Genomic DNA, 109,928 nt, shown 5'->3' on the forward strand with positions numbered 1-109,928 from the left:
CTGAGCGTCATCGTGGTGACGGTCAAGGCCGCTTACATGCACTGCGCCAAGGCCTTTATGCGCTCCGAGCTGTGGGAGCCGGAGACCTGGTATGACCGCGCGAGCCTGCCGACGCTCGGCCAGATCATCCGCGACCAGCTGGCGCTTACAGAGAGCGCCGGCGAGATCGACCGCGAACTGGACGACGATTACCGGCAGACCATGTGGTAGGCTCCCGGGCACGATTCGTCCGAACCGCCCCCGTCACCCTTGCTGAACCTCCTCGCCATATCCGGCAGCCTGCGCGCCGCCTCGACGAATTCGGCCCTTGTCGCGGCGCTTGCCGCCAACGTGCCTGCGGATTGCCGCGTCACCGTCTATGACGGGCTCGGCCGCTTGCCGATCTTCAACCCGGATGAAGAGGGCGAGCGCACGCCGTGTGAGGCAAGATACCTGATCGAGGCCGTCACCCGCGCCGATGGCGTCATCGTCTCCTGTCCCGAATACGCCCATGGCGTGCCGGGTGGCATGAAGAACGCGCTCGACTGGCTGGTGTCGCGCGACGCCGCCGTCGGCAAGCCGGCGTTGCTGGTGCACGCCTCGCCGCGCTCGCTCTTTGCCCGCGCCGCCCTTGCCGAGATCATGCGCACGATGTCCTTCGCGCTTTACGAAGAGACCGCGCTCGAGATCGCGCTGCTCGGCAAGAAGCCGCCGGAGGTGGAAGAAATCCTGGCTGAGCCGACCAGTCGGCAGGCGATGCGCGACGCGGTTCGGGCTTTCGCCGGCTTTATCCGCGGCCGCTGACGCCGTTGCCGGTCAATAGGTCTTCGCCCCATTCACCATCAGCCAGACCACATAGAGCGAGGTGGTGCCGCAGATGTAGAGGCGGTTGCGCTTGGCGCCGCCGAAGACGCAATTGGCGACGACTTCCGGCACTTTGACCTTGCCGATCAGCGTGCCGTCCGGATCGTAGCAATGGATGCCGTCGGCGGCGCTCGTCCAGATGCGCCCGCTTTCGTCGAGCCGGAAGCCGTCGAACAGGCCGGCCGTGCAGTCGGCGAAGACCTTGCCGCCCGAGACCTTCTTGCCGGCCTTGCCGACATTGAAGACGCGGATATGCGCGGGGTTCTTGGCGCCATGGGTGCGGCCCGTGTCGGCGACATAGAGCAGGCTTTCATCGAGCGAGAAGGCGAGCCCGTTGGGCCTGACCATGTCGGTGATGACGGCATCGATCTCGCCCGTGCCGGGGTCGATGCGGTAGACATTGCAGGCGCCGATCTCGCTCTCGGCGTGGTCGCCTTCATAATCGCTGTCGATGCCGTAGGCGGGATCGGTGAACCAGATCGAGCCGTCGGAACGGACGACGACGTCGTTGGGCGAGTTGAGCCGCTTGCCGCGCCATTTGTCGGCGACGGTGGTGACCGAACCGTCAGGCTCGGTGCGGCTGACGCGGCGGCCCGAATGCTCGCAGGTGATCAGCCGGCCCTGCCGGTCGACGGTGTTGCCGTTGGAATTGCCGGACGGCTGGCGGAAGACGCTGACGCTGCCATCGGTCTCGTCGTAGCGCAGCATGCGGTTGTTGGGGATGTCGGACCAGACAAGGTAGCGGCCGGCGGCGAACCAGGCCGGGCCTTCCGCCCACCGGCACCCGGTGAACAGCTTCTCAACCCGCTCATTGGCGTTGAACAGCCGCGAAAAACGCGGATCGAGAAGTTCATAGTCAGCGGCCGTCATGCTTTCCCTCCCGGCAATCAAAGACGCGCGATCAAGCCAGCACAGAGCGGAGAAGGCAAGATCGCGGATGCCTCTCACGGCATGTTGACGCGTGAAGGGGCTAAGACGCCATTAACCGGCTATGCGCTGCTTGCAATGGTGCATTGCAACATCTTTCTTTGCAATGCACCATTCCTATGTCATTCTCGCAATCGATCAGGGAGGAATAACTCAGAAGGAACCTCGTCATGATCTTCGACAACCTCGTCACCCGCGCTCGCACCAACCTCGCCAAGCGCCGCCACTACAATCGTCTCGTCGCAGAAATCGAGAACCTGTCGAGCCGCGATCTCGCCGATCTGCGTGCCGACCGCTCCGAGATGCTCTACCAGATCCACAAGCAGATTTACGGTTGAGTCCGAGGCCGGTCGAGCCGGCCTTTGCGCCGCGTCGCTTCGCTCCTTGCCTTGCACTGGAATGACGACGCAAGGGGCGCCTAACCCGAAACCGCCAGGGCCTTCTCGATCTGCGGCAACAGCAAATCCTTCGCCGATTCCGGCGTCAGCGGCCCGACATGCTTATAGGCAATCTTGCCGTCCTTGCCGATGACGAAGGTCTCCGGCACGCCGTAGACGCCCCAGTCGATCGCCGCGCGCCCGGCCGGATCGACGCCGATCGCCTGGTAGGGATTGCCGAGATCGCCAAGGAAGCGACGGGCGTTTGCCGGCTCGTCCTTGTAGTTCAGCGCGGCAAGCGTGAACCGCTTGTCCTGCGACAGCGCCAAAAGCACCGGATGCTCTTCCCGGCACGGCGCGCACCATGATGCGAAGACGTTGACCAGCGTCACCTTGCCGGCGAAGGATTTCGAGTCCAGCCCTGGCAGGTTCGAGCCTTCGAGCGGCGGCAGGTTCGTCTGCGGCGCCGGCAGGCCGATCAGGGCCGAGGGAATTTCAGACTCGTCGCGGCCGGACAAAAGCTGCGACAGGAACAACCCCGCCAAGCCCAGGAAAACCAGCAGCGGCAGCAGCACGAACAGGCGGCGACGGGGCGACGCCGGGGCTCCGGTTTCCGCGCTCACGGCTTCGCCGTCCCGACTTTGTCGGAGCGCCGCCGCACGCCGGCCGCGTCGAGCGCCGCGAGCTCACGCTTGCGCGCCCGCTGGTCGAGCAGGATCCAGCCGATCAGCCCGACGAGCACGATCGCGCTGATGGCATAGGCGGCGGCGACATAGAGAGCATGCGCGCTCATATCAGCCGCTCCATCTGCGCACCTTCCGCGCCTGCCATGCCAATCCGTTCGACCATGCCTTCCCTTAACTCTGCGGCACATGCCGCGCAATCAGGCGCGGCGCCGCAGTTGAGAAACGCCCCAGCGCCTCAATCCGTCCCGTGCCTCAACGCCAGCGCCGCGGCCAGCGGTCCGACCACGGCAAGAAACAGCGTCAGCGCGGCAAGAATGAGGAAGGGCTGCAGGAACGGCGCGGGATCGGCCACCGCGCCATAGCTCGCCGAGACGCCGAAGATCAGCACCGGAATGGTGAGCGGCAGCACCAGCACGGAGATCAAGAGCCCGCCGCGCGGCAGCGCCACAGCCACAGCCGCTCCGGCGGCGCCGATGAAGGTTATGGCCGGCGTGCCGACAAGAAGCGTAAATGCCGTCGCGCCGATACCGAGCGGCTCCATGTTCATGAACAGGCCGAGCAAAGGTGCCGCGATCACCAGCGGCAGCACGCTGCCCGCCCAATGCGCCAGACACTTGGTCAGCACCGTCAACGCCAGCATGTGACGGTCGCTGTTGAGCACCAGAAGATCGAGCGAGCCGTCCTCCCGATCGGCCTGGAAGAGGCGGTCGAGCCCAAGCAGGCAGGCGAGCAGGGCGGCGATCCACAGGATCGCCGGACCGATGCGCGACAACAGGTTGAGGTCGGGCCCGACGCCGAACGGGATCGTGGCAATCACCGCCAGGAAGAAGATGACGCCAATCAGCGCGCCGCCGCCGGCGCGGACGGAGAGGCGGACATCGCGGAGGAAGAGGGCTAGCATGACTTGATATGCCTTCGCCCAGGGGTGCCTCGCGCCGACATCAGTCACCCATCCTCAACGTCTTTGCTCCCTCGAGCCCGAGCGGCAAATGCGTGGCCGCCACGATGATGCCTCCCTCTCGGCAATGCCCTCTCATCAATCCCGCGAATCGTTCCTCCGAGGCCTTGTCCAATCCCGCGGTCGGTTCGTCGAGCAGCCAGACCGGCCGGGGGCTGACCAGGAGCTTCGCGATCGAGGCGCGCCGCCTTTGCCCGGTCGAAAGGTAGCCGAACGGCAGGTGCCCGAGCCCATCCAAGCCGACCGTCTCCAGCGCCTGCCCCACGCTCAAACCAGTCTCGCCCTGGAAGGCGCGCCAGAAGCCCAGGTTTTCTTCGACGCTGAGGGCGGTCTTCATCGCATTGAGATGGCCGAGATAGTGCGAGGCCGAAGCGACCGATGGAAACTCGTCGCCGCCGCCCTCGACCTTCACCTTGCCTTCGGCCGGCGGCAGCAAGCCGGCGATGACCCGCAAAAGGGTCGATTTGCCGGCGCCGTTCGGCCCGGTGACGACGAGTGCCTCGCCCCTGTCGAGGGCGAATTCGATGCCGGAAAAAACCGTCTCGCCGCCGCGCTCGCCGCCCAGATTTTCGGCGATCAGCCGCATCCTTGCCCGTCCCGAAAGCACCGTTTCGCGGCCGCCGCCGCATCGCACAAATTTGCTTTTCGACTGTCTAGAACTATTCCAGAAAATTCTCTATATGCGGTTCATCCGTGCCAGCGGTCGGCGCGGGAACAGAATTAGCGCCGAACCAGCGCACGCGCCGCCTTCAACGGCTCGGGTTGCTCGGGAGCGGACAGCGGAAATGGCCGTACCCGCACCTTTGCGCGTGATTGCATGCCAACGGCGTCCGTTCCCTTTCAGGCTGAACAGACAAGGACGGATCGCCGTGACGAAATCCCTCGATAGTTTCAACTGCCGCCGCACCCTGACCGTGGGTGGCGCGGACTATGTCTATTTCGACCTCGCAGAGGCGGAGAAAAACGGCCTTGGCGGCATTGCCCAGCTGCCTTATTCGATGAAGGTGCTGCTGGAGAACCTGCTGCGCAACGAAGACGGCCGCTCGGTCACCAAGGAAAGCATCCAGGCGGTCGCAGCATGGCTCACCGACAAGGGCACTGCCGGTGTCGAGATCGCCTACCGCCCGGCCCGCGTGCTGATGCAGGATTTCACCGGCGTTCCGGCCGTTGTCGATCTCGCGGCCATGCGCGACGGCATCAGGGCGCTCGGCGGCGATCCGGAAAAGATCAACCCGTTGGTGCCTGTGGATCTCGTCATCGACCACTCCGTCATCGTCGACGAATTCGGCACGCCGATGGCCTTCGCCCGCAATGTCGAGCTCGAATATGAGCGCAACGAGGAGCGCTACAAGTTCCTGAAGTGGGGCCAGCAGGCCTTCCGCAACTTCCGCGTCGTGCCGCCGGGCACCGGCATCTGCCACCAGGTCAATCTCGAATATCTGGGACAGGTGGTGTGGACCAACGCGGAAGAGGGCGAGACCACAGCCTATCCCGACACCTGTGTCGGTACCGATTCGCACACCACCATGATCAACGGCCTGGGCGTGCTCGGCTGGGGCGTCGGCGGCATCGAGGCCGAGGCCGCGATGCTTGGCCAGCCGGTCTCCATGCTTCTGCCGGAGGTGATCGGCTTCCGCCTCACCGGCAGGCTCAAGGAAGGCGTCACCGCCACCGACCTCGTGCTCACCGTCACCCAGATGCTGCGCAAGAAGGGCGTCGTCGGCAAGTTCGTCGAGTTCTTCGGCCCAGGCCTGTCCAACATGACGCTGGCCGACCGCGCCACCATCGGCAACATGGCGCCGGAATATGGCGCCACCTGCGGCTTTTTCCCGGTCGATAGCGAGACCATCCGCTATCTGACAATGTCCGGCCGCGAGGAAAGCCGCATCGCGCTGGTCGAGGCCTATTCCAAGGCGCAGGGCATGTGGCGCGACGCCGGCTCGGCCGATCCGGTCTTTACCGATCTGCTCGAGCTCGATCTCGGCGACGTCGTGCCGTCGATGGCCGGCCCGAAGCGCCCGGAAGGCCGCGTCGCGCTGCAGGATATTCCCGCCGGCTTCGCCAAGGCGATGGAGACCGAGTACAAAAAGGCCGTCGAGATCTCGAAGCGTTACGCCGTCGAAGGCACCGCTCACGATCTCGGCCATGGCGACGTCGTGATCGCCGCCATCACTTCGTGCACCAACACCTCCAACCCAAGCGTCTTGATCGGCGCCGGCCTGTTGGCTCGCAATGCCAACCGGCGCGGCCTGAAGCAGAAGCCGTGGGTGAAGACCTCGCTGGCGCCCGGAAGCCAGGTGGTCGCCGAATATCTCGAGAAATCCGGCCTGCAGAAGGAACTCGACCAGATCGGCTTCAACCTGGTCGGCTTCGGCTGCACCACCTGCATCGGCAATTCCGGCCCACTGCCGGCGCCGATCTCCAAGACCATCAACGACAAAGGCCTGATTGCTGCCGCGGTGTTGTCCGGCAACCGCAACTTCGAAGGCCGGGTTTCTCCGGACGTCCAGGCGAACTATCTCGCCTCGCCGCCGCTGGTGGTGGCGCATGCGCTGGCCGGCACCGTCACCAAGGACCTCACCACCGAGCCGCTCGGCGAGGGCAGCGACGGCAAGCCGGTCTATCTCAAGGACATCTGGCCGACCTCGGCCGAGATCCAGGAGTTCATCGAGAAGAACGTCACGCGCGAGCTTTTCGCCCGCAAATATGCCGACGTCTTCAAGGGCGACGAATATTGGCAGAAGGTGAAGGCGCCGGAAGGCCAGACCTATGCCTGGGACGATCATTCGACCTATGTGCAGAACCCGCCTTATTTCGCCGGCATGGGCCGCGCCTTCGGCAAGGTCGGCGACATCAAGGGCGCGCGCGTGCTTGGTCTCTTCGGCGACAAGATCACCACCGACCACATCTCGCCGGCCGGCTCGATCAAGGCGGCTTCGCCGGCAGGCAAGTACCTCACCGAGCACGGCGTCGGCGTCGCCGACTTCAACCAGTACGGCACGCGGCGCGGCAACCATGAGGTGATGATGCGCGGCACCTTCGCCAACATCCGCATCCGCAACCACATGCTGGGCGAGAACGGCCGCGAAGGCGGGTACACGATCCACTATCCTTCGAAGGAGGAGATGTCGATCTACGACGCGGCCATGGAATACAAGAAGGAAGGCGTGCCGCTAGTCATCTTCGCCGGCGTCGAATATGGCAACGGCTCCTCGCGCGACTGGGCAGCCAAGGGAACCAACCTCCTTGGTGTCCGCGCCGTCATCGCCCAGTCCTTCGAGCGCATCCACCGCTCGAACCTGGTCGGCATGGGGGTCATCCCCTTCGTCTTCGAGGACGGCACCTCATGGGCTTCCCTCAACCTCAAGGGCGACGAGCTGGTCGAGATCGACGGCCTGGATGCCATCAAGCCGCGCCAGAAGATGACGGCCAAGGTCACCTATGGCGACGGTACGCTGAAGAACGTGCCGATCATCTGTCGCATCGATACGCTGGACGAACTCGACTACTTCAAGAACGGCGGCATCCTGCAATACGTGCTGCGCGATTTGGCTGCGTAGCGACAGTGAATAGGCGGTAGGCATAGGCAGGGGGAGATTTTCCCACTGCTTGGTGCCTACTGACGTCCTAGTTAAACTGCGGCAGGCCAAGCATTCTCCGCCCGGCTCAAAGTCCAAGTCCGATTGGCGCGCAATAGAAATCCTCCCGCAGCAGCAAACTTACCCCTTCGCGGCGATGCGGTCCCGAAAATCGAACCGGGTCGAAGAATGCAGTGGCCCCTCCTGTCGCCGCCTTACCTACGGTCGCGGCGACAAAATTTCACCGCAACGTGACTTCCCGTTGACTGTCCGTTCTGCCACATATTTTAGCAACCAGAACAAGGCCGGCGTGACCGGCGGGAATTGGAACGGTCATGGCATTGCGAGGACCATTGCGGCTTACGGCAGTTGCGCTGGTCCTCACGGCGTTGAGCCGCGTGGCCTCAGCAGCCGAGCTTGAGAAAGTCGCGACCGGCAAGCCGCAGACTGAAAAGCCTTTGGGCGTCGTCGAGTTGTTCACCAGCCAGGGCTGCAGCTCCTGTCCGCCGGCCGATGAATTCTTCGCCGAGCTGGCGGCGAAGGAAAATGTCGTCGCGCTCGCATATCACGTCAATTACTGGGACTATCTGGGCTGGCAGGACACGCTGAGCAACAAAGAGAACACCGAGCGGCAGTATGACTATATGCGCGCCTTTGGCAGCCGTTCGGTCTATACCCCGCAAGCCGTCATCAACGGCCGCAGCCATGTCAACGGCGCCAATCGCAAGGAGATAGACGGCGCGCTGGCCCGCATGGACAGGAGCGGCGAGGGCATGCGGGTCGGCATCAAGGTGAGCCGCACCAGCGATCGGGTCATGATTGACGCCGGCGATGCCGGCAATGGGCCGACCGACGCCCATGTGGTGATCGTCTATTTCGATCCGCCGCAGATGGTGAAGATCGGCCAGGGCGAAAACAGCGGCCGCAACATGACCTATTGGAACGCCGTTTCCGACATCCAGATCGCCGGCATGTGGAACGGCAAGGCGCAGCGTTACGAGCTGCCGATGACGGAGATTGCGAAGAAGGGCGGCTGTGCCGTGCTGCTGCAGTCCGTCGGCAAAGACGGCGTCCCGGGACCCATTCTCGGCGCCGCGCTCATCCGCAAGCCTGACCGGCTCTGACGGCTCCGCTGACAAAACCTGATCGCCGACGAAAGCCGGCCGGGGCCCACGAAGCAGAGCATCCAAGGCAAAGCGACCCGAGCCGCACCCGATTCTCCTGACGACGCGGCTACGCCTGCGTCAGTTCAGGGCTGAGGACACGGATGCGATGCACGAATGCTTTGCCGACCCGGAGGCGATGCGGTTTTGGAACGCACCAGTCCAAACCAAGCGGACCGAGACCGAGCGCACCGTGCTCAGATATGTCGCCTGCACCCCGTCCTACCATCGGCACTGGGCGGTCGCCGACATTGAGACTGACCGCTGCCTCGGCCTCGTCAGCTATCACGATGGCCACATCCGCAACAAGCGTGCGGCCATCGCTATTTCATCAACCCCGCATATCAGAGCCGGGGCATGGCCACCGAGGCTGTCTCGGCGATGCTCGACTTCTGTTTCGACCATCTCGGCCTGCACCGTCTGCAGGCGTTCATCGATCCCAACAACACCCCGTCGCGCAAATTGGTCGAGAAACTCGGATTCGGGCGCGAAGGCCTACTGCGTGATCATCTGCGTGTCGGCGGCATCTGGCGCGATGAGATCCTGTATGCGCTCCTTAGGACTGGTCGCTCATCCAGCACAGCGGTTCCAGCTCTCATTCCCTGATCGTGCATTGTGATGACGCCCGCCTAGCCGCGAAACAGGGGCCGGCGGGCCAGAGCGGACAGGCATGAAAAAACCGGCGTCAGCTTGCTTCTGACGCCGGTTATTCAGGTTTTGGGATCGTCGCACCTGATTTTTCCAAGGAAAAACCGAGGTTGGTTCGATCCGACGCTGACCCGTGGGCGGGGGCTTGGGGTTTACGAGCCGGTGCCGGACCGAACCGTCTCAGGCAACGCGGGTAAACTCGTCGGACATTGGGGCATGAGCGCGGATAATTTGTGGCGACAATGTGGCAGAGCATCACCAATTCCAACACGCGTTTTGCAAACGTGACTGGACCTTTCGGAAACGGCGGACCGCAAGCCTGCTTCGCCGGCCCTTGCAATTCGGCCGCGAAAGCGCGAACCTTGGCCGGCGCAAGATTCAATCGAAGGATCGCGGCATGACCGATCACAGCAGCGGGACGGAGGATGGGGAAGCATCCGGAATACTGATCCCGCTGCATGAGGCGCGCAGCGCACGCCTCGACCAGCCGGTGCGCTTCGACCGGCGCGAGCTCGACCAGATCCTAAGGCTTTACGGACGCATGGTGGCGGCCAATGAATGGCGCGACTATGCGATCGACCATCTTTCCGATCGCGCTGTCTTTTCGGTCTTCCGCCGCGCCAGCGAAGTGCCGCTGTTCCAGATCGTCAAGGACCCGAAACTGGCGCGCCGACAGGGCGCCTTCGCCGTCATCGCCGCCGGCGGGCGCATCCTCAAGCGCGGCCAGGAACTCGGCCGCGTGCTCGGCGTATTCGATCCCAAGCTGAAGCTGGTCGAAGCTTAACTGTCCAATTTGCCGCGAAAACTCCGCTCCGGCAGTGACTCCGGATCCGGCGGCACTTCCGCGCCGCCGTTGAGCGGCAGCTGCATGAACACGGTGTCCAGCCAGCGCCCATGCTTGTAGCCCGAGCCTTCCAGGCGCCCGGAGTGACGAAAGCCGAGCTTCTCGTGCAGGCGCACCGAGGCGCTGTCGGCATGGCCGTCGCCGATCACCGCGACGATCTGGCGAAAGCCGGCCAGGCGCGCCGCCTCGATGAGCGCCAGCATCAGCAGGCGGCCGATGCCCTGGCCCTTGGCCTCGGGCGCCACATAGACCGAGTCCTCGACGGTGAAGCGATAGGCGGGCCGGGGCCGGAACGGTCCGGCATAGGCGTAGCCGAGCACGACGCCGTCCCTTTCAGCCACAAGATAGGGAAAGCCGCCTCGTGCCAAACTGTCGAATCGATCGCCCATTTCGGCGCGGCTGGGCGGCTCCAGTTCGTAGCTTGCGGTGCCGTGCGTGACCGCGTCCGCATAGATTTCGGTTATTCGGTCGAGGTCGGCCGCAGTAGCGGCTCTGATCGCGAGATTGCTCATAAATTGTGCAGTTCGTCCTGTTGCTTCAATAACAGCAGAGGAGCGCACAAAAGGAAAGGGCGGCCGTTGGGCCGCCCTTTCCGAAGTCTATGGTCCAGCCGGACGGCTACCGTTTAGCGGCGGTCGCCCATGAACTGCAGCAGGAACATGAACAGGTTGATGAAGTCGAGATAGAGTTGCAGCGCGCCCATGATCGCCTTGCGGCCGGCGACATCCGCGACGTCACCCTCGAAATACATCTCCTTGATGCGCTGCGTGTCGTAGGCGGTCAGACCCGCGAACACCAGCACGCCGATCGCCGAAATGGCGAAGGCCAGCGCCGACGACGCCAGGAAGATGTTGATGACCATCGCGATCAGCAGCCCGATCACGCCCATGATCAGGAACGAGCCGAACGCGCTCAGGTCGCGCCTGGTCGTGTAGCCGTAGAGCGACAGCCCGCCGAAGGCCGCGGCCGTGGCGAAGAAGGTCTGGGTGATGCTGGTGCCGGTGTAGACGAGGAAGATCGTCGACAGCGACAGGCCGACAAGGCCGGCATAAACCCAGAATGTGGTCTGCGCCGCAGCCACGCTCATCGCTTGGATCCTGAAGGACAGGAACATCACGGCAGCGAGAGGCGCCAGGATAACAACCCAGCGGAACGCGCTAGCATAGATGAGCTGGCCGAAGGCGGTGAGCTGGCCGTCGCCGGTGACGGCCAGCTGGAATGCGCCCCAGGCGGCAATGCCTGTGATGAGCAGGCCAAGCCCCATCAGGTTATAGACTTTGATCATATAGGCCCGCAGGCCCTGATCGATATCGACGCGCGCGCCGGAGGCGGCGGACGTCTGGTAGTTGCGAATGGGATCAGCCATTGGAAATCCTCTATTGCTTCTGCCCCGTCCGGTGACAGGTCCTTGGAGCGACCTCCTTGGACCAGGCGCCGCTGGCGGGACTCCAGCATGCCTAGCGCGAAATATGAGCGTTCTCGACCTCAAGAACAAGACGGTAACGAGCGGTAACGCTTCGTGAGAAGGCAAAAGCCCGATTTTCAGCCTTTTCCCGCCGGCATTCTTACCAAGATTTAACGCAGACAGGCCATCGAAGGGCGCTGCCGGATCAAAGCTCGCGCAGCACCGGCGCCGCCTTGTGGCCAAGCACCCGCCAGGTGCCGGCAAGGCCGATGCCGACGGTGACGGCGAGCGAGACGAGGATCGTCGCCACCGCAACTTCCGGCATGAAGTGCGACGGCAGCGTCATGATGCGGGCCACCACGAACCATGCCGCGACGCCGCCCGCGGCAAGCGCGAACAGCGCGGTCGCAAGACCGATCAGCACATATTCCAGCGAGAAGGCCGCAATCAGCGTCCTCCTTGTCGCGCCGAGCGTCTTCAGCACCACCGCGTCGTGGATGCGCGCCCGGTTGCCGGCGGCCAAAGCCCCGGAGAGCACCAGCACGGAGGCGATCAGCGCCACGCCGGCTGCGGCGCGGATCGCAGTGCCCAGCTGCGCGACCAGCCGGTTGACGATGTCGAGCGCGTCCTTGACCCTCACCGTCGTCACTGCCGGAAAGGCGCGGGTGACAGCGTTGAGCAGCCGCGCGTCGTCGGCCGTGGTGGCCTTTCTGTCGGTCAGCGTCGCCAGCCAGCCATGCGGCGCGCCGGCGAACGTATTGGGCGAGAAGATCATGACGAAATTGATACCCATGGTTTCCCACTCGACCTGGCGGAAACTGGCTATTCTTGCCGTCACGTTGCGGCCGAGCACGTTGATCGTGACCGTGTCGCCGAGCTTCAGCCCGATCGCTTTGCCTTCCTCGGCCGAGAACGACACCAGCGGCTCGCCGGAATAGTCCTGCGGCCACCATTTGCCTTCGGTCAGCGTAGCGTTTTCCGGCTGCTTTGCGTCATAGGTCAGCCCGCGGTCGCCGCGCAGCACCCAGGCGCCGTCGGCGGGGACCTTCACCTTGTCGACGTCGATGCCGTTGAGCGCCATGATCCGGCCGCGCAGCATCGGCACCTTGACCAGCATCCCTTGCGGCGCTTCCTTTTCGACCAGGCCGGCAAAGGCATCGACATCGCTGCTCTGGATGTCGACGAAGAAGAAGTTCGGCGCCCGCTCCGGCAGGCTGCCGGAGATCTGGCGTCTGAGATTCCCGTCGATTAGCGCCAGCGTCACCAGCAGCGTCAGGCCGAGCCCGAGCGACAGCACCACCGATGGCGTCAGCGCGCCGGGCCGATGGATATTGCCGAGCGCCAGCCTGAGAGAGACCGAGCGCAGCCGCGGGCTTCGCCGGGCCAGCCATTGGACCAGCGCCGCCACCAGCCGCAGCACCAGGAAGGCAAAGACGGTGGCGCCGACGAAGATCGAGGCGATGCGCCGATCGTCGGCGAAAAGGATGGCGAGCGCCGCCAGCGCGAGCACGATCGTCAGCGCGGCGCCGACATAGGGCAGGCGCGGCAGGCCGCGGCTTTCGAACCCCATCTCGCGAAACAGCGCCGTTGCCGGCACGTCGCGGGCGCGGCCGAGCGGCAGCAGCGCGAAGGCCAGCGTCACCAAAAGGCCGAACAGTGCCGCCATCGCAAGCGCGCCGGGATAGAAGCCGCCTTGCGCCGGCACCGGAATGACCGACTGCAGGAGCGCGCTCGCCACGAACGGCATTGCCGCACCCAGGATCAGGCCGAGCACGATGCCGAGCCCGGCAATCAAAAGGATCTGCACGAGATAGATGGCGAAGACGAAGCCGCCGGAGGCGCCGAGGCTCTTGAAGGTGGCGATGACGCCGCGCTTGCCGTCGAGATAGGCGCGGACCGCATTCGCCACGCCGACGCCGCCGACCACAAGCGCCGTCAGCCCGACCAGCGTCAGGAACTGCGAGAAGCGCTGGATGTTGGCGGAAAGCGCCGGTGCTGCGTTGCTGCGCGTGCGAATCGACCAGCCGGCCTGCGGAAAGTCTTTCGCCGCTTCGGCTTGAATGCCTTTGATCCGCGCCTCGCTCGCGCCATCGGGCAGTCGGATCTTATAGGCGTTCTCGACCAGGCTGCCGGGCTGAACCAGCCCTGACGCGACCAGCCCGTCGTGCGAAATCATCAGCCGCGGCGCGAAGCCGAAACCGTCGGAAATCGCGTCGGGTTCGCTGACCAATCGGGCCCTCAGCTCGAACGTTGCGCCGCCAAGCTTCAAGCGGTCGCCGATATGCAGATTGAGGCGATCGAACAAGAGATCGGGCGCGGCGGCGCCGAAGATGCCGGATCTCTCGCCGAACAATTCATTCCTGGGCAGCTGCGGATCGGTCTCCAGCGTGCCGTAAAGCGGATAGGCGTCGTCGACCGCCTTGGCTTCGACCAGCGCCTGGTCGGAGCCGTCCTCGAGCCGCGCCATCGAGCGCATGCCGGAATTCAGCGAGACCGTGCCGAGGCTCTTGATGAAGCCGAGCTCGGCGTCCGAAGCGCTGCGCTGGTTGATCTGGAAGCGCAGGTCGCCGCCGAGCAGCGTCTGGCCCTGGTTGGCGACGCCGGCGGTAATCGCCTGCGCCACCGAATTGACGCCGCCGATCGCCGCGACGCCAAGCGCGATGCAGGCGAGGAAGATCATGAAGCCGGACAGGCCGCCGCGCATCTCGCGCAGCGAGAAGCGGAGGGCCAGCCTCAAAGTCCGCATCAGGCCGGCACCCTAGCCTGTCTTGGCGCGTCCTCGATGCGTCCCGAGCGCATCGACACCTGACGCGAGCAGCGGCCCGCAAGCGCCGGATCATGCGTGACCAGCACCAGCGTCATGCCGCGCTCGGCCGCCTTGGCGAAGAGGAGGTCGGCGATCTGCTTTCCCGTCGCCTGGTCGAGGTTGCCGGTCGGCTCGTCGGCAATGAGGATGCGCGGCGAGGGCGCCAGCGCCCTGGCGATCGCCACGCGCTGCTGCTCGCCGCCCGAAAGCTCTCCCGGATAGTGCGTCACGCGGTCGCTCAAGCCGACCGCCGCGAGTTCCTGCGCGGCCACGCCGAACGGGTCGTTGTGCCCGGCGAGCTCCAGCGGCACCGCGACATTCTCGAGCGCCGTCATGTTGGGGATGAGGTGGAAGGACTGGAAGACAATGCCGATGTTTCGTCCCCGAAACGAAGCAATCTGGTCCTCGCTTTTGCCGTTGAGCAATTCGCCGGCGATCCGCACTGTGCCCGAATCGACCCTTTCCAGCCCGGCCAGAACCATCAGCAAGGTGGACTTGCCGGATCCCGACGGGCCGACGATGCCGGTGGCTTCGCCGGCGGCCACATCGAGGCTGACGCCCTTCAGCACATGGACGGAGGAGGCGCCCTCGCCGAGCGTCAGCGAGACATCCCTCAATGCGATGACGGCTTCTGTCACAATGAATGCGCCCTATATGGTGGAAGAAGGAGGCAAAAAATGTCTCCTTTGCATGAATCGTGTCGGTCATATGGGGCTCGCCGCATGGCTTTCAAACACTCAGCTGCCGCAGCCCTCACTCTTCTCCTGGCGGTTTGCGGCGCTATTTCGCCGGCGCGCGCAGATACGTTCAAGATCGTCGGCTTCGGCGACAGCCTGATGGCGGGGTTCAGCCTTGGTCCCGACGAGGGCTTCACCGATAAATTGCAGGCGGCCTTGAAGGCAAAAGGCCTCGACGTCGCCGTCGGCAATGCCGGCGTTTCCGGCGACACCACAAGCGGCGGCCTCGCGCGGCTCGACTGGTCGGTGCCCGACGGCACCGGGCTCGTCATCCTCGAGCTCGGCGCCAACGACATGCTGCGCGGCGTGTCGCCCGAGATCGCCGAGAAAAATCTCGACGCTATGTTGGCCAAGTTGAAGCAGCGGAACATTCCGGTGCTCCTGGCAGGCATGCTTGCAGCGCCCAATCTGGGCGCCGAGTACCAGAAGGCCTTCGACGCCATCTACCCGAAGCTTGCCGCGAAATACGCCGTTCCGCTCTATCCGTTTTTTCTTGACGGGGTCGCCGGCCACCCGGCCATGCAGCTGGAGGACGGTCTTCATCCCAACCCGAAGGGAATAGACGTCATGGTCAAAGGCATTCTACCGGTCGTGGAAAAAGCCATCGCCGCCAAGGGCGGCGCGTGATGGGACCAAAACGCCACGGTTTCCCCAGGGGAAAGCTTGTGGACAACAAACCGCTTGCCCCGCATGGCTATCGATGATTCGCTAGGGGCGAGAGTTTCGATTCGAGGACAGGAGGCTTCCCATGCCGCGTCTTTTCACCGCCCTCGAAATTCCGCGTGATGCCGCGCTTTCACTCTCGCTGCTCCGGGGCGGCCTGCCCGGAGCCCGCTGGATCGACGTCGAAAACTATCATCTGACGCTGCGCTTCATCGGCGATGTGGAGGGCCATATCGCCGACGACATCGCCAATGCGCTCGATCGCGTCAACCGTCCCTCCTTCCCCCTGGCGCTCTCCGGCGTGGGCGCTTTCGGCGGCAAGAAGCCGCACGCCGTATGGGCCGGCGTGTCCGCCTCGCCGGACCTGGTGGCGCTGCAGGGCGAGATCGACCGCATCTGCCAGCGGCTCGGCCTGCCGGCCGATCCGCGCAAATTCTCGCCGCATGTGACGCTCGCGCGCCTGCGCAATTCGAGCCCGGCGGACGTCGCGCAATATCTGTCGGCGCGCGGCAACTTTTCCACGCTGCCCTTCCGGGTCGGCCGCTTCGTCTTGATGTCGTCGCGCGATTCGGTCGGCGGCGGCCCCTACATCGTCGAGGAAGCCTGGCCGCTGGTTGGCGCCGATCCGCTCGCTTCCACCCGCTTCGCCAGCGCCTCCGACGCCTCGCGGATCATGCGGTAGACCGAAACGAAGGCCTGCTGGTCTTCGTAGTAAGGGTCCGGCACATCGCGCGCATTTCCGCTGGCAAACTCCAGGAAGAGATGGATGCGGTCGCGCGTGGCCTGCGGCGCTAACGCCTTCAGATCGCGCACATTTGTCCGGTCCATGCCGAGAATCAGGTCGAAGCGCGAGAAATCGTCCAGCGCTATCCTGCGCGCCTTTTGCGCGGAAATGTTGATGCCGTGCCTTGTGGCAACCGCGATCGAACGCGGATCGGGCGCGGAGCCGACCTCCCAGCCGCTGGTCGCGGCCGAATCGAGCAGGATGTCCCGACCTTCCCCGCGCTCGGCCCACACGGCGCGGAAGACGCCTTCGGCCAAGGGCGAGCGGCAGATGTTGCCGAGGCAGACGAACAGAATGGATTTTATGGGCTTTGCGCTCATCGATCCGGCGCTATGGTTGGAATACCTCCGAATAGCACGGGAACCCGACATGACCAGGGAAAAACTTAACAAGGAAGCGATCACCGCAGCGCTGGCGGAACTCGAAGGCTGGTCGCTGGCGGCCGACGGCGCCTCCATCAAGCGCAGCTTCGGCTTCAAGAACTTCTCCGAGGCCTTCGCCTTCATGACCCGCGTGGCGCTGGCCGCCGAGAAGATGGACCACCACCCCGATTGGTCGAACGTCTACAAGACCGTCGTCGTCACGCTGAACACGCATGACGCCGGCGGCGTCACGGCGCTCGACATCGAACTGGCGAAGCGGATGAACCGCTATTTCGGCTGACGACTGCCGATAAGTCCGATTCCGATTTGCCGGGCTGGCAACGGTGGAGACCTTGCAGGGGGGTGCCGCTTTCACCACATCTCCCGCGGTGGCCGCAACGCAAGCTGGCGCGTGGCCGAGGAGAGATTGATGGCGCAGGAATCCCGTTTCGATTTCTTTGGCTTCGGCGACAGGCTCGCCGGCGAAGGCGAGGTGCGCGAGAAGTTCTGGCGCACGGCCAAGAAGGCTGCCCGGCAGATCCCGTTCATGGAAGAGGTGGTCGCCGCCTACTATTGTGCCATGGACAAGGACACGCCGCTGCGCACCAAGGGTACCCTGCTTGCCGCGCTCGGCTATTTCGTGCTGCCGGTGGATTTCATCCCCGACTTCGTGCTCGGTCTCGGGTTCACCGATGACCTTGCCGTGCTCACCGCGGCAATCACCGCCGTCAGCGCCCATATCACCCCGGCGCACCGGCAGGCCGCCAGGGACGCCCTCGCCGACAAAGGTTGATCCTGGCTGACTTTTCGCCACAACGAAACCGCGAAACCGCCCGCGCGAAAAGACAAACTCTTGCCGCTTTCGTGCCCTCCAAGTTCGCGCCGGGACATCGCGACCGCCGCGTGGAAGCGGCGGCGCGAATGGCGGCGGTTTCCTGGGGTGAGTTCCTTTTGTTGGGAAAAATTCACCGTTTGGTAACCCTGATTAAATCAAAATGAAGCGACGGCAGGACGCCATGCGGCCCGCCTCCGCACCATTTCGGAATACGGGAAGAACGATGCGCGGATTGATTGCTACAGTTTCCAGCCTGGTCCTGGCGGCCGCCTTCGCGGCGCCGGCGCTGGCGCAGCAGGCGACCAAGATCGGCCAGCACAACGCCTGGGGCACCTACAGCTATCAGTCGGCAGGCGGCAAGGTCTGCTATGTGCTGACGGTGCCGACCGACAAGCAGCCGCCAAAGCTCGACCATGGCGACATGTTCTTCTTCGTCAGCCAACGGCCCGGGCAGCAGGTGTCCTATGAGCCGCAGTTCATCGCCGGCTACAACTTCCAGGAAGGCTCCAAGGCCACCGTCACCATCGACAAGAAGTCCTTCTCGATGTTCACCCGCGGCAAGTCGGCCTGGGTCGAGAACGCCGCTGAAGAGCCGGTGCTGATCGCCGCCATGAAGACGGGCACCGACATGAAGGTGCAGGCGAAGTCCGGTCGCGGCAACCCGACTTCCTACGTCTTTTCTCTGAAGGGCATCTCGGCCGCGTTGGCGTCGATCGCCAAGTGCAAATAGGCTGAGGCTCCCTTGGCGGAGGATAGCAATATCGAAGTCCGTGTTCCGCAAATGCGGCCAGGGACAAGCGACTAAGGCGACAGCGCCAAGCTCGCCATTCAGCCTTGCTGCTCGACGGCCCTGCGCCGCCTGATCGCCTCGGCGATGAACACGCGTGACAGCGCGTGATAGAGCGGCTCGTTGGAAATCAGCCGCGCCGTGCCGTAGCCCAGCATCGCCGCGCACATCAGCGCGATGACGTTGTCGTGGTTGCCGGTCATTTCGAGGATGATGACGAAGGCCGTCATCGGCGCCTGCACGACGCCGGCGAAATAGCCGGCCATGCCGAGCAGCGCGGCGAGGCCTGTGCCGGCGCCGAACGCCAGGCCAAGCGTGCTGCCGAGGCCGGCGCCCACCGCCAGCGACGGCGCGAAGATGCCGCCCGGAATGCCCGACACCATCGACAGCACGCCGGCCGCGAATTTTTCCAGGAAGAAGAACGCCGGTAGCGGCGCGCCTTCGACGGCGCCGCGGGCCTGAGCGTAGCCGGTTCCGAAGGTAAGGCCGCCCGAGACGAGACCGATCGCGGCAACCGCCAGGCCGCAGATGCCTGCCACGAGCAGCGCGCGCCACAATGGCTGCAGGCCATTCCAGCGTCGGACACGTCGCGTGATCTTCAGCGCCAACAGCGAAAACAGCGCGCCGAAGCCGCCGCCGATGACGCCGCAGGCAATCACCAGCGGCCAGTCGGTGGCTAAGGCCACCGTGTCCCTGGCGACGCCGAAATAGGTGTAGTTGCCGAGCAGGCCGAGCGAGGCGAGACCGGCGAGGATCACTGCCGTCAGCACCAGCCCGTTGGTGCGCGACTCATAGGCGCGACCCATCTCCTCGATGGCGAAGACGATGCCGGCGAGCGGCGTGTTGAAGGCGGCGGCGACGCCGGCAGCCGAGCCGGCCAGGATCAGGCCGCGCGCCTGCGCCATGCCGCCCCAGCGCGCCGCCTGAAGCATGAATGAGGCGCCGACCTGCACCGTCGGGCCCTCGCGGCCGATCGAACCGCCGCAGGCGAGACCGATGACGGTAAGCGCAACCTTGCCCGCTGCCAGGCGCAGCGAAAGAAGGTGGCCGCGATCCTCGTCATCGCGCAGGTGACGGGCGGCGATCGCCTGCGGAATGCCGCTGCCTTGCGATCCCGGAAAGAAGGAATGGGCAAGCCAGGCGCAAATCACGAAGCCGGCGGGCGTCATGACCAGCGGCAGATAAAAGCGCCAGCTGCCGCTATCGCCGCCGGTGACGACGTGGAACAGCGCCTGCGCCCGGTCGGCCAGCATGGCGAACAGCACGCTGATCAACCCGATCGAGATGGCGCCGGCCCAGAACACAAGGCGCGGCTGCCAGACGCGGCGCGACGCCCACATAGCTTGCGAGCGCCGCAGCATCGGGTATCTACGCCATATGCCGGCCATGCCTGTCCTCTGGGTGATGACCCGCCCCTAGCACACTGAGAGGGAGGATCAAGCCTGCGAGGCAGGTCAGGTCGAGGCGAGCGACGAAAATCGGAGATCGAGGAGCCAGGGCAGGACCGCGGTTTGGATATCCCGCCGGCCTGCGCCGGCGGGCAGCAGGGTTGGCGAGTCCGACCACTCTCACATCGCCATCTTTTCACATTCGGCCTGGGCCTTCTTGGTCGACGTATCGATCATGTAGGCTTTGCCTTTGGCGTCGGTGATTATCATCATGCAATGCTTGATCGGCTTCGCCATCTTCATCATTTCGGCGCTCATCTTGGCGTCAGGCATCATGGTGCCCATATGGCCGTCGGGCATGATCGCCGTCACTTGCCCGCCCTTCATCATGGTCATCGTGCCCATCGTATCCTCGGCAAACGCCTGCGAGGCAAAAAGGCTTGCGAGACCGGTGACGGCAACAAGCTTGATCGAATGCATTCCGCATACTCCCATTTCTGCAAGGGCATAGTCGCCCCTTTCAGGTTCGCGGGTGCGCTTCGAGCTGTTACGCCAACACGAATATGTGATCTCAGCCGAGGCGGGAATAGCGACACCGGCCGCCTCTGCCGCCGACATGACTCCGGCCGCAAGCTGTGCTATGCGCGCGTTTCATTTCAGGCACGATGCTGAAATCGGCCGCAAACCGCTTATATTGGCGCAACCATGACCCTTTCATTCGATCTGACCGCCGAAGGCGCCCGCGACGCCTTGCGCGCCCACGCCACGCCGGCCGAAAAGCCGTCGCTGATCGGCCTGACGCGCGCCGAGCTTGGCGCCGCTCTGGTTGAGGCCGGCATCGTGCCGGAGCGCCAGGCGAAGATGCGCGCCCAGCAGCTCTGGCACTGGATGTATGTGCGCGGGGTCTCCGACTTCGCCCATATGTTCAACATCTCCAAGGATCTGCGCGCCGAGCTCGACAAGCATTTCACCGTCGCGCGGCCCGAGATCGTCGAGGAGCAGATCTCTTCCGACGGCACGCGCAAATGGCTGTTTCGCTTTCCGCCGCGCGGCGCCGGCCGTCCGGTCGAGATCGAGACCGTTTATATTCCGGAGGAAGGCCGCGGCACGCTCTGCATCTCCTCGCAGGTCGGCTGCACGCTGACCTGCTCCTTCTGCCACACCGGCACGCAGAAGCTGGTGCGCAACCTGACGACGGAAGAGATCCTGGCGCAGCTGCTTACCGCGCGCGACCGGCTCGGGGACTTCCCCGACCGCGGCACGCCGGACGGCGCCATCGTGCCGGCCGAGGGCCGCAAGGTATCCAACATCGTCATGATGGGCATGGGCGAGCCGCTCTACAATTTCGAGGCGGTGAAGAAGGCGCTGCTGATCGCTTCCGACGGCGACGGACTTTCCCTGTCGAAAAGACGCATAACGCTGTCGACCTCGGGCGTCGTGCCGGAGATTGCCCGCACCGGCAAGGAGATCGGCGTTATGCTGGCGATCTCGCTGCATGCCACCAATGACGACCTGCGCGACCTGCTGGTGCCGATCAACAAGAAGTATCCGCTGAAGGAGCTGATCGCTGCCTGCCGCGCCTATCCGGGTCTCTCCAACGCCCGCCGCATCACCTTCGAATATGTGATGCTGAAGGACGTCAACGATTCCCTCGAGGACGCCAAGGCGCTGGTCAAGCTGCTCAAGGGCATTCCGGCCAAGATAAACCTGATCCCGTTCAACCCGTGGCCCGGCACCAACTATCAGTGCTCGGACTGGGAGACGATCGAGAGGTTCGCCGACTACATCAACAATGCCGGCTACGCCTCGCCGATCCGCACCCCCCGCGGCCGCGACATCCTCGCCGCCTGCGGCCAGCTCAAGTCGGAATCGGAACGCATGCGCAAGGTCGACCGGCTGGCGCTTGAAGCGATGATGATCGCGGGGCACGGCGAGGCGTGAGGCGTATCATCGCCTATCTCGTCCGCTTCGCCGCCATCCTGATCGGCTATGTGATCGCCTCGCTGGCGGCGAGCGCCTTTCTCAACGTGCTGTTCCTCGGCTATTTCGGCTATGCGCCGGAGCCCGGACATCAGACGATCGCGCCCGCGCTCTATTTTTCGGTGCCTTTCCTGGCATTGTTCGTCGCCTATTTCGGCTTCATGCCGGCAGCGATCGTCATCCTGATCGCGGAAGTGCTCGGCCGCCGCGACTGGCTGTTCTATGCGCTGGGCGGCGCCGTCATCGCCGTCGTCTTCCTCGGCTTCGCGCACAACGTCGGCGACGGCGATTTCGATGTCGCCGACAACAATGTCAGGCTCGCGCTGATCGGCAGCGGCATGGTCGGCGGCATCTTCTATTGGCTCTCCGCCGGCCGATCTGCCGGCAGTTGGCGCCGCGAGCCGTTGCCGGAGCCCTGAGCTCGGCGCGGGCTCTACTTCGCCTGTGCCGTCAGGATCTTGAGCGCGAAGGCCGAGAACACGCCGCCGAACAGATAGTCGACCACACGCGTGACGCGCGGGCTCGCCTTCATCGCCGCCGAGAACTTTTCCGCCGCCAGCACCATGGGCGCCGTCACCGGGATCGACAGCACGATGAACATCATGCCGAGGAAGAACAGTTTCGCCGAGGCGTTCAGATCGTGCGCGGAGACGAATTGCGGCAGGAAGGTCATGAAGAACAGGATGATCTTCGGGTTGAGCAGGTTGACGCCGAGCCCGGCCGCCCAACTGCGGAACAAGGAGACTTGCGGTCCGGTTCTCTTTTCCGGCGAGAAGGCCGAGCCCTTGGCGATCGCCTGCCAGGCCAGGAACACCAGATAGCCGGCGCCGAAGATCTTCAAGGCGAAGAAGGCCATCGGCGAGGCGACGATCAGCGCCGAGATGCCGACCACCACCAGTGTGGTATGGATCAGCGTGCCGCAGAGCGCGCCGGCCATCGAGGCGAAGCCGGTGGCGCGGCCCTGGCTCAGCGTGCGCGAGACGAACAGCGTCATGTCCGGCCCCGGCGTGATCGCCAGGATGACGGTGGCGATGGCGAACTGGATGAGCGTCGAAGTGTCGGGAATGAAGGACATGGGTCGCCTTGGGGGTCGCCTCGGACTGGATCGCACTGCCTATAGCGCGGCGTTTTTTCCCTCGCCAGCCCCTGCCGGAGCAAACATCTGGCCCAGCCTGTGCCATGGCGAGGCGCAGCTTCGTCTCTTGCGCCGCCCGGAAAGGCCGTGATACCTCGCCCGCGAAGCTCTTTCCCGCGGAACCGCCAAAAATGTCCAAGACCAAGAACGTCAAGAAAGTCGTGCTCGCCTATTCCGGCGGCCTCGACACCTCCATCATCCTGAAGTGGCTGCAGACCGAGCTCGGCGCCGAAGTCGTCACCTTCACCGCCGATCTCGGCCAGGGCGGCGAGCTGGAGCCGGCGCGCCGCAAGGCCGAGATGATGGGCATCAAGGACATCCGCATCGTCGACGTGCGCGAGGAATTCGTTTCGGACTTCGTCTTCCCGATGTTCCGCGCCAACGCCGTCTATGAGGGTACATATCTGCTCGGCACTTCGATCGCCCGGCCGCTGATCTCCAAGCACCTGGTCGAGATCGCCAAAGAAACAGGTGCCGACGCCATCGCCCATGGCGCCACCGGCAAGGGCAACGACCAGGTCCGCTTCGAATTGTCGGCTTACGCGCTGAACCCCGACATCAAGGTCATCGCGCCGTGGCGCGACTGGTCGTTCAAGTCGCGCACCGATCTCATCAACTTCGCCGAGCAGCATCAGATCCCGGTGCCGAAGGACAAGCGCGGCGATGCGCCGTTCTCGGTCGACGCCAACCTTTTGCATTCCTCCTCGGAAGGCAAGGTGCTCGAGGATCCGTGGAGCGAGCCGCCGGAATTCGTCCACCAGCGCACCGTCTCGCCGATGGACGCGCCGGACGTCGTCACCGAGATCGAGATCGAGTTCCTGAAGGGCGATCCGGTCGCGCTCAACGGCAAGAAGCTGTCGCCGGCTGCCATGCTGGCGGCGCTCAACGACCTCGGCCGCGACAACGGCATCGGCCGCCTGGACCTTGTCGAAAACCGCTTCGTCGGCATGAAGTCGCGCGGCGTCTACGAGACCCCCGGCGGCACCATCCTGATCGCCGCCCACCGGGCGATCGAATCGATCACGCTCGACCGCGGTGCCGCGCACCTCAAGGACGAGTTCATGCCGCGCTATGCCGAGCTGATCTACAACGGCTTCTGGTTCTCGCCCGAGCGCGTGATGCTGCAGGCAATGATCGACAAGAGCCAGGAAGACGTCGAAGGCGCGGTGCGGCTGAAGCTCTACAAGGGCAATGTCATGGTCACCGGCCGCAGGTCGAAGAAGACGCTCTATTCCGATGCGCTGGTCACCTTCGAGGACGACCGCGGCGCCTACGACCAGAAGGACGCCGCCGGCTTCATCCGTCTCAATGCGCTGCGGTTGCGGACGCTGGCGGCAAGGAACCGCGAAGGCTGATATCCGAACGTCGAAAGTTGAGATAAGCGGGAAAACCCGGCGGAGACGCCGGGTTTTATTTCGCGTATCTAATCTAAGAAAAGTTCAGACCACTTCAGAGAAATTATCGTTTGACCTTTCCGCCGCTCCAATTAAGTTCCCAGCGGGATGCGGGGGTTTCAACAGTGAAAAGTAGTATTTCTCTTCTGGTCGCGACGGCGTCGACCTTGATGACGTGCGGGTCCTCGCAAGCAGCCACGAAGCAGGCGTCTGCGGCTAATTTGGACGGGTGCATCTCGGCTGTCCATTTATGGAGCATCACGTTCAAGCACGAAATCGCCTCCTTCATGGGCGTCTCGCAGGAGCGCATGCCTGCCTTGTTCTGCCAGCGCATAGCCGAGGGGATACGCAGCGGCCGCATCAGCTACTCCGACATAAACAGGCTGCAGCTCGACCAACCGACCGAAATCTGGTTGGTCATCAAGGGCAAGTCCAAGGCGGCTGCTGCGGCCACAACGGCGCCGCGGAACTCTAAATTCCGTACCTGCTCAAATGTTATCACCGGCTCCTTCGAGGTTGCCGCTTCCGAGAAATGCCCCTTAGGCGGCAGCTACTCGCAAGCTGCCGGAGTCCCGACGGTGATCGAGGACAGGCCAAAGGCGGCTCCTTCAGCGCCGCGGAACCCCAAATTCCGTACCTGCAACGGCACTACCGGTACCTTCCAGATTCCCGTTTCCCGGAAATGTCCATTGAGCGGCTACGCGAACGATTGAGAGTTAGGTGATGAGATCGAACCTGGTCGTTCCGGGTGGTTGGGTTTTGATCCTTGCTCCGTAACAAAAAGCCCGGCGCAGGCCGGGCTTCTCGTTGGAATGGAGATATTGCATCAGTTGGCGTCGATCGCCTCGGCGATGCGGGCGATGGCCTGCTGGTAGACGCTTGCCGAATTCCAGCCGGCGATGGCGCCCATATTCGCCTCATATCCCGCGCCGGCCTGCCAGCCATGGGCTTTGAGGAAGTTGGCGGTGGAAGCCAGCGCGGTGTTCCTGTCGCGCAGATTTCCGTTGCCGACGCCATACTTCAGAACATTTCCGGGCAGGAACTGCGTATGGCCGATCTCGCCATGCATGGCGCCGACCGAGGAGGCGGTCAGCGCGCCGCGATCGACCAGCTTCAGGGCGGCGATGGCATGGGGGGTGAAATAGTCCGGGCGGCGGCAATCATAGGCCAGCGTCAGAATGGCGGAGACCGTGTTCTGGTTGCCCATCGACGCGCCGAAGCCAGTCTCCATGCCCCAGATCGCAAGCAGGACGCCCGGCGGCACGCCGTAAGTCTGTTCGATCCTGTCGAACATCGCCGCGTTCTGCTTCTTCAACGCACGGCCCTTGGAAATAATCGCGGCCCCGCCACGACGCTGCATGAACGCTTCCACCGAGCCGCTGAAAGCCTTGTGGATCGCGCGGTCGGCAGCGATCGTCCTTGTCGCGTAAGTCGCGCCGGCCAACGCGGACAGACCCCTCTGGCCCACGCCCTCGGCTTGTGCTTCCGCGGCAAACTGCTGTTTCCATGCGTCGAAGCCGGCGCCGTTCTTGCCGCAGCTGGCCGCGGCCTGCGCGCCTGTCGCCAGCCCGAAAGCCGCCACAACGGCGGCCATGAAAATCCTTCCCTTGGCAAAAAATGCCATATCGTTCTCCTGGTTGCCTGAATCACGTCCCGGCTGCAAATCTGCCAGTGAAGCGCCCGGTTGTCACCGCCCGCGCGGGCTGCGCGGCGCTTGAAGCTGGCGAATGCCGGGGAATTTGCCCACGATCAAGCATAAATTATGGCGCAAGGATTTATTGTGTGTGTCTTTTGGGAAGACGTCGATGTTGTGATCATTGGCGCAGGCTCGCCTATGCGGCTGCCCAATCCGACCGTTCCGAAGCGCGCGCCACACTGTTGCAGGCGGTGGCGGAGAAGATCTTCTTCGCCGGCGAGCATGTCGCCGGACCGCTCATCCAGACTTGTGGCGGTGCGACATTGTCAGGCGAAAGCGTGGCCAGGCGGGGCGTCGCCCTGCTCGCGACGAAATAGAAACGGAACGACGGCCGGCGACGGGCGTTTGGGCGTTGCCCAACTTCGTTGACCTTTTTCCCGCGGTTCGACGACCGATGAAGCTGTTCGACTGCCCTCATTGCGGCCACCGTCTCTATTTCGAGAACGCGCAATGCCTGAACTGTTCAAGCCTGGTGCTTTACGATCCGGAGCGGGCGTGTTTCGTGCTTTCCGGCGGCGACGCCGTTCCATGCGGAAATGCCGACGAGTGTGCCTGCAACTGGCGGGCCGAGCCGGGCAGGATTTTCTGCCGCGCTTGCGCGCTCAACCAATTGATCCCCGACCTTTCGGTGGAGGGCAACCGCCGGCGCTGGATCCGCGTCGAGGCGGCCAAGAAACGCGCCGTCTATTCGCTGCTCGCCTTCGGCTTGCCGGTGGCGCCCAAGGCCGGACCGCAGGACGAGGCCGGGCTCGCTTTCGACTTCCTCGCCGATCCGATCGGCGGCGGACCAGGCGGCGAGCGCATCCTGACCGGCCACGACAACGGCAGGATCACCCTCAACGTCGCCGAGGCCGATTCCGCCGAGCGCGAGCGGCGGCGCGTCGAAATGGGCGAGAACTACCGCACCTTGCTCGGCCACTTCCGCCACGAGCTCGGCCATTATTACTGGGACCGGCTGATCCGCGACGATCCCGAGCGGCTTTCAGGCTTTCGCGCTCTGTTCGGTAACGAGCGGGTCGACTACGAGCAAGCGCTGAAGGCCCACTACGCCAAGGGCGCGCCGCCGGACTGGGAGCAGCGCCACATCTCGGCCTATGCGGCGTCCCACCCCTGGGAAGACTGGGCCGAGACCTGGGCGCACCACCTGCACATCACAGACACGCTTGAGATGGTGCATGCGCTGAATTTTCCGCTCGGCCGGCTGGAGACGGTGGAAGCCAACGACCTGCCGCCTGGCGATACAGGGGGACATCCGCTGCGGGAGCCCGCCGAACCCAATCCGGCGCCGGAACCGTTCGAAAGGATCCTCGCCCGCTGGCTGGTGCTGTCGGAGGCCTCCAATTCGATCAACCGCTGCATGGGTCTGCCCGACCTTTATCCCTTCGTCATTTCGGAGGTGACGGCGCAAAAACTGGCCTTCGTTCACCAGCTTTTGACCGACCTGCCCAAAACAAATGGAACAATTCGTGAGCAGGCGACGGCACTTTAGCCGGAACGCATAAGGTTCTGGTTCGTTTTCGAGCCCGAGGGAGCGTTGAGAACGGAGAGAAATCATGAAAAGTGTATTGTTTCCGGCACTTGCCGGTGCGCTGCTTGCCATGTCGGGCGCGGCGCTTGCCGACACGCCCGTCTCGGCAGTGACGGATCTGAATGTCCGCGCCGGCCCCGGCCCGCAATATCCCGTTATCGGCGTGCTGGCTGCCGGCCAGTCGGCGACGCTCAGAGGCTGCATCGAAGGCAGCAAATGGTGCACCATCGCCGAAGCCGGCGGCAAAGGTTGGGTCTATTCCGACTATGTGACTGCCGAATTCGGCGGCAGCCGTGTTGTGGTGACACGCCGGCCGGCCGATGCCGGCATTGCCGTCGTGGCTCCGCCGACCGATGATATCTACACCACTGACACCTACACCGGCGCCATCGTTTCCGGCGACGACGCCATCGAGCCGATCGCCAGGCCGCCGGCCGAGGTCGGCACCTATGTCACCACGCACCGGGTCGAACCGGTCTATCTCGAGGGCGAAGTGGTGACCGGCGCGGTGCTGCCCGACACGGTCGAGCTGCGCGAGATCCCGGATTACAACTACCGCTATGTCTATGTGAATAACCAGCCGGCGCTGGTTGATCCGGGCACGCGGCGCATCGTCTATGTGATGCGCTGATCCAGGGTATTCGAAAGGCGGCCGCCGGGAAACGGGCGGCCGCCTTTCGAAGAATGTCAAGGTTGGGTCAGGCTACCTGCAGCTGCTCGACAGCCGCCGATTTCGACCTGCAGCCTCGATTTCAGGGTTCACTCCGCTCGTCGCTCCGTCTTGGCACGAGGAAGCGGGGTGGCTCCGTCAAACGCTTCACGCCCTTGGATGCGCCTGGTCGTAAATGTCGAGCAGCCTTGCCGTGTCGACGCCGGTATAGATCTGGGTGGTCGACAGGCTGGCATGGCCGAGCAGTTCCTGGATGGTGCGCAGGTCGCCGCCACGGCCGAGCAGATGCGTGGCGAAGGAATGGCGCAAGGCATGCGGCGTCGCGGTTTCCGGCAGGTTGAGGGCCGAGCGCAGCTTCGCCATCTCGCGCTGGACGATGGCCGGATTGAGCGGGCCGCCGCGAGCGCCGCGGAACAGCAGCTCTTCCGGATCGATGTGGAAGGGACACAGCCGCTGGTATTCGGCGACCGCCCTGAGCGCCACCGGCAGCACCGGCACCAGCCTTGTCTTGCCGCCCTTGCCGGTGATGCGCAGGACCGTGTCGGCCTCGGTGGCGAGATCGGCCCCGGTCAGGCCCAGCGCTTCCGAGATGCGCAGCCCGGAGCCGTAGAGCAGCGTCAGCACGGCGGCGTTGCGGGCGGCGATCCAGGGTTCTTCCGCCAGTTGGCCCTCGACAGTCACGACCTGCTTGGCATCGCTCGCCGTCAGCGGTTTCGGCAGCGATTTCGGCTGACGCGGCGCGCGCAGAGCGGCCGCACCCGCCGCGTTGACGAGGCCGCGCTTTTCGAGAAAGCGCAGCAGCGAACGGACGCCGGCCAGGCCGCGGCCGAGCGTGCGGGCGCCGGCGCCGCCGTTGCGGCGCGCGGCGAGGAAGCCGCGCAGGTCGGCCGGCCGCAGGTCGGCGATATCGGAGATGCCTGGCGGGCCGCCGCAATGCCCGGTCAGGAAATGCAGGAACTGGCGCGTGTCGCGCTCATAGGCTTCGACCGTTTCGGGCGACAGCCGGCGCTCGCGCGCCAGCATCTTGAGCCAGCTCTCGCGCGCCGCCTGGAGGTCGGGTTTTGCCGGGATGAGGAATTCCTGCATGCCGGCATTTTCGGGCAGTCAGGTTAGGAAGCGGTGAAGAGCCGATCATTGAAATGGCGGCTTCAGAGGGTTAGAGCAGGGCAAAGGAAGTGATGCCGATGTCGAAGCTCGAGAACCCTGTACAGATGGCCGTGATCGGCGCCGCGCACGGCATCAAGGGCGAGTTGCGGGTGAAAACCTTCACCGGCGATCCGCTGGCGCTGGCCGACTACGGGCCGCTGCATGCCAAGGATGGCCGAGCCTTCCAGATCCTCGACATCCGGCCGGCCGGCACGGTCGTGGTGGTGCGCTTCAAGGGCGTCAGCGACCGCAACACGGCCGAGGCGCTTGCCGGCACGGAGCTGTTCGTCGACCGTTCGGTGCTGCCGGACGACGGCGAGGAGGACGAGTTCTACCATGCCGACCTCATCGGCCTTGAGGTGAGGGACGATACCGGCGTCATCGGCAGGGTCGTCGCCGTGCATAATTTCGGCGGCGGCGACATACTCGACGTCACGCTCGCGGGCCGCAAGGGTGTGCTGATCCCGTTCACGCAAGCCGCGGTGCCGCATGTGTCGATCGCCGACGGCTTCGTTCAGGTCGATCCCCTGGCGGCGGGGCTGGTCGAGGACGAGGATAGCGAAGCCGCCGGGCGGCCCGGTTTCGACCCGAAGGGCCGGCCGCGCGGACCGAAGGACGCCGGGGGCAACCGGTGAGCTTTGCCGCCTCGGTGCTGACGCTCTATCCGGAGATGTTTCCGGGTGCGCTTGGGCTTTCGCTCGCCGGCCGGGCGCTGGAAGCCGGCACCTGGTCGCTGGAAGCGATCCAGATCCGCGATTTCGCCACCGACCGGCATCGCACCGTCGACGATACGCCGGCCGGCGGCGGCGCCGGCATGGTGATGCGCGCCGACGTGCTGGCCAGGGCGATCGACCACGTTTCGCCGCAGGGCGATGAACGTCCAAGGTTGCTGATGAGCCCGCGTGGAAAACCGCTGACGCAGGCCCGGGTGCGCGAGCTCGCCGCCGGGCCGGGTGCCGTCATCCTGTGCGGCCGGTTCGAGGGCGTCGACCAGCGGCTGATCGAGGCGCGCGGTCTGGAGGAAGTCTCGATCGGCGATTTCATCCTGTCGGGCGGCGAGCCGGCGGCACTGGTGCTGCTCGATGCGGTGGTGCGGCTGCTGCCGGGGGTGATGGGCAACGCCGTCTCGGGCGAGGAAGAAAGCTTTGAGAACGGCCTGCTCGAGCATCCGCATTACACGCGGCCGCAGGAGTTCGAGGGCAGGCAAATCCCCGAAGTGCTGACCTCCGGCAATCACAAGAAGATCGCCGCGTGGCGTCGCGCCGAGGCTGAGAAGCTGACGCGGGAGCGCCGGCCCGATCTGCTGGCCGGTGCTCAGCCCTTGGTAAAGTAATAAAAGGCCAGAAACAGGCCGACGGCGACGACGAAGCCGCGCACGACACCTTGCGGCACGCGCCTGGCGATCCACACCCCGGCATAGCCGCCCAGCGCCCCGCCGGGGATCATGACGATCGCCTGCGGCCAGGCGACGACGCCGCCCGAAACGAAAACCAGGATGGCGATCGCCGCGATGACCACCGCCAGCATGTTCTTCAACGCATTGAGCTTGTGGTAGTCGCCGGTCTGCGTCAGGCCGAGGGTGGCAAGCATCATCACGCCCATTCCGGCGCCGAAGAAACCGCCATAGACCGAGGTCAGGAATTGCGCCAGCGATCCGGCGAGCGAGCCGAGCGAGGCCTGGTGCTCCGGTCCGGCCGCCGGCTTCAGCCACGGACCGGCCGCGAACAGGGCGGTCGCGGCGATCAGCAGCCAGGGCACAAGCGCGCGGAAGGACGTGTTGGAGAGCGCCAGCAGAATGAGCGAACCGGCCAGCGCGCCAAAGCCGGATATCACGCAGAGCACAAGCGCCTGGCGCCAGAAATGCCTGATGTCGTCGAGATAGGCGAGCGTCGAGGTGATGTAGCCCGGAAACTGTGTCACCGAGGACGTTGCGTTGGCAACGATCGGCGGCAGGCCGACCAGCGTCAAGGCACCGAAGGTGACGAAAGTGCCGCCGCCGGCGACGGCGTTCACCGCGCCCGAGACAAAGCCCGCGAAGAAGAGCAGGACGGCATCGAAGAATGTCATCGAGGGAGGCCTGGGAAATAGCTTTCTCCGACTTAGAAAGCTTGCATGGCGCGCGCAACCCGGCAAGGCGGCAATATGATGGGGCCATAGTTTTCAAAAATTAGGCGTCAAAGGCGTGACAAAGCGCCGAAATAGCTGTATGTCGCCGCCCGAACCGGAAGAACGATCTTCCGGACCCGTCAACAAATGGCGGTGTAGCCGTCCCTGTCCGATGCCCCCGATTTGAATGTCTGGGCAAAGGACATAGCCGAGCGGTCATTGGAACTGCAAGGCAAGTCGAGGACGCTCTGGCTGTCGGAAGAACAAGAAGTGGATATTTGAGATGGATCTCATCCGTCAGCTCGAGGCCGAGCAGGCCGCCAAGATCGAAGCCAAGCGCAAGCTGCCCGAATTCCAGCCTGGCGACACCGTGCGCGTCCAGGTGCGCGTCACCGAAGGCAGCCGCACCCGCGTCCAGGCCTATGAGGGCGTCGTCATCGCCCGTTCCGGCTCCGGCTTCCAGGAGAATTTCACCGTCCGCAAGATTTCCTACGGCGAAGGCGTGGAGCGCGTGTTCCCGGTCTACTCGCCGATGGTCGAAGGCGTCGAGATCGTGCGCCGTGGCAAGGTGCGCCGCGCCAAGCTCTATTACCTGCGCGACCGTCGCGGCAAGTCGGCCCGCATTTCGGAAAACACCGGCGTGCGCGCCCGCAAGCTGAACGATGAAGAGCGTGATGCGCTGAACGCCGAACGCGCCCGCATCGAGGCCGAGAAGGTCGCCGCCGCCGAGGCTCTGGCTGCGGAGAAAGCCGCGCAGGACGCCGCCGAGAAGAAGGCTGCCGAGTCCGCGTCGGCCGAATAAGGCGCTTCCGCAGATCGTTTTGGAAAGGCGGCTTCGGTCGCCTTTTTCGTTTGGCGGTAGGCAACGTCGTCATCGCAGGGCGCGGCACGGGCGCAACTCCGTCGCGGAGACCCTGGATCCCTCGCTCGTAGGGGCCGCCGCGATGCCGCCGACGAGTGCAGGGTGCTGGTCGAGCCGACAGCCAACGGCCAGGCGCTGCGGTCGAACATGAAGGATGTGCAGGCGGCGCTTGCCTGCAGCATGCGCCGGAACGCGCCGAGCTGAAAGCCCTGCATGGCACGCTGACCCGGCTGGTCGTCAGGTTGCGCGAAGCGGTTGCGGATTGCGCGGAATCAGTCCGTCGCAGGCTGGATTCGGGAAGCGTGCCGATCAGAGCATGGGAATCCGCTTTGGCGCTCATCGGTGCAGCGGATCGGCTTGCAAGGCGCTTGCGGAAAGCTAAAGTCGGCGCCGGTTTTTCTCTTGGGGCGAGCGTAGCGCCGCCAGTCACGTTCGGGAGTTCGTCATGATCAAGTCGAAACTGCTGCTGGCCGGCCTATTGGCCTGCCTTCTCGCGCCCGCTGCGGCGCTCGCCGACACGCTGCCCGATCTCGGCGGCAGAAAGGTCGTGGTGGTGACCGAAAACGCTTACCCGCCGCTGCAGTTCATCGACAAGAAGACCGGCAAGCAGATCGGCTGGGAATATGACGCGATGGATGAGATCGCCAAGCGGCTGAATTTCAAGGTTGAGTACCAGAACACCTCCTGGGACGCGATGATCCAGGCCGTTTCCGACAACCAGTACAATATCGGCATGACCGGCATCACCATCAAGGACGAGCGCAAGGCGAAGGTCGACTTCTCGGACCCTTACATGCGATCGGAACAGTTCATGCTGGTGCGCGGCGACGAGAGCCGCTTCACCGACGCCAAGAGCTTTGCCGCCTTCAAGGACGGGCTGATCGGCGCGCAAGCCGGCACGACGCCCTTCTACACCGCCGTCTACAGCGTGCTCGACGGCAATGAGCAGAACCCGCGCATAAAATTGTTCGAGACCTTCGGCGCCAGCGTGCAGGCGCTGAAGTCCGGCGATGTCGACGTGGTGCTGACCGACGGCACCGCCGGCAAGGGCTATGTCGACGCCTCCGAGGGCAAGCTGAAGCTGATCGGCGGGCCGCTCGGCAGTGAGGATTTCGGCTTCATCTTCCCCAAGGGCTCCGACCTGGTGAAGCCGGTCAACGCCGCGATCGCCGCGCTCAAGGCCGATGGCACGCTCGATGCGCTGAACAAGAAGTGGTTCCTCGACTACAAGATGGGGCAGTAGGCTCCTTTGCTGCGAATGATCGGCGACGGCGGCGGGCGGAAAACCGCGAAAGTCTCATTCCTTCCCACCCCCTCTGTCCTACCGGACATCTCCCCCGCAAGGGGGAGATTGGCTGTCGCCTTCGCTTTCGCAAATCGCCGACGTTGCAAGAAGAGCGCCGGCGACAAAGCTGCTGATCTTCCGTCCTGCGGGGGAGATGCCCGGCAGCGCAGAGGGGGCTGTGCCGGAACGCGACCTTCGCAACGATGCTGGCGGCACGTCCTGATGACCGCCACGACGTCCACCGCCAAATCCGAATTCCCCTGGTGGCTGGCCGCAGCGGCCGTTCTGGCGCTCGCCGCGGCGCTGGCCATCGCCGCCAGCGACCTTTACGCCGAGGTCTTCGCCACCGTCGCCAAGGGCATCGGCATCACCGTCTTCGTCACCGTGGTCGGCTTCGCGCTGGCCTCGGCGCTTGGACTCGGCATCGCGCTGATGGCCTTGTCGGGGTCGCAATGGCTGCGCCAGATCGCGCGCTTCTATGTCGAGATCATCCGCGGCGTGCCGATCCTGGTGCTGCTGTTCTGGATCGCTTTTGCCGGGGCGCCGGCATTCGTCGCGGCGTGGAACGCGCTGACGGCGCCGCTGCAGAGCGCCGGCTGGATCGGCGAGCTCCTGGTGCGCGACATCTCGCTTCTGTGGCGCGCCATCATGGCTCTGACCATCGGCTATTCGGCCTTCATCTCGGAAGTGTTCCGGGCCGGCATCCTGTCGGTCGAGAAGGGTCAGATCGAGGCGGCAAAGGCGCTCGGGCTGACGCGCGTGCAGCGCTTCCGGCTGATTGTCTTTCCGCAGGCGATCCGCACCATCCTGCCGCCGCTCGGCAACGATTTCGTCGCCATGGTCAAGGACTCCTCGCTGGTCTCGGTGCTGGGCGTTGCCGACATCACGCAGATCGGCAAGGTCTATGCCGCCGGCTCGTTCCGCTTCTTCGAGACCTATTCGATCGTCGCCTATATCTATCTGATCTTGACGGTCGGCCTGTCGCTGGCGCTGCGGGCGCTCGAGAAACGGCTGCGACGGCAGCATGAGCAATAGCCCCCGGGCCAAGAGCGCGCTACGCTTCCTGGGTTAGTAACGTCCAGGAGCTGACCCATGAATTTCGACAAGGCCAATGCGGCGCTGGATTCCGTCTATTCGGCCGAGACGCCGGAGGCGCTTGCCAAGGCCTATGCCGAATGGGCGGCGACCTATGACGGCGAGACCGCCTCGCTCGGCTATCTGCTGCCCTTCCTTATCACCGCCTGGGTGGCGCGGCATGTGCCGGCGGGCGAAGGCCCGCTGCTCGACGCCGGCTGCGGCACCGGCCTGTCCGGGCCGTCATTGAAAGCGCTGGGCTATGGCGACATCTGCGGTCTCGACCTTTCAGACGACATGCTGAAGATCGCAGGCAGCCGCAATGCCTATGGCGAGCTGAAGAAGGCGATGCTCGGCGGTCCGCTGCCCTGGCCCGACAGTCATTTCCGCGCCTTCTTCTCGACCGGCGTCTTCACCATCGGCCACGCGCCGGCCGAGGGCCTGCACGAACTCGTGCGCATCACGAAGAGCGGCGGCCACGCCATCTTCACAGTGCGCGACCAGGTTTTTGAGAGCGGTGGCTTCCAGGCGGTGTTCGACGATCTCAGGCAGGCAAGGAAATGGCGGCTGGCCGAGGAAAGTCCGTGGTTTCGCTGCTATGCGATCGGCGACCCGGACGCGCTGGTGAAGACTTTCGTATTCGAGGTGCTGTGAGCGCGGCTTCCCCTTCTCCCACAAGGGGAGAAGGCAAAGCTACCGCAATTGCCGAAAAGCCAAAACGTTGATATGAGCAGCGCCATGGAAGAGCTTTTCAGCGATCCGGCCTATAAGGGTTTCGTGCTGCAGGACAGGAAGCGCCTGCCGTCGCGATTTGCCGCGCGCGTCTGCGGCGCGCTCACCAGCCGACTTAGCTGAGGCGACCGATCCGGTCGCTTCGCCGGTCGGAAGCCCCGGCGCCAGCTTTTGCCATTCTCATATCGACGGATTTACGCACATGAGCGCACCGCGCACCCTCTACGACAAGATATTCGACGACCATGTCGTCGACCGCCAGGACGACGGCACCTGCCTGCTCTATATCGACCGCCACCTCGTCCACGAGGTCACCAGCCCGCAGGCCTTCGAAGGCCTGCGCATGAGCGGCCGAGACGTTCGCCATCCTGAGAAGACGCTCGCCGTGGTCGACCACAACGTGCCGACCTCGCCCGAGCGCAAGTTCGGCATCAAGAACGAGGAAAGCCGCATCCAGGTCGAGGCGCTGGCCAAGAATGCCAAGGATTTCGGCATCGAATATTATTCGGAGAACGACGTCCGCCAGGGCATCGTCCACATCATCGGGCCGGAGCAAGGCTTCACGCTGCCCGGCATGACCATTGTCTGCGGCGACAGCCACACCTCCACGCACGGTGCGTTCGGCGCGCTGGCGCACGGCATCGGCACTTCGGAAGTCGAGCATGTGCTGGCGACGCAAACTTTGATCCAGCGCAAGGCCAAGAACATGCTGGTGCGCGTTGACGGCCAGCTTCCGGAAGGCGTCACCGCCAAGGACATCATCCTCGCCATCATCGGCGAGATCGGCACTGCCGGCGGCACCGGCTACGTCATCGAATATGCGGGCGAGGCGATCCGCTCGCTGTCGATGGAAGGTCGCATGACGATCTGCAACATGTCGATCGAAGGCGGTGCGCGCGCCGGCTTGATCGCGCCGGACGAGACCACCTTCGCCTATGTGAAGGACAAGCCGCGCGCGCCGAAGGGCGCCGCCTGGGACGCCGCGCTTGCCTACTGGAAGACGCTGCATTCCGACGAAGGTGCGCATTTCGACAAGGTGGTCGTGCTCGATGCGCAAAAACTGCCGCCGATCGTCTCCTGGGGCTCCTCGCCCGAGGATGTCGTCTCGGTGCAGGGTTTCGTGCCGAATCCGGCCGACATCGCCGACGAGAACAAGCGTTCCTCGAAGCTGCGCGCGCTCGACTATATGGGGCTGACGCCCGGAACCAAGATCACCGACATCACGCTCGACCGCGTCTTCATCGGGTCCTGCACCAATGGCCGCATCGAGGACCTGCGCGCCGCCGCCAAGGTTGTCGAGGGCAAGAAGGTCAATCCGCGCGTGAACGCCATGATCGTGCCGGGCTCCGGCCTGGTGAAGGAGCAGGCCGAAGCCGAAGGGCTCGACAAGATCTTCGTCGCCGCGGGCTTCGACTGGCGCGAGCCCGGCTGTTCGATGTGCCTGGCGATGAACGACGACCGGCTGAAGCCGCATGAGCGCTGCGCCTCGACTTCGAACCGCAATTTCGAGGGCCGGCAGGGTTTTAAGGGCCGCACCCATCTTGTCTCGCCGGCCATGGCGGCGGCGGCGGCAATCGCCGGCCATTTCGTCGATATCCGCGACTGGAAGTAACGGCCTGCCGCGGACGCGATCAAAGGCCCGGAGCGCACCGCGATCCGGGCCTTTTGTCGGTCAGCGGTCGCCGAGCCGGATAATCTCGTGGAACTCCTCACGTCGGCCAGGCTCGTCGGCAGCGACGATCAGCGCCAGTTGCTGCTCGTCGAAAATCTTGAACCACTCGTCCCACTCGACCAGCTCGTAGCCGCCGGCGTTGGGAGGCCGCTCCGGGCGGTCGTCGTCCTCATAGGCGTTCTGGCCAAAAACCAGGCGCAGCATGGGTTGCGTGCCGGCCTCGGGCGAAATGTCGACAATGGCCGGAAATCCGGCGCGCGCCGCCGCCCAGGAACGGATCGCATCGTGCTCGGTCAGGGTGATTGTACCGGCCATAGGCGTTCTCCTGTTTTGTGTTGAGAACGCCGGCCTCCCGGAGCTGTTCCGTGCCGTCGCTTAACCGCTTGTTTGTGCTTCCGGACTAGCATCTCCCCCTGGGTAACTTGGGGAAGTCACGGTCCGTTGGACACCGGTCTGCTCATAGCGCTGCTCAATCCGACGATAGCGCTGGCGCTCGGCGCTGCGTTCCTCGTGCTGTGGTTCTACCAGCGCCATCGTCCGTATCTGGCGGTGCTGGCGGCGAGCTACTGCCTGTCGGCGTCGGGTTTCCTGCTGCAATATTTCACGCTGCCGCTCGGCATCGTGGCGACCAAGCTGATCTCCAACATATGTTTCACGATAGCCGCCTGCTGCCTTTCCGGCGCGATCATCGCCCGCTACGGCCGGCGCGTGCCCTATTTCGGCATCGGCCTCATGGCCGGCGGCGGGCTCGCCGCCTTCGCATGGTTCATGTTCGTCGAGCCGGATCTTACCTGGCGCGTGCTCAGCATGAATTTCGGCTTCGGCGGCCTGAGCCTGCTCGTCGCCGCCGAGCTCAGGACAGTGCGCAACAATGGCCCTGAGAAAATCCTGGTCGCGCTGGCCCTGCTTTCCGCGCTGAACTTCACCGCCCGTACCCTGATCGTCGTCATCGCGCATGGACCGTTCCCAAGCTATGACGGCTTCTACGGCTCGTCCTACTGGACGACGGCGCTGCTCTCGCACGCGCTTTTGTCGCTTCTGATCGCGCTCTGCCTGTTCACGGCGGCCGCCCTCGACGTGCTGAAGGCACTGAAGGCCGAGACGCACACCGACCCGTTGTCCGGCCTTCTCAACCGGCGCGGCTTCGAAGACCGGGCAGCACTTCTGCTCGATCAATGCGCCAAGGCCGGGTTTCCCGTCGCGTTGGTGCTTGCCGACCTCGATCACTTCAAGGCGCTCAATGACCAGCACGGACATGAGGCAGGCGACCGAGTGATTGCCGACTTCGCTGCCAAGCTGCGCTTTGCCACGGGCGCGCGCGGGGCTGCGGGCCGCATCGGCGGCGAAGAGTTCGCCGTGCTCCTGCCGCTCAGCGATCTCGCCGCGGCGCGCCTTTTCGCCGAAGCGATCCGCACTTTCTATTCGGCCGGGGCCGTCGACGGCCTGCCGCCCGGCACCAGGGTGACAGCGAGCTTCGGCGTTGCGGCCCGCAGCGGCGCGGAAGGGCTGGCGCCGCTGATGCGGCGCGCCGACGAGGCGCTCTACAAGGCCAAGAGGAATGGCCGCGACAGCGTCCGCCTTTCCTACGAGCGCCCCGAAACCGCCTTCGTGCCCGAAGCGGTGAGCGTCGGCTGATAATCGCAGGCTCCAGAGCACCTGACAACAGCCAACATCACTGCCCGAAGGCGACGGACGTTAACGTGTTTTTCGCCCGTCGATGGTTTTCTGCCCGAGGGGCTTCGAAGGGAACATGGGCAGCGCTGATTTCATCCTGGTGATCAATCTGCTCGTCGCCGGGCTGTTGGCCGCGGCCTTCGCGGCGATCGCCGTCCACGACGTCGGGCGTGTGTCGGCGCGCTGGCTGGCTTTCGGCTATTTGCTCGGCATGGCCTATTTTGCCATCGAGTTCAGTATCCCCGCTTTTGCCGATGCCCGGCTGCCGGTTGTCATGGCCTTCGCTGTCTTCCTCGGCGCAACCATCGCTTTCAACGGCGGGCTTGCCCACAAATATGGCGTGACGCCGCCCTGGGCGCCGATGCTGGTCTTCCTGGCCGTGGCCTCGGCCGCCGTCTATCTGGTGCAGGACCTGCCGCGATACTCGCTCACCCGCATGTTGGCCTATCAGCTTCCTTATGCGGCCATGCAGTGCACCGCGCTTGGCATCGTGCTGTCCTCCAGGCAGCGGCTCGAGCGGCTCGATCACCTCCTGATGCTCGTGCTCGCGGCAAGCGCCCTGCAGTTCGCATCAAAGCCTTTCATCGCCGGCGCGCTGGGCGGCTGGGGCGCCAATCCGCAATCCTATGTGCAGACGGGTTATGCACTGGTGTCGCAGTCGCTTGGCACCGTGTTCGGTCTGGCGCTGGCGCTGCTCGCGCTCGCCATCCTGGTGCGCGACGTGCTGGCCGAGGCGATGTCGAAATCGGAGACGGACACGCTGTCGCGGCTCCTCAACCGCGGCGGTTTCGAACGCCATGCCGAGTTGGCGTTGCGCGATGCGGTGCGCCGGGGCGTACCGGTGGCGCTGGTCATTGCCGACCTCGATCACTTCAAGAGGATCAACGACAGCTACGGGCATGCCTGCGGCGATCGTGTCATCGAGACCTTCGCAGGCCTGCTGCGCGAGGCGGCGGCCGAGCATCACGTCGCCGGCCGCATCGGCGGCGAGGAATTCGCCATCATCCTGCCCGGTACCAACCTTGCTGCCGCGCGATTGTTCGCGGAAGGCGCGCGCAGCGCGTTTGGCGGGCTGCCGATCGAAGGCCTGCCCGCCGATCATCGCTGCAGCGCGAGCTTCGGCGTCGCCGAGCTTGCCACGGATGAGGATTTTCCAGATCTGCTGCGGCGCGCCGACGAAGCGCTTTACGCGGCCAAGAATGCCGGCCGCGACTGCGTGCGCGTCTCGCTCGGGACCGCGCGCCGGCAGTTCCCGGCGGCGGTCAGCGGCAGGGGCTGAGGTTGGGCATCTCGCCGTCGGAGAGCCCGTACATATAGGAACGGCCCTTGATGAAGACCGGCGGCTGGTAGCAGCCCGGGGCACCGGCAGCGTCGGAATCGTAGAGGACGTCGGGCTGGCCGGCGCCGGTGAACTTCGAGAGCTGCTTGGCGTGCCTGCCCTCACCGACGATGATGCGCTTGTAGCCGGCGGCGCTGTCGATGACGAGATTGCCGAAGGAATCGGCATAGACGCGGTCGTGATGGCGCAGGCCGGCTTCGGCCGGCACAGCAATGGCGGTGGCAAGTGCAGCCAGCGTCGCGACCGCCAGGCCTGCCCGCACTGAATTCGAACGCAAGTCGCTCTCCCTTGGACGGTGCGACCCTCGGGATCGCCCTGCAAACGTCGTGCGAATCGGAAATTAACCCTTTCTTAACCTTTGTTAAGGGGCAGACAGGCTTCAGGAGGGGAACTTAATGAACATGGTTAATTTCGGCGCCTTGGCTCCACTCCGTCCATCGCCCCGCCCCGGCCCAGGCGAGCTTGATCTTGGCGCATTGCGTGGCTAGCGTGCCGCGCACGAAAGGGGCAGCACATGATGTTTGGCCGTGCGATTTGGCTGTCGCTCGTTGTTCCGCTGCTTCTTGCGGCTACGGCCTGCGTGCCGCAGGACGGCGTGCCGAAGGCGGCGAATACTTTATCGCCAACAGTCTCGCCCGTTCCAACCAGCCAACCCGTCGCTCCCGGGGCCGGAGCTGCCGCAGCGCCCAAGACATCGGCAACAGCTTCGCCACCCGCAACCAAAATCACCACCGACTTGACCATGCCGCGAGCCGGCGTCGGAACGGCCACCTACAGGTGCGGCGACGGCGGCATGATCACCATCCAAAATCTCGGCTCTTCTCTGCGCGTGCTCAGGCCGGATGGCTCGGCCGTAGTGTTTCCAGCGTCGCCCGCCAACCAGACCAGCCGCTACCAGGAAGCGGCGACGCATGACGCAATCGTGATCGACGGTCGCGAGGCGCTGGTGATGAAAAAGGGGTCCACGCCGCAGAGCTGCAAAAGATAACGGATCTTATTGCACTGCAGCGACGTTGCGCCGGCTGCAGATCGGCCGCTAATCGATTGAAGCTGAATTTCCCCGTTTTGTCAGACTAAATGACGTTTCCAAAACGATTTTCCGGCTTTGACGCGGTGCAAAAAGCGCATTAGAAACCCGCTATCCGAGGCCCTATGTCGTGGCGGCAAAAGCCGCATCCTTCGCGGCTCAGGAACGCCGATCTGGGGGAGCCATGAGCAAATCACCAGCCACCCGCGCAATTGCCAGACGTGAACGGCCGCTTTCGCCGCACCTGACGATTTACAGGCCCCCGATCACGATGACGATGTCGATCATCCATCGCATCACCGGCGGCGCGCTCTATTTCGGTACGCTCCTGGTGGCGGCCTGGTTGATCGCTGCGTCGAGTTCGCAGGCTGCGTTCGACTGGGTCAACTGGGCCTTCGGCTCCTGGCTCGGCCGGCTGATCCTGTTCGGCTACACCTGGGCGCTGATGCACCACATGCTGGGCGGGTTGCGCCATCTCGTCTGGGACACCGGCGCCGGGCTCGAAAAACACACCGCCTCGAGGATCGCATGGGCAACGCTCGCCGGCTCGATCGTGCTGACGCTATTGATCTGGATCGCGGGCTACATGGCGCGGGGGGCACTCTGATGACCGCAAAGAATTCGGACATGCGCACGCCGCTCGGGAAGGTTCGCGGCCTTGGTTCGGCGCGTGAGGGTACCGGCCATTTCTGGCGCCAGCGGTTGACGGCGGTGGCCAATATCCCGCTCATCCTGTTCTTCGTCGGCTTCCTGATCGCCCTCAACGGCCACGGCTATGCTGAAGTGCGGGCGTCGCTCGCGAACCCCTTCGTGGCGCTGGTGCTGTCGTTGGTGCTGATTTCCGCGCTCTACCACATGCGGATCGGCATGCAGGTCATCATCGAGGACTATGTGCATGGCGAGGGCATGAAGCTGGCGCTGATCGCCCTCAACACATTCTTCTCAATAGCAGTCGGCGTCGCCTCGCTCTTCGCTCTGCTCAAACTCGCATTCGGAGGCTGACGTCTTGGCCAGCGCAAACACAGCCAGCACGGCTTCGGCCTACACCTTTGTCGATCACAAATTCGATGTGGTGATCGTCGGCGCCGGCGGCGCCGGGTTGCGCGCCACGCTCGGCATGGCCGAGCAGGGGCTGCGCACCGCCTGCATCACCAAGGTGTTTCCGACACGCTCGCACACGGTCGCGGCGCAAGGCGGCATCGCCGCCTCGCTCTCCAACATGGGCCCAGATTCCTGGCAGTGGCACATGTACGACACGGTCAAGGGCTCAGACTGGCTGGGCGACGTCGACGCCATGGAATACATGGTGCGCGAGGCGCCGGCCGCCGTCTATGAGCTCGAGCATTACGGCGTGCCATTCTCGCGCACCGAAGAGGGCAAGATCTATCAGCGGCCGTTCGGCGGCCACATGATGAATTATGGCGACGGCCCGCCGGTTCAGCGCACCTGCGCCGCCGCCGACCGCACCGGGCATGCCATCCTGCATACGCTCTACGGCCAGTCGCTGAAGAACAACGCGCAGTTCTTCATCGAGTATTTCGCGCTCGACCTGATCATGGAGCCGGACGGCACATGCACCGGCGTGGTGGCGTGGAATCTCGACGACGGCACCATCCACCGCTTCTCGGCAAAGATGGTGGTGCTGGCGACCGGCGGCTATGGCCGCGCCTATTTCTCCGCCACCTCGGCGCATACCTGCACCGGCGACGGCGGCGGCATGGCCGCGCGGGCCGGGCTGCCGCTGCAGGACATGGAGTTCGTGCAGTTCCACCCGACCGGCATCTACGGCGCCGGCTGCCTGATCACCGAAGGCGCGCGCGGCGAGGGCGGCTATCTCGTCAATTCCGAGGGTGAGCGCTTCATGGAGCGCTACGCGCCGTCGGCCAAGGACCTCGCCTCGCGCGACGTGGTCTCGCGCTGCATGACGCTGGAGATCCGCGAGGGCCGCGGCGTCGGCAAGAACAAGGACCACATCTTCCTGCATCTCGACCATCTCGATCCGGCGGTGCTGCACGAGCGGCTGCCGGGCATCTCGGAATCGGCCAAGATCTTCGCCGGCGTCGACCTGACCAAGGAGCCGATCCCGGTGCTGCCGACGGTCCACTACAATATGGGCGGCGTGCCGACCAATTATTGGGGCGAGGCGCTAAATCCGAGCTTCGACAACCCCGACCGCGTGTCGCCCGGCCTGATGGCGGTGGGCGAAGCCGGCTGCGCCTCCGTGCATGGCGCCAACCGGCTCGGCTCCAACTCGCTGATCGATCTGGTCGTGTTCGGCCGCGCGGCCGCAATCCGCGCCGGCCAGGTGATCGATCGCAAGTCGGCGATTGCGTCGCCCAATCAGGAATCGGTCGACAAGATCATGGATCGCTTCGACAAGCTGCGCCACGCCAGCGGCTCGACCCCGACCGCGGCGCTGCGCGAAAAGATGCAGCGGGCGATGCAGGAAGACGCGGCGGTGTTCCGCACGCAGGAATCGCTGGAAAATGGCTGCAAGCGCGTTTCTCAAATCTGGAGCGAGCTCAAGGACGTCAAGGTCTTCGACCGCTCGATGATCTGGAACTCGGACCTGGTCGAGACGCTGGAGCTCGAAAACCTGATGATCAATGCCATCGCCACGGTCTACGGCGCCGAGGCGCGCAAGGAGAGCCGCGGCGCGCATGCGCGAGAGGATTTCTCGGCGCGCGACGACGCCAACTGGCGCAAGCACACGCTGGCCCACGTCGGCGAGGACGGCAAGGTGACGCTTTCCTACCGCCCGGTGCACACCGACCCGCTGCTGGCGGAAAAGGACGGCGGCATTAGCCTGGCCAAGATCGCGCCAAAGGCCAGGGTCTACTGACATGGCATTGGCGGCCGCGGGATATTCCGGCACGCCCCTTGCGGCCAAGCTCGGCCTGAAGGACGGCATGGTCGCCGCCTTCATCGCGCTGCCGCCCGAGCTCGACGAGTTGGCTGGAGCCGTCGGGTTTGCCGAGGTCGATCGGCTGCCCTACTGGTCGGCGATCTCGGGCAACCGGAAATACGATGCCGTGCACGCTTTCACCCGGCAGCGCGCCGAGATCGAGGACGGCCTGGCCGGCATCGAGACGGCGATCAAGCGCGACGGCATGGTCTGGGTCTCCTGGCCGAAGAAGGCTTCGAACGTGCCGACCGACGTCGCCGAGGACGTCATCCGCGCCGAGGCGCTCAAGCGCGACCTTGTCGACGTCAAGGTCGCGGCCGTCAACGATATCTGGTCCGGGCTGAAGCTCGTCATCCGAAAGGACCGCAGGTAATGGTCGAACTCACGCTACCCAAGAATTCGAAAGTCCAGCAGGGCAAGACCTGGCCGAAGCCGGAGGGCGCCACCAATCTGCGCGAATACCGCATCTACCGCTGGTCGCCGGACGACGACGAGAATCCGCGCATGGACACTTATTTCGTCGACATGGACGATTGCGGCCCGATGGTGCTCGACGCGCTGCTGTGGATCAAGAACAAGATCGACCCGACGCTGACGCTGCGCCGTTCCTGCCGCGAAGGCATTTGCGGGTCCTGCGCCATGAACATCGACGGCTCGAACACGCTCGCCTGCACCAAGGGCGCCGACGACATTTCCGGCGCGGTGAAGATCTATCCGCTGCCGCATATGCCGGTGATCAAGGACCTCGTGCCCGACCTCACCAACTTCTATGCCCAGCATGCCTCGATCGAGCCATGGCTGAAGACGGTCTCGCCGACGCCCGCCAAGGAATGGCTGCAAAGCCATGAAGACCGCGAGAAGCTCGATGGGCTCTATGAGTGCATCCTGTGCGCCTGCTGCTCGACCTCGTGCCCAAGCTACTGGTGGAACGGCGAGCGCTATCTCGGCCCGGCAACGCTGCTGCAGGCCTATCGCTGGCTGATCGATTCCCGCGATGAGGCGACCGGCGAGCGGCTCGACAATCTCGAGGATCCGTTCCGGCTCTATCGCTGTCACACCATCATGAACTGCGCGCAAACTTGCCCGAAGGGGCTCAATCCGGCGAAGGCGATCGCGGAGATCAAGAAGATGATGGTGGAGCGGCGCGTCTAGAGTTTAGCGGCTCAAGTTCGTACGCAGCGATTCTTCGCGCCCCCCTCTGGCCTGCCGGCCATCTCCCTCACGGGTGGGGAGATTGGCTGTCATCGCGGCTTTCGCCAATCGCCAACGTTGAAGGATGAGCGCCGTCGGCGAAGCTGCTGATCTCCCCCAAGTGGGGGAGGTGTCCGGCAGGACAGAGGGGGGCGCTGTCCCGCCGACGTTCCGAAGGTTCTGCCTTGTCGCGGCGATCCGATTTCTGTCAAAATCGGTACCCGGAGAACCGACCTTATCGAAAAGCCAAACCCAATGACCGATCTCCCCGTCCTCTCTTCCGTCGAAGCCCGCGTGCTCGGCTCGCTGATCGAGAAGAAGGAGCTGACGCCGGACGTCTATCCGCTGACGCTGAACGGTGCGCATGCCGCGGCCAACCAGAAGACGGCGCGCGAGCCGGTGATGGCGCTGGAGCTGACCGACGTTAGGCGCGCGCTCAGCTCGCTCGAACAGAAGGGTCTGGTGCGCCAGGCTTTTGCTTCACGGGTCGAGCGCTACGAACATCTGATGGCGCAGCGCTTTTCGCTGACCACGCCGCAGATCGCGATCGTCGGTCTGCTGCTCCTGCGCGGCGCGCAGACGGCGCATGAGCTGCTCGCCCGTTCCGAGCGCATGGCGCGCTTCGGGTCGATCGAAGAGCTTCGCGACAATCTCGACCTGATGATCGGCCGCCGTCCGCCGCTCATTCTGCTGCTCGAACGTGCGCCCGGGCAGCGCGAGGAGCGCTATGTGCATCTGTTCAGCGGTCCGGTGGAAGTATCAGCGGCGGCAGCGCCATGGCAACCGCCGGCGTCCTCCGACGCTTCCGATCTCGAAGCGCGGGTGCGGGCGCTCGAGGAAGAGGTCGGCGCGTTGCGTGCCAAAATCGAGGCGCTGGGCGGCTAGCGTGAGATGATGGCGGGACAGCGCCCCCCTCTGTCCTGCCGGACATCTCCCCCACAAGGGGGAAGATTGGCAGTTCCAGCGCTTCGCTCGTTCATGCGGCGTCGGTGACTGGCCAAAGCCGGCGCGATAGCCGATCTCCCCCCTCGTGGGGGAGCTGCCCGGCAGGGCAAAGGGGGGCGCGAAGGATCGCTGCCCCGCGCAGCCTACGTCAGCCCAGCCTGGCGTCCAGCGAGACTTTGATGGCGCCGAGCGCCTTTGAGACCGGGCACTCGGCCTTGGCCTTCTCGGCCAGTTCCTGGAACTTTGCCGCATCGATGCCCGGGACCTTGCCGACCAGGGTGATGGCGCTGCCGGTTATGCCGGTGCCGGGCACCAGTGTCACAACAGCCTTGGAGTCGAGCGCGGTGGCCGGGGTGCCGTTCTCGGCGAGGAAATGCGACAGCTGCATGGCGTAGCATCCGGCATGGGCGGCGGCGATCAGCTCTTCCGGATTGGTGCCGGATTTGCCGCTCTCATCCTCGAAGCGCGCCTTGAAGGAATAGGGTATGCCCTTCAGAGTCCCGCTCTGCGTTTCCAGCGTGCCCCTGCCCTCTTTCAGATTGCCTTTCCAGACGGCGTTTGCGGTGCGGTCCATGAAGTCCTCCTGGCTTGTCGGGGTTCGCGCCGGCGGGCGCCGGCGTTCCGCTGAACTATAGCGCGAGCGCGCCGGAAGACCATGGCGCGATTGTGCCCGCGAAGTCGACGCGCACGAAAAAATTCTCGAAAAAAACGCGTGCAAAAATGTCGACTTCCCGGCGGCCGGACCGTCCTGGGGGCGGCCACGAAGTTCGGGGCCGAAGGAGGTTGAAGATGGACAATCTGTTTTTCGCACTTTGGAGGCGCCCCGGCCGAAGGGTGCAGCGACCGGAAGAGTTCTGGCTGGATCCCCCGGCCTTCGGCCTCGGCCGGCTGGCGGCGGCCGTGGCCATAATCGGGATTGCGGCATGCCTGCTCGATCATGCGGCGGCCAGAAGCAAGGCTGACAGCATCGCGGTCGCCTCCTATGGTTCATCGCAGGAAGGGAACTGACAATGAAATATGTCCTGCTGGTCTACGGCGAGGAAAAGGACCTCTTCGCGCTCCCGCCGGAACGATCCGCCAAGCTCGACGCCGATTCGCTCGCCTATGACAGGGAACTCGATCGACAAGGCAAGCTGATCATCGCGCAGGCGCTGCAGCCGGTGAAGATGTCGAAGTCGCTCAGGCGTCGCAAGGGCAAGCGGCTGGTTACCGACGGGCCGTTCGCGGAGACGAAAGAACAGCTGCTCGGCTTCGTCATGGTCGAGGCCGCGGATCTCGACGAGGCGATGGCGATCGCAGACGGCATTCCGCTGGCCGAGCTCGGCACCGTCGAAGTCAGGGCTGTGTACGACATACCGGGGTCATGACCCGGAGCTATTAGCGGTTTGTTCATCGCCGCAATTGTCGCGAGTTGAAGCGATGCTGTACTTCTTCTATCGTTGCCGCGGTTTCGGGGGAATTCGGCATGCCTTTTCTGCTCGCTATGCTTGGCCTGCTCGGCGTGGCGGCCATCTGGTGGTACCGGCTGAAGGCGATGAACGAGGCGGCCAGCGAGGTCGCCGACGTTATCGGCCGCGTGCAGGGCAATATCCGCCGCAAGAAGCTGCGCAAACAGGCGGCACTTTCGCCGCTGACGGCGATCGACGATCCGGTCGTGGCCGCCGCGACGCTGATCACCGCGATCGTTTCGGAACATGGCCCGATCCTGCCGCAGCGCGAAGCCGTCATCCGTGAGGTGATCGCGCAGATTGCCGACAACCCTAAGAAAACCGACGAGGCCGTCGTCTACGCCAAATGGGCGGCCGCGCAGGTCGACGACACCACGATCGTCATCGACAAGCTGGCGCCGTTCCTGCGCGAGCGCCTCGAGCCGCACGAACGGGACGATCTGCTCAGCATGCTGAACCGGGTGGCACAGGGCGGCGAGCAACGCCTGCGGATCGCCGACCAGCGGATGGTGAGGCTGCGGCAGAAGCTGGGTTTTGAGGTCAATTAAGCTGAAGCAGTGGCGGCCGGATCGCCTACCTTCGTGATTGGCCGAAACGCCTCTCGCATCCTCATTCTATGGCGGAGCAAGGAGCGAAGCGGCGCGGCGCAGACCATAGAATCCATCCCGTTACCTATAAGCGTTGCAGCGGTGCAGAATTCTGCTCGGCGGCATTCTTCGACCAAGGTCACGGCATGGATCCTCGGGTCTTCGCGTCCGCTTCGCTCCCGCTCCCGCCGTGGATGACGACGTCGCGTAGGCACCGGCCAATTGCTAGGCGCTAGATCGCTTCGCCCTTCAATAGCCGCGGCATGTCGCCTGACAGGCCAGACGCCTGACGGATGAAGAAGTCCTTGAGCTTCGGCATGCGCTCGACGATACCGAGGCCGAGGTCGCGCACGGCGCGCAGCGGGCCGATGTCGTTGGAAAACAGGCGGTTCAGCACGTCGGTGGTGACGCCCATCTGCAGCGTGTCGAAGCGGCGCCATTGCTGGTAGCGCTCGAGCACGTCGAGCGCGCCGATGTCCTGGCCGAGCCGGTCAGCCTCGACCACCACTTCGGCAAGTGCTGCGACATCCTTGAAGCCGAGATTGAGGCCCTGACCGGCGATCGGATGAATGCCGTGCGCCGCATCGCCGGCGAGCGCGATGCGCGGTGCGACGAAGGCGCGCGCAAGGATCAGACCGAGCGGCCAGGCGCGCGGCTTGTCGGCGACTCGTATCTCGCCGAGCTTCAGCCCAAAGCGCTGCTCCAGCTCATGCTCGAAGACGAACTCGTCGCCCTCGACCAGCTTCTGCGCGTCTTCCGTGCGCTCAACCCAGACGATCGAGGAGCGATTGGTGCCGTCCTCCTCAGGCTTCAGCGGCAAGGTGGCGAAGGGGCCGGCGGGCAAAAAATGTTCCTCGGCGCGGCCATTGTGCGGGCGCTCATGCGCGACCGTGCAGACGATGCCGGACTGGCCGTATTCCCATTTTACCGTCCTGATGCCGGCCATGTCGCGCAGCTTCGAATTGACGCCGTCAGCGGCGACGAGCAGGCAGGCCTTAAGCGCGGCACCGTCGGCCAGATGCACGGTGATGCCGGCGCCGTTCGTGTCGAAGGCGCTGACGGCCATGCCTTCGATGACGTCGATGCCGAGTTTTTCGGCGCGCCGGCGCAGCGCGCCGTTGAGAACCCGGTTGGCCACCATATGGGCGAAGGGTTCGCCGGGCGCCACCTCGCCGTCGAAGGTCAAAAACACCGGCCGCACCGGATCGGCGGCGCGCGAATCGGTGATGATCATCTCGGTGATCGCCTGCGCCTCGGGCGCGATCTCGTCCCAGACGCCGAGCTGCTCCAGCATGCGGCAGGCGGCGGCGGCGATCGCCGAGGCGCGGCCGTCCTTCTGCCAGACGCCGGCAGGTGCCGCATCGACAATGGCGACGGCAAGGCTCGGTCGCGCCTGCTTCAGCGACACGGCCGCGGCAAGGCCGACGTAACCGGCGCCCGCCACCAGCACGTCCACCGAGGTTTTGTCCGCTGCATCCGCCTTGCGGTCGACCATGGCACTTTCCTTTCGCGGCCTCCGGCCACCGCGGCGGCCGTTGCAGCTTGACTGCCCGGCTCTCCTGTCCGAAACCCGCCATGACACATCTTCAAGGGAGGTGGAACATGACGGCGGCCATGGACGAGCTTCTCGACATTCTCGACCTCGAGCAGCTCGAACACAACCTGTATCGTGGTCGCAGCCCCAAGCTCGACTGGCAGCGCGTGTTCGGCGGCCAGACGATCGCTCAGGCGCTGGTCGCCGCCCAGCGTACTGTCGAGCCGGGGCGCCATGTGCATTCGCTGCACGGCTATTTCATGCGGCCCGGCGACACCAAGGTTCCGATCGTCTATGAGGTCGACCGCATCCGCGACGGCGGCTCTTTCACCACGCGCCGGGTGGTGGCGATCCAGCATGGGCAGGCGATCTTCTCGCTGGAAGCCTCGTTCCAGCAGGACGAGGTCGGGCTGGAGCATCAGCTGCCGATGCCACGCAACGTGCCGGCGCCCGACACGCTTCTGTCGCAGCGCGAGCTGCTCGGCAAGTTCGGCGAGGCGGTGCCGGAAGGCATCAAACGCTACTGGGAGCGCGACCGGCCGATCGAGATGAAGCCGGTAATGCTCAAGCACTATACCAGCCGCGAAAAGCTGGAGCCGGAGCAGAATATCTGGATCCGCACCACGGGCCCGGTGCCGGAAGACCGCGCCACGCAGGCGGCGGTGCTTGCCTATCTCTCCGACATGACGCTGCTCGACACCTCAACCTTCGCGCATGGCCGCGCCATCTTCGATCGCGACATCCAGGCGGCCAGCCTCGACCATGCCATGTGGTTCCACCGCAGTCATTCGCTGGACGACTGGATCCTCTACACGCAGGACAGCCCCTCCACGCAAGGCTCGCGCGGTTTCACCCGCGGATCGCTGTTCGCGCGCGACGGAACGCTGATCGCCTCGGTCGCGCAGGAAGGCCTCATCCGGCTGAAACGCTGAGCCGGCTTCGAGGCAAGCCTAGAAAGCAGGCATTTTCCAAATTTTGCCCGTTTTTTAATCATGAGCCATTGCGGCACTGCGCCCGTTTGTTGAGCAAGGGCTGCGGATCCCGTTTGTTTACAACAGGTTAATGCCCTGCTTCGGCAATTGGCACGGAGCTTGAATCCTGTCCTGCACTCTCCGGCTCTCCTCAGGATCGGTGAAGGTGTGCAAACGCGGGGGAACCGCAACAGCAAAGGGTGAAACCTTATGAAAATCGTGATGGCAATCATCAAGCCGTTCAAGCTCGACGAGGTGCGCGAAGCGCTCACCGCCGTCGGCATCCAGGGCCTGACCGTCACCGAAGTCAAAGGCTACGGGCGTCAGAAGGGACATACGGAAATCTATCGCGGCGCCGAATACGCGGTCAGCTTCCTGCCCAAAATCAAGATCGAGGTCGCCGTCGGCGCCGACATGGTCGACAAGGCCGTCGAAGCCATCAGCTCCGCCGCCAAGACCGGCCAGATCGGCGACGGCAAGATCTTCGTCTTCGGCATCGACCAGGCGGTGCGCATCCGCACCGGCGAAACAGACACCGACGCGCTCTGAGCGGCGACCAGCTATTCCAACGGAGAGTTCAATGAATATTCCTTCCCCCTTGAAGACGACGGGACGCGCGGCCGCTGCGCTCGCTCTCGTAGCGTTCAGCACCGCCGCCGCCTTCGCGCAGGAGGCCGCTCCGGCAGCCACGGCCGCAGCGCCGGCCGCCCCGGCACCCGCGCTCGACACCGGCAACACCGCCTGGATGCTGACCTCGACGGCGTTGGTGCTGATGATGACCATCCCGGGCCTGGCGCTGTTTTACGGCGGCATGGTGCGCAAGAAGAACGTGCTCGCCACCATCATGCAGAGCTTCGCCATCACCTGCCTGGTGACGGTGCTGTGGTTCATGTTCGGCTACTCGCTGGCCTTCTCCGACGGCGGCGGCATGAACAAGTTTATCGGCGGTGCCTCGAAATTCTTCCACCACGGCATCACCACTTCCTCGCTGTGGGCGCCCGGTGTGGCGAACATCCCTGAATTCGTCTTCTCGATGTTCCAGATGACCTTCGCCATCATCACCCCGGCGCTGATCGCCGGCGCCTTCGCCGAACGCTTGAAGTTCTCGGCGCTGCTCATCTTCATGGCGCTGTGGCTGCTGGTCGTCTACGCGCCGGTCGCGCACTGGGTATGGGGCGGCGGCTTCCTCGCCACCGCCGGGGTGCTCGATTTCGCCGGCGGCACGGTCGTCCATATCAATGCCGGTGTCGCGGGCCTGGTCTGCGCGCTCGTTCTCGGCAAGCGCGAGGGCTACGGCACCACCAACATGGCGCCGCACAACCTGGTCTATTCGGTGATCGGCGCCTCGCTGCTGTGGGTCGGCTGGTTCGGCTTCAACGCCGGTTCGGAACTGGCCGCCGACGGCCTCGCCGGCGCTGCGATGTTGAACACGCAGGTCGCCACCGCAGCGGCGGCGCTGGCCTGGATGTTCGCCGAATGGATCGTCGCCAAGAAGCCTTCGGTGCTCGGCATCATCTCGGGCGCCGTCGCGGGCCTTGTCGCGGTGACGCCTGCTTCCGGCTTCGTCAACCCGACCGGCGCCTTCTTCGTCGGCATCATCGCCGGCGTCGTCTGCTACCTGTCGGCGGTCAAGCTCAAGCACGCCATGGGCTATGACGATTCACTCGACGCCTTCGGCGTCCACGGCGTCGGCGGCATCGTCGGCGCACTGCTGACCGGTGTGCTCGCCGATCCGGCGATCAACAGCCTGTCCTCGGGCGCCTCGCTCGCCAAGCAGGCATACGGCGTCGCTGTCACCATCGTATGGACGGCGGTCGCCACCTTGGTGATCCTCTACATCGTCAAGGCGCTGGTCGGCCTGCGTCCGAGCACCCAGGAAGAGGTCGAGGGTCTCGACGTCACCCAGCACGGCGAAGTCGTGCCGTAAGGCCGACCCTGCCAGGGCCGGCGGATCCTTCTCCCGCCGGTCCTGACATCAAGGAAAGCCGCGGCGCGGCTTTCCCGATTTACTCCCAAGATCCCGTCGTGATGCTCTCGAAAGGGGCTCACGCCTTGAGGCCCGGAAGATCTTCCGGGCCTCCTTTTTTCTCGGATATGAGCATTGAGCGTTTCGATCACATTCACTTGATCGCGAATGTGTGAAACGTCCGCCCTTCCGGTTCCGTACTGGGATTGCGACCGCCATCGTGGTGTCGCCAAACATCAGGGAAGGAACCGACCAATGAACTGCAAGAATATCTTCCAGGGAGCAATGGCTCTGTCGATGGTCAGCGGTGTTGCACTTGCTGGCGCGCTCGACTCGCCTGACAATATGGCCCCGTTCTTCACCGATTCCAGCATGAAGACCATGAAGTCCGAGGCCGATTTCAAGGCCGCCTGGGCGACGACGGCAAAAGACAAGCAGGACGCGATGATGAAGGAGTGCCAGGACGCGGCGATGAGCAAGCCGCATGCCGAATTCTGCGCCAACCTGATGCAGTACGCCGGCCATAAGTGATTTGCGGCAGGTCGGGTCCTTACGGGCCTGACCGTTTCGTCTTTGCCAATGAGAGATGGCGGGCTTCATGGGCCCGCCATCTCCTTTCCGGGGAGCATCTCGGTAAAAGGCCATGGTTAATGCGCCCTTAACCTTCCCGCCGATAGTCTGGGAGACGAATCTCCCGGCATGCGTCACGCATCCGGCCAGGCATCGACACACGGGGAAGAGGCATGCGTTCAGGCGCTTCAGCACCGCTCGCGCTGACCGATACGGGGCACGGCATCCAGGCGTTCGCGCGGCGGCAGGTTGGGCGCCTGGTCGGCGCCGGGATGTTCGTGTTCACCGCTTTCGGCGTCGCCAGCCTCGCTACCTGGAACGTCGCCGATCCAAGCTTCTCGCACGCCACCAACAATCTCGTCACCAACGCCATGGGCTATGCGGGCGCGGTGTTTTCCGACCTTGCCATGCAGTTCTTCGGCCTTGCCGCCGTCGCCGGGCTGGTGCCGGCGGTGATCTGGGGTTTTCTGCTCTTCTCCGCCCGCGGCGTCGACAGGCTGGGCAAGCGCGGGCTTGCCTGGTTCGGCTTCGCGCTGCTTGGCGCGGCGATCGTCGGCTGCGTGACGCCGCCCAACACCTGGCCGCTGCCGACCGGTCTCGGCGGCGTGTTCGGCGATATGGTGCTGAAGATCCCGGGCATCGCCGTCGGCGGCTATCCGAAGGGCCTTTTCGCCACCGTCATCGCCATTGTGCTCGCCACGCCGGCGCTCTGGCTGTTCGCCTATGGCTCGGCGCTGATCGCGCGCAAGAACGGCTTTGCCGTCATGGAGCGCGCCGCCGAGCCGGAACCGCGCGAGCAGGACGATCTGCTCTTCGATGAGGATGAAGACGAGGGCGACGAAGGCATTCTTGCGCTCGGCGCCATCACCCATTGGTGGCTGTCGTTCCGTGCATGGATGCATCGGCGTGCCGCGCGCCGCAGGCAGGAGCGTGACGAGTTCGAGCCTCAGATCGAGCCGCGGGCCAGCGCCTGGCGCCGCGCCGCCGAACGGGTCGAATCGGCCGAGTACGCCGAATCCAGGATGAGCCCCGGCGGCCGCGCCCGTGTCGAGCCGGAATTCTTCGCCGCAATGGTCAACGACCGCAGCGCTTCGGTCGATCCCATGGACGACAATGTCTTCGACGATGAAGAGGCCGATCTCGACGACTTCGACGACGAGGAGCCGGTCCAGCGCCGCGCCAATGTGCGCAACTTCCGCTCGGACGCGGCGACGCGCGTGGAGGCGCCTGCGCCGCGCCCGGTGCAAGGCGCACGCGTTCAGCGCGAGGCGCAGACCTCGCTCATCGGCTCCGGCACGTTCGAGATGCCGTCGCTGCATTTCCTGTCCGAACCGAAGAACGTGGCGAAAGACCCAAGCCTGTCGAAGGACGCGCTGGAGCAGAACGCAAGGCTGCTCGAAGGCGTGCTCGAGGATTTCGGCGTCAAGGGCGAGATCATCCATGTCCGCCCGGGTCCGGTCGTCACGCTCTATGAGCTGGAGCCTGCGCCCGGCATCAAATCCTCGCGCGTCATCGGCCTTTCCGACGACATCGCCCGCTCGATGAGCGCGATCGCTTGCCGCGTCGCCGTCGTGCCCGGCCGCAACGCCATCGGCATCGAGCTGCCGAATGCCAAGCGCGAGACGGTCTATCTGCGCGAGATCATGGCGAGCCGCGACTTCGAAACCACCAAGGCGAAGCTCGCCTTGGCGCTCGGCAAGACCATCAACGGCGAGGCGGTCATCGTCGACATCGCCAAGATGCCGCATGTGCTGGTCGCCGGCACCACCGGCTCGGGCAAGTCGGTCGCCATCAACACCATGATCCTGTCGCTGCTATACCGGCTCACCCCGCAGGAATGCCGGCTGATCATGATCGATCCGAAGATGCTCGAGCTCTCGGTCTATGACGGCATCCCGCATCTGCTCACGCCCGTCGTCACCGATCCGAAGAAGGCCGTGGTGGCGCTGAAATGGACGGTGCGCGAGATGGAAGACCGCTACCGCAAGATGTCCAAGGTCGGCGTGCGCAACATCGACGGCTTCAACGCGCGCGTCAGCCAGGCCGAGAAGAAGGGTGAGAAAATCTCGCGCACCGTGCAGACCGGCTTCGACCGCCAGACCGGCGAGGCGATCTACGAGACCGAGGATCTCGACCTCGAGCCGATGCCCTATATCGTCGTCATCATCGACGAAATGGCCGACCTGATGATGGTGGCCGGCAAGGACATCGAAGGCGCGGTGCAGCGCCTGGCGCAGATGGCGCGCGCCGCCGGCATCCACGTCATCATGGCGACGCAGCGCCCGTCGGTCGACGTCATCACCGGCACCATCAAGGCCAATTTCCCCACCCGCATCTCATTCCAGGTAACGTCGAAGATCGACAGCCGCACCATCCTGGGCGAGCAGGGCGCCGAGCAGCTGCTCGGCATGGGCGACATGCTCTACATGGCGGGCGGCGGCCGCATCCAGCGTGTCCACGGTCCCTTCGTCTCGGACGACGAGGTCGAACGGATCGTCGGCCATCTCAAACTGCAGGGCGTGCCGGAGTATCTCGACGCCATCACCGAGGATGACGAGGAAGACGACGAGGACGGCGCCTCGGGCCGGGGCGGTTCCGGCGGCGGCGGTGGGGGCGGCAATTTCGAGGATTCCGACGATCCCTACGATCAGGCGGTGGCCGTGGTGCTGCGCGACGGCAAGGCCTCGACCAGCTACATCCAGCGCCGGCTGGGCATCGGCTACAACCGCGCGGCGTCGATCATCGAGAAGATGGAGAAGGAAGGCATCGTCGGCCCGGCCAACCACGCCGGCAAACGCGAGATTCTCGTCCCCACCGAGGACGATAAGTTCTAGCCCGGCGAGGCCTACGGGAGGCGGCCGGCAACTTTGATCCCTCTGGCGCGTTGATGCGACCAAGCGCCGTGCGACCCGCCAAACTTAGGCCCAACTGGCGGTCCAGAGACAGCGACCAAGGCAAATCACAGGAAGTGACCGGCATGAAGACCCAGACAGATTTCGCTCCGACCCGCCGACAGCTGCTCGGCCTTGGCCTGGTGCTCGCTGGCGCCGCCGCCATCAATGTCGTGCCGGGCTTCCAACTTCTGGCCCTGGCTCAGGCCGCCGTTCCGCCGGCGGCGCAAAAGATCGCCGATCATTTTTCCTCGGTCAAATCGATGAGCGGCGAATTCGTTCAGTTCGGCCCGAAGGGCGAGCAGACCGGCGGCAAGTTCTTCCTCGAACGTCCCGGCAAAATCCGTTTCAACTATGACGGATCGTCGAATTTCCGGGTGATCTCCGACGGCAAGTCGGTCGTCATCCTCAACAAGAAGCTGAACACCTCCGACCTCTATCCGCTGTCGAAGACGCCCTTGAAGCTTTTGCTCGACGACCGGATCGATCTCTCGGGCGGGCGCGTGAAGGCCGTCAAGGAAGAAGACGACCTCACCACCATCCAACTCTCCGACAAGTCGGTGTTCGGCAACGCCAAGATCACCATGATGTTCGATCCGAAGACCTATGAACTGCGCCAGTGGACGATCACCGACGCACAGGGCAAGGACACGACGGTGATGATCTTCAACGTCAAGGAAGGCGTCTCCATTCCGGACGGCACCTTCGCGATCGACTATACGGCGAACCGCGAGCTCAATACCAAGACGCGGTAGGTCCGCCCATATTCAGGGCAGGGCCGGCTTGCAGCGCGGGCCGGCTTGTCTTTATGGCGCGTGGCTGGCAGTAGATCGGCGATCTTTTGCCGGACCTGCCTGAATGCCCTTCACCATAGCCACCTGGAACATCAACTCGGTGCGTCTGCGCATGCCGATCGTCGAGCGGCTGCTCAAGGAGCACGCGCCGGACGTGCTCTGCCTGCAGGAAACCAAGGTCCCGGACGAGCTGTTTCCGGAAAAGGCTTTCCGCAAGGCCGGATACCAGCACATCCTGTTCCACGGCCAGAAAGGCTATCACGGCGTGGCGACGGTGGCGCGCCGGCCGATCGCGCTGGTCGAGAAGCGGCGTTTCTGCGAGATCGACGACAGCCGGCATCTCTCGGTCAGGGTCCAGGCCGGCGGCAGGTCAATCCTGCTGCACAATTTCTACGTTCCGGCCGGCGGCGATGAGCCGGACCCGGAGATCAACCGGAAATTCCGCCACAAGCTCGATTTCGTCTTTGAGATGAACAGCGTGCCGGCGAGCCAGGACGATGCCTCGATCCTGGTGGGCGACCTCAACATCGCGCCGCAGGAGCATGACGTGTGGTCGCACAAGCAATTGCTCAACGTCGTCAGCCACACGCCGGTCGAGACCGAAAACTTCGAGGCGATGCGGCGGGCCGGCGGCTGGGTTGACCTGATGCGGCTCAACGTGCCGGCCGAGCAAAAGCTCTACACCTGGTGGAGCTACCGCGCGAAGGACTGGCAAGCATCGGACCGCGGCCGGCGGCTCGACCATATCTGGTCGTCCGCCAATCTGGTGCCGAGCTTTGCCGGTTACGAGATTGTCAAGGCGGCGCGCGGCTGGGAGAAGCCGTCGGACCATGTGCCGGTCATCGCGAAGTTTGAATTGGATTGAGCGCTATCAATCGGCAGAGGCGCTGCGGCGCTTCTATTCCGTGAACCGTGGCGCCAGCTCCTCGATGCGGGCGATCATCTCTTGGAATTCCTCCAGGATGCGCTCGTGCAGCTGCACCGCCAGCTCCGGATATTCCTCCAGGATGCGGCGGAACATCTTTCGGCTCAAGCGGATCACTTCTGAATCGATCGCGGCCGAGGCGCTGGTCAGCCGGTTGGTGTCGGCGATAAGGGCCAGTTCGCTGAGCATGGCGCCGGGGCCTGCCGTGCCGATCGGGACGCGTTCGCCGGTGCCTTGCTCGCGATAGAGGACTATGCGCCCGCTGACTACGATATAGGCCGAGTCGGCCACGTCATCCTCGCGGTAGAGCTTGTGGTCGGCCTGCAGAAAAGTGGTCTCGGCGCCGAAGGCGAGCAGGCGCAACTGTTCCTGCGTGAAGCCCTGAAAAAGCTTCACGGCGGACAGGATGCGGATGTCGTCATCCAGCGCCATCCTAGCTGTGTCCCCGAGCGGTCAGTCCAGTCCCTCCTTTGGAGCGCCGCCTCCTTCCGGGAGCGCGCACTCCAACTTTCAATCACGCATCGTGCGATGCGTGCAGCGAGCCGATCCATCACCCTCCAGCATCAGGATCGTACCCGAGGCAGTCCCGCCCGACCGCCTATCTGTTTGGTTCGACGCAATTCCGATCGGAAAACCGCTTTCACACTTTTCCTGGAATCGCTCTAGATCATGAAATGTTTAAGGAACCAGCTTGTAGCCGCCGCTTTCTGTCACAAGAATTTCGGCATTGGAAGGATCGCGCTCAATCTTCTGGCGCAGCCGGTAGACATGGGTTTCCAGCGTGTGGGTGGTGACGCCGGAATTGTAACCCCACACTTCTTCCAAGAGCACGTCGCGCGTTACCACCTTCTGGTCGGCGCGATAGAGGTATTTGATGATCGAGGCTTCCTTTTCAGTCAGCCGCACCTTGGCGCCGCGCGGATCGATCAAAAGCTTCTGGCTGGGCTTGAAGGTGTAGGGGCCGACCGAGAAGGTGGCGTCCTCGCTCTGCTCGTGCTGGCGCAACTGCGCACGGATGCGCGCCAAGAGCACCGCGAAGCGGAAAGGCTTGGTGACGTAATCGTTGGCGCCGGCCTCGAGCCCCAGAATGGTGTCGGAATCGGTGTCGTGGCCGGTCAGCATGATGATCGGGGCCTTATAGCCGCCCTTGCGCAGGATCTTCACCGCCTCGCGACCGTCCATGTCTGGCAGGCCGACGTCCATGATGAGCAGATCGACAAGGCCGCCGCGCGCCGTGGCGACGCCTTTTGCGGCAGTGGCTTCCTGCTGGACGTCGAATTCCTCGTAAAGCGCCAGTTGCTCGACGAGGGTGGCTCGCAGGTCGTCGTCGTCGTCAACGATCAGAATGGTGCGTGATGTCATGATCAATCCGTTGTTTTAAAAAGAATATTCAGTTGACCTCCCCCCATTTATGCGGAAGCTCACCGGCGCAACAGTCGTTCACAGTGATTTGTTCCGTGAGACAATCATACAAGAAAAAACGCGCGCGCAATGCGGCAGGCGAATTTTTGCCGAAAGGGCTGCATGTCCTGGTTGTGCGTGCAAAGCCCGGCAACCCTGCGCAGGGATTGCTGCAAGCTGGCAAAACGGTGTTTCGCTGCGCCCTCGGGCGCGGCGGCATTTCCGCCAGCAAGCGCGAGGGCGACGGCGCGACGCCACTGGCTGCGATGCGGATATTGTCAGGCTATTTCCGCAACGACCAGTTTCCCGGCGGCCGCCGGACGGGGCTGGCGATGGCGCCGATCGGCCCGGATCTTGGCTGGTGCGAGGTGCCGGACGACCGCAACTACAACCGACCGGTGAAGATCCCTTACGGCGCCAGCCATGAACGGATGCGGCGCGCCGACCGGCTCTACGATGTGTGCCTGGTGCTGGACTGGAACATCGTGCCGCGCCGGCGCGGACGCGGCAGCGCGATCTTCTTCCATCTGGCGCGTCCCGGCTTCACGCCGACGCAAGGCTGCGTCGCGGTGACGGCGCGCACCATGGCGAGGCTGCTGCCGCTGCTGTCGGACCGGACCGTGGTGAAGGTGGTGAGGTAGGGGAGTAGGGGAGTAGGATATGTCACGGAGGACGCACGTCCACCGAAGCGAGATTCTCTGCCTACTCCCCTATTCCCTCAGTGCCGCTTAGGCTGCTGCCAGCCGGTATCCAGCAATCCGATCCGGCCAAGCTCCCGGTTCATCGCCTTTGCGACGTCCCTGCGCTCGACGCCGATGTCGCGCAGCTGACGGTCGGAGAGATCCTCGACGGATTCGTCGGGAAGCCGAGCGGCGACCCCGGCCTGGCGCAGCCACTCGAATGCCGAACGCAGCCAAAGCGTGATGCCGGAGTTGGATTTCGGAGCGGCGTGGGACTTCAGGACGATCTCGGTCATGGCGCTATCCGTGTTCTCCGGATATCAAATCCGGTTTGATGGTTTATCGATGCAGCCATCTTGCCGGATTGAAAAACAAACGGGAAACGAGTAGTTCTTGTCCGATTATCAAGTTTTTTTTGGAGATAGGGATGGCCCGCTTGCTGCCCGGAACGCGTGCGTTGAGGACGTTCGAGGCAGCGGCGAGGCACCTCAATTTTACCCGTGCCGCGGACGAGCTTGGCTTGACGCCGGCGGCGGTCAGCCACCAGATCAAGGAAATAGAGGATCAGCTCGACCTCGTGCTGTTCACGCGCACCAGCCGCACCATGCGGCTGACCGAAGCGGGAAACGTTCTGTTCGAAGCCTCGGTCGATGCGCTCGACCTGCTTTGCCGCGCCGTTACCCGCGCGCGCAAGATGGCGAGAGGCACGGCGCTGCTGAAAGTGACGCTCGACGCGCAGTTCGCAACCAAGTGGCTGATGCGGCGCGTCGACGGTTTCCGCCGGCAAAAGCCGGGCGTCGAGTTGCGCTTCGACATTACCTATGAAGTCAGGGATTTCGAGCGGGACGATGTCGATATCGGCATTCGTTTCGGTACCGGTAAATATCCCGGGCTCTGCGCGCACCGGCTGTTCGAGAACATCATCATCCCCGTCTGCAGCCCGGCGCTGCTCGCCTCAGGCCCGCCGCTGAAGGAGCCGCGCGATCTCTTCCACCATACGCTGGCGCATATCGAATGGTCTCGGCGGGGCGTCACTTGGCCGAACTGGAGCATGTGGATGCACGCGGCAGGGGTCGAAGATTTCGACGACAGCCGCACCCTTGTCTTCGCGTCCTCGACCGATGCCGCGCAGGCGGCGCTCGACGGCAATGCGGTGGCGCTTGCCGACTTCGCCATGGTGGCCAACGACCTTTCGCAAGGGCGGCTGATCCGGCCCTTCGAACTCGGCATCAAGGTCGCGCCGGAGTTCGCCTATTTCCTGGTTTATCCGGAAGCGATGAAGGACGACGCGCGCATCGTCGCCTTCCGCGAATGGCTTCTCGACGAAGTCACGAAAGACGCAGACGCGGGTTAGCGACGCTTCGGACCGCGCTCTCTCTCTGTTTGGCGCAATTCCGACGGAACCGTTTCACACTTTTCCTGGAAGTGCCCTAGCCTGCCGGCGCGGCCGGCGCGCCGAACCAACCGATCACGGCGCCGATGATGAGCAGCACGCCGAGCCAATGGCCGGCATCGATCAGCGTGAGGTCCCAGCCAAAGCCCTGATAGCGGTGGTTGACCGACAGCGTGGTGGCGACGAAGCCAAACCAGAGCACAAAGCCGAAGATCACGCCGGCGAGTGGGTTGGGCTCGCCGCCGGTCATCGCGCCGACCACCAGCGTCATGACCAGCGCCATGACGAGCTCGGCGACGAAGCTGACGATGAACGGAACGGCCGAGCGCTTCATCGTCGCCGGATCGAGCTTTGCCGCCTTCAGCCAGGGCCTGCTCAGGCCCATGTACCAGGCGGCACCGAATAGCCACGCCATGACGGCCGCGGCGATCACCGCCAGCCAGTTCACCGTTGAGAAATCCATAGAATCCCCTTCCCGAAAGATGAGCGATGGAATCCCTGTTCGCCGGCTGCGTCAAGCCGAAGCGGCGGAAACCCATCGCCACACGGTCGTGCGCTTGACCTCGGCATCCTCCAGCACGCGCGTCACCGGTACCTGGTAGACGGCGAGCGATTGCAGTCCGGTCTTCGGCAGATAGGCGCGCCCGGGATCGCCGACGAGGATGTCGGCGCCGCGCGCCTTGAGGCTCGTGAACCACGGCGTCAACCTCTCCGCCAAAGGCTTGTCGTAGAAGACATCGCCGGCCAAGACGACGTCCCAGCCGTCATCCGTGCCGATGGAGTCCGCATCCAGGAAATCGGCCTTCACGCCATTGGCTTCCAGGTTGAGGGCGATAACCGTCGCGCAAAAGGGATCGATATCGGCCGCGGTCAGTTCAGCCGCGCCGGCCTTCAAGGCAGCGATGGCGACCATGCCGGAGCCGGAAGCGAAGTCGAGCACGCGTTTGCCCTGCAACGTCGCCGGATGGTCGAGCACATAGCGGGCAAGGCCCTGGCCGCCGGCCCAGGCGAAAGCCCAGAAGGGCGGCGGCAGGCCGATCTCGGCCAGCTCCTCCTCGGTGCGCAGCCAGAGGTCGTGCGCCTCGTCAGCCAGGTGCAGCAGCACTTCCGGCACGTGCGGCGGCGCCATCAGCGCCGTATTGTCGAGGATGAATGTCCTTGCGTTTTTGGGAGTGAGTCTGGTCACGGTGCCGGGTCGAGGCCGGCCATGCGGCAGACTTCTTTCCACTCTGCCGGCGTCACCGGCTGCACGGAAAGCCGGCCAAGCCGCACCAGCGCCATGTCGGCCAGCTTCGGATTGGCCTTGACCTGTTCCAGCGTCACCGGCTTCGGCACGTCCTTGCAGGCGCGGATGTCGACGCATTCCCAGCGTGGATCGTCGGTGGTGGAGTCGGGGTGGGCAAGCGCGCAAACCTCGGCGATGCCGACGATGTCGAGGCCTTCATTGGAATGGTAGAAAAAGCCGAGATCGCCGATCTGCATGGCTTTCATGTTGTTGCGCGCGGCGTAGTTGCGCACGCCGTCCCACTGCGTGCCGGCCTTGCCCTTCGCCTTCAGCGCCTCGAAGGAAAAGACCGAAGGTTCGGACTTGAACAGCCAGTAGTTCATCTCAGTTGTCCCCTTGCCATTGTCGGTTCGCCCCGATTGAAGCGTTGGCGCTCTTCCTTATCCTTTCCCCGTTCTCGCGGGGAGAGGGAGCGCCGCGACCGGTCACGCGGCGGCGGGCTTCTGGAAGACCCAGTTCCATGGACGGATTTCGACGCTTTCGAACAGGCCGGCCTTGGCATAGGGGTCGGCGGCCGCCAGGGCTTGCGCGCCGGCCATGTCGGGCGCCTCGATCATCACCAGGCTTCCGTCAGGCTTGCCGGCAGCGTCGAGGAAGGGACCTGCAAAGGCAAGTCTTCCTTCGCTGATCAGGCCTTCCAGGAACGCCGCATGCGCCGGCCTTGTGTCGGCGCGCAGCTGCAAGCTGCCGGGCTTGTCCTTGCAAATCAACGCAAACAGCATGTTTCAACTCCGAGGCTTCAGATGTCGGTTTCGGTTTTGAGCGGCCGCGTCATCAGCGCCGTCACAGCCTGGCCGATGGTCACCTTGCCATCGAGAATGGCGGCGACCGCGGCAATGATCGGCGCCTCGATGCCGCGCTCGGCGGCGATGCGGGCAGCAATGCCCGCCGTCGGCACACCTTCGGCGAGCGGCAGGCCGGTGAGCTCCTTGCCTTGGCCGAGCGCCAGGCCGTAGGCGAAGTTGCGCGACTGCGCCGAGGAACAGGTGAGCAGCAGGTCGCCGAGGCCGGAGAGCCCCATTAGCGTCTCCGGCCTGGCGCCGAAGGCGGCGCCGATGCGGCGCAGCTCGACGAAGCCGCGCGTCACCATGGCGGCCTGGGCGCTGGCGCCAAGCTTGGCTCCGGTGACGGCGCCGGCAGCAATGGCGAAGACGTTCTTCAGCGCGCCGCCGATCTCGACGCCGATGAGATCGTCGCTGGAATAGCAGCGCAGGTTCTCGGCCGAGAAGCGGGCGGCGAGATCGGCCGCCAGTTCTCCGTCGCGGCCGGCCACCACCACGGCCGTCGGCAGGCCGCGCGCGACATCGCTGGCGAAGCTCGGGCCGGAAAGTGCCGCGACCGGGTTGTCGGGCAGGTTTTCCTCGACGATCGAGGACAGCAGCGCCCCGGTGTCTCGCTCGATCCCCTTGGCGCAGAGGACCAGCGGCACGCCGGATGGCACATGGCCGGCGGCAGCGGCCAGAACCGCGCGCAGCGATTGCGCCGGCGTTACCGCCAGCACGCAATTCGCACCGTCGAGCGCAGCAGCGATATCGCTGGTGGCGACGATGCCGGGCTCGATCGCGATGCCGGGCAGATAGTGCGGGTTTTCGCCACGGTCGATCGCTGCGACGGTGTCGGGATCGCGGGCATAGAGGCGGACAAAATGGCCGGCGCGCAGCATGGCGAGCGCCAGCGCCGTGCCCCAGGCGCCGCCGCCAAGCACCGCTACGCGCCAGCCGCTGGGCGCCTTGGCCTGTGCGCCGTTCGTGACCGCGTCAGTCATGCCTTTGCCCCGCGACGGCCCGAGCCGACCAAGGGAGCGGAAACACTGTCCAGCGGCCAGCGCGAGCGCGGCACGAAGTCGGCGGCGCTCGCGTCGACCATCCCGGCGCGCAGCCGCTCGATGCCCGCCCAGGCGATCATCGCGGCATTGTCGGTGCAAAGCTTTTGCGGCGGCGCGACGAATGCGAAGCCGGCCTTGGAACAGCGCGCCTCCAACGTCGCCTTGATCGCGCGGTTGGCGGCGACGCCGCCGGCGACGACCAGCGCCGGCTTTGCCGTGTCGGGAAATTCCTTGCGGAAACGGGCGAGCGCCCGCGCGACACGGTCGCCCAGCGCATCGGCCACCGCCGCCTGGAAGGAGGCGCAGATGTCGGCGACGTCCTGGTCGCTGAGCGGCGCGATTGCCGTTGCCGCCTGGCGCACAGCCGTCTTCAGGCCGGAGAAGGAGAAATCCGGCTGCGCCGAGCCTTTCATCGGACGCGGGAAGGCAAAGCGGCTCGCATCGCCGCCGGCCGCGGCCTTTTCGACATTCGGCCCGCCCGGATAGGGGAGGCCAAGCATCTTGGCCGTCTTGTCGAAGGCTTCGCCCAGCGCATCGTCGATGGTCGTTGCCCAGCGCTGGTAGTCGCCGACGCCGCGTACAGCGACGATCTGGGTGTGGCCGCCGGAGACCAGCAAGAGCAGATAGGGAAAGTCGAGCCCCTCGGTCAGCCGGGCAGTCAGCGCGTGACCTTCGAGGTGGTTGATGGCGATCAGCGGCTTATTCGCAGCGGCGGCAATCGCCTTGGCAGTCATCAGACCAACGATCAGCCCGCCGACCAGCCCCGGCCCGGCAGTCGCGGCGACGGCGTCGACCTCATCGAGCGATACGGCCGAATCGGTCAGCGCTGCCTCGACGATCCCATCCAGCGCCTCGACATGGGCGCGCGCGGCAATCTCGGGCACGACGCCGCCGAAGGCGGCATGCTCCTCGATCTGGCTCAAGACGACATTGGAGAGGATTTCGGGCGCGGAGTCGCCGTCCAGCGCCACCAGGCTGGCGGCCGTCTCATCGCAGCTTGTCTCAATGCCCAGAACGCGGATCAATTCGTCGCTGTCCTCGAAGATTGTGTCTCCGACCTTTCCTATATAGGAGGTCTGTCGATAGTCAGGTGGTGCCGGCCTGCGAATGGCGGTTTTCTGCGCTTCCGGCGCTCACGTACCCAAAAGTACGCTCCGCTCCGGTTCTCGAAATCCGCCATTTTCGGCTCGGCCTGACCTGAATCTCGGCAGACCTCGGAATCGCCTCGGGGGTTATCACGGACCGCGCGCCATGCAAACAACCTTGAAAATCGGAACACGCGGCAGCCCGCTGGCGCTCGCCCAGGCGCATGAAACGCGGGCGCGGCTCATGCAGGCGCATGGCCTGCCCGAGCAGGCCTTCGAAATTGTGCCGATCTCGACCAGCGGCGACCGCATTCAGGACCGGCCGTTGTCGGAAGCGGGCGGCAAAGGCCTGTTCACCAAGGAGATCGAGGAAGCGCTGCTCGATCGCCGCATCGATATCGCCGTGCATTCCTCGAAGGACATGCCGACGGTGCTGCCCAACGGGCTGGAGCTTTCCGTCTTCCTGCCGCGCGAGGACGCGCGCGACGCCTTCATCGGCAAGACCGCGAAGCGGATCGCCGATCTGCCGCATGGCGCCACGATCGGCTCGTCGTCGCTCCGGCGCCAGGCGCTGCTCCGCAGGATGCGGCCGGACCTCAATGTGGTGATGTTCCGCGGCAATGTGCAGACCAGACTGCGCAAGCTGGATGAGGGCGTGGCCGAAGGCACCATCCTCGCCTATGCCGGGCTGAAGCGGCTCGGGCTCGAGAGCGTGATCACCGATCTGATGCCGCTGGATGTCTTTCCGCCGGCGCCGGGGCAGGGGGCGATCGGCATCGAAAGCCGCATCGGCGACGGCGTGGTCGAAAATATGCTGGCGGCTATTCACGACATGCCGACCGGCCAGGCGCTGGCCTGTGAGCGCGCCTTTCTTGCTGCGCTCGACGGCTCCTGCCGCACGCCGATCGCCGGCCATGCGACCGTCTCGGACGAAAACCTGTCTTTCGCCGGGCTGATCATCTCGCCCGACGGCACCGAGTCGCATGAGGTCAGATTGAACGGCCCGGCCCGGGACGCGGCGAATATCGGCGCGGAAGCCGCGCGGGCCGTTCGCGCCAAGGCCGGCGCAAAATTCTTCGACGGCTGGGCCTGACATGGTCCGCGTCCTGGTGACGAGGCCGGAACCGGGCGCCTCCCGCACGGCCCGGCGGCTTCAGGCCCAGGGGTTCCAGCCCGTCCTGCTGCCACTGACGGAAACAGTGGCGTTGCCGGTCGAGGCAAGCGTCTTGCCCGCTGCTGCCGCGGTTGCCGTCACCAGCGCCAATGCGGTGCGCTATGCGCCCAAGGAACTGGTCGCCGCGCTTGCCGCCCTGCCTTGCCATGCGGTCGGGACAAGGACGGCGGAAGCCTGCCGTGCGGCTGGATTTACGTCCGTCTTTGAAGGCCCAGGCGATGCCGAAGCACTGGCCGGCCAGATAACCGCCGAACTTACGGGCAAGGAGATGGTTTATCTTTGTGGCCGGGTGCGCTTTCCGGTGTTCGAAGAACGGCTGGCGGCAGCCCGGGTGCGTGTCCGGCCTGTCGAGACCTACGACACCATCGAATTCGATTATGGCGACGATGCCGTCGTTGCCCGATTGTCGGGCACGCCGGTCGAGGCAGTGCTGCTCTATTCGGCCAAGGCGGCACCCGTGATGATTGGCCTGGCCATGCGCCCAGCACTGCGGCATCTCTTTGAACGGGCGGAGTTTTTGGCCCTGTCCGTAAGAATCGCCAAAGAATTGGACGGGGTTGGCGGGCAAAAGGTTCGCATTGCCTCTAAACCCGACGAGGACGCGCTGTTCCAGCTTTTGTCGCTACCGAGCTGAGCCGCGTCATCACACCGCCCCTTTTCACCGCTTGGTGATGTGGTAGAGCATCCTTGAGCTCTAGACCCTTCGAACCATCCTCAAGCCAATTTGCGGAGCCCAAGCATGGTCAAGACGCCTAAGGTGCGACATTCGAAGAGCCGCCGCGAGCCGGTGACCATCGAACTCGAACCCGGCGCCGTCTCGCGAATCACCGACGAGGATGCCGCCAATACCGATACCAACACGGAACGAACCGACGAGGCGAAGGCAGAGGAAGGGGCTGCTGCTTCGCAGCCGGAAGCTCCCGAAGAGCCGATCCATGCCGAACAGGCCGACATCGAGCCGTGGGAACACACCGACGCGGCGCAGGGCGGAGCTGACCAGGCTGGAACCAACAAGGATGGGGCGCAAGCATCCTATCCGGGCACGGATGAGGCTCCGAAGAGCGAACCAAAAAGCTTCGGCTACAGTTTCGAGGATGCGTCGGCACCCAAGACCAGTTCTGCCGCCTCGGCGTCGAAGCCGAGCGAAACCCGAAGCGACGATCGCGACTTCCCGGCCGCCAGGCGCTCAGGCGTCAACATGATTGCTGCCGGCGTGATCGGCGGCGTTGTCGCGCTTGCCGGCGCCGGTCTTCTGCAAGCGGTAGGGCTGCTCGGTTCTCCGACTTCGGTCGGCGGGCCCTCGCCCGACGGCGTCACCGGCGAGATCGCTTCGCTGAGAAGCCAAATCGCGGCACTTAAGGAGGCGGCCGATACCGGCGCTTCGGCCAAGGTAGACGGCCTGTCTTCGGCGCTCGACCAGGTGAAGTCGGACCTCGCGGCGCTGAAATCCTCGCCCGGCCAGGGCGACGACGGCGCCGCGCTCAAGGCGCTCACCGACAAGGTCGGCCAGATCGAGACGTCGGTCGCCGACCTGCAGAAGGCCGGAAATGCTGCACCGGTCGATCTCGCCCCGCTCAACGAGAAGCTCGCCGGGCTCGACGCGCTTGTGAAATCGGCGGGCGACGCGGCGAAGGCGGCGGACAGCCGGATCGCTGCGCTGGAACAGTCGGTGCAGCAGCTCTCCGGCAAGGTCGAGGCGCAGGCCTCGCAGCCGAAGATCGCGCTGGCGATTGCCGCTTCGGCGCTGAAGGCGGCGCTCGATCGCGGCGCGCCGTTCACGACCGAGCTCGACACGTTCGCCGCGATTGCGCCCAACGCGCCGGAGCTTGGCGTTCTGCGCGGCTATGCGGAAAAAGGCGTGCCCACGCGAGCCACCATCGCTTCCGAGGCCGACGCCGCCGCCAACGCCATGGTCGAAGCGGCAACGCCGGTCGACCAGAATGCCGGCTTCTTCCAAAGCCTGGTGTCGAGCGCGAAATCGCTGGTGCAGGTGCGGCCGGTCGGCGCCGTCGAAGGCAAGGGCGTGCCGGAAACGGTCGCGCGCATTGAAGTGGCAGTCAGCCAGGGCGACTATGCCAAGGCTCTCGCCGAATACGATACCCTGCCCGATGCGTCGAAGGCGGCCGGCGCCGATTTCGCCGGCAAACTGAAGGCGCGGCTCGAGGTCGAAAAGCAGATCGAAGCGCTGATTGCCGGCGCGACCAAGGCATGAGGAACGTCAGATGATCCGCATCCTCGCCTTCCTCGCCGTCGTGTTCGCGCTGGGGCTCGGCTTTGCCTGGCTGGCCGACCGGCCGGGCGAGATGATCGTCACCTTCAACGGTTACCAGTACCAGGTCACGCTGATGGTGGCGGCGGTGGCGATCGTCGCCGTGGTCGCAGCGGTGATGATCGTCTGGTGGCTGATCAAGTCGCTGTGGAACAGCCCCTACGCGATCTCGCGCTATTTCCGGGTCCGCCGCCGCGATCGCGGCTACCAGGCGCTGTCGACGGGGATGATCGCGGCCGGCGCCGGCGACGGCGCGCTGGCGCGTAAGAAGACCAAGGAGGCGGCCAAGTTGATCAGTTCCGACCAGGAGCCGCTGATCAACCTGCTCGATGCGCAGGCCTCGCTGCTCGAAGGCGACCATGACGGCGCGCGGGAAAAGTTCGAGCGCATGCTCGATGATCCGGAGATGCGACTGCTCGGCCTGCGCGGGCTCTATCTCGAAGCTGAGCGACTGGGCGACCGCAACGCCGCGCGCCACTATGCCGGTCGTGCCGCAGCTGTGGCACCGCAGCTTGCCTGGGCGGCGGAATCGACGCTTGAAGAGCTGACCGAGCGCGGCGACTGGGACGGCGCGTTGAAGCTGGTCGAGGCGCAGAAATCGACAAGGCAAATCGAACGCGATGCCGCCAACCGCCGCCGCGCCGTGCTGCTCACTGCCAAGGCGCAGGCGCTGGTCGACAGCGATCCGAACGCTGCCCGGACCGCGGCGCTCGAAGCCAACAAGCTGGCGCCCGATTTCGCGCCGGCCGCGGTGATCGCGGCCAACCTGCTGATCAAGCACAACGATGTGCGCAAGGGTTCCAAGATCCTGGAGACCGCTTGGCGGGCCGAACCGCATCCGGACATCGCCGAGCTCTACATCCATGCGAGGCCGGGCGATGCCGTGCTCGATCGCCTCAATCGGGCGAAAAAGCTGCAGGAATTGAAGAAGAACCATGCCGAATCGTCGATGGCGGTGGCGCGCGCCGCGCTCGACGCGCAGGATTTCGCCACCGCCAGGCGCGAGGCGGAATCCGCCATCCGCATTGATCGCCGCGAAGGCGCCTATCTGTTGCTGGCCGACATCGAGGAGGCCGAAAGCGGCGACCAGGGCAAGGTGCGGCAGCTGCTGTCCAAGGCTGTGCGCGCGCCGCGCGATCCGGCCTGGGTGGCGGACGGTGTCGTCTCGGAGCGCTGGGCGCCGGTATCGCCGATCACCGGCAAGCTCGACGCGTTCACTTGGCGCGCGCCGATGGAGCGGCTCGGGCAACTAATCGACAGCGAGGTTGAGGAGGAAATTCCCGCGATCGCTGCATCGGCGCCCGCTTTGCCGGCTGACGAGAGAGCGATCGACCTTGAGCCCGATAGTTCGGCCGAGAAGGCGGCCGCCGAGGCGCCGAACGGCATCGAGAGGGAAACCGCGGTCGCCGCCGCCGATGACACGGTGGTCGAGCAGGCGCCGGAGTTGCCGCGCTTGCCGGATGATCCCGGCGTGACGCCGGAAGACGAGGCGGAAAAATCGCCGCGCCGGTTTCGTTTGTTTTGAGGCTCGGCTTGGCGGACAGGGAAAAAGCATCGATGTTCGAACGCGTATTGTCCTTCCTGAGGGATTTGCCTGCTGCGGGCGCGAGCAAGCCAAGCGCGGACGATCCGCGCGTCGCGGCCTCGGCGCTGCTCTATCACGTGATGAACGCCGACGGCGTGCGCCAGGATATCGAGTGGGAGCGCTTCAAGGAGATCCTGGCCGAGACCTATTCGATCAGCGGCGACGAGCTCGACGCGCTGGCCGCCGCCGGCGAGCGTGCCGATAACGAGGCGATCGACCTCTATGCCTTCACCAGCGTGCTCAAGCGCCATCTGGATGCCGAGGCGCGCAAGGCCTTCATCGGCCTGATGTGGGAGATCGTCTACGCCGACGGCGAGCTGCACGAGCTCGAGGACAACACCGTCTGGCGCGTCGCCGAACTGATCGGTGTCGAGCGCCACGACCGCATCGAGGCGCGCCGCAAGGCGGCGGCCGAAGCCCCGGGCGCTCGGGGCACATCGAGCGACGAATAGCTGGACCTTTCTTCTTCCATGCCACCCAGACCCAGGCCGAGACCAAAAATCCTGATCGTGCTGCATCAGGAGACTTCGAGCCCCGGCCGCGTCGGCCATATGCTTCTGGAAGAAGGTTTCGATCTCGACATTCGCCGGCCGCCGCTTGGCGAAGAGCTTCCCTGCACTTTGGACGGCCACGCCGGGGCGGTGATCTTCGGCGGGCCGATGAGCGCCAACGACCAGGACGAGTTCGTCCGGCGTGAGACCGAGTGGCTCGAAATCCCGCTCAAGGAAAACCGGCCTTTTCTTGGGATCTGCCTCGGCGCGCAAATGCTCGCCAGGTATCTTGGCGGCAGGGTCGAGGGTCATGGCGAAGGACTGGTCGAGATCGGCTGGTATCCGCTGAAGGCGACCGACGCCGGCAAGAAACTGCTGCACTGGCCGGAGATGGTCTACCAATTCCACCGCGAGGGCTTTTCCCTGCCGAAGGACGCGACGCTGCTCGCCACGGCCGAAACCTATCCCAACCAGGCTTTTCGTTATGGCGAGAATGCCTGGGGCATTCAGTTTCATGGCGAGCTGACCAGGGTGATGATGCAGCGCTGGGTGGTGCGAGGCGCGCATCGCTTCGAGCTGCCCGGCGCGCAGCCCGGCCGCGATCATCTCGGCGGCCGGCTGATCTGGGACATGCACCTCAAGCGCTGGCTCGGCGAATTTTTGAGCCTGATCTTCGGCAAGCCGGCCGTCGGATAGATTTTGCCGCAATTGCAGAGGGAAGCCGCTGCACTCTTCTAGTCCGGCCGTCAAGTTGCTGCGCCGGCAATTAGTTCCTGCTATTCAAATGCCGCACCTGCCGCAGCGCAGGGAACAACCAAGCCCAGATCCCGGCAACCGCGATGGCGCCGATGCCGCCGATCACCACCGCCGGCACAGTTCCGATCAGCGCCGCCATGGTGCCGGCGCGGAACTCGCCGACTTCATTGGAAGCGCCGACGAAGACCTGGTTGACGGCGTTGACGCGGCCGCGCACCTCGTCCGGCGTCCAGAGCTGGATCAGCGTCTCGCGGATATAGACGCTGAACATGTCGGTGGCTCCGAGCATGGCGAGCGCCACGATCGACAGCCAGGTGATGGTCGAGACGCCGAACAGGACGGTGAAGGCGCCGAACAAGGCGACGAAACCGAGCATGATCTTGCCGGCATGGTCGCGGATCGGATGGCCGGCGAGCCAGACCGCCACGGCGATGGCGCCGATCCCAGGCGCCGAGCGCAGCAGGCCGAGGCCCCAGGGCCCAAGCTCCAGAATGTCGCGGGCATAGACCGGCAGCAGCGCCGAGGCGCCGGAGAGCAGCACCGCGAACAGGTCGAGCGAGATCGCGCCGAGCACGATCTTCTCGCCCCAGATGTAACGAAAGCCGGCAAACAGGGTCTGCATCGTCGGCTTGTCGGTAGCCGTCTGCTGCGCGGGCTTGGGGATGGTGAAGACGAGCAGCGCGGCGACAAGCATCAGGATCGCCGCAGTAGCGTAGGCGATCTCCGCCGAAAGGCCGTAGAGCAGGCCGCCGGCGACCGGGCCGACGATAGTTGCCGTCTGCCAGGCGGACGAATTCCAGGCAATGGCGTTGGCGAAATCCTGTGGCGGCACCAGATTGGCGACCAGCGAGGACGAGGCCGGCCCGTAGAAGGCGCGGGCGATGCCGAACATGGCGAGCACGACGAAGATCGGCAGCGGGCCGCCAAGACCGCGCAGCGTCAGCAACAACAGAGTGAGCGCACAGCCGGCCTCGACGAACGACGCCAATGTCATGATCAGGCGGCGGCCGAAGCGGTCGGCGACGACGCCGGTGACAAGCACCAGGAGCAGCGACGGCAGGAACTGGACGATGCCGACGATGCCGAGGTCCAAGGGATTGCGCGTCAGGTCGTAGATCTGCCAGCCGACGGCGACGGAGACGATCTGGGTGGCGAAAGTGGTGAGGAAGCGCGCCGTCCAGTAGCTGAGATACGGCCGGTGCCGGAAGGCGGCGTAGCGCTGTTCAGGTGAAGTTGCTTCGGCGGTCATGATTCGAGGGCCCCGTTGTGACATCGGCCGGCGGGGCACTTCCACGGTGGGCGCTGGTCCGGTCGGAGACCCTTAGCCCAGTTCGCTTCGTCGCGCGCGCAAAAAATCGGCGCGGCATGAAGGATCTTTGGAATTATCGTTCGCGGTGGAAAGAGGCTCAGTCTCTCAGCGCAGCGGAAATCGCTTGCAAACCGCCGCGCAATTCCGCCTCCTTCGGCCAGCCGAAGCCGACGCGGAAGAAGCGCTTCGGCATCTCGAACCAGTGGCCGGGACCGACATAAGTGCCGTGTTCTTCCAGGAGCCGAGCGTAGAACCGGTCGAGGTCGAAACCTGCATCGACATTCAGACGCGGAAAGCCGACCAAACCGCCTTGCGGCCGCACCCAGTCGACCAGCGGCTCGCCGTCGATCCAAGCCTGGACGATATCGCGGCGCTTGGCCATCTCCGGCAACAACGATGCTAGGAAGGCATCGCGCCGCTCGAGCATGGAGCGTGCGATTGCCTCGTCGATGACACTGCCGCAGATGCCGATCTGCTCCTTGGCGGCGAGGAACGTCTCTTGCAGAGCGTGGTCCTTGCTGACCAGCCAGCCGATCCGGATGCCCGGAATGCCAAATGCTTTCGAAAGGGAACAGACGCTGATCGCGCTTGGACTGAGCGATGCCGCGGAGGGCAGGCGCTCGCCATAGGACAGATCGCGATAGGTTTCGTCGACCAGCAGCCGGCAGCGGCTGCTTTCGGCAAGCGCGACCAACGCGTCGAGATCGGCGCCGGTCATCATCGTGCCGGTCGGGTTGTGCGGGCAGGTGACGCTGATCAGCCTGGTGTTCGGCCGCACCGCCGCCGCGACGCGCGCGACATCCACGGCGAAGCCCTCGTCGAAGTCGAGATCGACATAGCTGATCGCGCAGCCGATCGCCTTGGGCGTCTCGATATTGGTGGCATAGTTCGGCCGCACGACGACGAGATGGTCATCGGCCGAAAGCAGCGAGGTAGCAATGATGAACAGCGCGCCGGCAGCGCCGGCTGTAACCAGCACGTCGTCCGGGGATAGCGCTTTGTCCTGCCCGGCGATCAGCGCGCGCAATTGCTTATCGCCGCGATGCTCGCCGTAGAACAAGGTGAGGTCGGGCAGCGAGAGGCCGATATCGGCAAGCTTCTGGTCGGCGATCGAGCTTTCGGAGAGATTGAAGCGGATGCGGTCGTAGCCGTATTCCTCCGGCGCTTCCTTCTCGATCACCATCCTCGCATAGTTCATGGCTCACCCGAACAGCATTCGCTTGTCTTATCCAAGCCAAAAGCAGGAAGCCTGCCAAGGCGGATTCCTTGGCAGGCTTCTTCAAACCGTTGGCACAGGGCCAAGATCGTTCAGGCGGGGGCCTTTACCTTCCTGGCCTTTGCCGGCTTCTCCGGCTCGGCTTCGGCCTTGCGGCCGAGGCCGATCGACTTGGCGAGCTCGGAGCGCGATGCCGCGTAGTTAGGCGCGACCATCGGGTAGTCTGCCGGCAGGCCCCATTTGGTCCGGTAGGCTTCCGGGCTCAGCCCGAAATGCACGCCGATATGACGCTTCAGCGATTTGAACTTCTTGCCGTCCTCGAGGCAGATGATGTAATCCGGCGTCACCGAGCGCCGGGGATTGACGGCAGGAACGGGCGGCGGTGCCGGCGGAGTCGGCGGCTGGTTCAGGGCGCCGATCGAGGAGGCGACACTGGCGATGAGCTCGCCCAGGCCCGAAGCAGGCAGCCGGTTCTTGGCGACATAGGCCGACACGATGTGGGCGGTGAGCTCGAGCAGGTCGACATCTTCGTTGGCTGTATTGGTTTCCTCGTCCACGTCAGTCCTCCTCTATGCCGCACGGCCGCAAATCGGGATGTAAAATCCAGCGCGCTGCCGCGCGTTTGGCGCGCCGAGGCGGGCGCATGTGCGGCAGGCCGGCGGATTCCTAGTCGGCAAATCTGCGAGGCGCAACGACAGGTCGTGCGACTACACGTTATTTTGAACGACTATACTGAAAAGTAAAAATATCAGACGATCAGCGCCTTATCGCGCCACAGTCGAAATCCGCCTTCGAAGGCACGTGTGTTGTCGCCGCGCCTGGATCTTTCAGGCAATTCATCGAGCTTGTCGACATTGCCGCCGCCGATGACCACATAGTCCGGCTGCAAGGCGGCGCGAAGCCTGTTTACGACATCGAAAACGTATCTGCGCCATTTTTTCTTGCCGTGCTTTTCCAGGCCGCGCTCGCCGACATAGTCCTCGAAGCTGCCGCCCTTCTTGTAAGGAAGATGAGCAAGCTCCATCGGCTGCCCGACATTGTCGAGGATCATGGCGGCGCCCAGGCCGGTGCCGAGGCCGAGGAACAGCATACGGCCGCCGTCATAGCTGCCGATCGCCTGCAGGAGCGCGTCGTTGACGACTTTGACCGGCTTGCCGAAGGCGGCGGCGAAATCATAGCCGTTCCAGCCCTTGCCGAGATTAAAGGGATCGAGCGACGGCTTGTTGTCCCTGACCGGGCCCGGATAGCCCATCGAAATGACGTCGTAATCCAGGCCCTCGGCCAGCTTCTTCACCGAAGCCACCATCTGCTCAGGTGTCAAGCCCGGCCCGGACTCGGTGCGGCGCATCTCGCCGCCGGCGCTGGTGAGAATTTTCACACGCGATCCGCCGACGTCGATGGTGAGGACGACCTGCCCGTCCTTCGTCGAAGCCCGTTTTGCTGCTTTCGCCATCCCGTCCCCCGAGAAGCTATTTCGTCGGATTGATCCAGCCATCGGGGGGCCGAAGCCGTTCATGGCGTCGGCCGGCCCCCAGGTCTTCGGCGCGTAGATCGGAGGCGGCGTGGTGTCGCCAAGCACCGGTCCGACGATCCGCCATGCAAGCTCGGCCGCGTCCTGGCGCGTGAAGAGCTGGCCGTTGCCGTTCATCGCGTCGCCGATCAGCCGCTCATAGGGCGGCATGTCGCCCTTGGTGTCGTCGAGCGCGGTCAGTTCCACCTGCTCGCCGATCATGTCGTCGCCGGCTACCTTGCGCTGGGCGCCGATCGAGATCGCCACCTGCGGATCGATACGGAAACGGACATAGTTGGCGTCGCCCGGCTTGATCGGATCGAAGACGTCGAGCGGCGGACGCTTCAGCCGCACGATCACTTCGGTCGCATGCACCGGCATGTTCTTGCCGGCGCGGATGAAGAAGGGCACGTCCTGCCAGCGCCAGGTGTCGACGAAGAAGCGTACGGCGGCGAAGGTCTCGACCGGCGAGTTCGGCCGCACGCCCGGTTCGGCCAGATAGCCGTCGAACTGGCCGCGCACGACATCGTCCTTGGTAAGCGTTCGGATGGCGCGCAGCACCTGCACCTTCTCGTCGATCAAATCGTCGGCAGAGCGGCCGACCGGCGGCTCCATGGCGAGCAACAGCAGGATGTTGAGCAGATGGTTCTCGATGACGTCGCGGATGCAGCCGACGTCGTCATAGAATTTGCCGCGGCCTTCGATGCCAAAATCCTCGGCCATGGTTATCTGCACGCTCTCGACGAAGTTGCGGTTCCAGATCGGCTCGAGGAAAGCGTTGGCGAAACGGAAATAGAGCAGGTTCTGGATCGCTTCCTTGCCGAGATAGTGGTCGATGCGGAAGATGGACTGTTCGTCGAACACCAGGTGCAACACGCGGTTCAGCCAGCGGGCCGACTGCAAATCGTGGCCGAAAGGCTTTTCGACCATCAATCTGGCGCCCCGCGCGGTGCCGGATTGTTCGAGCCCCTGGACGACGGTTTCGAACATGGTGGGCGGCACTGCCATGTAATGCAGCGGCCGCTGCGCCGAGCCGAGCGCTGCCTTCAATCTCTCGAATGTCGCCGGATCTCGATAGTCGCCGCTGACATAGCGCAGCAGCGAGGCGAGCCTGGCGAACACCTTGTCGTCGACGCCGCCCAGCGCATTGACGACGCCGTCGCGGGCACGGTCCACCAGCTTGCCAAGATCCCAGGGATCGAATGCGACGCCGATCACCGGCTCGCTCAGCGTCCCCTTGGCGACCATGTGATAGAGCGCCGGAAATATCTTCTTGTGCGCAAGATCGCCGGTCGCCCCGAAAAGCACCAGCGTGTCGGACCTCTCCTGGCTCATCCCGTCACTCCCGCTCTCACGCCTTCGGCTTTTCGACATGGCCGCCGAAAGCGTAGCGCATGGCGGACAAGAGCTTGTCGGCGAAGGCGGATTCGCCTTGCGAGGAGAAGCGGTCGAACAGCGCCGAGGAGAGCACCGGCGCCGGAACGCCGGTGTCGATCGCGGCCTTCAAGGTCCAGCGGCCTTCGCCGGAATCGGAGACGCGGCCGCCGAACTGGGCGAGCGACGGATCGTTCTTCAGCGCGCCGGCGGTGAGATCGAGCAGCCAGGAGCCGATGACGCTGCCGTGGCGCCAGACTTCGGCCACGGCGGGCAGGTCGATGTCGAACTGATAGTATTGCGGGCTTTCGAGCGGGCTGGTTTCGGCGTCCGCCGTGCGGGCGCGCTTGCCGGCATTGGCCGATTTCAGGATGTTGATGCCCTCGGCGTAAGCGGCCATGACGCCGTATTCGATGCCGTTATGAACCATCTTGACGAAATGGCCGGCGCCGCTCGGCCCGCAATGCAGATAGCCGTAAGGCGCGGTTCCTGCGTCCTTCGGCGGATTGGAGCCCGGGTCGGCGCCCGGCGCCAGCGTGGCGAAGACCGAATCCAGGTGCTTCACGGCGTCGTCGGGGCCGCCGATCATCAGGCAGTAGCCGCGCTCCAGCCCCCAGACGCCGCCGCTGGTGCCGACATCGACGAAATTGATGCCCTTGGTCGCCAGCTTCGCGGCCTGGTCGACGGCGTCGTGATAATAGGAATTGCCGCCGTCGATGATGATATCGCCCGGCTCCATCAGCGCCGCAACCTGGTCGACGATCCTGCCGGTGATCGCCGCCGGCAGCATCAGCCAGGCGCAGCGCGGCTTGGCGAGCTTGGCGACGAACTCCTCCAGCGAGGCGGCGCCGATGGCGCCGTCCTTGACCATGCCGGCGACACTTGCCGAATTGATGTCGTAGACGACGCATTCGTGGCCGTCGCGCATCAGGCGGCGCACCATGTTGGCGCCCATCCTGCCCAGTCCCATCATTCCGATCTGCATGGTGTTATCCTAATAGCTTGAGGAAAGAACCTTACTGGCTATCCGAAGGATCGATGCCGACGGTGAAGTCGACATTCTCCCAACGGCTCGCTTCGGGCCAGAAAAATGTGAAGACGACCGTCGATCCCGGCTGCAGGCCGGCGACATCCAGGTCAACCAGGTGGACGCCGAAGGCGTTCTCCACCGTGTTGTCGTCGTGCACCGTCAGCCACTTGTCGCTACTCCAGTGAACCACGCCGCGCGCCGCAAGTTCCACGCGCAGGAGCTTGCCGGCGGGAAGCGAGCGGATCTTGTTGTTGAAGCGCCATGTCCTGAACGGCGACACGGTCTTGCGCTCGATGTAGCGCTCGACGCCCTGCGGCGGCATGTCGAAGACCTTGCCGTCGCGCAGCGAGCGCAGCAGCTTGATATGCTCGGCATGCGCCCAGACCAGCGGCATGGCGCTGCCCGATGGCGCGCCGAGCCGCAATTCGCGCTCCGGCAGGTCGGGTCTGTCCCACACCTGCTCCGGCAGCAGGCCGCCTGCACCGGCAGAGCGCTCGAAGATCTCGAGCAGCTCGGCCGCTTTGCCGGGTCGCCCCGCGGCCAACTCGTAATGCGCGCGCTCGCCGGCGAGCAGCGGCCAGGGCCGGCCCTGGCCGGTGCCGTCGAAGGGCGAGCCGTCCTCATGCTCGCCATAGCCGTCGCCGGAATAGCGGTACCAGAGCGGGCCCTGCGGCAACTCGCAGCGCAGAAGCGCGTCGATGGCTTTGACGGTGTTGACGATGCGCGTATCGTCGGCGGCTCTCAGCCCGAAGCGGACCAGCGCCAGCGCATCGGGACTTATGATGGCCTCGGCCGGCCGATGGCTATCGCCGGGCGGCCGGTTCTTGATCGGCACGAAACCGTCCTTCGGCGAAGCGGCGCCAGCACGGTCGGGCGGTGCGATGCGGACATAGTAGCCGTCGACGCCCTCCCTGGCGCAGAGTTCGGTGCCGGTGACATAGGTCCAGCGCTCGATCTGGTCGTTCCAGCAATCGGCCGTCTCGCGCAGATAGTTTGCCGGCTCTTTTTTGTCGCAAGCATCCAGCATGTCAGCCGCCGCAAGCAGCGCCGCGATCTCGACGCCGAGCGTGAACGGGCTGTAGCCGGCGTCCTCTTCCCAGCGGTCCTCGCCGGTGACCGGGCCGTTGCGCACCACATAGGAAGCCGCGCTTTCGATCATGGCTAGGAAGTCGTCGAGCTTCGCGCGCGGCAGATGACCCGCGCGGCGGAGCGCGTCGGCAAGCAGCAGCGGAAAGGCGCATTCGTCCATCTGAATGCCAGGCCAGTAGGGCGTGCCGCTCGCCCAGCAGTTCTGCGGCCAATGACCGTCCGGCTGTTGGATCGAGCGGAGATAGGTGAGAATATCGAGCGCCTGCCAGGCGTCGCCGGCTGCAAGGAAGCCCCCGCCGTTTCGACCAGGTCGCGCGGCCAGACCAGATGGTAGCCGCCGAGATCGTCGTCGCCCTTGTTGAAGCCCCAGGGGATCGAAAGACTGGCGACTGCGGCTCCAGGCCTGGCGATCGACAGATGCGAGGCAAGCACCGCGGTACTGACGCGGTAGGTATTCAGGCCGGAGGCGGCTTGCCTGTCGAGCGTCTCCAGGCCGGACTGAAATTTCCGCCAGCTGGCGGCATAGGTTTCGGCGGCCGCATCGAAACCGTCCTTCAGGCTGGCCAGCGCGGCTTCAGCCGCCTCTTCCTGCGAGGCGCCGAAGCCGAGCGCCAGCAATGCGGTGCCCTTGCCTGTCGAGAAGCCGATCTCGCCGGTCAGCGCCACATTGCCATCCTCCGCGCGCTGAGCGGCAGGATCGAGCGCGCCGCTATTCCGCAGCTGCTGCCAGCCGTCGGAGAAACCGACATAGCCGGCCGAGCAGGCGCCCCAGGGCAGCGAGGCGGCAAGCGCGAGCGAGACGCCGCGGCCTGACGCAAAGAGGATACGCTGCCCCTTGTGCTCGCCGAGCCAGGCGGTGTTGCCCATGCCGCGATTGACGAGATGCGGCGCGAGCAGCGCGTAGACCTGGTAGTCCGAGGCTGAGCCTTTGAGCGCCGCGAATGTAATTTCCTGCAGCAGAACGGGCCGTTTCGAATCCGTAACAATGCGCTTTTCAATCCGATAGGAGCCATTGACCGCCGTGTTGACCAGGCGATAGCCGGGGACGCCGGCTTCAAATGGCTCGACAAGGTGGGCGGCATCGCGTTTCTCTTCCGAGAAATAGCCACCGGGACCGGTAATGATCAGCCCCAAGTCGCGCGTGCAGGCGCTGTCGAGGCGGGGATAATAGACCTCGTTCAATATGCCGTGACTGATGGTGAACCAAAGCGGGCTGTTCGCTGAAAGCCCGGTGCCGACGCCGCTCTTGGCGCTTGACGTCCAGCGCGCGGGAATTCCCGGGGCGCCCTGAGCAACGGTCGGCGTCACTGCCATCAATTGGCCTCCTGCGGCCGTTCCTAGACCAGGAGCCGGCGGCTTTTCAATCGCCGCACCCGAAGTTGATCGGGCTCGGGTCGCTTGACCCATCGTTGACAGCGGCGCCGTCAAGCGCTCACTATTTCTCGGGCAGGGAGGAACTGCGGAAAACAGGATCGAGGCCGCGCGGCGCGGCTTGGCTGTCGTTCCACGGCATTCATCAGGGGGACAGGGAGGAGACATGTCGGAGGTATCTCCCCAGCTGATCGATCGGCTGCTCGCGATCTCGCGGGCGCTCGCCGGCCATATCGATCCGGGCTCAGCGTTCCGGGCGACAGCGATCGAAATCGGCACGCTCATCCCGCACGACCATATCGATCTGGCGGTGTTGTCGCTCGATGGGCGCATGCATGCCTGCTACGAGGCCGGCTTCCATACCAGCTGGAGCGATCTGGCGCAGCATCCGGTCGAGGGCAGCCCGATCCGGCGCGTGCTGTGGGGCGACACGCCTTATCTTCTGACCGACAACGCGCTTCTCGACGACCGATTCCACTTCGAGGGAGCGTTCGACGGACCGATCTTCGCCGCCAAGCTGCGCAGCCGCATCATCGTGCCGCTGCGGGCACGCGGCAGCGTGATCGGCGCGCTCAACATCAGCCGGCACAAGGCCGGCTGCTACTCGCAAGAGGACGTCGAGGTCGCTCAGCAATGCGCCGACCTCATCGGGCCCTATATGTTCGCGCTGATCCAGACAGAGGAAGCGCGCCGCGCCATGCTCGCCGAAAGCGAGGCGCGCAACCGGGCGGAACTGCTGAGAGTCGGCGCCTCGCAACTGACCGAGGGCATGGAGCGCGAGCGGCGCCGCATGGCCATGGACCTGCACGACCAGACGCTCGCCGACCTTGCCCGCATCGCACGTCAGGTTTCTGCGTTCCGCAGCCGGGGCGTGGCGCGGACGGCCCAGCTTGCCGATCTCGAGCAGGAGGTGGCGGGCTGCCTCGCGGAGCTGCGCCACATCGTCGACGACATGCGGCCGAGCGTCCTGGAACTGTTCGGCCTGCGCGACGCGGTCGAGGCACATCTCAACCGCAGCGTTGCCAGGGCCAAGCCGCCGATCGCGGTGCGCATCGCCGACACCAGCGACGGCAGCGCCGACGGCCTGTCGGAAACGCTTCGCACCGCGCTCTACCGTATCGTGCAGGAAGCCATCAACAATGCGGTCCGTCATGCCGCGCCAAGCCGCATCGAGGTGCAGCTGGCGTCGACGGCAACCACATTCAACGTGACCGTCACCGACGACGGGCATGGCTGCGGCGCGATCGATCCCGCCGCTCAAGGCGGCATCGGCCACATGCACACGCGAGCGGCCCTTGTCGGGGCGCGGCTGCGTTTCGAGCCGGCCGACCGCAAGGGCGGCACCAGGGTCGTGATCGAGATCGATCGCGAGTCCGCCGAGGCCGAGGCGGCGGCGTGCGGCACCGCGATAACCGAAGCTCAGCCGGTGGCGGAGGCAGTCTGATGCTGGTCATGATCGCCGAAAATGACGGGCTGCACCGCACCTTCGCGCGGCGGACCGTCGAGCAATTGTGGCCCGGCGATGTCGAGGTGATCGAAGCCGGCGACGGCGAGGACGCCATCAATCTTGCGGCGGAACGGCAGCCGCCGCATGTCGTGCTCGACCTGCAACTGCCCAAGGCGACCGGAATCGAGGTGGCGCGCGCCATCTGGAGCCAGCGCGCCGGCACGCATATCCTGTTCTGGTCCAACTTCGCCGACGAGGCCTATGTGCGCGGCGTGGCGCGCATCGTGCCGCCGGGGTCGGTCTATGGCTATGTGCTGAAATCGGCGACGGAAGAAGGCATGCGCTCGGCGCTGCGGGGCGTGTTCCGCGAGGGGCATTGCATCATCGACCGCGAGATCCGCGGCATCCAGCACCGCGTCCAGGACCGGTTCGAGGGCATCACCGACGGCGAATATGAAAGCCTGATCGACATCGCGCTCGGCCTCACCGACCGAGCGATCGCGGCGCGGCGCGGCCTGTCGATCCGCGGCGCGCAGAGCCGCATCAAGCATGTCTATGAGAAGCTCGGAATAGTGCCGCCGGAGGAAGGCGTTGGCGAGGCGTCGGTGTTCAATTCGCGCACCCGCGCGATCTATCTGGCCATGGCGCGCGGCCTGATCAACATCGACGCGCTGCGGCGCGAGCAGGAGCAGCTCGACGCCTGGCTCGCGCAGGCAACGCCGTTGCAGGAGCAGTAAGCCCCGCGATGGGTGAACAGGCTCAGCTTGAATGCTGATTGCTCTTGGCCCTCAGAACGATCGGCTCGGTCTCGATCAATCGAAGCGACCTGACCATATCAGCCGTCCGCGCCTTGTATTTGAGAAAGTGCGGCGCGGTCAGGTGGGCGTGGTAGGCGGAATGATCGACGTAGCATTCGATGACGCGCACCGTTTCGGGCGAACCCTTTTATCGAGACCGCGTGCAGGAACAACACGCCGGGCTCGTTCTGCACCGAGGCCTCGATCTCTTCGGCGAGCAAGGCCCTGAAGATGTCGAGCTGGAAGGCATCGATCTCCAGCTCCGCAATCCGTACGATCGGCCTGCCGCATCTCTCCGCCATCAATGGTTCTCCTGTCTGCAGCCGCGGATGCCGGCGCCGACTGTGCAAAACCACAGTCGGTGCTGCGCTTAGACCGCTATCGCCCAGTCCGCGTCCCGACTAGCTTTTGTCCTACAAAAACAAAAATCACGGGGAAGCGCTCATGCCGTTCGTCAGCATACGGATACTCGAGGGTCATTCGCAAAAGCGCAAGAACGAGATCTCTCGCCGGGTCACCGAGGCGATCAGCGAGGTCGCCGGACTGCCCATGGACGCGATCTGGGTGGTGATCGAGGACGTGCCGGGCAGCGACTGGTTCGTCGCCGGCAAGCCGGTGCGGGAACCCAAGAGCCCGTGATGTCGATCCCGGCGCGCGCCCGTCATTCCGGCTTTGATGACGTCGTCGGCAATGCGGCGATGGAGCGGCTCGCCACCGGCTACGGCTTCATCGAAGGTCCGGTGTGGCATCCCTATGAGAAATGGCTGGTCTTTTCCGATATTCCGCAAAGCCGCATGTACCGGCGCAGCGCTTCCGGCGAAATCGCGGCGTTCCGCGACCCGAGCCACATGGCCAACGGCAACACGCTCGACCGGCAGGGGCGGCTGGTGACCTGCGAGCACGCCAGCAGCCGCGTTACCCGCGCCGAGCCGGGCGGCACCACGACCGTTCTCGCCACGCATTACCAGGGCAAGCAGCTCAACAGCCCGAACGACATTGTCGTTGCTACTGGAGGCTCGATCTATTTCACCGATCCGACCTACGGCCGAGCGGAATTCTACGGCGTGCCGAGGCCGCAGGAACTGTCCTACCAGGGTGTCTACCGGATCGACGGCGACGGCGCCGGGCTGACGTTGCTTGCCGACGATTTCGCGCAGCCCAACGGGCTCTGCTTCTCGCTCGATGAATCGCGGCTCTTCGTCAACGATACCACGCGTGGCCACATCCGTGTGTTCGGCGTCGAATCCAATGGTGACCTCAATGGCGGCGCCGTATGGGCTGTGACCGAGGGCGATGCGCCAGGCGCGCCGGATGGAATGAAGATCGACAGCCGCGGCAACCTCTATTGCACCGGCCCGGGCGGCATCCATGTCTTTGACGCGTCGGGCGATCTCCTCGGCGTCATCGCGACGCCGGAAGATTGTGCCAATTTCACCTTCGGCGACGAGGACCTGCGGAGCCTCTACATCGCCGCGTCGACGTCGCTCTACCGGCTGAGGGTACGGGTGCCGGGATTGAGGCTGTTTTGAGCGGGAACGTTCGCGCTCAGATCGGATGGGAGTGAAGCCGGCCCGCAGGGGCCGGTGGGAAGTGCAGCAGTCAACACATCTGGGAGGATAATGACATGAAGAAACTACTGGTCTTGAGCGCCTTTGCAGCCATGCTCGCCTCGGGCACCGCGCTTGCCGACACGAGCGGCAAGAAGATCGCCTTCTCCAACAACTACGCCGGCAATTCGTGGCGCCAGGCGATGCTCGACAGCTACGCCATCGTCACCAAGAAAGCGGTCGAGGACAAGGTGGTGGCGGCGGCGGATGTCTTCACCACCGCCGACAAGGAAGTGCCGACGCAAGCCGCGCAGGTGCAGAACCTGATCCTGCAGGGCTATGACGCCATTGTCATCAACGCCGCCTCGCCGGATGCGCTGAACGGCGCCATCAAGCAGGCCTGCGACGCCGGCATCGTCGTCGTTTCCTTCGACGGCATCGTGACCGAGCCTTGCGCCTACCGCGTCGTCGTCGACTTCAAGGACATGGGCAGGCAGGAAGTCGAGCAGATGGCCAAGTTCCAGCCGAAGGGCGGCAATTTGCTGGAAATCCGCGGGCTGGCAGGCACCTCGATCGACGATGCCATCCACGCCGGTATCCTCGAAGGCGTCGCCGCCCATCCCGAGTTCAAGATCGTCGGCTCGGTGACCGGCGACTGGGACCAGACCACGGCGCAGAAAGCGGTGGCGACCATCCTGCCGTCGCTGCCGGAGATCGTCGGCGTCGTCGACCAGGGCGGCGACGGCTACGGCGCCGCGCAAGCGTTCGCCGCCGCCGGCAAGCCGCGTCCGACCATCATCATGGGCAACCGTCAGGACGAGCTGAAGTGGTGGAAGGAGCAGAAGGACAAGGACGGCTACCAGACCTGGTCGGCCTCGATCGCGCCCGGCGTGTCGACGCTCGCCTTCTGGGTGGCGCAGCAGGTGCTCGACGGCCGCAAGGACGTGCCGCACGATCTGCTGGTGCCGTATCTCGCCTTCACCCAGGACAATTTCGAGGCCGCGCTGCCGAAGATCAAGGAAGGCGGCGTCGCTACCCACGAATACACCCAGGAAGACGCGATCGCGGCCATCAAGGCCAACATCAAGCAATAGCGGCGCGACGTTGCCAGCCGCATCGCCGACCGGATATCGTTGAGGATGCTCCAGGCTATTGCAGACATCGTCAGGCTGGACGGCGCCGAAAAGCACTTCGGCGCCGTCCGCGCGCTCAACGGCGTCGACTTCCATGTCGGCGCCGGCGAATGCGTCGGGCTGGTCGGGCACAATGGCGCCGGCAAGTCGACGCTGATGCATATGGTTGCGGGCACGCTGCGGCCCGATGGCGGGCAGATCGCGGTGCGCGGCAACCAGGAAGCGAGCTATTCCGTGGCGCGCGCGCTCGAGCTCGGCATACGCTGCGTGTTCCAGGAGCTGTCGCTCTGCCCAAACCTCAGCGTCGCCGAGAACACGCGCATCAACCATCCCTCGCTCAGCGGGCTCGGCTGGCGGCGCAAGGCCGCCGATCTCATCCAGGCCAAGCTCGACGAGATCTTTCCCGACCACGGCATCGCGGCGGACGACATTGCCGGCGATCTTTCGATCGGACGCCGGCAGATGGTCGAGGTGGCGCGCGCCTTCACGCTGACCCGCGAGCCGCTGCATCTGGTCATCCTCGACGAGCCGACCTCGTCGCTCGATGCGCATACGGCCGGCCAGCTGCTTTCATTCGTGCGCCGCTTCGTCGCCGCGGGCGGCAGCTGCATCCTGATCTCCCATGTGCTGGGCGAGGTGCTGCAGAATGCCGACCGCATCGTGGTGATGCGCGACGGCAAGGTGGTCGCCGCCGACGCCGCAAGCGCGTTCGACCGGGACAAGCTGGTCGCCGCGATGGGCGGCGCCGGGGAACATCAGAAGGCCGCCGCCGAGACCCGCAAGGTCGCGGTTGGGGCTCTCAGGGTGCGGGCGCGCCCGGCGCGGCAGCAGGATGGCAAGGAGCTTGTCGCCCGCGCCGGCGAGATCATCGGCCTTGCCGGACTCGCGGGGCATGGCCAGACGGACCTGCTGCTCGCGATCTTCTCGGCCGCCTCGCGCGCCAGGGCCGGCATCGAAGTGACGGCGCCGGTGGCGCTGGTCGCCGGCGACCGCCAGGCGGACGGTATCTTCGCCCAATGGTCGATCGCCCAGAACATCGGCATCCGCTCGCTTCAGCGCCTGCGCGACGGCCTGCTGATCTCGCCGCAGCGCGAGGCGGAGCTGGCCGAATTCTGGAAGAAGAAGATCGGCATCCGCACGCCGGACATGAACAACAACATCTATTCGCTGTCGGGCGGCAATCAGCAGAAGGCGCTGTTTGCGCGCGCGCTCGGCTCCGATGCCGAGATCGTGCTGATGGACGATCCGATGCGCGGCGTCGACATCGGCACCAAGCTCGAAGTCTACGACCTCGTGCGCGAGGAAGCCGGAAAGGGCCGCACCTTCCTCTGGTACACGACCGAAACCGAAGAGCTCGACAATTGCGACCATGTCTATGTCTTCAAGAACGGCCGCATCGTCGCCAATCTTGGACGCGACGAACTGACGGAGGAGAAGATCATCCAGTCCTCGTTCGGCGACACGGCCTGAGATGACGGCGATCGCTCCCGGCACGCTCCCCAAATCCTCCCGCGGCAGCGCGGCCCGCGCACGCATGCTGCGCAGCCTGCTGCCGGCGCTGTCGCTGGCGCTGGTGTTGATGGCCATCGCCTGGCTCAACCCGCGCGCCATCAGCTATTTCGGCTTCAACCTGATGCTGAACCTGGCGATCCCGATCGCGCTGGCGACGATCGCGCAGATGTTCGTCATCGCCGGCAATGAGCTCGATCTGTCGATCGGCACTTTCGTCGGCTTTGTCGGCTGCGTCACCGCCACCTGGCTCAGGGATGCGCCGCTCATCGGTGTCGCTGTGCTGCTCGGTTCAATCGGCTTCTACGCGCTGCTCGGCGCGCTGATCCATCTGCGCAACCTGCCCTCGATCGTGGTGACGCTCGGCATGAGCTTCGTCTGGCAGGGGCTGGCTATCCTTATCCTGCCGAAGCCGGGCGGCAAGGCTCCGGACTGGCTGCTGGCGATCATGTCTTTCAAGCCGCCCTATATCCCGTTCCCTATCCTGGCGGCATTGCTCATCGCGGCGATCGTGCATTTTGGCCTGATGCGCACTTCATATGGCGTCATCCTGCGCGGTTCCGGCGGCAATGCCGCGGCGCTCAGGCGCGCCGGCTGGTCGCTGCTCAAGACAAAGATCGTGCTCTTCGCGTTGACCGGCCTGTTCGGCGTGCTTTCCGGCATGGCGCTGATCGGCATCACCACTTCGGCCGACGCCAATATCGGCAACGGCTACACGCTGCTTTCGATTGCCGGCGTCATCCTTGGCGGCGGCGAGTTCGTCGGCGGCCGGGTGTCGCCGATCGGCGCGGTCATCGGCGCGCTGACGCTGGCTTTGGCCGCCTCGCCGCTCTTGACCTTCATGCACATCCCGCCCGATTGGCAAGTGGCCGCCAATGGCGCGATCCTGATCATCGTGCTGGCGGCCCGGGTGCTGATCAGCCGCAGGGAGAGGTGAACGATGACCTCGGTCCGGATGCTGCTTGAAAAACCCTGGCTCTGGTCCTTCGTCGGCGCCGTTCTCGTGTGGGTGGCAACCGTCGCCTTCACCGGCGGCTATGGCGCCGGCGGCATGGTCACGGCGGCACTTTCGCTTGCCGTCTTCACCGTCATCGTCGGCGTCGGCCAGATGTTCGTCATCACGCTCGGCCCCGGCAATGTCGACCTGTCGCTGCCCGCCAATATCGGACTGGCGAGCGCGGTGGCGATGAAGGTTATGGGCGGCAGCGATTCGATGATCGTCGTCGGGCTGTTGGCGGCGCTCGCCTGCGGCGCGGCGATCGGCGCCATCAACTATCTGCTGATCTGGGCGCTCAGGATTCCGCCGATCATCGCGACGCTGTCGGCGAGCTTCATCATCCAGTCGGTCGACATCAGCTACGGGCGCGGCCTGCAGATCAAGCCGCCGCCGGGCTTTGCCGATTTTACCAACTGGCAGGTGCTGGGGATCCCGGTGCTGGCGATGCTGACGGTGGTCTTCACCATCGCCGCGGCGCTGGCGCTGCAGCGCATGATCTATGGCCGCTCGGTGCTGGCGATCGGGCAGAACATCCGCGCCGCCTGGCTGGCCGGCGTCAATGTCGGCCGCATCCGCTTCCTCACCTACACGCTTTGCGGCGCGCTCGGTGGCATCGACGGCGCGCTGCTTGCCGGCTATTTCCGCGGCGCCAATGTCGATATCGGCAATGAATATCTGCTCGCCTCCATCGCGGTCGTCGTCATCGGCGGCACCTCGGTCGCCGGCGGCAAGGCCAACGTGCCCGGCGTCTGGGGCGCCGGCCTGTTCCTGGTGCTTTTGCTCACCATGCTCAACACCTTCGGCGTCAGCGCCGGCGTGCGGCTGGTGCTGACCGGGCTGATCATCGTCGGGGTGATCACGGCGGCGGGTGGCGAGAAGGCTGTGCGGTGACAAGTCGCGAGGAGGGGGTCGCTCTGCGGGGTCTCTCCAGCCAAATTTGACCATGTGGACAAAGGTCGGGCGTCGTTCCATAGTCCTCCCGTCTGACATGTTTTGAACGGCCGGCTCGACACGGTCGTCGAGCAGAGGGGATTTCAATGGAAAACGATCATCGCAAAACGCAACGCGCCGGCCTGTCGCGGCGCAATGTGCTGGAACTCGGCGCCCTCGGGCTGACCGCGGCGGCGCTGCCCGGCGTGGCCTTCGCCAAGGACAAGAAGCTGAAGGTGGCGGCGATCTTCGCGACGCCGATCGAGGAGCCCTGGGACAACCAGATCCATGTCGCCCTGCAGAAGGCCGAGAAGGAGCTGGGCATCGAATACAAATGGTCGGAGAAGGTGCAGACCGCCGACTTCAGCCGCGTGATGCGCGAATATGCGCAAGGCGGCTACCAGTTGGTGCTGGGCGACGCCTTCGCCGCCGAGCGCGAATCGCGGCGCACGGCAAAACAGTTCCCGAAGACGGCCTGGCTGTTCGGCTCCGGCGCCGGGCCTGCGGAACCCAATTTCGGCGTCTTCGACAACTGGATCCACGAGCCGGCCTATCTCTCCGGGCTGATCGCCGGCAAGATGTCGAAGTCGGGCACGATCGGCGCTGTCGCGGCAATGGGCATTCCGGAAGTGAACCGGCTGGTCAACGCCTTCTTCGCCGGCGCCAAGGAGGTCAATCCAAACATCAAGCGGAAGGTCGCCTTCATCGGCTCCTTCTTCGATCCGCCGAAGGCCAAGGAGGCCGCGATCGCGCAGATCGATGCCGGCGTCGACGTCATCTATGCCGAGCGTTTCGGCGTCATCGAAGCGGCGGTCGAAAAGAAGATCTACGCCATCTCCAACATGTCCGACCAGTCGAGCCTCGGACCCGACACGGTGATCACCGGCCCGGTATGGAACATGTATCCGACGGTCGAGCAGGCGATCAAGCTGGTCAAGGCGGGCGTCTTCACCGCGCAGGACTATGGCGACTTCTCGCGCATGGCCAAGGGCGGCTCCGATCTCGCCCCGTATCACAAGTTCGACAAGACGCTGCCGGCCGAGGTCAAGGATCTGGTCGCCAAGAAGAGAGCCGAGATCCTGGAAGGCAATTTCCGCGTCGACGTCGACGAGAACACGCCGGTGTCGGATTGAGCGCAGTTTACCCTCCCCCTCGAGGGGAGAGGGGTGCAGAGCGAAGCGAGGCGGGAGGGGTCGTCTCAACCGCTCGACCTTGACGACTGAAGATGGAGCGCGTCGCGGGCGACCCCACCCGGCCCTGCAGGCCACCCTCCCCTCGAGGGGGAGGGATATTAGGAGCATCCTTGCCCGTCCCACTGATCGAAATGCGCGGCATCACCAAGAGCTTCGGCGCCGTCAAGGCGAACGAGGGCGTGGATCTCAGCGTCGCCCCCGGCGAGATCCTTGGCCTGCTCGGCGAGAACGGCGCCGGCAAGACGACGCTCATGAACGTGCTGTTCGGCGCTTATGCGCCGGATGCGGGCGAGATCCTGGTCGAGGGCAGGCCGGTCGCCATCCAAAATTCGGCCGATGCACTCGCGGCCGGCATCGGCATGGTGCATCAGCATTTTCATCTGGCGCCGCGGCTGACGGTGCTGGAAAACCTCTTGATCGGCATTGCCGGCAAGTCCGGCCGCATCGACCGCACGGGCGGGCTGGCGCGGCTGAAGGAGATCGGTCGCCAACATGGCTTGCATCTCGATCCCGGCCTGCCGGTCTCGGCGCTCTCGATCGGCGAGCAGCAGCGGCTGGAAATCATCAAGGCGCTCTTTCGCGGCGCCAGGCTCCTGATCCTCGACGAGCCGACGGCGGTGCTGGCGCCCAGCGAGGTCGATGGCCTCTTCGCCGCGCTGCGCTCGATGGCGGCGCAAGCGCTCGGCATCATCTTCATCTCGCACAAGCTCAACGAAGTCAGGGCGCTCACCCATCGCTGCGTCGTGCTCCGGCATGGCAAGGTCGCCGGCCGGGTCGATTATCCGGCAGGAACCACCTCGGCCGAGATGGCCAAGCTGATGTGCGGCCACGAAATCATGCCGCCGATCAAGGAGGTTTCGACGCCGGGCGCGCCCGTGCTGACGCTCGACGGCATCTCCACCTCAAGCCATGGCGGCACGCCGCTGCGCGAGGTCTCGCTCTTCGTCCGCGCCGGTGAGATCCTCGGCGTTGCCGGCGTCTCCGGCAATGGCCAGCGGGCGCTGGCTGATGTGATCTCCGGCATGCTGTCGCCGAGTGCCGGTTCGATGACGATAGCCGGCAAAGCAGTTGCGCAATTTTCGCCGCGCGAGCTGCAGGCGCTCGGCCTTGGCCGCATTCCGGAGGACCGGATGACGACCGGGCTGGTCACCAACCTGCCTTTAGCCGACTCCATGGTGCTGCCCCGCATCGGCACCGAGGCCTTCAGCCGCATGGGGCTGCTCGATCCGGTGGCGATCCGCGCCTTCGCCGAAGCGCAGATCAAGGCCTATGACATACGCTGTCCCGGGCCCATGACGCGCGCCGGCGCGCTTTCCGGCGGCAATCTGCAGAAGGCGCTTTTGGCGCGCGAGCTCGCCTTCGACCCGAAGGTGCTGATCGTTTCGCAGCCGACGCGCGGCCTCGACATCGGCGCTGCACGGTTCATCCACGAAAAATTCCTGGCCATGCGGGCGAAGGGTTGCGGGATCATCGTGATTGGCGAGGATCTCGAGGAATTGCTGATGCTCTGCGACCGCATCACGGTGATGTATGAGGGTCGCATCGCCGGCACGCTTTCCGGCCCGGAGGCCACCGTCGCGAGGCTTGGGCTGCTGATGACCGGCGCGGAGGGGAGGGCGTAGAGCTATGGAATTGCCTCGGGAGCACGCCTGATGTTCCGTCTCGAAGTCCGCAGCTCGACGCCGGCCTGGTTCAATCTCGCACTGCCGCTACTCGCCATCGCCGTCGCGCTGGTTTTGTGCAGCGGTCTCATCGCCGTCGCCGGCGCCGGTGTCATCGAGGCCTATGGCGTGATGCTCTCGGCCTCGCTCGGCGACAGCTACGCAATCACCGAGACGCTGGTGCGCGCCGCGCCGATGATCTTCACCGGCCTTGCGGTGGCGATCGCCTTCCGCGCCAAATTCTGGAACATCGGGGCCGAAGGCCAGCTGCTGGCCGGCGCGGTTGCGAGTTGTGCCGTAGGCGCCATCCCGATGCCGGGACCGCTCGCCATCCTGCTGATGGCGCTGGCCGGCGCGGCGGCCGGCGCCCTCGTCGCGCTGGTGCCGGCGACGTTGCGCGTCAAATTCAAGGTCGACGACGTGGTCAGCTCGCTGCTGCTCAACTCGGTCATCTATTACGCGCTGATGGCGCTGATCGAGGGGCCGTGGAAGGACACCTTTTCCGGTTATCCGATCTCGCCGCCAATCGAGGATTCCGCCTATTTCCCGGTGCTGATCGAAGGCACAAGGCTTCATATCGGCGTCGTCGTGGCGCTGATCGCAGCGCCCGTTTGCTGGTTCCTGATCGCGCGCACCACGCTCGGCTTCCGCATCCGCGTCACCGGCGAGAATGCGGAGGCGGCCCGCTATGGCGGCATCAATACACAGCGCGTGCTGCTCTCCACCGCGCTGCTTTCCGGCGCGCTGGCCGGACTGGCCGGCGTCGGCGAGGTTGGTGGCGTCCATTTCCAGGTGATGAGCGACATCTCGCCGGGCTACGGCTATTCCGGCATCGTCGTCGCGATGCTCGCCAGGCTCAATCCGCTCGGCGTCGTGCCGGCCGCGATCTTCCTTGCCGCGGTCATGACCGGCGCCGAGGCGATGTCGCGCGCGACCGGCGTGCCGGCCTTCCTCAGTGAGGTCATCCAGGGTACGGCGCTGCTTGCGATGCTGGTGGCGCTGCTCTTCACCGCCTATCGCATCCGCCGCGTGGGGGCGCCCGCATGAGCGCGGTGTTCGAGCAGATTTTTCAGGTCGGCTTTCTCGCAGCCATCATCCGCATCGCCACACCGCTCGCCTTCGCCACGCTCGGCGAGATGTTTTCCGAGCGGGCCGGTGTGCTCAATTTGGGCATCGAAGGCATCATGCTGTTGGCGGCCATGGCCGGCTTCACCGCCGCGAGCCTGAGCGGCAGCCTGTGGCTGGGCGTGCTGGTGGCCGTGCTTGTCGGGGCGGCGATGGGCGCGGTGCATGGGCTGTTCACGGTGGTCTTGGGCCTCAGCCAGCATGTCTGCGGCATCGGCGTGACGCTGTTCTGCTCTGGGCTCGCCTATTTCCTCTACCGACTGATCTTCGGCCAGCAATCGGTGCCGCCCAGCATCAAGGGCTTTCAGCCGGCGCCGATCCCCCTGCTGTCGGACATTCCGATCCTGGGTCCGGCGGTGTTCAACCAGTTCACGCTGGTTTATCTCGCGATCATCGCCGTTCCGTTTGCCGCCTTCGTGCTCTACCGCACGCCCTGGGGGCTGTCGGTGCGCATGGTCGGCGAGAACCCGCGCGCGGCGGATTCCGCCGGCGTCAGCGTGATCGCCACGCGCTTCCAGGCCGTGATCCTCGGCGGCGCGCTGATGGGTCTTGCCGGCGCCTTTCTCACCATGGCGCAGTTCAACGCCTTCACCTTCGGCGTGGTGTCGGGGCGCGGCTGGGTGGCGATCGCGCTGGTGGTGTTCGGCCGCTGGGACCCGTGGCGTTCGGCGGGCGCGGCATTGCTCTTTGCCTTCGTCGACGCGCTGCAGCTCAGGATGCAGGCCAGCGGCCTCGGGCACATCCCTTACGAAGCCTTCCTGATGCTGCCCTTCATCTTCACCATCGTCGCCATGGCCTTCATTTCGCGCAACGCGGTCGCGCCTTCGGCGCTGCTGAAGCCGTTTCGACGCGAGGAACGGTAGGTAGATTCTTTCCTCTCCCCCGATCGCCGGGGTAGAGGAAGGGCGCCAAGCTTGGGACGCCTCAGATCGCCGTGAAGGCGTTGTCGACGAAGAGATGCGCGCCGTTGACGAAGCTCGATTCGTCGCTCGCCAGGAACAGCGCCGCCTTGGCCACTTCCTCCGGCTCGCCGATGCGGCCCTGTTGCGCGGCCATGGCGGCATCGGAAACATCGACGCCGAGCTTGCCGAGGTCGGCGACCTCGCGCATTCCGTGCGGCGTGCGGATGAAGCCGGGACAGATGGCATTGCAGCGGATGTTGCGATCGCGGAACTCCACCGCGATGGCACGCGCGAACATGTGGCAGGCGCCTTTAGTGGTGTCATAGAGCACTTCGTTCGGCGTCGCCGCCACCGCCGAGATCGACGAGGTGCAGACGATCGAGCCGCCGCCGGCGGCGATCATGCCCGGCAGCACCGCGCGCGTCATCAGGAACATCGAACGCACATTGACGGCGTGCAGCCAGTCCCATTCCTGCAGAGTCGTCTCCAAGAAGGGTTTAATCACAATGGTGCCGGCGTGGTTGAACAGCACGGTCACCAGCCCGAATTTTTCCGCGGCCGCCTTTGCCGCCGCCTCGACCTGCGCCTCGTCGGAAACGTCGGCTACGAAATGCTCGGCGACATGGCCGCGCGCGCGGATCGCCGCGGCGGTCTTGCCGGCGGCCTCGCCATTGCGGTCGATGATCGCAACCTTGGCGCCTTCGGCGGCAAACAGCTCGGAAGCCGCTCCACCCATGCCCGTCGCGCCACCCGAGATGATGGCGACTTTGCCCGCCAGCCTTCCACCCATGTTTTTCTCCCTGAGTCCTGTGAGACTATTTTGATGCTATCCCCTCGCGTACCGAGTAGCCAAGCGCTTGAACGAGGCCGTTTGCCGCCGAAAAAGCCGGAGCTACAGGCATTTTGTCGGATCCTCCGGTGGCGCATCCCCGCACTTTTTCGATCTCGGCTGAGAATAAACGCCCCTCAAGTTGCCGTTTCCGAGGACGTCCTTCCAAAAACCGGCGAAAAATAGCACTCGACAAAGTCTACTATCTTTATAGATTAATGGCCGAGACGGAGGTTCGACCATGACCTACATGCAGAATGCTCAGCGCAAGGGCCAGAGGCTGACCGCCGACCAGAGCTGGAGGCCCGCCTATGGCGGAACCTTCGCCTATCTCGTTTTCGCGCTGGCATTCGTGTTCACCGGCGCGGTGGTGCTTGGGATCATCCCCTGACAGAGCCGGGGCCTACGGCCCCGCCGTCCAAAAATCTGAGTTGGAGTAACCGGAGAAGATAACTGGCCGAGCGCCAGGGCGCGTCGGCGCGCCTGCGCGCATTGGATTGTTCGAGGTGGAGCGGGGCAAGCCAACGTGACGGAGGAGATAGCAATGCCGATCGAGTTCACGCATGTTCCCGGTAAGCCTGCGAATGGCAGCTTCTTCTACGATTTCGCCGAGACGGCGACCAAGCTGTCGCTGATCGAGGATGCGGGGTTCCGCAAGCTGGTGATCGACGATCCGGCCGGCCTGCTCGCCAACATGGACATCGCCGCGCAGACGCTCGACCGCACCCCGGCGCTGGAAGTGGTGCTGACGCACTGGGCCGGCGTGGTCGAGCCGACCGTGGCGGCAAGGCAGCTCGCGGCGCTCGACTTGAGAGGCGGCGGCCGCCTGTCGCTCAGGATGCTGAGCGAGCCGCTCCAGGACAGTGATGCCGAGGCGCGGCCGGTCGGCCACAGCGTGGTGTGGCAGCGCATCGACGAATATCTTGTGCTGCTGAAGCGGCTGTGGTCGAACGACGAGCCCTTCGACCATGAAGGCGCCTTCTACAGCGTCAAAGGCGGTTACGTGCCGCGCAAGGGCCCGCATGGCGGCGACCTCACCATCCGGCTCGGCGGCCAGTCCGGCACCGCGCTGAAGGTCGCCGGCCGGCATGCCGATATATTCGAGCTGGCGGCCGGCTCGCCGGACGAAGTCGCGCAGCTGATGCAGCGTGTGCGCGGCGCTGCAGCCGAGCACGGCCGCGCCGGCAGATTGCGCTTCGCGCTTCCCGTCCGCATTCGCCCCGAAGGCTGGTCCGGCGCCTCCGACCACAAGGCGGTCGAGGTCGCGGGGCCGCCGGCGCGGCTTGCGCTCTCGCTGTTGCCCTATGCCGCGCTAGGCATCGAGGAATTCATGATCTGCGGTATCGACCGTCCCAGCGAGATCGCGCGGATCGGCCGCGAGACTGTCACGCTGATCGCGAAATTCGCTGGCGCGGTGCGACGCCGACACCCTGGCGCCAGGAACGTTCGCGTCGCGCTCGTTCACCGGGGCACACCTTCGGTGAAATCGCGGATGGCGGTGAGACCGGCCGCTGCGGCTGCCGGTTTCATCAAGACGGGACATAGTGAAGACATTGATCAAGGTCACTGCGGTTGACATGGCTTGGCTCCATCTGTCCTGGCGGCAACGGCTAACCGTGAAGACGAAAGCGTCGCCGGCAACGGAACGGTGCACGCAAAAAGATTTGTGACCGATGGATTCTTGTGATCCCGAAATCCCGAAATCAATCCCGTTCTTCTGCGATCCGCGACAGCGCGGCGATGACCGCCTCCGAGCTCGCCAGCGCGCCGAAGACGCCGTCCTCGACCGTCACCATATGCAGCGCGGCTTCGTGCGCACGGCCGTCGCCGCTGGCGCAGGCGTCCGCAATCGTCAGGCATTGGAAATTGCGGTCGCAGGCCTCGCGCAGCGTCGTGTGAACGCAGACATCGGTCGTGCAGCCGGTGAACATCAGATGGGTGATGCCGCGCGCCCTCAGCACCAGTTCCAGATCCGTATAGGTGAAGGCGCCGTTACAGGTCTTGTCGACAATGATGTCCTCGGGCCTGACTTCTATGTCGGCGACGATCTGGAAGCCTGGGCTGGAGCGCAGCAGGATATCCGTGCCGTCCAGTCCCGCCCGCTTGCGGCGCCATTTTTCGTAAGCCGTCATATCGGCCATGTCGGCGCGGTAGCCTTGCCTCGTATGGACGATTGCGAGGCCGGCGCGCGCGGCCGCAATCAGCCGATTCACCGTCGGCAGAATGGCCCGCAGCGGCGAAGGGTCATAGCCTTTCCTGGCGAAATAGCCTGTCGGCGACAGGAAATCCTCCTGCAGGTCGATCACGAGCAGGGCGGTGTCTTGCGGCACCAGCCTTCCGTCATAGGGGAAGTCGAACGGGGTCGCCTTGATCATCGCCTGCTGCCTCGGTTGTGGCTGACATGGTGGCCCAGCGACGGCGTCGCAGTCCAGACCTCACGGCGTCCCGGATATTTGATGGTGATGGACATCTTAATAGTTGACTCGCTAACTCATGTTTTCTAGTCAGACGGCATTGGCGTGCAATGATGAAGCGAGGACTAGCCTTGTCCCGGAACAGTCTTTTTGTGGTGCTGGCCGCGTTCGCCATTCTTGCGGCCGGCTCCTTTCTTCCCGACGTCGCGCTGGCGCAGGAGCAGCCGGCACCCGCGGCACCGGCCGCACAAGCGCCCGCTCAGCAGCCCATAACAGCTCCGGCAGCCGTGCAGGCAGCTCAGGCCCCGGCCGCGGCGCAGCCCCCGGCGACGGAGGCACCAACCGCTGCCGCACCGACCGAACCGCGCGTTCAGCCGGCGCCGGGCACTGCCGGGGGCGAAGAGACTTCCGCCATTGCGCTGACGCTGCCGCATGACCTGTCGCCCTGGGGCATGTTCATGAATGCCGACATCGTGGTGAAGGCGGTGATGGTCGGACTTGCTCTCGCTTCTCTGGTCACCTGGACGATCTGGCTCGCCAAGTCGCTGGAGATCCTCGGCGGCAAGCTCAAGGCGCGGCGCGCGGCGAACGCGATCGGCAATGCCGCGACGCTGATGCAGGCTGGCCGCGCGCTCGGCCACAGCGGCGGCCCGGGCGCGCTGCTGGTGCGGGCGGCGGAGGAAGAGCGCGCGCTCTCGGCCGGCGCGTTGGATCACATCTCGGGCGACGGCCTGAAGGAGCGCGTCACCTCGCGGCTGTCGCGCATCGAGGCGGCAGCGTCCCGGCGCATGTCGCGCGGCACCGGCCTGCTCGCCACCATCGGCTCCACGGCGCCCTTCGTCGGCCTGTTCGGCACCGTCTGGGGCATCATGAATGCCTTCATCGGCATCTCGCAGGCGCAGACCACCAATCTTGCGGTGGTGGCGCCGGGCATCGCCGAAGCCCTGCTCGCCACGGCAATGGGTCTGGTGGCTGCGATCCCGGCGGTGGTGATCTACAACGTCTTCGCGCGATCGATAGCCGGCTACAGGCAGATCCTCGCCGACGCCTCGGCAGGCGTCGAGCGGCTGGTCAGCCGCGACCTCGATTTTCGCACGGTGCCGCCGGCAACCGCGTTGGCAGCGGAGTGAGCGGCCAATGGCGGCGCGGATTCGCGAGACGGCCGGCGACGATCTCGAGGAAAGCCACGAGATCAACGTCACCCCGTTCATCGACGTCATCCTGGTGCTTTTGATCATCTTCATGGTCGCGGCTCCGCTTGCGACCGTCGACGTCAATGTCGACCTGCCCGGGTCGACGGCGACGCCGGCGCCACGGCCGGAGACACCGCTGTTCCTGACGCTGAAAAGCGATCTTTCTCTGGCGATCGGCAATGAGGCTGTGCCGCGACCGAGCTTCGCCACCGTGCTCCACAGCCGCACCAAGGGCGACAAGCAGACGCGCATCTTCCTGCGCGCCGACAAGACGGTGGGCTATGGCGAGCTGATGGAGGTGATGAACCTGCTGCGCGCTGCGGGCTACCTCAAGATCGCGCTGGTCGGGCTGGAGACGGCGTCCGGCACCGGGGCTGCGGCCGCGGGCGCCACCTCCGCGCCGGCGACAAGCGGAAGCGCGGCGCAATGACGCAAGCGATCGCCACCTTGTCCACCCAGCCACGCTTCGGCTTCCGCGAAGCCGGTCTGTGGGCAAGCGCGGCCACGGTTATTTTCGCCGCGCATGTCGCGGTCGCTTATGCGGTGCAGAATCTGAGCTTTACCGAGGTGCCGGACGGCGGCGCGCCGCCGGCGCTGGCTGTCGAAATGGCGCCGCTGCCGACGACGCCTGCCGTGCCGGAAGAGGCGGCCATGCTGGACACGGTCGCGCCGGACCAGCCAGATGCGGCGGAGGAGACGGAAAAGCCCGCCGAAGTGAAACCGGTGACCGATCCGGCGCCGGTCGTGAAAAGGGTCGAGCCGGTCGCCGAGCCGCCGGTCGTTTCCGACAAGGCGGCGGAGGCCGAACCGGCGGAGACAGCAGCTGCGCTCAGCGAGCGGCCGCCGCTGGACGAGGTCGTGCCCGACCCTGTCGAGACAGCTACTCCCGACGTCGTCGTTCCGCTGCCGCAGCCAAAGCCTTTCGAGGCGCAGCCGAAGGCAAGCCAGCCCGTCGAGGCGAGGAAAAAAGTGGAAAAGAAGCCGGTCGAAAAGCCGAACCAGAGGAAAAGGGCAAAGGCCGCGCCGCCAAAGGTCGTGACGATGGCCGGCATCGGTGCCAACGCAGGCGCGAAGGCCGCCGCGCCGCAATCCTCCGACTCGGTGTCGCGATCGAGCGTCAGCCCGTCGCGCTGGAATTCCAACTTGGCGGCATGGATCAGGCGGCATACCCGCTATCCGAGCGCGGCGCGCTCCAGGCGCGTCGAGGGCACGCCTACTGTAACCTTCACGGTAGACGTCTCCGGCAGGGTGGTCTCTGCCCGGCTGGCGCAATCCTCGGGCGATCCGGATCTCGATCGCGCCGCGCTCGGCGTGTTGCAGGGCGCGTCGGTGCCGGCGCCGCCGGCCGAACTCGGCGCCCACGTCACCCGCACCGCGCCTTTCGTCTTCAGCCTGCGCGATTAGATGCCCCGCCGCGCCATGCAACTTTGAGGCTTGACTGGCGGGCGGTAGGGAATAGGGTAGCTGCGAACATATCGGCCTCGGTCGCCGGACGGCAAGAATGCCTCGTATGCCTCGCCTGTCGGCGGCGGCTGCGGGGCTTTTTCATTTTTGGGGCATTGCTTGAAACGGCGTATCGAGATCGGCGTCCTCTATTCGCGATCCGGCAGCTACCAGCTCGTCTCGGACGCGTGCCGCACGGGCGCGATGCGGGCGATTGCCGACATCAATGCCGACCGAAGCTGCGGGATCGAGCTGGTGCCGGTCGAACGCGATCCGCAAAGCAATGCCGACCTCTACGCCACGCTTTGCGAGGATATCTTCCGGACCAGCAGCGCCCGCCACGTGATCGGCTGCATTACCTCCTGGAGCCGCAAGGAGACGATCCCTGTGCTGGAGAAGGCGGGCGGCATGCTCTGGTATGCCTGTCCCTATGAGGGGTTCGAGGCCAACGAGCATGTCGTCTACATGCATGCCTGCCCGAACCAGCATCTGGTTCCGCTGATGGCTCATGTCGCGCCGCGTTTCGGCGCCAACGGCTTCCTGCTCGGCTCGAACTATATCTGGGGCTGGGAGATGAACCGCGTCGCGCGCGACCTGATCGCCGACGCTGCGGGCAAGGTGCTCGGCGAGCGCTACCTGCGCATCGGCGAAACCGACGTTTCGCGCCTGATCGATGAAATCCGCGCCACGCGGCCGAATTTCATCCTCAACAACCTCATCGGCACCTCGTCCTATGCCTTCCTGGCGGCATATCGCGACTTGGGACGCGAGAATGCGGCCTTCAAGGCCGATGCCTGCCCGGTCATATCCTGCAATCTCACCGAGGGCGAGTTGCCGGCGATCGGCGAAACGGGCAGGGGCCATTTGTCGGCCGGACCCTATTTCGCGCCGCGCCCGGCTGCCTTCGCCTCGTCCTTCGAGGCGTCCGCCTATGCATCGGTGCAAGTGATGGCGGACGTGCTCTCCGGCGATCCCGACGCCGGCCCGGCGGCGTTCTCAAAAGCCTTCGCCGGGCGCCGCTTCACGACGCGCCTGGGGCCTATCGCAATCGATCCGCACACGCAGCATGCAACCCTGCCGGTGATCATCGGGCGCATCGCCGATGGATTTTTCGAGGTCGTCAGCCGCGAGGAAGAGGTGGCGCCCGATCCCTATCTGTCGCGTTACGACCCGGCGAAGACCTTCGGCCGTCCGCGGCTCAGGGTGGTGTCGTGAGCCGGTCCGAGCGCATCCCCAATCTCGGCGGCGCGCGGGCTTTCGTGCTGCATCGCCCGCACGCGACGGTGCAGGCGATCACCAGGCAGCTGTCGGCGATCGGCCTTGAGGCGGTCGAATGCTGGCCGCAATTGCCGGCAGAGGCGCTTGCCGCGGATTTCGTCTTCTTCGACGCCGATCTCGGCTTCGACGAGCAGTTCCCGTGGCAGCCGGGCGAGGCGCCGATGCCCCTGGTGGCGCTGATCGGTTCGGAAGCGCCGGGCCGCATCGAATGGGCGCTGTCGCAAAAAGCCGACGCGCAATTGTTGAAACCGGTCGGCAATGCGGGCGTGTACAGCGCGCTGCTGATCGCCCGGCAAAGCTTCGAGGCGGGGAAACGGCTGGCCGACGAGATCGCGTCGCTGCGCCAGCGCGTCGGCGAGCGCCAGACCATCGTGCGCGCGGTCGCGGCGCTGTCGAAAGGCAGCGACGACGATCGCGCCTATGCGCAGTTGCGGTCGCTGGCGATGAGCTGGCAGATCAGCGTCGAGGAAGCGGCCCGGCGGATCGTGGCGATGACGGAAAACGAGGATGGCGGTGACCAATCCCATCGCGCCTGATCTCCCGGCGCCGGGCCAAATGCCGGTCAAGCCGCGCGCCGGCGTCTGGCGCCGGCTGCTCAAGCGGCCGCTGGCGCTGCTCGGACTCTTCATCGTCGCCATCGTGCTTGCTGGCGCCATCCTGGCGCCGTGGCTGACCGGCTACGATCCCAACGAGCAGATGTTCGACGGACTGACGCTGGAAGGTTCACCCTTGCCGCCGAACGCCAAGTTCTGGCTGGGCACCGACCTGCTCGGCCGCGACCTGTTGACCCGCATCCTGTTCGGCGCCCGCACCTCGCTGATCATCGGCATCGTCGCCAACGGCGTGGCGCTTCTGATCGGTACGCTGGTCGGCGTCACGGCCGGTTATTTCCGCGGCTGGATCGGCAGCGCGCTGATGCGCTTCACCGACCTGATGATGGCCTTCCCGGCACTGCTTCTCGCCATCTGCCTGGCGGCGGTGTTCGAGCCGAGCCTTTGGATCGTTGCCATGGTGATCGCGCTGGTCAACTGGGTGCAGACCGCGCGCGTCATCTACACCGAAACCTCGTCGCTGTCGGAGCGCGAGTTCATCGATGCCGAGCGCACGATAGGGGCGAGCGCGCCGCGCATCCTGTTGCGCCATATCCTGCCGCATCTGCTGCCGACCATCATCGTCTGGGGCACGCTCGGCATCTCGACCACGGTGCTGCTCGAAGCCACGCTCAGCTATCTCGGCATCGGCGTGCAGCCGCCGACGGCCTCCTGGGGCAACATCATCTTCGAGAACCAGACCTATTTCCAGGCGGCGCCCTGGCTGGTGTTCTTCCCCGGCGCCGCGATCCTGGCGCTTGCGCTTGCCTTCAACCTGATCGGCGACGCGCTGCGCGACATCCTCGACCCGACGCAGAGGGGGCGGGCATGATCGCCTATCTCGGCCGACGTCTCATCCAGTCGCTGCTCATCCTGCTCGGCGTCTCGCTGATCACCTTCGCGCTGCTCTATCTGCTGCCGGCTGATCCAGTGCGCCAGATCGCCGGCCGCAGCGCGACGCCCGACACGGTTGAAAACATCCGCAGGCAGCTCGGCCTCGACCAGCCCTTCATCGTCCAGTACTGGCACTATCTCACAAGGCTGCTCAGCGGCGATCTCGGCCGCTCCTACATCCAGCGCTCGGAAGTCACCGAGCTCATCGTCTCGCGGCTGCCGGCGAGCCTGCTTCTGATGGTCGGCGCCATCCTGTGCGAGCTCGCGATCGGCCTTACCATGGGCCTGATCGCCGCCGTCAAGCGCGGCACCTCCACCGATCAGACCTTGATGGTCGCCTCCTTCGTCGGCGTCTCGGCGCCGCAATTCGTCGTCGGCCTGCTCCTGCTCTATGTCTTCGCCGTCCGGCTCGGCTGGTTCCCGATCGGCGGCTACGGCAGTTGGCGGCATCTTGTGCTGCCCTCGCTGACCATGGGCATACTCGGCGCCGGCTGGTATGCGCGCATGATGCGCTCGTCCATGATCGACGTTCTGCGCCAGGACTATATGCGCACCGCCCGCGCCAAGGGCCTGGCGCGCGGCGCCATCCTGTTCCGCCATGCGCTGCCCAACGCCATCCTGCCGGTGGTCGCCATGATCGGCATCGACATCGGCGTCTTCATGGGCGGCATCGTGGTGGTCGAAAGCGTCTTCGGCTGGCCCGGCATCGGCCAGCTCGCCTGGCAGGCCATCCAGCGCGTCGACATCCCGATCATCATGGGCGTCACCCTGGTCTCGGCCTTCGCCATCGTGCTCGGCAACCTGCTGGCCGACATCATCGCGCCCTTCATCGACCCCCGAATTAAACTCAGATGAACAAGGCAACAACCAGAGAAAGGGAACAGTGACATGAGACGATTTCTGGCATCCACCGTGGCGGCCTCGGCGCTTGCGCTGATGCTCGGCATGGCAAGCGCGCGCGCCGACGACGCGGTCGACCCTAACGCCAAGCAGGGCGGCGCCATCACCATCACCTACAAGGACGATGTCGCGACGCTCGATCCGGCGATCGGCTACGACTGGCAGAACTGGTCGATGATCAAAAGCTTGTTCGATGGCCTCATGGACTATGAGCCCGGCACCACCAAGCTGAAGCCCGACCTTGCCGAAAGCTACGAGATCTCGCCGGACGGCAAGACCTTCACCTTCAAGCTGCGCCACGGCGTGAAGTTCCACAATGGCCGGGAGATGACGGCCGACGACGTCAAATACTCGCTCGACCGCGTCACCAATCCGAAGACGCAGAGCCCGGGCGCCGGCTTCTTCGGCTCGATCAAAGGCTATGACGAGGTCGCCGCCGGCAAAGCGAACAGCCTCTCCGGCGTCACCGCGGTCGATCCCTATACGATCAAATTCGAGCTGACCCGCCCGGACGCCACCTTCCTGCATGTCATGGCGATCAATTTCTCGCATGTGGTGCCGAAGGAGGAGGTCGAGAAATACGGCGCCGACTTCGGCAAGCATCCGGTCGGCACCGGCGCCTTCAAGCTTGCCGAATGGACGCTCGGCCAGCGCATCGTCTTCGAGCGCAACCCCGACTACTGGCACAAGGGCCTGCCGCATCTCGACAAGATCACCTTCGAGATCGGCCAGGAGCCGATCGTGGCGCTGCTGCGCCTGCAGAAGGGCGAGATCGACGTGCCCGGCGACGGCATTCCGCCGGCCAAGTTCCAGGAGGTGATGAACGATCCGGAGCAGAAGGCCCGCGTCGTGGTGGGCGGGCAATTGCACACCGGCTACATCACCATGAACACCACCATGCCGCCCTTCGACAACGTGAAGGTGCGCCAGGCGGTGAACATGGCGATCAACAAGGACCGCATCGTTCAGATGATCAACAACCGCGCGGTGCCGGCCAATCAGCCGCTGCCGCCGTCGATGCCCGGTTACGACAAGGCATTCAAGGGCTATCCCTATGACGTCGCCAAGGCCAAGGCCCTGCTTGCCGAGGCCGGCCACCCCGATGGCTTCGAAACGCAGTTGTTCGCCATGAACACCGACCCCAATCCGCGTATCGCGCAGGCGATCCAGCAGGACCTGGCTGCCATCGGCATCAAGGCCAGCATCCAATCGCTCGCCCAGGCCAACGTGATTGCCGCCGGCGGCGACAAGTCCGGCGCGCCGATGATCTGGTCGGGCGGCATGGCCTGGATCGCCGATTTCCCGGATCCGTCCAACTTCTACGGACCGATCCTCGGCTGCGCCGGCGCGGTGCCGGGCGGCTGGAATTGGGCGTGGTACTGCAACAAGGATCTCGACGCCAAGGCGGCCGAAGCCGATTCGGTCGTCGATCCGGCAAAGTCCGCGGATCGCGAGAAGATGTGGAGCGCGATCTACGACAAGATCATGGAGGACGCACCCTGGGCGCCGGTCTTCAACGAGCAGCGCTTCACGCTGAAGTCGGCCCGCATGGGCGGCGCCGACAATCTCTATGTCGACCCGGTCCATATCCCGATCAACTACGACAATGTGTATGTGAAAGATGTGCAGTAACTGCGACTACACCATCCACGGGCGCCATCACCACTTCGGCTGGGACAATTCCTTTGCCCCGGCCGAGCGCGTGGCGCCTGGCTCGACGATCGAGTTCCAGTGCCTGGATTCCTCCGGCGGGCAGCTCAAGGCCGACAGCACCGTCGGCGATATCGCCAGCCTCGATTTCGGCATGATCAACCCGGTGACCGGGCCGATCTTCGTCGAGGGCGCCGAGCCCGGCGACGCGCTGAAGGTGACGATCGAAATGTTCAAGCCGTCCGGCTTCGGCTGGACGGCGAACATTCCGGGCTTCGGTCTGCTTGCCGACGACTTCAAGGAGCCGGCACTCAACATCTGGAAATATGACCCCGGCTCGCTCGAGCCGGCGCTGTTCGGCAGACAAGGCCGCGTGCCGCTGAAGCCGTTTGCCGGCACGATCGGCAACGCGCCGGGCGAGATGGGCCACCATTCGGTGGTGCCGCCGCGGCGCGTCGGCGGCAATCTCGACATAAGGGACCTTGCCGCCGGCACCATTCTCTATCTGCCGGTGGAAGTGGCAGGCGCGCTGTTTTCGGTCGGCGACACGCATGCCGCGCAGGGCGACGGCGAAGTGTGCGGCACTGCGATCGAGAGTCCGATGGACGTCGTGCTCAAGCTCGACCTGGTGAAGGACGCGCGGCTGAAGACGCCGCGCTTCACCACGCTGGGCGCGGTGACGCGGCATCTCGACGCCAAAGGTTATGAGGTGACGACCGGGATCGGGCCCGACCTGATGACCGGCGCCAAGCAGGCGGTCAGTCAGATGGTCGACCTGCTGGCCGGCCGATACAAGCTCGACCCGGTCGACGCCTATATGCTGGTCTCGGTCTGCGGCGATCTCAGGATCAGCGAGATCGTCGACATGCCGAACTGGGTGGTGTCGTTCTACTTCCCGCGCTGCGTGTTTGAATGAGAGGTCGGCGCCCCACCCCGCCCCGCTGCTTCGCAGCGACCCTTCCCACAAGAGGGAGGGTAAAACGCCAGCGCCCTACCTCCCCTCGTCGGGAGGTCGGACCAAAGGTCCGGGTGGGGACCGGCGCTCCGACTTGCTCGGGGAGAGCAATGACGCAAAGCGTTCGCGAAGTTCCATCAGCGCTGGCCGGCGAGGCGGTGCTGGAAATCGCCGGCCTCAGCGTCAGCGTGCGCGGCGAGGATGGCGAGCGCGAGGTGGTATCCGGCCTATCGCTGTCTCTCAAACGCGGCGAGACGCTGTGCATCGCCGGCGAGTCCGGCTCCGGCAAGTCGATGACCGCGCTGGCAATCATGCAATTGCTGCCGCAGCCGGCCGGCCGCATCGCCGCCGGCACGATCCGGCTTTGCGATAAGGATGGCAGTGCCGTCGAGCTGACGGTGCTCGACGAACGGCGCATGCGCGACATTCGTGGCGACCGCATCGCCATGATCTTCCAGGAGCCGATGACCTCGCTCAATCCGGTGCTGTCGATCGGCCGGCAGCTCACCGAGTCGATCGAGGCGCATACCGGTGTATCCCACACGGAGGCCAAGCTGCGCGCGGTCGCGGCGCTAAAGGCGGTGCGCATCTCCGAGGCCGAAAGCCGGCTGAAACAATTTCCGCACGAGCTGTCTGGCGGCATGCGCCAGCGGGTGATGATCGCGATGGCGCTGGCGCTCGAACCCGCAGTGCTGATCGCCGACGAGCCGACGACGGCGCTCGACGTGACGGTGCAGGGCGAGGTGCTGGAACTGCTGCGCGACCTGCAGCGCCAGCACGGCACCAGCGTGATCCTGATCACCCACGACATGGGCGTCGTCGCCGAAATGGCCGATCGGGTGATCGTCATGCGCAACGGCCGCATGGTCGAAGAGGGGACGACATCGGCTATTTTTGCCAGGCCGCAAGCCGCGTATACGCGCGAGCTCCTTGCCGCCGTTCCGCGCATCGGCTCCGACGCGCGGGCTTCCGGCGAGTCCGACGTGGCGGCAATGCAAGACAAGGTGGCGGTCGTGAAAGACCTGCATGTCCGCTTCGACCTGCGCGGTGGCTTCTTCGGCCGCGTCAACCGAAGGGTGCATGCCGTCGAAGGCATTAGCTTCTCGATCGCGCCGAACGAGACGCTGGCGCTGGTCGGCGAATCCGGCTGCGGCAAGTCGACCACCGCCAAGGCGCTGGCCGGCCTCGTTCCTTATAGCGGCGGCGTGACGATCGGCGGACGCGAATTGTCCCGCCTCGGGCGCGACGAGCGCAAGGCGGTGCGACGAGACGTGCAGATGGTCTTCCAGGACCCTTATGCCTCGCTCGACCCGCGCATGCGCGTCGGCGAGCTGGTGGCGGAGCCGCTGCTGATCCACGGCATCGGCTCGAAGGAAGAACGGCGCCAACGCGTGGCAGCGCTGTTCGAGCGGGTCGGTCTGTCGTCTGAGCAGATGGAACTTTATCCGCATGAATTCTCGGGCGGCCAGCGCCAACGCATCTGCATCGCGCGGGCGCTGGCGCTGAGGCCGAAGCTGATCATCGCCGACGAGAGCGTTTCGGCGCTCGACGTTTCGGTGCAAGCGCGCGTGCTCGATCTGTTGAAGGAGCTGCAGCGCGAATTCGGCGTCGCCTATCTGTTCATCTCGCACGACATGGCGGTGGTCGAAAACGTCTCGGATCGTGTCGCCGTCATGTATCTCGGCCAGATCGTCGAGATCGGCAGTCGCGACCAGGTGTTCTCCAATCCGCGCCATCCCTATACGCGGCGGCTGATCGAGGCCGTGCCTGTTCCCGATCCGTCATTGCGCCGGACACGCTTTGCCCGTCTCGACCGCGAAATTCCAAGCGCGACGCGGCGGATCGGCGAGAGCGTGCCGAAACTGGTGCTCAAGGATTTCGGCGGCGGACATTTCGCCGCCGTCGGAGATTGATCAGGGCCACGGCCTGCCGCATTCAGCCTGGCATTCGATTGGCTTTCGGGAGCGGCGATCTGTCCGTTTCGGGATGTACGCGAATGATGGTAGAGCCTGAAGCCGCCACTCACCCATTCCGGATTCTCAATGTCGGTCTTCACACGCCGCAGACTCCTGCAGGGCGCCGCGGCGGCCGGCGCGGCCGGCATCGGCCTCTCGACCGCCGGCAAGTTCGCCGGCTGGGCGGCGGCGAAACCCGAACCGCTGATCTTGAAGACGGCAGGCATAGCAGCGCAGTTGATGGCCGGCGCGCCAACGAAGAATGTCCTGACCTATGGCGAGGCCGGCCCGCCGCCGGTCATCAGGATGAAGAAAGGCAAGCCATTCGCTGCGCGGCTCGTCAACGGCATCGACGACCCGACGACCATCCATTGGCATGGCATCCGCGTTCCCAACAAGATGGACGGCGTGCCGTTCATGAGCCAGCCCTATGTGTATCAGGGCGATCATTTCGACTACGCCTTCGCGCCGCCAGACGCCGGCACCTTCTGGTATCACCCGCATTGCAACACGCTGGAACAGATGGGCCATGGGCTGACCGGCGTCATCGTGGTGGAAAACCCGAACGATCCTGCCTTCGATGCCGAAGTGGCGCTCAATCTGCGCGACTGGCGCCTCGGCGATGACGGCCAGTTCATCGCGCAGTTCCGGCCGCGCGATGCGGCGCGCAGCGGCACCTATGGCACGGTGCGCACGGCCAACTGGCTCGACCAGCCGCAATATGACGCGCCGGCCGGCGGGCTGGTGCGGCTGCGGGCCGCCATCACCGACGTCACGCGCATCTATGGCTTCCGCGTCGACGGCGCCGAGGCCGCCGTCATCGCGCTCGACGGCAATCCGGTGCCGCAGCGCTTTGCGCCCGACGCCCTGCAGCTCGGGCCCGGACAACGGCTGGAGCTTGCCATCCGCATGCCCGACGACGAAGGCGCGATCGTCAGCCTGCGGGATGTCAGGGGCACGAAGCCAAAGGTTCTGGCGACACTGCGTGCGGTCGGCCAATCGCTCAAGCGCGATCTTCGCGATCTCGGCCCGCTCGAGCCCAATCCGGTGGCGGAGGTGGACGTCGCCGCCGCGAGGCGCATTCCGCTGGCGCTGAGCGCCACGGCCGAAAATGTCGCGGCCGACAGCATCTGTGGGTCGCTCGGCTATAGTTTCTGGGCCATCAACAAGGTGCCGTGGCCGGGCGACACGCCGGACCCGACCGCGCCGCTGGCCGAGCTGAAACTCGGCCAAAGCTACATCATCGACATGGAAAACCTGACGCCGCACGCGCACCCGATCCACCTGCACGGCATGAGCTTCAAGGTGCTGTCGTCCTCGACGCGAGCGGTCCAGCCGCTTATCTCCGATACCTATCTGATCCAGCCCGACGAGAAGGTGCAGCTGGGCTTCGTCGCCGACAACCCCGGCGACTGGCTGCTCCACTGCCACATCATCGAGCACCAGAAGACGGGCATGACGAGCTATTTGCGCGTGGCGTGAGCGCAAGGAGCGATAGGCGCCCTCGCCTTCGACCGGAATTCGCGGACCTCGACGGGTTGACGCCCTTGCCCGCTTGCCTAGGTAGGCAAGAGGCGCTGGGGCGGCACGCAACTCCGACCGACGGCATGACATCTTTGCGCATTCGAAAACTTGCCCTTGTTGCGGCAGGCATCTCCATCCTGTCGTCCTGCGTCATCCCCGACGATACGTCGCGGGTCGCGAAAGAGGATCCCACCACGGCCGCCGCCCGCCGGGAAATGGTCGGCCTCAGCGAGGCCGATGTCCGCATGTGCGCCGGCTTTCCGACCGCGACCGCCGATGTGGGACCTTCCGGCCAGATCTGGACCTATCAGCGCAGCGTGCAGCGCGGCAATCTCAACATCGCGGTGCCGACCATGGCCCTGGGCGCTATCCCCGCAGTTG

Annotated in this window: 115 protein-coding genes and 3 pseudogenes (2 of these 118 running past the window's edge); 79 read left to right on the top strand and 39 right to left on the bottom strand. The window is 65.0% G+C overall.

The features are described from left to right. Together EJ078_RS15625 and EJ078_RS15630 are read left to right on the top strand one after the other, a co-directional pair. On the top strand, window positions 1–210 hold the end of the coding sequence (locus EJ078_RS15625; protein WP_066991742.1) for a pyridoxamine 5'-phosphate oxidase family protein. 411 nt of this gene lie to the left of the window's left edge; 210 of the gene's 621 nt are visible here — the last part of the coding sequence; the start codon falls outside the window, past its left edge; it ends in the stop codon at window positions 208–210. Between the two features lie 39 nt (window positions 211–249). Next, entirely contained in the window at window positions 250–783 is a 534-nt protein-coding gene (locus EJ078_RS15630; RefSeq protein WP_127216029.1) for an NADPH-dependent FMN reductase, read from the top strand. A 12-nt stretch (window positions 784–795) separates the two neighbouring features. Here EJ078_RS15630 and EJ078_RS15635 read toward each other — a convergent pair whose 3' ends face one another. Then, window positions 796–1,713, bottom strand: coding sequence for an SMP-30/gluconolactonase/LRE family protein (locus EJ078_RS15635; protein WP_127216030.1), 918 nt, complete (start codon window positions 1,711–1,713; stop codon window positions 796–798). 227 nt (window positions 1,714–1,940) lie between these two features. On the opposite strand from EJ078_RS15635, the gene EJ078_RS15640 reads away from it, so the two are divergent. Beyond that, window positions 1,941–2,108: a hypothetical protein gene (locus EJ078_RS15640; RefSeq protein WP_082953829.1), complete on the top strand. Its 168-nt coding sequence runs from the start codon at window positions 1,941–1,943 to the stop codon at window positions 2,106–2,108. A gap of 80 nt (window positions 2,109–2,188) precedes the next feature. Here EJ078_RS15640 and EJ078_RS15645 read toward each other — a convergent pair whose 3' ends face one another. From EJ078_RS15645 to ccmA, 4 genes are all read right to left on the bottom strand, one after another. Further along, on the bottom strand, window positions 2,189–2,770 hold the full coding sequence (locus EJ078_RS15645; RefSeq protein WP_095782731.1) for a DsbE family thiol:disulfide interchange protein: 582 nt from the start codon (window positions 2,768–2,770) through the stop codon (window positions 2,189–2,191). Then, window positions 2,767–2,940, bottom strand: a complete 174-nt coding sequence (gene ccmD, locus EJ078_RS15650) for a heme exporter protein CcmD (protein ID WP_127216031.1) — start codon at window positions 2,938–2,940, stop codon at window positions 2,767–2,769. Before ccmD ends, EJ078_RS15645 begins: the two co-directional genes overlap by 4 nt. A gap of 128 nt (window positions 2,941–3,068) precedes the next feature. After that, complete coding sequence (gene ccmB, locus EJ078_RS15655; protein WP_127216032.1) at window positions 3,069–3,734, bottom strand: heme exporter protein CcmB; 666 nt, start codon at window positions 3,732–3,734, stop codon at window positions 3,069–3,071. Window positions 3,735–3,774: 40 nt separating this feature from the next. Next, window positions 3,775–4,377 (bottom strand): heme ABC exporter ATP-binding protein CcmA, encoded by a 603-nt coding sequence (gene ccmA, locus EJ078_RS15660; protein WP_127216033.1) that lies wholly within the window; start codon window positions 4,375–4,377, stop codon window positions 3,775–3,777. A gap of 283 nt (window positions 4,378–4,660) precedes the next feature. Here ccmA and acnA point away from each other — a divergent pair, with 283 nt between their 5' ends. From acnA to EJ078_RS15680, 4 genes and pseudogenes are all read left to right on the top strand, one after another. Further along, a complete protein-coding gene (gene acnA, locus EJ078_RS15665) occupies window positions 4,661–7,351 on the top strand; it encodes an aconitate hydratase AcnA (RefSeq protein WP_067323680.1) in 2,691 nt (896 codons plus the stop codon). A 353-nt stretch (window positions 7,352–7,704) separates the two neighbouring features. Further along, window positions 7,705–8,493: a thioredoxin family protein gene (locus EJ078_RS15670; RefSeq protein WP_127216034.1), complete on the top strand. Its 789-nt coding sequence runs from the start codon at window positions 7,705–7,707 to the stop codon at window positions 8,491–8,493. Window positions 8,494–8,641: 148 nt separating this feature from the next. After that, a pseudogene (locus EJ078_RS15675) lies at window positions 8,642–9,138 on the top strand (GNAT family protein). Between the two features lie 439 nt (window positions 9,139–9,577). Further along, a complete protein-coding gene (locus tag EJ078_RS15680) occupies window positions 9,578–9,964 on the top strand; it encodes a DUF2794 domain-containing protein (RefSeq protein WP_095779977.1) in 387 nt (128 codons plus the stop codon). On the opposite strand, the gene EJ078_RS15685 is transcribed toward EJ078_RS15680, so the two are convergent. The 4 genes from EJ078_RS15685 to EJ078_RS15700 all read right to left on the bottom strand — a co-directional run bounded on the left by EJ078_RS15685 (window position 9,961) and on the right by EJ078_RS15700 (window position 14,873). Beyond that, entirely contained in the window at window positions 9,961–10,536 is a 576-nt protein-coding gene (locus tag EJ078_RS15685; RefSeq protein WP_127216035.1) for a GNAT family N-acetyltransferase, read from the bottom strand. The genes EJ078_RS15680 and EJ078_RS15685 overlap by 4 nt on opposite strands. Before the next feature lie 113 nt (window positions 10,537–10,649). Continuing rightward, window positions 10,650–11,390 carry a Bax inhibitor-1/YccA family protein gene (locus EJ078_RS15690; protein WP_095799621.1) on the bottom strand — a complete coding sequence of 247 codons (741 nt, stop codon included), beginning with the start codon at window positions 11,388–11,390 and terminating at the stop codon, window positions 10,650–10,652. 244 nt (window positions 11,391–11,634) lie between these two features. Next, window positions 11,635–14,175, bottom strand: a complete 2,541-nt coding sequence (locus EJ078_RS15695; RefSeq protein ID WP_127403555.1) for an ABC transporter permease — start codon at window positions 14,173–14,175, stop codon at window positions 11,635–11,637. Then, window positions 14,175–14,873 carry an ABC transporter ATP-binding protein gene (locus EJ078_RS15700; protein ID WP_067323692.1) on the bottom strand — a complete coding sequence of 233 codons (699 nt, stop codon included), beginning with the start codon at window positions 14,871–14,873 and terminating at the stop codon, window positions 14,175–14,177. Before EJ078_RS15700 ends, EJ078_RS15695 begins: the two co-directional genes overlap by 1 nt. Window positions 14,874–14,957: 84 nt before the next feature. On the opposite strand from EJ078_RS15700, the gene EJ078_RS15705 reads away from it, so the two are divergent. Continuing rightward, entirely contained in the window at window positions 14,958–15,599 is a 642-nt protein-coding gene (locus EJ078_RS15705) for an arylesterase (protein ID WP_095799624.1), read from the top strand. Window positions 15,600–15,720: 121 nt separating this feature from the next. Further along, the gene (gene thpR / locus EJ078_RS15710) at window positions 15,721–16,317 is read left to right on the top strand and encodes an RNA 2',3'-cyclic phosphodiesterase (RefSeq protein ID WP_127403554.1); all 597 of its coding nucleotides are present in this window, start codon (window positions 15,721–15,723) and stop codon (window positions 16,315–16,317) included. Here the strand turns inward: thpR and EJ078_RS15715 are convergent. Next, window positions 16,221–16,739, bottom strand: coding sequence for a low molecular weight protein-tyrosine-phosphatase (locus tag EJ078_RS15715; protein WP_127403553.1), 519 nt, complete (start codon window positions 16,737–16,739; stop codon window positions 16,221–16,223). The genes thpR and EJ078_RS15715 overlap by 97 nt on opposite strands. Window positions 16,740–16,788: 49 nt before the next feature. Between EJ078_RS15715 and EJ078_RS15720 the strand changes: the two genes are divergently transcribed. The 4 genes from EJ078_RS15720 (at window position 16,789) to EJ078_RS15735 (ending at window position 18,346) form a co-directional block, all read left to right on the top strand. Continuing rightward, window positions 16,789–17,082, top strand: a complete 294-nt coding sequence (locus EJ078_RS15720; RefSeq protein ID WP_127214557.1) for a 4a-hydroxytetrahydrobiopterin dehydratase — start codon at window positions 16,789–16,791, stop codon at window positions 17,080–17,082. A gap of 129 nt (window positions 17,083–17,211) precedes the next feature. Further along, window positions 17,212–17,574, top strand: coding sequence for a YkvA family protein (locus tag EJ078_RS15725; protein WP_066991933.1), 363 nt, complete (start codon window positions 17,212–17,214; stop codon window positions 17,572–17,574). Further along, a complete protein-coding gene (locus EJ078_RS15730) occupies window positions 17,571–17,780 on the top strand; it encodes a hypothetical protein (RefSeq protein ID WP_127214559.1) in 210 nt (69 codons plus the stop codon). The genes EJ078_RS15725 and EJ078_RS15730 overlap by 4 nt, the downstream gene beginning before the upstream one ends. Before the next feature lie 59 nt (window positions 17,781–17,839). Next, window positions 17,840–18,346 (top strand): invasion associated locus B family protein, encoded by a 507-nt coding sequence (locus EJ078_RS15735; protein ID WP_066991787.1) that lies wholly within the window; start codon window positions 17,840–17,842, stop codon window positions 18,344–18,346. A gap of 98 nt (window positions 18,347–18,444) precedes the next feature. Here EJ078_RS15735 and EJ078_RS15740 read toward each other — a convergent pair whose 3' ends face one another. Together EJ078_RS15740 and EJ078_RS15745 are read right to left on the bottom strand one after the other, a co-directional pair. Further along, window positions 18,445–19,791 (bottom strand): chloride channel protein, encoded by a 1,347-nt coding sequence (locus EJ078_RS15740; protein WP_127214561.1) that lies wholly within the window; start codon window positions 19,789–19,791, stop codon window positions 18,445–18,447. A gap of 180 nt (window positions 19,792–19,971) precedes the next feature. Beyond that, window positions 19,972–20,409 (bottom strand): hypothetical protein, encoded by a 438-nt coding sequence (locus tag EJ078_RS15745; RefSeq protein ID WP_245458845.1) that lies wholly within the window; start codon window positions 20,407–20,409, stop codon window positions 19,972–19,974. A gap of 87 nt (window positions 20,410–20,496) precedes the next feature. Here EJ078_RS15745 and rlmN point away from each other — a divergent pair, with 87 nt between their 5' ends. Further along, complete coding sequence (gene rlmN, locus EJ078_RS15750; RefSeq protein WP_127214565.1) at window positions 20,497–21,732, top strand: 23S rRNA (adenine(2503)-C(2))-methyltransferase RlmN; 1,236 nt, start codon at window positions 20,497–20,499, stop codon at window positions 21,730–21,732. After that, window positions 21,729–22,190: a hypothetical protein gene (locus EJ078_RS15755; RefSeq protein WP_127403552.1), complete on the top strand. Its 462-nt coding sequence runs from the start codon at window positions 21,729–21,731 to the stop codon at window positions 22,188–22,190. Before rlmN ends, EJ078_RS15755 begins: the two co-directional genes overlap by 4 nt. 14 nt (window positions 22,191–22,204) lie before the next feature. On the opposite strand, the gene EJ078_RS15760 is transcribed toward EJ078_RS15755, so the two are convergent. Next, window positions 22,205–22,846: a LysE family translocator gene (locus EJ078_RS15760; RefSeq protein WP_127403551.1), complete on the bottom strand. Its 642-nt coding sequence runs from the start codon at window positions 22,844–22,846 to the stop codon at window positions 22,205–22,207. A gap of 191 nt (window positions 22,847–23,037) precedes the next feature. Between EJ078_RS15760 and EJ078_RS15765 the strand changes: the two genes are divergently transcribed. Then, entirely contained in the window at window positions 23,038–24,261 is a 1,224-nt protein-coding gene (locus EJ078_RS15765; protein WP_127403550.1) for an argininosuccinate synthase, read from the top strand. A gap of 164 nt (window positions 24,262–24,425) precedes the next feature. Next, a complete protein-coding gene (locus tag EJ078_RS15770; protein WP_208720733.1) occupies window positions 24,426–25,013 on the top strand; it encodes a hypothetical protein in 588 nt (195 codons plus the stop codon). A 113-nt stretch (window positions 25,014–25,126) separates the two neighbouring features. Here the strand turns inward: EJ078_RS15770 and EJ078_RS15775 are convergent, their stop codons facing one another. Next, complete coding sequence (locus EJ078_RS15775) at window positions 25,127–25,924, bottom strand: lytic transglycosylase domain-containing protein (protein WP_066991813.1); 798 nt, start codon at window positions 25,922–25,924, stop codon at window positions 25,127–25,129. A 466-nt stretch (window positions 25,925–26,390) separates the two neighbouring features. Here EJ078_RS15775 and EJ078_RS15780 point away from each other — a divergent pair, with 466 nt between their 5' ends. Beyond that, window positions 26,391–27,485 (top strand): putative zinc-binding metallopeptidase, encoded by a 1,095-nt coding sequence (locus tag EJ078_RS15780; protein WP_127214575.1) that lies wholly within the window; start codon window positions 26,391–26,393, stop codon window positions 27,483–27,485. A 64-nt stretch (window positions 27,486–27,549) separates the two neighbouring features. Continuing rightward, entirely contained in the window at window positions 27,550–28,155 is a 606-nt protein-coding gene (locus tag EJ078_RS15785) for a DUF1236 domain-containing protein (RefSeq protein WP_127403549.1), read from the top strand. A 186-nt stretch (window positions 28,156–28,341) separates the two neighbouring features. Here the strand turns inward: EJ078_RS15785 and EJ078_RS15790 are convergent, their stop codons facing one another. Beyond that, a complete protein-coding gene (locus EJ078_RS15790; RefSeq protein ID WP_127403548.1) occupies window positions 28,342–29,280 on the bottom strand; it encodes a tyrosine recombinase XerC in 939 nt (312 codons plus the stop codon). Between the two features lie 98 nt (window positions 29,281–29,378). On the opposite strand from EJ078_RS15790, the gene rimM reads away from it, so the two are divergent. Together rimM and trmD are read left to right on the top strand one after the other, a co-directional pair. Then, window positions 29,379–29,975 carry a ribosome maturation factor RimM gene (rimM, locus tag EJ078_RS15795; RefSeq protein ID WP_066991935.1) on the top strand — a complete coding sequence of 199 codons (597 nt, stop codon included), beginning with the start codon at window positions 29,379–29,381 and terminating at the stop codon, window positions 29,973–29,975. Further along, on the top strand, window positions 29,972–30,673 hold the full coding sequence (gene trmD / locus EJ078_RS15800; RefSeq protein ID WP_127403547.1) for a tRNA (guanosine(37)-N1)-methyltransferase TrmD: 702 nt from the start codon (window positions 29,972–29,974) through the stop codon (window positions 30,671–30,673). The genes rimM and trmD overlap by 4 nt, the downstream gene beginning before the upstream one ends. Here trmD and EJ078_RS15805 read toward each other — a convergent pair. Then, entirely contained in the window at window positions 30,655–31,407 is a 753-nt protein-coding gene (locus EJ078_RS15805) for a sulfite exporter TauE/SafE family protein (RefSeq protein WP_127403546.1), read from the bottom strand. The genes trmD and EJ078_RS15805 overlap by 19 nt on opposite strands. Window positions 31,408–31,729: 322 nt before the next feature. On the opposite strand from EJ078_RS15805, the gene rplS reads away from it, so the two are divergent. The 5 genes from rplS (at window position 31,730) to leuC (ending at window position 37,011) form a co-directional block, all read left to right on the top strand. Continuing rightward, a complete protein-coding gene (gene rplS, locus EJ078_RS15810) occupies window positions 31,730–32,248 on the top strand; it encodes a 50S ribosomal protein L19 (protein ID WP_040974610.1) in 519 nt (172 codons plus the stop codon). Between the two features lie 505 nt (window positions 32,249–32,753). After that, complete coding sequence (locus EJ078_RS15815) at window positions 32,754–33,551, top strand: transporter substrate-binding domain-containing protein (RefSeq protein WP_095782807.1); 798 nt, start codon at window positions 32,754–32,756, stop codon at window positions 33,549–33,551. A gap of 264 nt (window positions 33,552–33,815) precedes the next feature. Beyond that, entirely contained in the window at window positions 33,816–34,628 is an 813-nt protein-coding gene (locus EJ078_RS15820; protein WP_095799636.1) for an amino acid ABC transporter permease, read from the top strand. A 57-nt stretch (window positions 34,629–34,685) separates the two neighbouring features. Continuing rightward, window positions 34,686–35,321: a class I SAM-dependent methyltransferase gene (locus tag EJ078_RS15825; protein WP_127214587.1), complete on the top strand. Its 636-nt coding sequence runs from the start codon at window positions 34,686–34,688 to the stop codon at window positions 35,319–35,321. Between the two features lie 280 nt (window positions 35,322–35,601). Then, a complete protein-coding gene (gene leuC / locus EJ078_RS15830) occupies window positions 35,602–37,011 on the top strand; it encodes a 3-isopropylmalate dehydratase large subunit (protein WP_066991840.1) in 1,410 nt (469 codons plus the stop codon). A gap of 60 nt (window positions 37,012–37,071) precedes the next feature. Here the strand turns inward: leuC and EJ078_RS15835 are convergent, their stop codons facing one another. Continuing rightward, complete coding sequence (locus EJ078_RS15835; RefSeq protein ID WP_066991843.1) at window positions 37,072–37,386, bottom strand: hypothetical protein; 315 nt, start codon at window positions 37,384–37,386, stop codon at window positions 37,072–37,074. A 126-nt stretch (window positions 37,387–37,512) separates the two neighbouring features. Here EJ078_RS15835 and EJ078_RS15840 point away from each other — a divergent pair, with 126 nt between their 5' ends. Next, window positions 37,513–38,706, top strand: a complete 1,194-nt coding sequence (locus tag EJ078_RS15840) for a GGDEF domain-containing protein (RefSeq protein ID WP_067322920.1) — start codon at window positions 37,513–37,515, stop codon at window positions 38,704–38,706. Window positions 38,707–38,821: 115 nt separating this feature from the next. Continuing rightward, entirely contained in the window at window positions 38,822–40,024 is a 1,203-nt protein-coding gene (locus EJ078_RS15845; protein WP_127214589.1) for a GGDEF domain-containing protein, read from the top strand. Here EJ078_RS15845 and EJ078_RS15850 read toward each other — a convergent pair. Further along, window positions 40,008–40,361 (bottom strand): hypothetical protein, encoded by a 354-nt coding sequence (locus EJ078_RS15850; RefSeq protein ID WP_127214591.1) that lies wholly within the window; start codon window positions 40,359–40,361, stop codon window positions 40,008–40,010. The two genes, EJ078_RS15845 and EJ078_RS15850, sit on opposite strands and share 17 nt — an antisense overlap. Before the next feature lie 516 nt (window positions 40,362–40,877). Between EJ078_RS15850 and EJ078_RS30865 the strand changes: the two genes are divergently transcribed. The 7 genes from EJ078_RS30865 (at window position 40,878) to EJ078_RS15885 (ending at window position 46,092) form a co-directional block, all read left to right on the top strand. Next, complete coding sequence (locus EJ078_RS30865; RefSeq protein ID WP_311202697.1) at window positions 40,878–41,072, top strand: hypothetical protein; 195 nt, start codon at window positions 40,878–40,880, stop codon at window positions 41,070–41,072. 223 nt (window positions 41,073–41,295) lie between these two features. Further along, the gene (gene sdhC, locus EJ078_RS15860; RefSeq protein WP_127214595.1) at window positions 41,296–41,718 is read left to right on the top strand and encodes a succinate dehydrogenase, cytochrome b556 subunit; all 423 of its coding nucleotides are present in this window, start codon (window positions 41,296–41,298) and stop codon (window positions 41,716–41,718) included. Next, window positions 41,718–42,113 carry a succinate dehydrogenase, hydrophobic membrane anchor protein gene (gene sdhD, locus EJ078_RS15865; RefSeq protein ID WP_066991857.1) on the top strand — a complete coding sequence of 132 codons (396 nt, stop codon included), beginning with the start codon at window positions 41,718–41,720 and terminating at the stop codon, window positions 42,111–42,113. Before sdhC ends, sdhD begins: the two co-directional genes overlap by 1 nt. 4 nt (window positions 42,114–42,117) lie before the next feature. Beyond that, on the top strand, window positions 42,118–43,953 hold the full coding sequence (sdhA, locus tag EJ078_RS15870) for a succinate dehydrogenase flavoprotein subunit (RefSeq protein WP_095825187.1): 1,836 nt from the start codon (window positions 42,118–42,120) through the stop codon (window positions 43,951–43,953). Window position 43,954: 1 nt separating this feature from the next. Then, window positions 43,955–44,389 (top strand): DUF3052 family protein, encoded by a 435-nt coding sequence (locus EJ078_RS15875; RefSeq protein WP_208720734.1) that lies wholly within the window; start codon window positions 43,955–43,957, stop codon window positions 44,387–44,389. Beyond that, window positions 44,389–45,168 carry a succinate dehydrogenase iron-sulfur subunit gene (locus EJ078_RS15880; RefSeq protein ID WP_127214597.1) on the top strand — a complete coding sequence of 260 codons (780 nt, stop codon included), beginning with the start codon at window positions 44,389–44,391 and terminating at the stop codon, window positions 45,166–45,168. Before EJ078_RS15875 ends, EJ078_RS15880 begins: the two co-directional genes overlap by 1 nt. A gap of 294 nt (window positions 45,169–45,462) precedes the next feature. Further along, window positions 45,463–46,092, top strand: coding sequence for a DUF480 domain-containing protein (locus EJ078_RS15885; RefSeq protein WP_127404154.1), 630 nt, complete (start codon window positions 45,463–45,465; stop codon window positions 46,090–46,092). 208 nt (window positions 46,093–46,300) lie between these two features. Here EJ078_RS15885 and EJ078_RS15890 read toward each other — a convergent pair whose 3' ends face one another. Continuing rightward, entirely contained in the window at window positions 46,301–46,726 is a 426-nt protein-coding gene (locus tag EJ078_RS15890) for an OsmC family protein (RefSeq protein WP_127217029.1), read from the bottom strand. A gap of 215 nt (window positions 46,727–46,941) precedes the next feature. Between EJ078_RS15890 and EJ078_RS15895 the strand changes: the two genes are divergently transcribed. From EJ078_RS15895 to EJ078_RS15905, 3 genes are all read left to right on the top strand, one after another. Then, window positions 46,942–47,160 carry a hypothetical protein gene (locus EJ078_RS15895; RefSeq protein WP_095831801.1) on the top strand — a complete coding sequence of 73 codons (219 nt, stop codon included), beginning with the start codon at window positions 46,942–46,944 and terminating at the stop codon, window positions 47,158–47,160. 2 nt (window positions 47,161–47,162) lie between these two features. Then, window positions 47,163–47,519 carry a YciI family protein gene (locus tag EJ078_RS15900; protein ID WP_127217028.1) on the top strand — a complete coding sequence of 119 codons (357 nt, stop codon included), beginning with the start codon at window positions 47,163–47,165 and terminating at the stop codon, window positions 47,517–47,519. A gap of 98 nt (window positions 47,520–47,617) precedes the next feature. Then, on the top strand, window positions 47,618–48,148 hold the full coding sequence (locus EJ078_RS15905) for a hypothetical protein (RefSeq protein WP_067322954.1): 531 nt from the start codon (window positions 47,618–47,620) through the stop codon (window positions 48,146–48,148). A 271-nt stretch (window positions 48,149–48,419) separates the two neighbouring features. Here the strand turns inward: EJ078_RS15905 and EJ078_RS15910 are convergent, their stop codons facing one another. Continuing rightward, complete coding sequence (locus EJ078_RS15910) at window positions 48,420–49,682, bottom strand: ubiquinone biosynthesis hydroxylase (RefSeq protein ID WP_127217027.1); 1,263 nt, start codon at window positions 49,680–49,682, stop codon at window positions 48,420–48,422. A 107-nt stretch (window positions 49,683–49,789) separates the two neighbouring features. Here EJ078_RS15910 and tesB point away from each other — a divergent pair, with 107 nt between their 5' ends. The 7 genes from tesB to EJ078_RS15945 all read left to right on the top strand — a co-directional run bounded on the left by tesB (window position 49,790) and on the right by EJ078_RS15945 (window position 57,778). Continuing rightward, a complete protein-coding gene (gene tesB / locus EJ078_RS15915) occupies window positions 49,790–50,653 on the top strand; it encodes an acyl-CoA thioesterase II (protein ID WP_066998363.1) in 864 nt (287 codons plus the stop codon). A 249-nt stretch (window positions 50,654–50,902) separates the two neighbouring features. Then, the gene (locus EJ078_RS15920; protein ID WP_066998360.1) at window positions 50,903–51,241 is read left to right on the top strand and encodes a P-II family nitrogen regulator; all 339 of its coding nucleotides are present in this window, start codon (window positions 50,903–50,905) and stop codon (window positions 51,239–51,241) included. 196 nt (window positions 51,242–51,437) lie between these two features. After that, entirely contained in the window at window positions 51,438–52,619 is a 1,182-nt protein-coding gene (locus EJ078_RS15925) for an ammonium transporter (RefSeq protein ID WP_245322420.1), read from the top strand. A 294-nt stretch (window positions 52,620–52,913) separates the two neighbouring features. After that, complete coding sequence (locus tag EJ078_RS15930; protein WP_095799648.1) at window positions 52,914–53,189, top strand: hypothetical protein; 276 nt, start codon at window positions 52,914–52,916, stop codon at window positions 53,187–53,189. A gap of 212 nt (window positions 53,190–53,401) precedes the next feature. After that, window positions 53,402–56,062, top strand: coding sequence for a DNA translocase FtsK (locus tag EJ078_RS15935; RefSeq protein ID WP_127404072.1), 2,661 nt, complete (start codon window positions 53,402–53,404; stop codon window positions 56,060–56,062). 143 nt (window positions 56,063–56,205) lie between these two features. Beyond that, entirely contained in the window at window positions 56,206–56,874 is a 669-nt protein-coding gene (locus EJ078_RS15940; protein WP_066998340.1) for an outer membrane lipoprotein carrier protein LolA, read from the top strand. Window positions 56,875–56,977: 103 nt separating this feature from the next. Then, a complete protein-coding gene (locus EJ078_RS15945) occupies window positions 56,978–57,778 on the top strand; it encodes an exodeoxyribonuclease III (protein ID WP_127847131.1) in 801 nt (266 codons plus the stop codon). A gap of 33 nt (window positions 57,779–57,811) precedes the next feature. Here EJ078_RS15945 and EJ078_RS15950 read toward each other — a convergent pair whose 3' ends face one another. Both EJ078_RS15950 and EJ078_RS15955 read right to left on the bottom strand, forming a co-directional pair. Then, window positions 57,812–58,270 carry a cyclic nucleotide-binding domain-containing protein gene (locus tag EJ078_RS15950; protein ID WP_067322970.1) on the bottom strand — a complete coding sequence of 153 codons (459 nt, stop codon included), beginning with the start codon at window positions 58,268–58,270 and terminating at the stop codon, window positions 57,812–57,814. 246 nt (window positions 58,271–58,516) lie between these two features. Next, complete coding sequence (locus EJ078_RS15955) at window positions 58,517–59,200, bottom strand: response regulator transcription factor (protein WP_066998380.1); 684 nt, start codon at window positions 59,198–59,200, stop codon at window positions 58,517–58,519. Between the two features lie 83 nt (window positions 59,201–59,283). On the opposite strand from EJ078_RS15955, the gene EJ078_RS15960 reads away from it, so the two are divergent. Further along, on the top strand, window positions 59,284–59,880 hold the full coding sequence (locus EJ078_RS15960) for a L,D-transpeptidase (protein WP_127216603.1): 597 nt from the start codon (window positions 59,284–59,286) through the stop codon (window positions 59,878–59,880). 77 nt (window positions 59,881–59,957) lie between these two features. Here the strand turns inward: EJ078_RS15960 and EJ078_RS15965 are convergent, their stop codons facing one another. After that, window positions 59,958–60,215 (bottom strand): DUF1127 domain-containing protein, encoded by a 258-nt coding sequence (locus EJ078_RS15965; RefSeq protein WP_127216602.1) that lies wholly within the window; start codon window positions 60,213–60,215, stop codon window positions 59,958–59,960. Between the two features lie 131 nt (window positions 60,216–60,346). On the opposite strand from EJ078_RS15965, the gene gcvA reads away from it, so the two are divergent. Next, the gene (gene gcvA, locus EJ078_RS15970) at window positions 60,347–61,273 is read left to right on the top strand and encodes a transcriptional regulator GcvA (RefSeq protein WP_208720735.1); all 927 of its coding nucleotides are present in this window, start codon (window positions 60,347–60,349) and stop codon (window positions 61,271–61,273) included. Between the two features lie 76 nt (window positions 61,274–61,349). Here gcvA and EJ078_RS15975 read toward each other — a convergent pair whose 3' ends face one another. The 6 genes from EJ078_RS15975 to tsaD form a co-directional block, all read right to left on the bottom strand. Then, window positions 61,350–61,775 carry a DUF1761 domain-containing protein gene (locus EJ078_RS15975; protein WP_127216600.1) on the bottom strand — a complete coding sequence of 142 codons (426 nt, stop codon included), beginning with the start codon at window positions 61,773–61,775 and terminating at the stop codon, window positions 61,350–61,352. A gap of 51 nt (window positions 61,776–61,826) precedes the next feature. Further along, window positions 61,827–62,498, bottom strand: coding sequence for a methyltransferase (locus tag EJ078_RS15980; protein ID WP_127216599.1), 672 nt, complete (start codon window positions 62,496–62,498; stop codon window positions 61,827–61,829). After that, window positions 62,495–62,920 carry an EVE domain-containing protein gene (locus EJ078_RS15985; protein WP_095826266.1) on the bottom strand — a complete coding sequence of 142 codons (426 nt, stop codon included), beginning with the start codon at window positions 62,918–62,920 and terminating at the stop codon, window positions 62,495–62,497. Before EJ078_RS15985 ends, EJ078_RS15980 begins: the two co-directional genes overlap by 4 nt. 102 nt (window positions 62,921–63,022) lie before the next feature. Beyond that, a complete protein-coding gene (locus EJ078_RS15990) occupies window positions 63,023–63,319 on the bottom strand; it encodes a YciI-like protein (protein ID WP_066998315.1) in 297 nt (98 codons plus the stop codon). 17 nt (window positions 63,320–63,336) lie between these two features. Continuing rightward, window positions 63,337–64,362 (bottom strand): NAD(P)H-dependent glycerol-3-phosphate dehydrogenase, encoded by a 1,026-nt coding sequence (locus tag EJ078_RS15995; RefSeq protein ID WP_127216598.1) that lies wholly within the window; start codon window positions 64,360–64,362, stop codon window positions 63,337–63,339. Further along, a complete protein-coding gene (gene tsaD / locus EJ078_RS16000) occupies window positions 64,359–65,444 on the bottom strand; it encodes a tRNA (adenosine(37)-N6)-threonylcarbamoyltransferase complex transferase subunit TsaD (RefSeq protein WP_189413731.1) in 1,086 nt (361 codons plus the stop codon). Before tsaD ends, EJ078_RS15995 begins: the two co-directional genes overlap by 4 nt. 229 nt (window positions 65,445–65,673) lie before the next feature. On the opposite strand from tsaD, the gene hemC reads away from it, so the two are divergent. From hemC to EJ078_RS16030, 6 genes are all read left to right on the top strand, one after another. Further along, window positions 65,674–66,600 (top strand): hydroxymethylbilane synthase, encoded by a 927-nt coding sequence (gene hemC, locus EJ078_RS16005; protein WP_127216349.1) that lies wholly within the window; start codon window positions 65,674–65,676, stop codon window positions 66,598–66,600. A 1-nt stretch (window position 66,601) separates the two neighbouring features. After that, on the top strand, window positions 66,602–67,315 hold the full coding sequence (locus EJ078_RS16010) for a uroporphyrinogen-III synthase (RefSeq protein WP_127216350.1): 714 nt from the start codon (window positions 66,602–66,604) through the stop codon (window positions 67,313–67,315). Window positions 67,316–67,420: 105 nt separating this feature from the next. Beyond that, window positions 67,421–68,893, top strand: a complete 1,473-nt coding sequence (locus tag EJ078_RS16015) for a mitofilin family membrane protein (protein ID WP_127216351.1) — start codon at window positions 67,421–67,423, stop codon at window positions 68,891–68,893. Window positions 68,894–68,903: 10 nt separating this feature from the next. Then, window positions 68,904–70,475 (top strand): heme biosynthesis protein HemY, encoded by a 1,572-nt coding sequence (locus tag EJ078_RS16020; RefSeq protein WP_095826260.1) that lies wholly within the window; start codon window positions 68,904–68,906, stop codon window positions 70,473–70,475. 32 nt (window positions 70,476–70,507) lie between these two features. Further along, entirely contained in the window at window positions 70,508–70,987 is a 480-nt protein-coding gene (locus EJ078_RS16025; protein ID WP_066998287.1) for a TerB family tellurite resistance protein, read from the top strand. A gap of 18 nt (window positions 70,988–71,005) precedes the next feature. Continuing rightward, a complete protein-coding gene (locus EJ078_RS16030) occupies window positions 71,006–71,722 on the top strand; it encodes a glutamine amidotransferase (RefSeq protein ID WP_095826259.1) in 717 nt (238 codons plus the stop codon). Between the two features lie 70 nt (window positions 71,723–71,792). On the opposite strand, the gene EJ078_RS16035 is transcribed toward EJ078_RS16030, so the two are convergent. From EJ078_RS16035 to EJ078_RS16065, 7 genes and pseudogenes are all read right to left on the bottom strand, one after another. Continuing rightward, window positions 71,793–73,031: an MFS transporter gene (locus EJ078_RS16035; protein ID WP_095826258.1), complete on the bottom strand. Its 1,239-nt coding sequence runs from the start codon at window positions 73,029–73,031 to the stop codon at window positions 71,793–71,795. A gap of 157 nt (window positions 73,032–73,188) precedes the next feature. Next, a complete protein-coding gene (locus EJ078_RS16040; protein ID WP_095826257.1) occupies window positions 73,189–74,289 on the bottom strand; it encodes a pyridoxal phosphate-dependent aminotransferase in 1,101 nt (366 codons plus the stop codon). A gap of 110 nt (window positions 74,290–74,399) precedes the next feature. Further along, entirely contained in the window at window positions 74,400–74,864 is a 465-nt protein-coding gene (locus EJ078_RS16045; protein ID WP_095826256.1) for a MucR family transcriptional regulator, read from the bottom strand. 191 nt (window positions 74,865–75,055) lie between these two features. Then, on the bottom strand, window positions 75,056–75,760 hold the full coding sequence (locus EJ078_RS16050; protein WP_095826255.1) for an ROK family protein: 705 nt from the start codon (window positions 75,758–75,760) through the stop codon (window positions 75,056–75,058). Between the two features lie 16 nt (window positions 75,761–75,776). Continuing rightward, window positions 75,777–77,152, bottom strand: a pseudogene (zwf, locus tag EJ078_RS16055) (glucose-6-phosphate dehydrogenase). 16 nt (window positions 77,153–77,168) lie between these two features. Next, the gene (gene gnd / locus EJ078_RS16060; RefSeq protein ID WP_095779804.1) at window positions 77,169–78,176 is read right to left on the bottom strand and encodes a phosphogluconate dehydrogenase (NAD(+)-dependent, decarboxylating); all 1,008 of its coding nucleotides are present in this window, start codon (window positions 78,174–78,176) and stop codon (window positions 77,169–77,171) included. A gap of 31 nt (window positions 78,177–78,207) precedes the next feature. Continuing rightward, a pseudogene (locus tag EJ078_RS16065) lies at window positions 78,208–80,624 on the bottom strand (glucan 1,4-alpha-glucosidase). A gap of 223 nt (window positions 80,625–80,847) precedes the next feature. Between EJ078_RS16065 and EJ078_RS16070 the strand changes: the two are divergent. After that, on the top strand, window positions 80,848–82,125 hold the full coding sequence (locus tag EJ078_RS16070; protein WP_095826252.1) for a GAF domain-containing protein: 1,278 nt from the start codon (window positions 80,848–80,850) through the stop codon (window positions 82,123–82,125). Continuing rightward, window positions 82,125–82,865 carry a response regulator transcription factor gene (locus EJ078_RS16075; protein WP_095799667.1) on the top strand — a complete coding sequence of 247 codons (741 nt, stop codon included), beginning with the start codon at window positions 82,125–82,127 and terminating at the stop codon, window positions 82,863–82,865. Before EJ078_RS16070 ends, EJ078_RS16075 begins: the two co-directional genes overlap by 1 nt. Before the next feature lie 98 nt (window positions 82,866–82,963). Here the strand turns inward: EJ078_RS16075 and EJ078_RS16080 are convergent, their stop codons facing one another. Next, the gene (locus EJ078_RS16080; protein WP_311202689.1) at window positions 82,964–83,227 is read right to left on the bottom strand and encodes a hypothetical protein; all 264 of its coding nucleotides are present in this window, start codon (window positions 83,225–83,227) and stop codon (window positions 82,964–82,966) included. Window positions 83,228–83,369: 142 nt separating this feature from the next. Here EJ078_RS16080 and EJ078_RS16085 point away from each other — a divergent pair, with 142 nt between their 5' ends. From EJ078_RS16085 to EJ078_RS16130, 10 genes are all read left to right on the top strand, one after another. Continuing rightward, on the top strand, window positions 83,370–83,564 hold the full coding sequence (locus EJ078_RS16085) for a 4-oxalocrotonate tautomerase family protein (RefSeq protein WP_067323038.1): 195 nt from the start codon (window positions 83,370–83,372) through the stop codon (window positions 83,562–83,564). Beyond that, a complete protein-coding gene (locus EJ078_RS16090) occupies window positions 83,564–84,454 on the top strand; it encodes an SMP-30/gluconolactonase/LRE family protein (RefSeq protein ID WP_095826272.1) in 891 nt (296 codons plus the stop codon). Before EJ078_RS16085 ends, EJ078_RS16090 begins: the two co-directional genes overlap by 1 nt. 95 nt (window positions 84,455–84,549) lie before the next feature. Further along, on the top strand, window positions 84,550–85,566 hold the full coding sequence (locus EJ078_RS16095; RefSeq protein WP_066998252.1) for an ABC transporter substrate-binding protein: 1,017 nt from the start codon (window positions 84,550–84,552) through the stop codon (window positions 85,564–85,566). 45 nt (window positions 85,567–85,611) lie between these two features. Then, window positions 85,612–87,075, top strand: a complete 1,464-nt coding sequence (locus tag EJ078_RS16100) for a sugar ABC transporter ATP-binding protein (protein WP_067323041.1) — start codon at window positions 85,612–85,614, stop codon at window positions 87,073–87,075. A 1-nt stretch (window position 87,076) separates the two neighbouring features. After that, window positions 87,077–88,051, top strand: coding sequence for an ABC transporter permease (locus EJ078_RS16105; protein ID WP_127403801.1), 975 nt, complete (start codon window positions 87,077–87,079; stop codon window positions 88,049–88,051). Window positions 88,052–88,054: 3 nt separating this feature from the next. Beyond that, the gene (locus EJ078_RS16110) at window positions 88,055–89,002 is read left to right on the top strand and encodes an ABC transporter permease (RefSeq protein WP_067323048.1); all 948 of its coding nucleotides are present in this window, start codon (window positions 88,055–88,057) and stop codon (window positions 89,000–89,002) included. Window positions 89,003–89,148: 146 nt separating this feature from the next. Beyond that, window positions 89,149–90,174, top strand: coding sequence for a BMP family protein (locus tag EJ078_RS16115; protein WP_128294556.1), 1,026 nt, complete (start codon window positions 89,149–89,151; stop codon window positions 90,172–90,174). A 170-nt stretch (window positions 90,175–90,344) separates the two neighbouring features. Continuing rightward, window positions 90,345–91,856 carry an ABC transporter ATP-binding protein gene (locus tag EJ078_RS16120; RefSeq protein ID WP_095826247.1) on the top strand — a complete coding sequence of 504 codons (1,512 nt, stop codon included), beginning with the start codon at window positions 90,345–90,347 and terminating at the stop codon, window positions 91,854–91,856. Between the two features lie 30 nt (window positions 91,857–91,886). Beyond that, entirely contained in the window at window positions 91,887–92,942 is a 1,056-nt protein-coding gene (locus EJ078_RS16125; protein WP_095826246.1) for an ABC transporter permease, read from the top strand. Beyond that, window positions 92,939–93,883 (top strand): ABC transporter permease, encoded by a 945-nt coding sequence (locus EJ078_RS16130; RefSeq protein WP_127403774.1) that lies wholly within the window; start codon window positions 92,939–92,941, stop codon window positions 93,881–93,883. The genes EJ078_RS16125 and EJ078_RS16130 overlap by 4 nt, the downstream gene beginning before the upstream one ends. Window positions 93,884–93,944: 61 nt before the next feature. On the opposite strand, the gene EJ078_RS16135 is transcribed toward EJ078_RS16130, so the two are convergent. Beyond that, a complete protein-coding gene (locus EJ078_RS16135; protein WP_127403775.1) occupies window positions 93,945–94,712 on the bottom strand; it encodes an SDR family oxidoreductase in 768 nt (255 codons plus the stop codon). Between the two features lie 280 nt (window positions 94,713–94,992). Here EJ078_RS16135 and EJ078_RS16140 point away from each other — a divergent pair, with 280 nt between their 5' ends. Continuing rightward, complete coding sequence (locus tag EJ078_RS16140) at window positions 94,993–95,142, top strand: hypothetical protein (protein WP_082953811.1); 150 nt, start codon at window positions 94,993–94,995, stop codon at window positions 95,140–95,142. Window positions 95,143–95,295: 153 nt separating this feature from the next. Beyond that, window positions 95,296–96,327, top strand: a complete 1,032-nt coding sequence (locus EJ078_RS16145) for an LLM class flavin-dependent oxidoreductase (protein ID WP_245457069.1) — start codon at window positions 95,296–95,298, stop codon at window positions 96,325–96,327. A gap of 127 nt (window positions 96,328–96,454) precedes the next feature. On the opposite strand, the gene EJ078_RS16150 is transcribed toward EJ078_RS16145, so the two are convergent. Beyond that, window positions 96,455–97,126, bottom strand: a complete 672-nt coding sequence (locus EJ078_RS16150) for an isochorismatase family cysteine hydrolase (RefSeq protein ID WP_127215676.1) — start codon at window positions 97,124–97,126, stop codon at window positions 96,455–96,457. A 170-nt stretch (window positions 97,127–97,296) separates the two neighbouring features. Between EJ078_RS16150 and exbB the strand changes: the two genes are divergently transcribed. The 12 genes from exbB to EJ078_RS16210 all read left to right on the top strand — a co-directional run. Further along, a complete protein-coding gene (exbB, locus tag EJ078_RS16155; protein ID WP_245432963.1) occupies window positions 97,297–98,295 on the top strand; it encodes a tonB-system energizer ExbB in 999 nt (332 codons plus the stop codon). A 7-nt stretch (window positions 98,296–98,302) separates the two neighbouring features. Beyond that, complete coding sequence (gene exbD, locus EJ078_RS16160) at window positions 98,303–98,788, top strand: TonB system transport protein ExbD (protein ID WP_095779815.1); 486 nt, start codon at window positions 98,303–98,305, stop codon at window positions 98,786–98,788. After that, window positions 98,785–99,762 (top strand): energy transducer TonB, encoded by a 978-nt coding sequence (locus tag EJ078_RS16165; protein WP_127403776.1) that lies wholly within the window; start codon window positions 98,785–98,787, stop codon window positions 99,760–99,762. The genes exbD and EJ078_RS16165 overlap by 4 nt, the downstream gene beginning before the upstream one ends. Before the next feature lie 159 nt (window positions 99,763–99,921). Next, the gene (locus tag EJ078_RS16170) at window positions 99,922–101,016 is read left to right on the top strand and encodes a transporter substrate-binding protein (RefSeq protein WP_127215674.1); all 1,095 of its coding nucleotides are present in this window, start codon (window positions 99,922–99,924) and stop codon (window positions 101,014–101,016) included. After that, window positions 101,013–101,615 (top strand): ANTAR domain-containing protein, encoded by a 603-nt coding sequence (locus EJ078_RS16175; protein ID WP_127403777.1) that lies wholly within the window; start codon window positions 101,013–101,015, stop codon window positions 101,613–101,615. Before EJ078_RS16170 ends, EJ078_RS16175 begins: the two co-directional genes overlap by 4 nt. A gap of 19 nt (window positions 101,616–101,634) precedes the next feature. Then, window positions 101,635–102,501, top strand: a complete 867-nt coding sequence (locus tag EJ078_RS16180) for an ABC transporter permease (protein WP_176478976.1) — start codon at window positions 101,635–101,637, stop codon at window positions 102,499–102,501. Beyond that, window positions 102,498–103,418 (top strand): ABC transporter permease, encoded by a 921-nt coding sequence (locus tag EJ078_RS16185; RefSeq protein ID WP_066998214.1) that lies wholly within the window; start codon window positions 102,498–102,500, stop codon window positions 103,416–103,418. The genes EJ078_RS16180 and EJ078_RS16185 overlap by 4 nt, the downstream gene beginning before the upstream one ends. 33 nt (window positions 103,419–103,451) lie before the next feature. Then, the gene (locus EJ078_RS16190) at window positions 103,452–105,095 is read left to right on the top strand and encodes an ABC transporter substrate-binding protein (protein WP_095827469.1); all 1,644 of its coding nucleotides are present in this window, start codon (window positions 103,452–103,454) and stop codon (window positions 105,093–105,095) included. After that, window positions 105,085–106,029: an acetamidase/formamidase family protein gene (locus tag EJ078_RS16195; RefSeq protein WP_127403779.1), complete on the top strand. Its 945-nt coding sequence runs from the start codon at window positions 105,085–105,087 to the stop codon at window positions 106,027–106,029. Before EJ078_RS16190 ends, EJ078_RS16195 begins: the two co-directional genes overlap by 11 nt. A gap of 149 nt (window positions 106,030–106,178) precedes the next feature. Continuing rightward, window positions 106,179–107,981, top strand: coding sequence for an ABC transporter ATP-binding protein (locus tag EJ078_RS16200; RefSeq protein WP_127216926.1), 1,803 nt, complete (start codon window positions 106,179–106,181; stop codon window positions 107,979–107,981). A gap of 129 nt (window positions 107,982–108,110) precedes the next feature. Beyond that, window positions 108,111–109,505: a multicopper oxidase family protein gene (locus tag EJ078_RS16205; protein ID WP_095826237.1), complete on the top strand. Its 1,395-nt coding sequence runs from the start codon at window positions 108,111–108,113 to the stop codon at window positions 109,503–109,505. Between the two features lie 125 nt (window positions 109,506–109,630). Further along, on the top strand, window positions 109,631–109,928 hold the 5' portion of the coding sequence (locus EJ078_RS16210; RefSeq protein WP_208720736.1) for a hypothetical protein. The gene runs 197 nt beyond the window's last position; only the first 298 of its 495 coding nucleotides appear in the window; its start codon is at window positions 109,631–109,633; its stop codon lies off the right edge, out of view.

The sequence above is a fragment of the Mesorhizobium sp. M1A.F.Ca.IN.022.06.1.1 genome (assembly GCF_003952605.1).
GTDB lineage: Bacteria > Pseudomonadota > Alphaproteobacteria > Rhizobiales > Rhizobiaceae > Mesorhizobium.

Excerpts from the sequence above, each read along its gene's own strand:
- EJ078_RS15820 (WP_095799636.1), top strand. The coding sequence starts at position 33,816 with ATGACCGCCACGACGTCCACCGCCAAATCCGAATTCCCCTGGTGGCTG.
- EJ078_RS15775 (WP_066991813.1), bottom strand. The coding sequence starts at position 25,924 with ATGGCATTTTTTGCCAAGGGAAGGATTTTCATGGCCGCCGTTGTGGCG.
- EJ078_RS16050 (WP_095826255.1), bottom strand. The coding sequence starts at position 75,760 with ATGGCGAAAGCAGCAAAACGGGCTTCGACGAAGGACGGGCAGGTCGTC.
- gnd (WP_095779804.1), bottom strand. The coding sequence starts at position 78,176 with ATGCAGATCGGAATGATGGGACTGGGCAGGATGGGCGCCAACATGGTG.
- EJ078_RS16115 (WP_128294556.1), top strand. The coding sequence starts at position 89,149 with ATGGAAAACGATCATCGCAAAACGCAACGCGCCGGCCTGTCGCGGCGC.
- EJ078_RS16100 (WP_067323041.1), top strand. The coding sequence starts at position 85,612 with ATGCTCCAGGCTATTGCAGACATCGTCAGGCTGGACGGCGCCGAAAAG.
- exbD (WP_095779815.1), top strand. The coding sequence starts at position 98,303 with ATGGCGGCGCGGATTCGCGAGACGGCCGGCGACGATCTCGAGGAAAGC.
- EJ078_RS16035 (WP_095826258.1), bottom strand. The coding sequence starts at position 73,031 with ATGACCGCCGAAGCAACTTCACCTGAACAGCGCTACGCCGCCTTCCGG.
- EJ078_RS15705 (WP_095799624.1), top strand. The coding sequence starts at position 14,958 with ATGGCTTTCAAACACTCAGCTGCCGCAGCCCTCACTCTTCTCCTGGCG.
- EJ078_RS16095 (WP_066998252.1), top strand. The coding sequence starts at position 84,550 with ATGAAGAAACTACTGGTCTTGAGCGCCTTTGCAGCCATGCTCGCCTCG.
- EJ078_RS16015 (WP_127216351.1), top strand. The coding sequence starts at position 67,421 with ATGGTCAAGACGCCTAAGGTGCGACATTCGAAGAGCCGCCGCGAGCCG.
- EJ078_RS16185 (WP_066998214.1), top strand. The coding sequence starts at position 102,498 with ATGATCGCCTATCTCGGCCGACGTCTCATCCAGTCGCTGCTCATCCTG.
- EJ078_RS15690 (WP_095799621.1), bottom strand. The coding sequence starts at position 11,390 with ATGGCTGATCCCATTCGCAACTACCAGACGTCCGCCGCCTCCGGCGCG.
- EJ078_RS15910 (WP_127217027.1), bottom strand. The coding sequence starts at position 49,682 with ATGGTCGACCGCAAGGCGGATGCAGCGGACAAAACCTCGGTGGACGTG.
- EJ078_RS15715 (WP_127403553.1), bottom strand. The coding sequence starts at position 16,739 with ATGAGCGCAAAGCCCATAAAATCCATTCTGTTCGTCTGCCTCGGCAAC.
- EJ078_RS16010 (WP_127216350.1), top strand. The coding sequence starts at position 66,602 with ATGGTCCGCGTCCTGGTGACGAGGCCGGAACCGGGCGCCTCCCGCACG.
- EJ078_RS15835 (WP_066991843.1), bottom strand. The coding sequence starts at position 37,386 with ATGGCCGGTACAATCACCCTGACCGAGCACGATGCGATCCGTTCCTGG.
- EJ078_RS16105 (WP_127403801.1), top strand. The coding sequence starts at position 87,077 with ATGACGGCGATCGCTCCCGGCACGCTCCCCAAATCCTCCCGCGGCAGC.
- EJ078_RS16150 (WP_127215676.1), bottom strand. The coding sequence starts at position 97,126 with ATGATCAAGGCGACCCCGTTCGACTTCCCCTATGACGGAAGGCTGGTG.
- EJ078_RS15875 (WP_208720734.1), top strand. The coding sequence starts at position 43,955 with ATGGCATTGGCGGCCGCGGGATATTCCGGCACGCCCCTTGCGGCCAAG.
- tesB (WP_066998363.1), top strand. The coding sequence starts at position 49,790 with ATGACGGCGGCCATGGACGAGCTTCTCGACATTCTCGACCTCGAGCAG.
- EJ078_RS16180 (WP_176478976.1), top strand. The coding sequence starts at position 101,635 with ATGCCGGTCAAGCCGCGCGCCGGCGTCTGGCGCCGGCTGCTCAAGCGG.
- EJ078_RS16145 (WP_245457069.1), top strand. The coding sequence starts at position 95,296 with ATGCCGATCGAGTTCACGCATGTTCCCGGTAAGCCTGCGAATGGCAGC.
- EJ078_RS15740 (WP_127214561.1), bottom strand. The coding sequence starts at position 19,791 with ATGGCCGGCATATGGCGTAGATACCCGATGCTGCGGCGCTCGCAAGCT.
- rlmN (WP_127214565.1), top strand. The coding sequence starts at position 20,497 with ATGACCCTTTCATTCGATCTGACCGCCGAAGGCGCCCGCGACGCCTTG.
- EJ078_RS15745 (WP_245458845.1), bottom strand. The coding sequence starts at position 20,409 with ATGTCGGCGGCAGAGGCGGCCGGTGTCGCTATTCCCGCCTCGGCTGAG.
- EJ078_RS15880 (WP_127214597.1), top strand. The coding sequence starts at position 44,389 with ATGGTCGAACTCACGCTACCCAAGAATTCGAAAGTCCAGCAGGGCAAG.
- EJ078_RS15930 (WP_095799648.1), top strand. The coding sequence starts at position 52,914 with ATGAACTGCAAGAATATCTTCCAGGGAGCAATGGCTCTGTCGATGGTC.
- EJ078_RS15995 (WP_127216598.1), bottom strand. The coding sequence starts at position 64,362 with ATGACTGACGCGGTCACGAACGGCGCACAGGCCAAGGCGCCCAGCGGC.
- EJ078_RS15790 (WP_127403548.1), bottom strand. The coding sequence starts at position 29,280 with ATGCAGGAATTCCTCATCCCGGCAAAACCCGACCTCCAGGCGGCGCGC.
- EJ078_RS15925 (WP_245322420.1), top strand. The coding sequence starts at position 51,438 with ATGCTGACCTCGACGGCGTTGGTGCTGATGATGACCATCCCGGGCCTG.
- EJ078_RS15885 (WP_127404154.1), top strand. The coding sequence starts at position 45,463 with ATGACCGATCTCCCCGTCCTCTCTTCCGTCGAAGCCCGCGTGCTCGGC.
- EJ078_RS15845 (WP_127214589.1), top strand. The coding sequence starts at position 38,822 with ATGGGCAGCGCTGATTTCATCCTGGTGATCAATCTGCTCGTCGCCGGG.
- EJ078_RS16125 (WP_095826246.1), top strand. The coding sequence starts at position 91,887 with ATGTTCCGTCTCGAAGTCCGCAGCTCGACGCCGGCCTGGTTCAATCTC.
- EJ078_RS16080 (WP_311202689.1), bottom strand. The coding sequence starts at position 83,227 with ATGGCGGAGAGATGCGGCAGGCCGATCGTACGGATTGCGGAGCTGGAG.
- EJ078_RS16205 (WP_095826237.1), top strand. The coding sequence starts at position 108,111 with ATGTCGGTCTTCACACGCCGCAGACTCCTGCAGGGCGCCGCGGCGGCC.
- EJ078_RS15805 (WP_127403546.1), bottom strand. The coding sequence starts at position 31,407 with ATGACATTCTTCGATGCCGTCCTGCTCTTCTTCGCGGGCTTTGTCTCG.
- EJ078_RS15695 (WP_127403555.1), bottom strand. The coding sequence starts at position 14,175 with ATGCGGACTTTGAGGCTGGCCCTCCGCTTCTCGCTGCGCGAGATGCGC.
- EJ078_RS15990 (WP_066998315.1), bottom strand. The coding sequence starts at position 63,319 with ATGCTGTTTGCGTTGATTTGCAAGGACAAGCCCGGCAGCTTGCAGCTG.
- thpR (WP_127403554.1), top strand. The coding sequence starts at position 15,721 with ATGCCGCGTCTTTTCACCGCCCTCGAAATTCCGCGTGATGCCGCGCTT.
- EJ078_RS16110 (WP_067323048.1), top strand. The coding sequence starts at position 88,055 with ATGACCTCGGTCCGGATGCTGCTTGAAAAACCCTGGCTCTGGTCCTTC.
- EJ078_RS16025 (WP_066998287.1), top strand. The coding sequence starts at position 70,508 with ATGTTCGAACGCGTATTGTCCTTCCTGAGGGATTTGCCTGCTGCGGGC.
- EJ078_RS15680 (WP_095779977.1), top strand. The coding sequence starts at position 9,578 with ATGACCGATCACAGCAGCGGGACGGAGGATGGGGAAGCATCCGGAATA.
- EJ078_RS16165 (WP_127403776.1), top strand. The coding sequence starts at position 98,785 with ATGACGCAAGCGATCGCCACCTTGTCCACCCAGCCACGCTTCGGCTTC.
- EJ078_RS16200 (WP_127216926.1), top strand. The coding sequence starts at position 106,179 with ATGACGCAAAGCGTTCGCGAAGTTCCATCAGCGCTGGCCGGCGAGGCG.
- EJ078_RS16020 (WP_095826260.1), top strand. The coding sequence starts at position 68,904 with ATGATCCGCATCCTCGCCTTCCTCGCCGTCGTGTTCGCGCTGGGGCTC.
- EJ078_RS15725 (WP_066991933.1), top strand. The coding sequence starts at position 17,212 with ATGGCGCAGGAATCCCGTTTCGATTTCTTTGGCTTCGGCGACAGGCTC.
- EJ078_RS15965 (WP_127216602.1), bottom strand. The coding sequence starts at position 60,215 with ATGACCGAGATCGTCCTGAAGTCCCACGCCGCTCCGAAATCCAACTCC.
- EJ078_RS15640 (WP_082953829.1), top strand. The coding sequence starts at position 1,941 with ATGATCTTCGACAACCTCGTCACCCGCGCTCGCACCAACCTCGCCAAG.
- EJ078_RS16030 (WP_095826259.1), top strand. The coding sequence starts at position 71,006 with ATGCCACCCAGACCCAGGCCGAGACCAAAAATCCTGATCGTGCTGCAT.
- EJ078_RS15940 (WP_066998340.1), top strand. The coding sequence starts at position 56,206 with ATGAAGACCCAGACAGATTTCGCTCCGACCCGCCGACAGCTGCTCGGC.
- ccmD (WP_127216031.1), bottom strand. The coding sequence starts at position 2,940 with ATGAGCGCGCATGCTCTCTATGTCGCCGCCGCCTATGCCATCAGCGCG.
- EJ078_RS30865 (WP_311202697.1), top strand. The coding sequence starts at position 40,878 with ATGATCACCATCCAAAATCTCGGCTCTTCTCTGCGCGTGCTCAGGCCG.
- EJ078_RS16190 (WP_095827469.1), top strand. The coding sequence starts at position 103,452 with ATGAGACGATTTCTGGCATCCACCGTGGCGGCCTCGGCGCTTGCGCTG.
- EJ078_RS15720 (WP_127214557.1), top strand. The coding sequence starts at position 16,789 with ATGACCAGGGAAAAACTTAACAAGGAAGCGATCACCGCAGCGCTGGCG.
- EJ078_RS15635 (WP_127216030.1), bottom strand. The coding sequence starts at position 1,713 with ATGACGGCCGCTGACTATGAACTTCTCGATCCGCGTTTTTCGCGGCTG.
- EJ078_RS16140 (WP_082953811.1), top strand. The coding sequence starts at position 94,993 with ATGACCTACATGCAGAATGCTCAGCGCAAGGGCCAGAGGCTGACCGCC.
- EJ078_RS15670 (WP_127216034.1), top strand. The coding sequence starts at position 7,705 with ATGGCATTGCGAGGACCATTGCGGCTTACGGCAGTTGCGCTGGTCCTC.
- EJ078_RS16195 (WP_127403779.1), top strand. The coding sequence starts at position 105,085 with ATGTGCAGTAACTGCGACTACACCATCCACGGGCGCCATCACCACTTC.
- EJ078_RS16135 (WP_127403775.1), bottom strand. The coding sequence starts at position 94,712 with ATGGGTGGAAGGCTGGCGGGCAAAGTCGCCATCATCTCGGGTGGCGCG.
- EJ078_RS15685 (WP_127216035.1), bottom strand. The coding sequence starts at position 10,536 with ATGAGCAATCTCGCGATCAGAGCCGCTACTGCGGCCGACCTCGACCGA.
- ccmB (WP_127216032.1), bottom strand. The coding sequence starts at position 3,734 with ATGCTAGCCCTCTTCCTCCGCGATGTCCGCCTCTCCGTCCGCGCCGGC.
- EJ078_RS16090 (WP_095826272.1), top strand. The coding sequence starts at position 83,564 with ATGTCGATCCCGGCGCGCGCCCGTCATTCCGGCTTTGATGACGTCGTC.
- EJ078_RS15950 (WP_067322970.1), bottom strand. The coding sequence starts at position 58,270 with ATGGCGCTGGATGACGACATCCGCATCCTGTCCGCCGTGAAGCTTTTT.
- EJ078_RS16075 (WP_095799667.1), top strand. The coding sequence starts at position 82,125 with ATGCTGGTCATGATCGCCGAAAATGACGGGCTGCACCGCACCTTCGCG.
- EJ078_RS15765 (WP_127403550.1), top strand. The coding sequence starts at position 23,038 with ATGTCCAAGACCAAGAACGTCAAGAAAGTCGTGCTCGCCTATTCCGGC.
- sdhD (WP_066991857.1), top strand. The coding sequence starts at position 41,718 with ATGACCGCAAAGAATTCGGACATGCGCACGCCGCTCGGGAAGGTTCGC.
- EJ078_RS15780 (WP_127214575.1), top strand. The coding sequence starts at position 26,391 with ATGAAGCTGTTCGACTGCCCTCATTGCGGCCACCGTCTCTATTTCGAG.
- leuC (WP_066991840.1), top strand. The coding sequence starts at position 35,602 with ATGAGCGCACCGCGCACCCTCTACGACAAGATATTCGACGACCATGTC.
- EJ078_RS15900 (WP_127217028.1), top strand. The coding sequence starts at position 47,163 with ATGAAATATGTCCTGCTGGTCTACGGCGAGGAAAAGGACCTCTTCGCG.
- EJ078_RS16085 (WP_067323038.1), top strand. The coding sequence starts at position 83,370 with ATGCCGTTCGTCAGCATACGGATACTCGAGGGTCATTCGCAAAAGCGC.
- EJ078_RS15955 (WP_066998380.1), bottom strand. The coding sequence starts at position 59,200 with ATGACATCACGCACCATTCTGATCGTTGACGACGACGACGACCTGCGA.
- hemC (WP_127216349.1), top strand. The coding sequence starts at position 65,674 with ATGCAAACAACCTTGAAAATCGGAACACGCGGCAGCCCGCTGGCGCTC.
- EJ078_RS16070 (WP_095826252.1), top strand. The coding sequence starts at position 80,848 with ATGTCGGAGGTATCTCCCCAGCTGATCGATCGGCTGCTCGCGATCTCG.
- EJ078_RS15920 (WP_066998360.1), top strand. The coding sequence starts at position 50,903 with ATGAAAATCGTGATGGCAATCATCAAGCCGTTCAAGCTCGACGAGGTG.
- EJ078_RS16040 (WP_095826257.1), bottom strand. The coding sequence starts at position 74,289 with ATGAACTATGCGAGGATGGTGATCGAGAAGGAAGCGCCGGAGGAATAC.
- rimM (WP_066991935.1), top strand. The coding sequence starts at position 29,379 with ATGTCGAAGCTCGAGAACCCTGTACAGATGGCCGTGATCGGCGCCGCG.
- sdhC (WP_127214595.1), top strand. The coding sequence starts at position 41,296 with ATGAGCAAATCACCAGCCACCCGCGCAATTGCCAGACGTGAACGGCCG.
- EJ078_RS15935 (WP_127404072.1), top strand. The coding sequence starts at position 53,402 with ATGCGTTCAGGCGCTTCAGCACCGCTCGCGCTGACCGATACGGGGCAC.
- gcvA (WP_208720735.1), top strand. The coding sequence starts at position 60,347 with ATGGCCCGCTTGCTGCCCGGAACGCGTGCGTTGAGGACGTTCGAGGCA.
- EJ078_RS15825 (WP_127214587.1), top strand. The coding sequence starts at position 34,686 with ATGAATTTCGACAAGGCCAATGCGGCGCTGGATTCCGTCTATTCGGCC.
- EJ078_RS15905 (WP_067322954.1), top strand. The coding sequence starts at position 47,618 with ATGCCTTTTCTGCTCGCTATGCTTGGCCTGCTCGGCGTGGCGGCCATC.
- EJ078_RS15975 (WP_127216600.1), bottom strand. The coding sequence starts at position 61,775 with ATGGATTTCTCAACGGTGAACTGGCTGGCGGTGATCGCCGCGGCCGTC.
- EJ078_RS15760 (WP_127403551.1), bottom strand. The coding sequence starts at position 22,846 with ATGTCCTTCATTCCCGACACTTCGACGCTCATCCAGTTCGCCATCGCC.
- EJ078_RS15890 (WP_127217029.1), bottom strand. The coding sequence starts at position 46,726 with ATGGACCGCACCGCAAACGCCGTCTGGAAAGGCAATCTGAAAGAGGGC.
- EJ078_RS15815 (WP_095782807.1), top strand. The coding sequence starts at position 32,754 with ATGATCAAGTCGAAACTGCTGCTGGCCGGCCTATTGGCCTGCCTTCTC.
- EJ078_RS15895 (WP_095831801.1), top strand. The coding sequence starts at position 46,942 with ATGGACAATCTGTTTTTCGCACTTTGGAGGCGCCCCGGCCGAAGGGTG.
- EJ078_RS15985 (WP_095826266.1), bottom strand. The coding sequence starts at position 62,920 with ATGAACTACTGGCTGTTCAAGTCCGAACCTTCGGTCTTTTCCTTCGAG.
- ccmA (WP_127216033.1), bottom strand. The coding sequence starts at position 4,377 with ATGCGGCTGATCGCCGAAAATCTGGGCGGCGAGCGCGGCGGCGAGACG.
- EJ078_RS15785 (WP_127403549.1), top strand. The coding sequence starts at position 27,550 with ATGAAAAGTGTATTGTTTCCGGCACTTGCCGGTGCGCTGCTTGCCATG.
- EJ078_RS16130 (WP_127403774.1), top strand. The coding sequence starts at position 92,939 with ATGAGCGCGGTGTTCGAGCAGATTTTTCAGGTCGGCTTTCTCGCAGCC.
- EJ078_RS15735 (WP_066991787.1), top strand. The coding sequence starts at position 17,840 with ATGCGCGGATTGATTGCTACAGTTTCCAGCCTGGTCCTGGCGGCCGCC.
- rplS (WP_040974610.1), top strand. The coding sequence starts at position 31,730 with ATGGATCTCATCCGTCAGCTCGAGGCCGAGCAGGCCGCCAAGATCGAA.
- EJ078_RS15945 (WP_127847131.1), top strand. The coding sequence starts at position 56,978 with ATGCCCTTCACCATAGCCACCTGGAACATCAACTCGGTGCGTCTGCGC.